This is a genomic window from Rosenbergiella metrosideri, from assembly GCF_022602565.1.
Classification (GTDB): domain Bacteria; phylum Pseudomonadota; class Gammaproteobacteria; order Enterobacterales; family Enterobacteriaceae; genus Rosenbergiella; species Rosenbergiella metrosideri.
In genome coordinates this window covers 1-115,343 of record NZ_JALBCV010000005.1, presented here as the reverse complement: position 1 = coordinate 115,343, position 115,343 = coordinate 1, and the positions used below count along the sequence as shown (strand labels likewise).

Below are 115,343 nucleotides of genomic sequence, written 5' to 3'. Positions count from 1 at the left end.
CTTTTTCTTTTCTTAAGATATATTAGCACGGTTAACCCGACTTGCGGGACCGAAATGGCGAAAAGCCCACTCCTAGCACAACATATCGTCGTATTCTGATGATTAGAGGTATTCAACCTTAATCACTTCATACTCAACATCACCACCTGGCGTTTTTACGACTGTGACGTCATCAACTTCTTTACCGATTAAGCCGCGCGCCATCGGCGAGTTTACAGAGATCAGATTTTGCTTAAAATCGGCCTCATCATCACCCACGATACGATAGGTCGCTTCTTCTTCCGAATGGGTATTATAAACAGTCACTGTCGCCCCGAAAATGACACGACCTGTCGCGGCCATTTTTGTCACATCAATGATTTGCGCATTCGATAATTTTGCTTCAATCTCTTGAATACGACCTTCACAAAAACCTTGCTCTTCACGGGCAGCATGGTATTCCGCATTTTCCTTCAAATCACCGTGTTCTCTAGCTTCAGCGATAGAAGCAATGATACGAGGACGCTTAATATTTTTAAGCTCGTTAAGCTCTTCACGCAGCTGCTCTGCACCGCGAAGGGTCATAGGAATCTGGCTCATCTTATACTCCTCATTACTCTGTTATTCAGTCAATCATCCTGATTCGATACAAGCTTAACCGAATAAGCTGCACCTAAATTTGAAACAAAACAACCCCGCCTCAGATAGTTTGCTACCCAAGACGAGTGAATTTTCAGTTTGATACATATTTTACCCGAGAGTTCCTCCCGGATCATCGTTTACTTTGCCCCTCAAGGGGACGTAGTATTGCGGGTTCCACTGTTAACGACGCCGAGATTATGCGACTTTCAAGACTCATTACAGCTCTTACCCTTGCGGTAACGCTTCAAGCCACCGCAACGCCTGTCGAGGATTATACCCAATACCTTCCTGATGGTACCAATCTCGCGTTCATGGCGCAAAGGGTAGGCGATACAACACCGATTGTCGATTATCACGGAAAACAAATGGCGCTGCCTGCCAGTACGATGAAAGTGTTCACTGCACTGGCCGCACTAATAGAACTTGGCAAAGATTTTCGTTTCCAGACCACCTTTGAAAGTCACCAAAAAATAGTCGGTGATACCTTACAGGGTGATCTGGTTGCTCGCTTTGGTGGCGACCCGACGTTTACGCGGCAAGACTTACGTAATATGGTCGCGCAGCTGAAACAGAAGGGTGTTACGCATATTCAAGGTAACTTGGTCATCGATACTTCAGTTTTCGCGAGCCACGATATGGCTCCCGGCTGGCCATGGAATGATTTAACGCAATGCTTTAGCGCGCCTCCTGCAGCCGCTATTGTCGATAAAAACTGTTTTTCTATCTCGCTCTATAGCGCCAAAACGCCGGGCGAAAACGCCTTTATCCGTATTGCGTCTTACTATCCTGCGCACATGTATAGTGAGGTGAAAACCTTAGGTCCTAACTCAGGTGAGGCGCAATATTGCGAGCTTGACGTAAATCCCGGGGAATTAAACCGCTATACCCTGACCGGGTGTCTGCGCCAGCGTAATGACCCGCTTCCTCTTGCCTTCGCTGTGCAAGATGGCGCGGCTTGGGCTGGGGAAATTTTGCGGGATGAGCTACGTAAAGCCGATATCGACTATCGTGGCCACTTGCTCCGTCAAACGCAACCCACCGAACCTGGTACCGTTCTGGCAATCGAACAATCCGCCCCGCTCCATAGCCTATTACATACTATGTTGAAGAAGTCAGATAACATGATTGCCGATACGGTTTTCCGAACAATCGGTCATCACTATTTCAACGTACCAGGAACGTTTCGGGCAGGGTCGGATGCGGTACGCCGTATCCTTCGTGAGAAAGCGGGCGTCGACATGGGCAATACCATCCAAGTCGATGGTTCCGGATTATCACGGCACGATTTGGTTGCACCGGACACTATGATGCAAGCACTGCAGTTTATTGCTAAGAATGACAGCAGCCTCGATTTTATTAGTATGCTTCCTTTAGCTGGTTACGATGGCACCTTACAGTATCGTGGCGGATTACACGAAGCAGGTGTCGATGGAAAGCTCTCTGCGAAAACCGGTTCGTTACAGGGCGTGTATAACTTAGCAGGCTTCTTAACGACGTCACGCGGAACGCGCATCGCCTTCGTACAATACCTCTCTGGGTATGCGGTCCCTCCAGAAGATCAACGAACGCGACGCGTCCCCCTTGTCCGATTTGAAAGTCGACTCTACAGCGATTTGTATCGAAATTATTAGCTATAAAAAAACCCGCGTAAGCGGGTTTTTTTATTAGAAGTGAGTGTTAAGACTCATATAGAAGGTTCGGCCTGACTCGTTGTAAGTGTTAGCACCTGCACCGTATAGGTAACTTGTGACACCTGTCTTCGAATTAAGCGTTCCAGTAGTTTGTGCATTCCCTTCGCGGAAGTGACGTTTATCAAAGAGGTTATCTATCCCAGCGGTAATACTGACATTCTTGGTAGCGTCCCATGTCGCGCTGGCCCCAAAGATGCTGTATGGACTGACTTCACGGGTATCAGGGTAACTGACTTTATTCCCTTGGTAGTTACGACTCTTCGGTTTCTGTTTACCGTACCAAGTCCATGTTGCTTGTACCGACAGGTCCTGACGAATCTGCCACTCGACATTGGAGTTCAGGGTAAACTGCGGGATAACGGAAAGACGATCATGATTCGTCTTATCCTTACTTTGCAGCATCCACGTCATATTATTATTCCAAGTAACCGTATCGGTGACTGGGACATTAAAGGTTCCCTCAAGGCCTTCAACTACCGCACGCGGCACATTTTCCCATTGGAAAACGCGAGTACCACTACTATTGGTGTAAGTAACATTGTTACCCGACTCAATTTTATTATGGTAGTCATTACGGAAATAAGTCAGCCCTGCCTGCAGTCCAGCAAGATCTTTGTACTCGAGTCCAATCTCTTTATTGACGCTGGTTTCTGCTTTAAGGTCGCTATTACCTTGTAAGTAACAACCCGAACTCGAACTGCCGTAGCACCCTTGACCTTTACTATAGAGAATATAGTTCGGGTTAGTTTGGTACAGATTAGGCGCTTTATAGGCTCGAGCAATCCCCATCTTCAACGTCCACTCGTTAGTGAGCTGTTGAGTTAAATTAAGTGATGGGCTCCAGTTAGTGCCGACAATGGAGTGATGGTCAAAACGGATGGCCGGTGTTAATACCGTGGAATCCGTGATATCCATATTGTCTTCAGCAAACATAGAGAAAATCTGCGCTTGAGAATACGGTGAACGCGTACCCGTTCCGACCCCACTGATTGCGCCGCCAGTATTCGTCCCAGTGAGCGCTTGGCTGGTTGAGGTGCCGTCTTTCATCTTTTGCTGGTTCCACTCAGTTCCCAAGGTGAGGTTCTGGTCTACCCAAGCCGTAAAGGGAATACTGACTTCACTGTGCAGCAGCACATCGCTCAGATCGATATCGGAGAACCCGGCGTTATTATTAAAGATCCCCTCGGTTCCGCCGGCTAATCCTTCGGTAATCCTAGAATTACGGGTTCTCTCATATTGCGCATAGGTATTAGTACTGACTCCGTTATCCCAGACCCCTGTCCAAGTTAAGGCATAATCTTGGCGGTAAATACGGTTCGTTTCGTCGCCATATTTGCTTTTCACATAATCTGAGGTGTTAGTATTCTGCGTATCGCCAGCATAAATATTCCCTTGGCGACTGGTCCCGGCTTCGAACTCGAGATGCTGATTGCGGGCAAATTCCCAATTCAGTTTGCCGTGGAGATCTTTATCTCTCACTCCCTCACGGCCAGCAGGATAGCTCCCGGCATAGGTACCGGTACGCGATGCTGAATGATTTTGGTTAATGTCGTAAGCATCCGCTTGGGTCTTATCGATATTTCCCCAAATACTTAATGTTAAGCTATCGGTTGCAGGCCCCATTAAGCTGAAATTCGTTCGTTTGGTTGAACCTTCAGATTTATGTTGTGGAACGTTGTAATAGGCGTTCCATGAACCATGCCACTCTTTATTCGCTTGCTTAGTGATGATATTAACCACTCCGCCCATCGCGCCGCTACCGTAGCGTGCCGCAGCCGGTCCGCGGATAACATCAATGTGGTCAATCATTTCCGGTGGCACCCAGTTGGTATCACCACGAGAATCTCGTTCACCCCGCCATCCATAGCGTACCGAGTTTTTACTACTGACCGGACGGCCATCGATCAAAATTAAGGTATTTTCTGGCCCCATACCCCGAATATCGATCTGACGGTTATTTCCCCGCTGCCCACTGGTCGAGTTGCCGGTTAAATTCACCCCAGGCATGGTACGAATGATTTCTGATACATCACGCGCCGGAGGGTGTTTACGAATCGCTTCAGAGGAGATCGTCGAGACACCTGGTGCTTGGAGGGTTTGCTGGCGAGCCGTGACGACGATGGAGTTATGTGAATTCTCTTCGGTAGATAATGGCTTATCACTAGAAGTTTTGGCTGCGGTTTCATCTGACGCAGGAGAGTTGACGGTGACATCCGATGAAGCCGCTGAAGCCGGCGCGCAATAAATAAAAAATGAGCTACCTAGCTCAAGACAAATTGCAGCAGAAAGAAATGATAATTTTTTCATTTTTATAATCCCAGTTCCCTAGGTCAATGCTGTGTGTGTGTTTAGTAAGGAGTCTTTACGAGATCGCTACCATTATGCAAACAAATGCGCAATAAACGACAAACTACGTAAAGAGAGATTGCAATCTATTGCAGATGAAAATAATTATCAATACTATTATCAACAAATCTCGCTTCTGAACGCTATTCGCAGATAGCTGCTATAAAAGATAATTTTGCAAATGCTTATTCCTGAATGGTTTACCTCTGATACCGGTTCCGATCTGTGGTGGCAAGCACAACAATTGCAGGGTGTGCCGCGTATCGAGCGAATTGATGCGCAACAATGCCGCGTGACCTTCCTCTGGCGTCAGCCTGCTCGCCCCGCTGAGGCCCCACCCATAAAAGCGGTATGGCTCAACATTACGGGGATCACTGATCATCACCAGCCCAAGCCTCCAATATCCCTAGTCCATTATCCCGCTAGCGATGTCTGGTATCTTAGCCTCACGCTTCCCGCTGAGTGGCGAGGAAGTTATTGCTTGATCCCGGACTCAAAGAACGAGGTAGGGTTGTTGAAGCAAGATATTTTCCAGCGTCGGGAATGGTGGCGCGAACAGTTTACACATGCCCAACACGATAGCCTCAACGCGTTACGTTCTTGGTCTGCAGGTCGAGGGATGTCTGTCTCCCCCCTTCATCTCCCTGATGCGCCTGCGCAGCCTGAATGGCAAGCATGGGATCGAGGAGAGCAGTCGCCGCTCCCCCTGAAGGTCATTCTCTGGAAGAGTGCTCGGTTAGGTAATGAACGACACGTGTGGTGCTACGGTTCGGCGAAAGAGGACACTGCGACCTATCAGCATTTAGCCTTAATACTTGATGGACAGTTCTGGGCCAACACTCTCCCTATCGCCAGTCCTCTGCAGCAATTGACGGATAGGGGAAAACTTCCTGCGGCACTCTACATCATGCCTGAAATCATCGATCGCGAGCATCGTGGCCGAGAATATCCCTGTAATGCCGATTTTTGGCTGGCTATTAACGAAGAATTACTCCCGCTAATCAAACAAACATTCGATTGGCGACAAGACCCCGCACGAACCCTGGTCACAGGGCAAAGTTTTGGTGGGCTGGCCTCAGTCTATGCGTGCCTTAACTGGCCACAATTTTACGGTAAAGCCCTCAGCCTTTCCGGATCCTTTTGGTGGCCGAACCGCGGGCATGCGGCAGGTTACCTGCTTCAACAGTTACAGCAGAAAGCCCCCGTTATCGCTCCACGAGAAATACTCTTGGAGGCAGGTTGCCGCGAAACATTAATTTGCGAAGCCAACCGCGAAATGGATAAGTGGTTAAGCCACTACCACATCCCACATCGTTTACGCTATGTCGAAGGTGGACACGATGCACTCTGGTGGCGGGGAAGTTTATTAGATGGATTACAAGCGTTATGGCAGGACGAATAAGATGATGATTATCGATGACAGCATAGCACAACAACGTTCCCCTGATGAGTACAACACAGCCTCATCGTCAGTGACGACTCGTCGGTTACCACTGGTTGCCGCACAACCCGGGATCTGGGTTGCCGACCAACTTTCTCCTTTCGGCAACGCCTTTGCCGTCGCACACGCTATCACGCTACCGGGAACGCTCAATCTTGATTTGATGCAACAGGCTATTCAACAAGGGTTGGCCGAAGCAGACACTGTTAATTTTCGGTTTGATGAGCACGAAGGAGAAGCCTTCCAATGTTTTAGCCCCAACCTAGGCTTTACGGTAGAATCTATTGATCTCCGTGACGATCCTCAGGCGTTGGCAGCGGCACATGCCTTAATGGAAGCCGATCTACAAAGTCCTTTACGTATTACTGATAAAGGTCCCAAGGTTAGGCAGGTGCTGATACGTATCACCCCTGAACAATGGATATGGTATCAGCGTTATCACCACCTGATGGTCGATGGCTTCAGCTTTATTGCCCTCACCAAACGGATTAGTGAAATTTATGCCCATTTACGCCACCAGCAACCGCTAGCCGCCTCACCCTTTACCGCATTCGATGAGGTTGTTGAGGAGTACCAAAATTACCAACACAGCACAACGTATCAAAAAGATAAGCGCTATTGGCTGGAGAAAGTCCCGCAGCTGCCCGATCCGCTAAGCCTTGCACAAGCGCCGCTGAATGGTGAAGTGGCTAGCCCGCAGGTAATACGTCACACGATACAGTTTTCCGCTCAGCAGCTTGCTCCGTTACACCAACACCTCGCCGAATCAGGCCTCACGCCTGTCGATGCGGCAGTTACGCTCGTCAATACCTGGCTGGCCCATCTGACGGGCCAGCAACCCTTTAGCGCGGGCTTTATTTTTATGCGCAGAATGGGATCGGCAGCCCTTAGCGCAGTCGGGCCGGTGATTAATGTCTTACCTATGAGTGTTGGGTATCAACCTAGTTATACTTTTACCGAATTTGCAGGTCTTCTCAATAAAGAGATTAAGAAAAATCGACGTCATCAACGCTATGATGCAGAACAAATTAGCCGCGACTTAGGCTTAACCGGAGATAGTGCCCCGCTGTTCGGCCCTGTCTTAAACGTCAAACTCTTCGATTATCACTTAGCGTTTGAAGGCCAGAACGTTCATACCACCCACTTAGCCTCAGGGCCGGTGCGCGATATTGAAATTGCGTTAATCCTCGATAATCAAGGTGCCTTAACCTTAGAGTTCTTAGCCAATAGCAATCGTTACGACGAACACGCACTGTTGACGCATATTCAACGTTTGCCACTGATTATCGAACAGTTAACCGCCCAGCCAACGCTAACGCTCTCTGAACTCAGTCTTCTAAGCGAGCAAGAGCAGCTTCAATTGGTCAACGTTAATGCTACCGACATTGTGCTGCAAGACGATACCCTATGGTCGATGATCGCCACACAATGTCAACGTACTCCGGATAATATTGCGCTGGCTGATTCGCACGTTGCGCTATCTTACGCACAGATGGAACAGCAGGTCATTGCCTTGGCTGCCGCACTTCAGCAACAGGGTGTGCAAGCTGGCGATATCGTCGCCGTGGCGCTTCCGCGCTCCATCTATCTCTCATTATCCCTGCAGGCGATCGTGCGGCTCGGCGCAATTTGGCTGCCGCTTGATACCGGCTATCCTGATGACCGCTTAGCCATTATGCTGGAGGATTCAACTCCGCGCTTGGTAATCACCGAACAGGCACTGAGTAGTCGGTTTACACACATTAACGACACGCCACATTATTATTATCAATCGCTATTTACCGATGTGCCGTTATTATCAGCCGCTGTTCCCGTCTCGACACAAGGGGCATACTTAATTTATACCTCAGGTTCGACAGGTAGACCTAAAGGCGTGTTAGTCAGCCATCACGCGATCGTGAATCGCTTAAAATGGATGCAAAACCACTACCCACTTGATGCTCAAGATGTCGTTATCCAGAAAACGCCAAGTAGTTTTGATGTGTCGGTGTGGGAGTTCTTCTGGCCATTAATGACTGGGGCGAAGCTCTTTATGGCTCCTCCCGAGTGCCATCGCGATCCTGAGTGGTTACAACAAGTCATGGTTGAACAACATGTCAGCGTGACCCACTTTGTGCCGTCAATGTTAGCCGCGTTTTTAGAAAGCCTCACTGAAGCCACTGCCACGGCGTTACGACAGCATCTACGTCTCGTCTTTTGTAGTGGCGAAGCCCTGCCTACCGCGCTGGCTCGTCAATGGGAACAAAGTGTAGCGATCCCGTGCCATAATTTATATGGCCCCACCGAAGCTGCTGTAGACGTGAGTTGGTTCCCAGCATTTGGCCCAGAACTTGCCGCGGTGGAAGGTCACAGCGTGCCGATTGGCTGGCCGGTTTGGAACACTCAGCTTCATATTCTCGATAGTCAGCTTAAACCCGTTCCCTATGGTATTGCTGGTGAACTATGGCTAGGCGGAGTGCAGCTGGCAGAGGGCTATTTAGGTCGACCCGAGCTCACTGCCGAGCGGTTTATTGCCGCACCTTGGGATGCAACTCAACGCTTGTACCGTAGCGGCGATGTAGCCCGTCGTCTTACCAACGGTGAAATTGAATATTTGGGACGTAACGATGACCAACTCAAAATCCGCGGTCAGCGGATAGAACTCTCAGAGATTGATGCCGTTCTCCTCTCATTGCCAGGGATTAAGCAAGCGGCATCCGTTGCCGTAAGCTTAAATCAACAATTATCCGGTCTAGCCGATGACCGACAATTGGTCAGCTATATTATTGCTGACACGCCACAACAGACAGATCATCTTCGTCAGCAACTGGCCGAACGGCTACCAGCGCATATGGTGCCGGTGATCATTATTCCCGTTGAGGCATTCCCTCTTAGCAGTAATGGTAAGTTAGATCGTAAAGCCCTGCCCGTTCCGAAACTTGACGATCACCACTCGCTGCGTGAACCTCAAGGCGCAGTAGAGGTTCAATTAGCCGCAATGTTTGCCGAACTCCTGCAGCGGCCACAGGTCGCAGCCAATCAGGACTTCTTTGCATTGGGGGGGCACTCGCTCTTAGCAATGCGTTTAGCCGCGCAAATTCGTAAGCAGATGGATTATCCGCTTACCGTTGGCCACGTGATGGTGAACGCAACCGTGGAAAAACTTGCACAGATCATTCAACAAAGTCCTGAATACGCGGACAGTGGATTACACACCTTGTTACCTCTACGCCAAACACAGGGACCTCGTCTCTACTGTTTCCACCCCGCATCCGGGTTCGCGTGGCAATTTAGCGTATTACAACGGTATCTAGACCCGACATGGTCCATTATTGGTATCCAATCGCCGGATGAACAAGGCGCTTTAGGGGATGCGCAGCATATTGATGATGTCTGTGACCGGCATCTTGAGACGCTTCTGGCCGACCAACCCACGGGGCCTTATTATTTTATCGGCTACTCCCTCGGTGGGACCTTAGCCCAAGGTATTGCGTCACGGCTGGAAGCACGAGGAGAAGAGGTTGCGTTTTTAGGCCTGCTTGATACGTGGCCACCTGAAACGCAGAATTGGGATGAGAAGCAGGGGAAAAATGTCTTGGATGAGCAAGTCATTGAAGAAGTCAACCGTGAACGTGAGCAGTTTGTTCAAAGTCAGCGGCAACAAGCAGGTGAGGAGCTTTCTCATCTTTTTGATCAGGTTGAAGCTAATTACGCCCACTCCGTGCGCCTATTAACGACCGCCCGCAGTCGTAAGACACAAGGAAAAGCGACACTATTCTCCGCCTTAAAAACGCAGCAACCTGGGTTAAGTGCGCAACAAGCTTGGGCACCTTTTATTCAGCAGTTAGATATTGTGCCCATCGACTGTGCCCATGTAGAGATCATTTCACCGGCGATGTTTGAAACCATCGGCCCAGAGATCAACCGCCGCTTAAGGCATTTACTCTCCTGATGCTAGAGGGGGCAGTTGCCCCCTCATTTCCCGACGGGGACGATCATCGGTGTCCCTGCAATGGGATCAGCGATAATGACCGCTTTCAATCCGTAGACCTGCTCAATTAACTCCGCGGTGATAATCTCACTGGGTTTACCTTCGGCAATAATTGCCCCTTCACGCATCGCAATAAGATGGCTGGCGTAGCGACACGCTTGGTTTAATTCATGCAGTACCACGACTAATGTACGGCCATGGCGTTGGTTTAGCTCACGTAACAGTTCCATCAGCTCGATTTGATGAGTGATATCCAACCATGTCGTCGGCTCGTCGAGGAGCAATAGCGGGGTTTGCTGTGCCAACACCATGGCAATCCAGACACGTTGCCGCTGCCCTCCGGAAAGCTGCTCAACGGGACGATCCGCCAAATGGTCGATATGAGTCGCTGCCATCGCTTCAGCCACGGCTTGGCTATCCTCAAGACGCCATCCACCAAACAGTGACTGATGTGGATAACGTCCGCGGCCAACTAAATCTGCGACGGTGATCCCTGCAGGCGTATGGCTATTTTGAGGAAGCAAACCGAGTTGTCGGGCTACCTCTTTCGCCGGTAACTGATGGATAGCCTGCCCATCAAGAATAACTTGGCCGGCGACCGGTTTTATCACTCGACTTAGCGCTTTTAATAGCGTCGATTTCCCACAGGCGTTTGGACCAATAATCACCGTAAATTCGCCATCGGGAATCGTTACCGATAGCTGCTCTGCGACCGTTTTATTGTCGTAAGCCAATGTGAGGTCTCTCGCAGCAAGACGGGAAGAAGATAAACTCATGAACGTCTGGCCTCTCTAACCAAAAGTGACAATAGATAGATGCCGCCTACACTGACGGTAATTACCCCGACGGGAAGTTGATAAGGCAGGAAAGCATGTTGCGCCAGATAATCCGCGGCCAGTAGTAATAGACTGCCACATAATGCTGTATTCCATAATACACCAGACGGGCTGTTAGCCAGACGCCGTGCAATCTGTGGTGCCACCAGCGCAACGAAAGAGACAGGTCCAATCACCGCGGTGGGTACCGCGGTCAGTAAAGTGGCGAGTAACAGCAATCCTAACCGCGTTCGCTCCGTGCGGATGCCCAGCGCGCAGGCTAAGTCGTCCCCCATCTCCATGAGCCGCATCCGTTTCGCTAACATCGCGACCCCGAGTAGTGCGATAATTACCGCAGGAAAAACCAGGGTAACGCTCTGCCAATTTACGCCGTTCAATGACCCAGCACTCCATAAGCCTGCGCTCATCGCAGTACTTAACGAAGTTGAGGTTATCACCCAGCCATTAAACGACATAAGCAGAGCTCGAATACCTATTCCTATCAAAATTAATCGATAAGGGGTGATACCTTGACGCCAAGCCAATAGATAGATGATGGTGCCGGTTAACGCGGCGCTCACCAACGAGGCTAACGTCATAGCGAACAGGTTACTGGGCCACAGTAGCATAACGGCGAGAACGCCAGAGAAAGCACCCGCGTTAAGACCTAATACATCCGGACTACCCAGTGGGTTACGTAAAATGGATTGGAAAATCGCGCCGCTGATCCCTAGCGCCGCGCCACAGAATACTGCAATAAGCACTCGGGGTAGCCGCCACTCGACGACAACTAATCGCAAACCTGCAGGTCCGTTTCCCGTGAGGAGCAGCCATAGGTCGTGTAGCGATAACGGGATAGCGCCACGACATAGTGCGCTGAACATCACCGACCCGACCGCAAACAATAAGAAACAGAAAATAATCAGTGGACGTTTCTTCATGACATGCCACGCCCTATCCGATGACGAACGAGAATAATTAAGACGGGGGCACCGATAAGAGCAGTGATAATCGATACACGAATTTCACTAGGGGCAATACTACGACCAATAATATCAGCAAGCAGTAAAACAGCCGGGGTGATTAGCACCGTACCCGGTAAAAAATAACGATGGTCGCTGCCTAAGATGCCACGCGCAAGATGCGGCGCAACCAGTCCAATAAAAGCAATAGGGCCGGTCAGAGCCGTTGCACAGGCAGATAATAACGCGATAAGCAGTAGCCCACACAGCTGCACAAGTCCGACGCGTGTTCCTAAGGTGCGAGCGAGATCCTCGCCCATGCTGATCGCATTTAATGAACGACTCAGCATCAACGTGCAAAGGGTAGCAATCGCTACCACCGGGCCGAGTAAGCTAAAGATCGTAAGTTGCCGTACATCTAATGACCCGGTTTGCCAGAAGCGCAGATGATCGTAAATATCGGGGTTTAACAGAGAGATACCACTCGTCAGCCCTTCTAAAATAGCCGCTAACGAAACACCTGCTAACGTCAGACGAATCGGGTTCAATCGGCCGCCGCGTCCTGCACCGGTAATCGCCACGACAATGGCCGCCAAAAGAGCCCCTAAAAATGCTAAAGAAAAACTCTGCCAGAAAGAGAGTGTTCCCCAGAAACTTAATCCCACGACGGTAACAAAACTGGCACCTGAATTGACGCCCAATAGACCAGGATCAGCGAGCGGATTCCTCGTCAGAGATTGCATCAATGCACCGGCTAGCCCCAGCGCACAGCCTGCGACTAAGCCAGCCAAGGTCCGCGGCAGCCGTGAATACCGGATAATGTCGCAATTCTCACTGTGACAGGTATACCACAATGACAGGCTTGACCAGCTTTCTGATAAGGGAATCGTCTTGGCTCCAGTCAGCAAACTCACAATGATTAAGCCAAATAAGACGATTATTGCCCCGGAAAAGAGTCCTAAGGGTTTACACCACGAAGAGGATTGAGTGTTTTTCACCTTAATGCACAAAGAGTTTTTCTAGCATCGCTAAAGTATCTGTCGCGCTGTAGTAATCTAAACGGAAATTATCGTTACCCAGCGGGTAGACATGCTCTTGCTTCACAGCAGATGCTTGCTGTAGAAAACGATCATCATTCACTTGTTTGACCGTATTATCGTCCGCGACGAACATTAACCAGCTTTTACCACTCAGCCCTTCACTCATTTTTTCACCGGAAAGCTGAATAATATCTTTACGCTGTCCCATACTGTGGCTAGTTGCCAGCCCGGTCGGCGTTGGCGCTAGGGTGAACCCTAACTGTTGTAACAGTTTCCCTTGAGCAGAGTCTGCGGTCCAGAGATTCACCTCTTTCCCACCTCCATTCCAAACAAAAGCGGAGACAGGCTGAGGAGGGAGTTTTAATTTGGGTTTTAATGCGGCAACGCGCTGGTCAAACTGATGAACTAAGGTATTCGCTTGATCTTCATGACCGGTAGCTTGACCTAGCAGCGTAACGATCTGCTGCCAGCTTTTATTGTCATAATTGACGACAATCGCTGGTGCAATGCTTGAAAGTTGATTCACTAACCGCAGCGCGCTGTCGTGCCCCGTGGCGCTGACGACGATTAAGTCCGGGGCCTGCGCAGCCACCATCTCGGCATTCGCCTCACCAATATATAAGCGCTGTACGTGCTTTTGCTTCGCCACAGCACCCCATTGGCTAAAAAAGCCTTGGTTATCGGTAAAGCGGCTATTCGGCACACCTGCACCGCTGGCTATCACAGGGGCATCGATGGCGAGTAACGATCCCGTCAGGGTAACACTGGTCGAGACGATTCTTTTCGGTGCACTCTTTATTGTCACCGTCCCATTATCCGTCACGACTTGCCTTGGCCAATCGGCTGCTTGACTCAGCCCTGCTAAAGGTAACAACACACTGACTAAGAGAATATTTAGCAGTCTTGAGCGTCGGATCATAATGGCTTTCCTATATGAGCATCTAGTGCGTAATCCTAAGGTCTTAATGAGAAGTTAACCTTAAGTGGGCCTCATCAGTTGACAGGTAAGGGAGTTAAGCGTAGCTTACCGCCAAAATTCAAATGATAATCATTATTAATTATCTTATCATTTAATGGTGCTATTATGGTCGAAATCACTGCCGTTGAAAATATTCCACACTGCAAAATTCAACAACAGGGCGCATTAAACGAACGTTTTCTGTTTACCTCTCCAGAAACCAGCCTGCTGACTGACGGTTGCTTTAAACGTATTACCCAGCCTTTGCTTGATGGCGAGGGAAGCCAAGACGCTTTTCAACAGATGCTGCGGGAACAATTTCGTCTTGCCCGTGCCGCAGGGATTAGAGACCCATTAGTGGTGGGAGCTATTCCCTTTGATTCCCATCAGCCGACCGCGCTGTTTATTCCCCAGCAAGTTACCCGTACCGACCGTGACCAATTGGCCACAGAGCTCCGTTCTTCTCTACAGCAACCGATCGCCTCAATCACCGGTCAGCAAGCTTACCCTGATCAACCCCATTTTATGAAGATGGTAAGCGATGCTGTCGCAGCAATGAATCGAGGTGAGCTAGATAAAGTCGTTCTTTCTAGGCTGCTAAAATTGACGACAGAGGACCCTATTGATAGCACTGCGTTGATGGGCCGCATTATGGCGCAGAACCCGGATAACTATCATTTCCATGTCCCGCTTACAAATAACGAAGTATTACTGGGTGCAAGCCCTGAACTCCTGCTACGTAAGCAAAAAAATCAATTTAGCTCTCGCCCTTTAGCCGGTTCAGCAAAGCGTCAGCTAGACCAAGAGGACGATTATCGTGTAGGCCAGACGCTGCTTGCATCGACCAAAGACCGCCATGAGCATCAGCTAGTTATAGACGCGATGGCAAAAGTATTAGCCCCGGTCGCTGAGCAGTTACAAGTGCCGCAAGTTCCAGAATTGGTCACCACCTCACAACTGTGGCACCTTGCGACCACCGTACAAGGGATTACCCATCACGCTGAAGAAAATGCGCTAGCGCTAGCAGGATTACTTCACCCTACCCCTGCATTGAGCGGCTACCCTCATCAGTTAGCTTGCCGTCTAATTCAACAGTTAGAGCCTTTCCCTAGAGAACTCTTTGGTGGCATGGTGGGTTGGTGCGATGATGAAGGTAATGGCGAATGGGTCGTGACGATTCGTTGTGCACAATTAACCCCACAACAGGTTACCCTCTTTGCCGGCGCAGGTATCGTTCCTGCTTCCGATCCGCTTTCGGAGTGGCAAGAGACCGGTACCAAACTCAGTACTATGCTAAAAGCCTTCGGTTTACATTAATTTTAGGTACGTATTCATGAGCATTTCTTTTACGCCTTGGCCTGCAGAGCTGGCGGCACGTTATCGTGAAAAAGGCTATTGGTTAGACCTTCCTCTAACAGATATTCTCGATCGGCATCATGATAGCGATCGCCAAGCGATTATCGATGCGATACAAACGCTCAGCTACCGCCAGCTTGCACAATACAGCGACCAATTGGCTGCACAGTTACAAAGTCGTGGGATGCGATCGGGGGATACGGCATTAGTTCAGCTGGGGAATCACTGCGAATTTTATATTGTCTTTTTTGCCCTATTAAAATTAGGCGTAGCCCCGGTTAATGCACTTTTCAGCCACCAGCGCAGCGAATTGAGTGCCTATGCCGCTCAAATTAAACCTCGGTTACTAATCGCCGACCGACAACATTCGGTCTTTAGCGATAATCGTTTTATCGATGAACTCCGCGCGCAGTGTCCGGAGCTCCAACATCAAGTTTGGCACAACGCTGTTGACGAAGAACCGAGTTTATTGTCGCTGTATACTCAAGCCGCCGACTCGTTCACCCCAACACCAAGTGCCGCAGATAACGTAGCCTTTTTCCAATTGTCGGGAGGCAGTACTGGAACCCCTAAACTGATTCCTCGTACCCACAACGACTATTATTACAGCATTACTGGTAGTGTCGATATTTGCCAATTTACAGAGCAGACGCGTTATTTATGCGCACTGCCTATCGCCCATAACTACCCCATGAGCTCACCGGGTATTCTTGGCGTACTATACAGTGGTGGACTTAGCGTTTTGGCACCCGATCCAAGCCCAACTACCTGCTTTAGCTTAATCGCCGAACACCTTATTAATGTCACGGCCTTAGTACCGCCTGCGGTGAGTCTCTGGTTGCAGTCGATACAAGAGTGGAACTGCGCGCATCAGCTCGCTTCACTGCGTTTACTGCAAGTTGGCGGAGCCAAGCTGAGCGAAAGTTTAGCCGCACGAATTCCTGCAGAAATCGGCTGCCAGTTACAGCAAGTATTTGGTATGGCAGAGGGCTTGGTGAACTATACGCGTCTCGATGACGATCAACAGACCATCCTTACCACGCAAGGCTGCCCTATTTCACCCGATGATGAAGTCTGGGTGGCTGATGAAGCAGGCCAACCGCTTCCGGTTAATACGACCGGCCGTTTAATGACCCGTGGTCCATATACTTTCCGTGGATACTATAATAGCCCAGAACATAATGCGGCTTGCTTCGATCAACAGGGCTTTTATTGCTCAGGCGATCTCATTTCGATTGATGAACGCGGCTATATTACTGTTCAGGGCCGTGAAAAAGATCAAATCAATCGTGGCGGGGAAAAGATTGCCGCTGAAGAGATCGAGAATCTTTTACAACGACATCCAGACATTATCCACGCTGCTCTTGTCTCGATGAGTGATGAATTATTAGGTGAAAAAAGTTGCGCCTATATCGTCACCAAACAAGCGGTAAAAGCTGTACAGCTACGTCGCCATTTACGTGACCAAGGGATAGCCGAATTTAAATTACCCGATCGATTCGTCTTTAGCGACGCCATACCGCTAACCCCAGTCGGAAAAGTGGATAAAAAGTTGCTCCGTCAGCAACTACTTGAAGAAAGTAAGAACAATGCTTAATGCCCCTATTTATAGTGTATCGATTTTGGAGTTGTCATGAGTATCCCTAAACTAACGGCCTATGCCCTGCCGACCGCCGATGAGTTACCGAAGAATAAAGTGAACTGGACCTTCGAACCACAACGCGCTGCATTATTAATTCACGATATGCAAAACTACTTCCTTAATTTCTGGGGAGAAAATAGTGAATTTGTCGATACCGTAGTAGGCCATATCGCGGCCTTACGCCAACAATGTAAAGCGTTGGGTATCCCAGTGTTCTACACTGCACAACCCAATGAGCAAAGTGATGAGGACCGCGCTCTACTGAACGATATGTGGGGGCCTGGCTTAAATCGTCATCCTGAGCAACAAAAAGTAACCGCCGCCTTGGCCCCAGATGAACAAGATATCGTCCTGACCAAGTGGCGTTACAGTGCTTTTCAGCGCTCTGATCTTGAACAGCAGCTGAAAGCGATGGGTCGCGACCAATTGATTATCACCGGTGTCTATGCCCATATTGGTTGCCTGACTACCGCGACAGATGCATTTATGCGGGATATCAAACCCTTTATGGTTGCCGATGCTTTGGCCGACTTCAGTCGAGAAGAGCATCTTATGGCGCTAACCTACACCGCTGGTCGCAGTGGAAAAGTGGTGATGACCGATGACCTGCTATTACTGCCTGCCTCAAAGCAAGCGTTACGCGATGCCATTTTACCCTTGCTCGAAGATGATGATATTCCAGAAGATGACGAAAATCTGATTGATTATGGCCTAGACTCAGTACGAATGATGGCATTGGCTTCACGCTGGCGTCAGGCGATTCCGAGTATGGACTTCGTAACGCTAGCGAAAACGCCTACTTTCGATGCTTGGTGGGTACTACTTTCTGGGAATAAATAACGGATGATGAGTATGGATTTTCGCGACAAATATGTCTGGGTGACCGGTGCTGGCCAAGGGATTGGTTACGACGCAGCCTGTGCGTTTCATCAAGCTGGCGCCATCGTTATTGGCTTCGATAAACAGTTTTCCGGCGAGCACTATCCTTTCCACTGCACAGTCATGGACGTTGCCGATCCTCAACAGGTCGCTGACGTCTGCCAAGCGCAATTAGCCCAGCAACCTCGTCTTGATGTCTTAGTCAATGCTGCAGGTATTCTACGTATTGGTGCGACCGACGTCTTGAGTTTCGAAGATTGGCAAGCCTGCTTTAATGTTAATGCCGGTGGAGCGTTTAACCTCTTTTCACAAACGCTTCCGCTATTTCGTCAGCAAGGGTTTGGCGCTATTGTCAGCGTTGCCTCTAATTCCGCTCATGCCCCACGTCTTGGCATGTCGGCATATGGTGCATCCAAAGCGGCGTTACGCAGCCTTTGCCAGACGGTAGGTTTAGAAATGGCCCCCTATGGGGTGCGCTGCAATATCGTTTCGCCGGGCTCAACAGATACCGCAATGCAACGTAGCTTATGGCATACCCCTGAAGCTGAGCAGCAGATGATTAATGGTTTTCCTGATCAGTTTAAACTCGGTATTCCTTTGAAAAAGATCGCTAAACCCCGCGAGATCACTAACACGATCCTGTTTCTAGCATCGGATCTTGCGAGCCATATCGTATTACAGGATATTGTTATTGATGGTGGTGCAACCTTAGGCGCATAGCAAATGCAGACGATCTGGAAAAAATCCATCGACCTTGACGCCCTCAATGATATGGGGAAAAACTGTCTGATCGAACATCTCGGGATTGTCTTCACTGCCCTGCATCCCACGCACCTCGAAGCAGAAATGCCGGTAGATGCCCGTACTTGCCAGCCTTTTGGTTTACTCCATGGTGGCGCAAGTGTGGTGTTGGCCGAGTCGATGGGATCGATGGCGGGTTGGCTGACCTGTCACCAAGGGCAAAATGTGGTCGGTATTGAGGTGAATGCTAGTCATCATCGTGCTGTCGCCAACGGCAAAGTGACGGCGGTATGCCAGCCTCTGCACCTTGGTGGGCAAATACAGGTTTGGCAGATAGAGATTAAAAACCTACGAGGTAAACTCTGTTGCAGTGCTCGACTGACGGTGACAATACTAGGGTAACGTAAAAGGGGTAACCACTCGGTTACCCCTTCTTTTTAGCGTTGATAAATAATTTCAACACCTTCTTCGTCTTCGTCGTCCCAGTCATCCCAGTCTTCGTCATCTTCTTCTTCGACGGTATGCTGTTCGAGCGTTTCGCGGTGGTAATCGTCCCACATAAACTCGACTTTCTCTGCCGCTTTCTCTGCTTTAGCTTCTTCTTTCGGCTGAGAATTAATAAACTTCATCACGTCCCAGCAAAGATCTTTAACGCCTTGTTGGCTCGCAGCAGAGATCAGGTAGTAATCACCTTCCCATCCCAGATCAGCAGCGATCTGTTTTGCACGCTCAGCCGCTTCTTCCGGATCGAGTAAGTCCACTTTATTGAATACCAACCAGCGCGGCTTTTGGTAAAGCTTCTCGCTGTATTTTTCTAACTCGCCAAGGATGATCCGCGCATTATCCACTGGATTACTTTCATCGATCGGTGCCAGATCAATAAGGTGAAGTAAGACACGACAACGTTCAAGGTGTTTTAGGAAGCGAATACCGAGACCTGCTCCATCCGCAGCACCTTCGATTAAACCAGGAATATCAGCGACAACAAAGCTCTGCTCGTTGTCCATACGTACAACACCTAAGCTCGGCACTAAGGTGGTGAAGGGATAGTCTGCTACTTTAGGTTTTGCAGCGGATACAGCACGAATAAACGTCGATTTACCGGCATTAGGCAGTCCTAACATCCCTACATCAGCCAGTAGCATTAACTCCAGCTGAAGATCGCGTTCTTCACCCGGCGTACCGTTAGTTTTCTGGCGTGGCGTACGGTTAACGGAAGATTTAAAACGCGTGTTGCCAAGTCCATGCCAGCCACCTTTAGCGACCATCAAGGTTTGTCCATGCTCGGTCATATCCCCTAGCGTTTCGCCAGTGCCTTGATCGATAACTCGCGTTCCCATTGGGACCTTTACCGTCACGTCTTTACCACGTTTACCGGTACAGTCACGGCTTTGGCCATTTTGACCACGTTCCGCGCGGAAAGCTTTCTCAAAACGGTAATCAATGAGGGTATTCAGGTTTTCATCGGCAACCAGCCAGACGTCACCGCCATCACCGCCGTCACCGCCATCAGGACCACCTTTAGGGATATATTTTTCGCGGCGGAAACTGATACAGCCATTTCCACCGTCGCCAGCAACGACAAGGATCGTTGCTTCATCAACAAATTTCATTTCTTCTCTCCGTCATGCATACGCCGTCCAGAGCTAGGTCGGCGGGTCCGCCAGGGTCATATCAGCTGACCGGCAGCGGATCTTAATGTTTGATCTTAATAATAGTGAGTAGGAATAGGCGATCAAACAAGGAACTCGTTCGTGTAGTCAACGATCTTTTACAACAGAATGTAAAAAGCCCCGCAAAGCTGCGGGGCTTTAATTCTTCAGTCCTACAGGTAAACCTGCAGAGAGAACCGATTACTCAGCAACGATGCTGACGTATTTACGGTTTTCTGGACCTTTAACTTCGAATTTGATTTGACCTGTTGCAGTAGCGAACAGAGTGTGGTCACGACCACAACCAACATTGTTACCTGCGTGGAATTTGGTTCCACGTTGACGAACAATGATGCTACCTGCTAGTACAGTTTCTCCGCCAAAGCGTTTAACGCCAAGACGTTTAGCGTTTGAGTCACGACCGTTACGAGTCGAACCACCAGCTTTCTTGTGTGCCATTTGTTAAATCTCCTCTTAAGCGCTGATGCCAGTAATTTTCACATCAGTGAACCACTGACGGTGGCCTTGCTGCTTACGATGGTGTTTACGACGACGAAACTTAACAATTTTAATTTTCTCGCCACGACCATGAGCTACGACTTCAGCTTTGATAACACCACCAGAAACTAACGGTGCACCAATAGTCACTTCTTCGCCATTAGCAATCATCAGAACCTGGTCAAACTGAACAGTTTCACCGGTTGCAATGTCTAATTTTTCCAAGCGAACGGTCTGACCTTCGCTTACTCGGTGTTGTTTACCACCACTTTGGAAAACCGCGTACATATAAACTCCGCTTCTGCGCTAGCCTTTTAGGTTAAATAGGCGGCGCGATAAAATATTCACATAGGGCGCGAATTCTACGCAACTATCCCGCAGAAAACAAGTGAACTTTTCAGGTATTGCAGAAAAAAAAACCAAGTCACGCTCCAAGGTTTCGCAATACGAAATTTCTAGTACAATAAGTTTATTCTTAGTGATCATTATTGATAAATTAACGCTCGATGAGAGTGTTACACTAACTCTTTGGCGTGGTTCTGGACACCAGCAGAATTTCCGCGACTTTTACCCGAAATGCCGTTGAAGATGGCTCACAGAGATAAACTGACTAATTGTATGAATTTAGAGCAGATAACAGAACTTACCGCCCCGGATATGGCCGCGGTAAATAAAAATATTCTCAAGCAGCTTGATTCAGATGTCGTCCTCATCAGTCAACTAGGCCATTATATCGTTAGCGGTGGCGGTAAGCGAATTCGACCCATGATTGCGGTACTTGCTGCACGCTCACTCAACTATGAGGGTGAAAAACATATCCTCAATGCTGCCCTGATCGAATTTATCCACACTGCTACCCTACTCCACGATGATGTTGTCGATGAATCTGATATGCGTCGGGGTAAAGCGACCGCCAATGCTGCTTTTGGTAACGCGGCGAGCGTCTTGGTCGGTGACTTTATTTATACCCGTGCCTTTCAGATGATGACTCAACTAGGATCCTTGAAGATCCTTGAGCTCATGTCAGAAGCCGTAAATGTGATCTCTGAAGGCGAGGTCTTGCAGTTGATGAACTGTAATGATCCGGATATTACGGAAGAGAGTTATCTACGTGTTATCTATAGTAAGACAGCACGTTTGTTTGAAGCCGCGGCACAGACCTCAGCCATTCTCGCTGACGCCACGCCTGAACAAGAGCAAGCACTGAAAGATTACGGTCGTTATATTGGTACCGCCTTCCAGTTGATCGACGATCTTTTAGACTACAGCGCCGATAATGCAGCGCTGGGTAAAAACGTCGGCGACGATCTGAGTGAAGGCAAACCGACCCTTCCTCTATTACATGCGATGCGTAATGGTACGCCAGAGCAAGCCGCAATGATCCGCTGTGCGATCGAAGAAGGGAATGGACGTCATCTGCTGGATCAAGTGCTTGAGACGATGCAGCAGTGTGGTTCCTTGGCTTGGACACAGCAAAGAGCAGAGGAAGAGGCAAATAAGGCCATTCAAGCTTTGGCAATACTTCCGGCCACTCCTTGGCGTGAAGCACTCGAGGCCCTTGCGCACATGTCAGTACAACGCGACCGCTAAGCCACGACGAGCTACAAGCTTACTCCACTTGTAGCTCAGCCATTATTTCACCTTCCAGCGTTAATCGCAGTTTATCTCCGCTTTCTAGCTTTCCCACCCCCTTAGGAGTTCCAGTAAAAATAATATCTCCTGGCTGTAAGGCAATATAACGGCTAATAAACGCAATTATCTGCTTAATACTGAATACCATTTCACTGCTCACACCTTGTTGAACTGTCTCACCATTGATAGCCAACCCAAAATGGATCGGTTGCGGGACAGTCTGTTTCGCAACAAAATCACTGACATAGCAGGAGCCATTAAATCCCTTAGCCAGTAACCAGGGTAATTTTTTACTCTTCAAATCGGCTTGCAGATCACGGGCAGTAAGATCTAAGCCTATGGCTACACTGTCGTAGTACGCATCCGCTTGATCGGGTTCGATCTGAAAAGCAGGCGCAGAGATCCTTACCACAATCTCCGTTTCATAGTGAACATCTTGGGAGAACGTCGGTAAGGTGATGGTATTGCCAACGATCAATGCGCTATTCGGTTTACTAAATACCACAGGATCTTCTTCAACTCGATTGCCTAGCTCTTGGGCATGTTCAACGTAATTACGGCCAATACAGTAAATATTATTGATCATTATTCACTCCAGCTGAGGGGGATACGACAGGTTTCCGCTATGTTGATTAGCGCCATGCTTGAACATAGCAGGACTGCGTTCGCTTTTCCTTATAAATACTCTCTATCCAGACGGGTAATAACCTAATTTTTTGGAATTAATGGGAATATTAATGCGTTACAGTAATCACAATAAATTTGCGATATATCCTGCATATGGAAGTAAACTAATCATATTTATATAGAAACTTTAGGTAATTTCCTGCTATAAATTTCTATAGCATAAGAATTAAATGGATAATTCAAACAGCATGGAGAATGACATGGAAAAGTTAAAAAACGACTGGCACAGTGCTGACATTATTGCGGCATTACGTAAAAAAGGGACATCGTTAGCGGCCGTTTCCAGGAATGCAGGCCTCAGTTCTTCGACCCTTGCCAATGCCCTTTCGCGCCCTTGGCCAAAAGGTGAACTATTAATTGCACAAGCCATTAATATTCATCCTGCCGAAATCTGGCCGAGTCGTTACTACGATCCGATTACAGAAGAGTTATTAGATAGATCGCAATTAATTCGAGCAAAAAGGAAGAAAAAGTCTAGCGAGCCCGATGTCAGCCCTTAACACTACTACACTCTAGAAATAAAAAAGCCCCGATACTGCGTTGCAGTCGGGGCTTATTATTAGATGACAACGTTATTCATTATCGTCAGGGACTCGGTCAATGGTTGCCCCTAATCCACGGAGTTTATCTTCGATATGCTCGTAACCGCGATCGATATGATAGATGCGCTCCACATAGGTTGTCCCTTCAGCAATACATCCCGCAAGAACTAAGCTAGCTGAAGCACGTAAATCGGTCGCCATAACTTGTGCGGCAGAGAGTTTTTCAACACCGTGACAGATTGCAGTATTACTTTCAATCTCCGCGTGGGCGCCCATACGAATGAGTTCTGGGATATGCATAAAACGATTCTCGAAGATCGTTTCAGTAATAATCCCCGTGCCCTCTGCAACTAAGTTAAGTAGCGTGAATTGCGCTTGCATATCAGTAGGAAAGCCTGGATGAGGTGCAGTGCGTATATTCACCGCCTTTGGTCTACGCCCGTGCATATCCAATTTAATCCAATCTTCGCCCGTCTCTACCGTTGCACCCGCATCGCGAAGTTTTGCCAGCACAGCATCCATCGTATCGGGACGTGCTTTCTTACAGAGAATGTTCCCACCCGAAATCGCCGCTGCGACTAAAAATGTTCCCGCTTCGATACGGTCAGCCACTACGGTATAGGTGCCCCCACCCAGACGTTCAACGCCTTCAATGGTAATTTTATCCGTACCCGCTCCGCTAATTTTCGCGCCAAGGGTTTTTAAAAATTCAGCGGTATCGACGATTTCTGGTTCACGCGCTGCATTTTCAATAATGGTTGTGCCTTCAGCGACAGTTGCCGCGCTCATTATCGTGACGGTTGCGCCCACACTCACTTTATCCATGACGATGTGTGCACCTTTTAAGCGTCCATCGACTGTCGCTTTCACGTAGCCTTCTTCAAGCTTGATCTGTGCACCCAGTTGTTCAAGACCAGTGATGTGTAAATCAACAGGACGAGCGCCAATCGCACAACCACCTGGAAGTGAAACCTGACCGTGGCCAAAACGCGCGACCAGCGGGCCAAGTGCCCAAATCGATGCACGCATAGTTTTTACTAGCTCATACGGGGCACAGAAGATATTTACTTGGCTAGCATCAACCAGAACCGCACCATCTTTGCGCTCGACTTTTGCCCCTAATTGGGTCAGCAACTTCATCGTTGTATCGATATCACGCAGTTCAGGAACATTTTGGAGTGTTACAGGTTCCTCAGCGAGCAAAGCGGAAAAAAGAATGGGTAGCGCCGCATTTTTTGCGCCGGAAATGGTGACTTCACCGCTTAAACGTGAAGGCCCCTGTACTCGAAATTTATCCATTGATACGGTTCTCAATTAACACTCAATATGCAGGATAGTAACCGCGGCAAGCCGCCATCACTATAGTTTAGAAGCCATTTAATTTACGATCACGCGCCCATTCAGTGGGGGTGTAGGCCTTAATGGACACAGCATGAATGCGGTTATCCGCAATATATTGCATTAGGGGCGCGTAAACCGCTTGCTGCTTCTTAACACGGCTAAGCTCAGTAAACATCTCGCCAACCGCTATCACTTGGAAGTGACTGCCATCGCCGGTGACATGGACTTCATCTAGCGTCAGTGCTTGCTCTAGCACCGCTTGGATTTCATTGGTTTCCATTGCGCTTTCCTACTCCTCAATTTAGGGCCGTTATCTTAGTCCAATTTGCCCTCATCATAAACAAGGAAAGCTCCTGAATCTATCAGCCAAATTTATTTGTTTACGCACTGACCTCACAAGGCAAGACACCCTGTAGATTATAGAGAACAATCAGTGAGCGTAGCGCGGGCTGCACCCCCTGCAAGATCAGTGGATCTTTTGCTTCATCAGACGCAGTGAAGTGCACCAATAGGGCAAGCCCTGCAGAATCGACACGCGAAAGCTGCGAGAGGTCAATCGTGCGTACCCCTGATAACACCTGATGTCGCTGCTGCCATAGTTCGGCTAACGCGTTATGCACTAATTCGCCTTGTAAGGAGAGAGTACTCTCCTCACATTGCCAATGGAGTGTCGGGCTCATTTAGCACCCTGACCTAGAGTAATAGGTTGGTTCGCATAAACTTTTAATTGGGCCGTCAAACCATCAATCCCCTTGGTACGCAGCAGATCCGCCCACTCATTTTGCTTAGTCGTGATCATGCTAATCCCTTCTGCAACCATATCGTAGGCTTGCCATTTACCTGTTTGGGTATTCTTACGCCATTGGAAATCTAAGCGAACTGGCGGGCGACCATCAGGGTCGATAATAGAGACGCGGATCGCAAGCATCTTCGCATCACCTACCGGTTGAGCCGGAGCGATTTGATAGGTTTGTCCATGATAGAGCGCTAATGCTTGACCGTAAGCCTGTGCGAGGTAATCTCCAAAAGCATTAAAATAAGCCTCTTTTTGCGCCGGGGTCGCTTGGCTGTAATAGCGGCCAAGTACCAATGCCCCAGCGTATTTTATTTGTACGTAAGGCAGTAACTCTTGGCGCACGACATCGCGTAGATAGCTTGGGTTCTGCTTAATTTTAGGCTGTTCATTTTTCAAACGGTTAAATGTTTTTGCCGCAGCCTGATTCATCAAAGTATAGGGGTTAGTTTGATCCACTTGCCCTTCAGTAGGCGCCGCAGCATACACAGAACCTATTGTCATCGGCATTACAGCCAGTACGCCTGCTAGAAGTAGTGATTTAGACATCGTATTTCCTCTTAGTGAGCGACAGGAGTCGGTTGGGGAGCAGCGCTATCTGACGTGCTATTGTCAGAAGATTTACTATCGTTACTCTTATACAAGAATTGGCCAATCAGGTCTTCCAGCACCATCGCCGATTTTGTATCAGTGATTTTCCCGCCATTTTTCAACATGCTGGTACCCAATTCAGGATCGCTGAAACCTAAGTTTAGCGCGAGATATTGCTCCCCTAATAACCCTTGGGTGCGGATAGCTAGACTACTGCTGTCTGGAATCTTATTCTGGTAGTGATTATCAATCGCCAGCGACACGGTAGGCGTTAACGTAGCATCGTCAAGGGATATATGGGTGACGCGGCCGATAACAACTCCACCAATTTTCACCGGTGAGCCTGCTTTTAATCCGCCAATATTGTCAAATTGGGCACTTAATGACCACGTTGGTGCACTGCGCCAAGCGGTGATATTCGCGACGCGTAGGCAGAGAAATAATCCTGCAAGAATCGCCAATAATAGAAATAATCCCACCAATATTTCACTTTTTTTATTTTGCATAACCTTAATTCCCAAACATCAGTGCAGTGAGCACAAAATCTAATCCAAGGATCGCTAACGAAGCATGGACGACCGTTCGTGTCGTAGCACGACTGATCCCTTCAGAAGTCGGCGTCGCATCGTAGCCGTTGAACAGGGCTATCCAGGTCACCGTAATCGCGAAAACGATACTTTTAATCACACAGTTAACGAGGTCAGTCTGAAAATCGACACTGCTCTGCATTGCGCCCCAGAAGAACCCCGCGTCAATACCTTTCCAGAAAACCCCTACCAGCGCACCGCCTAATATGCCGACCGCGGTAAATATGATGGAGAGTAGTGGCATGCTGATAACACCTGCCCAAAAACGTGGGGCTACGACTCTACGCAACGGGTCCACCGCCATCATTTCCATACTGGAGAGTTGCTCAGTCGCTCTCATTAAGCCGACTTCAGCCGTTAACGCAGATCCCGCACGACCAGCAAAGAGTAAAGCGGTGACCACCGGTCCTAATTCTCGGAGTAGAGAAAGCGCAACGACCATGCCCAAACTGGTTTCGGCGCCATACGTTTTTAAAACCATATAACCTTGAAGACCGAGCACCATACCAATAAAAATACCGGAAACTACTATGATCAATAACGATAAAACCCCTAGGCTATAAAGCTGCCGAAGAAGCAAGCGCCCTTGTTGTAAAGGTTCGGGTTTCCCTACAATGGCGTGGAATAACATTAAGCCGGCGCGCCCTAGCGCTTGGCAGCGTGCTATTCCCCAGCGGCCAAGCTTCGCAAATACAGTTAATACCATGATTTAGACACCCCTCGTCCCGACTAAATCTGTCAGATAGTCTCCGGCAGGATAGCGGAAAGGGACTGGCCCATCAGCTTCCCCATTAATAAACTGCCGTACTTGCGGATTATCGTTCGCGCGTAAATCAGTAGGCACGCCTTGGGCAACAATACGTTCACCTGCCACAATGTAAGCATAGTCGGCAATACTTAGTACTTCAGGCACATCGTGCGATACCACGATACAGGTTACGCCTAACGCTTGGTTAAGCTCGTCAATTAACTTTACTAACACACTCATGGTGATGGGATCCTGCCCAACGAACGGCTCATCGAACATGATTAGATCAGGTTCTAACGCAATAGCCCGCGCTAAGGCAACACGACGGGCCATCCCACCCGATAATTCTGCAGGCATCAACTTTTCTGCACCGCGTAAGCCGACCGCCTCCAACTTCATCATGACAGTCGTGTGCAATAGCGCGGCAGGGAGCTGTGTATGCTCCCGTAGCGGCCAGGCCACGTTGTCGTACACGTTCAAATCCGTGAAAAGCGCTCCCGATTGGAAAAGCATGCTCATTTTCTTTCGAGCCTGATAAAGCTTACTCCGCGATAGTGTCGGGATATTCTGGTTTTGAAACAAAATTTCTCCAGAATCTGGGGTTAGCTGCCCACCAATCAAGCGTAATAAGGTGGTTTTACCAATGCCCGATGGCCCCATAATCGCGGTGACTTTCCCTTCAGGAACCGTTAACGAAATATTATCGAAAATCGTTCGATTTCCCCGTTTAAACGACATATTACGAATATCCACAATGGGAGTTTGTGACTGCACCATAACGACCTCATTTCATGGATAGTGGTGATTAAGGCTAGCGTAAACTTAGCTAGTTGAACGAATTCTACCGAAAGGAGAAAATTTTTTTTAATTAATTACGGCTTAAAATTTACTTTTAGGCAAAGTACCTTCAAAATTCTTAAAAATTAGAGGTTACTCGCCTATAACCTTCTCGTTCGTTTGCGCTTACCAAGGAATGTTGATGTTAATCTCAGCCATGCTGTTTATTGTTGGCTTATTTTTGCTCGCCTATGGCAGTGATCGGCTCGTTTTTAGCGCAGCAGTATTGAGTCGTATGCTGGGGATTTCTCCCCTTATCATTGGGGGGGTGATTGTAGGACTAGGGACCTCACTTCCGGAGATTATTCTCTCTTTCTCAGCCTCTCAGCAAGGTTTACGGGAGCTTGCGGTTGGACTCGCCTTGGGCTCAAATATTACCAATGTCTTATTTATTCTCGGCATTGCCCTTGTACTACGCCCTATCTCCTTGCACTCGGCATTATTACGCCATGAGCTACCGTTGATGTTACTGGTGACCTTACTTGCAGGCCTAGTTCTGGTGAACCGACAATTAACGCTTTGGGATGGTATTGCGCTACTTTTCGTCGCGCTAATCTATCTTTACGGTATGTTACGCTTGATTACACGCACCTCCAGCGTCACACCCGATCAGCTCACTCAAGAACAGCTATCGGTATTACCCGATCAGCAAATTTCTTTTACCGTGGCACTCTTATGGTTGGGTGTAGCGCTGATTCTATTACCGATCGCTACCCGAATGATCCTCGATAATGCGTTGGTCGTGGCCGATTTCTTTGGATTGAGTCAACGTGTTGTCGGACTCCTTTTCTTGTCCATCGGCACCAGCCTGCCCGAATTGGCCACAGTTATTGCAGGCGTAACCCGTGGACAACAGCATTTAGCAATAGGGAATTTAGTCGGTGCGCACATTTATAATCTTGCCATCGCATTAGGATTACCGGCCCTTATCGATCCTGACAATATTTCCGAAAAAACAGTTAATCACGATTTTTGGCTAGTATTGGGCGCTAGTTCACTATTAACTTTACTTTGTCTTAAACAAAATAAAGTTAATGGGCGTATTATAGGAATACTATTGCTAGCTGGATTTTTAATCTGGGCGTTTTGGCTATGCTGTCCATTCAGGCCAATGATGACATCTTAAGGATAATACTATGGGTTTTCAGCCTGAACCAAAAAACATCAATTTTATTGATGCGGGCAAGAAAGTGCTGCGTATTGAACGAGAGTGCTTGAAACAATTAGAAGAATTTATTAATCAACAGTTCTCCAGCGTTTGTGAAATGATGTTCCATTGCTCTGGAAAAATCGTTGTGATGGGAATGGGTAAATCAGGTCACATTGGTCGTAAAATTGCGGCCACCCTCGCCAGTACCGGTACACCGGCCTTTTTCGTTCATCCAGGAGAAGCCAGTCATGGCGATTTAGGGATGATTAGCCCGAATGATATCGTCTTGGCGATCTCGAACAGTGGAGAGTCCGAAGAAATCCTTTCGCTTATCCCTGTCATTAAACGATTAGCGATCCCATTGATTTGTATGACGGGAAGGCCTGAAAGTACTATGGCCCGGGCTGCACTAGTCCATCTGTGTATTAAGGTTCCTTTTGAGGCTTGCCCGCTTGGATTAGCGCCAACCAGTAGCACAACGGCAACCCTGGTGATGGGGGATGCGCTAGCAGTCGCTTTATTGGAAGCGAAAGGGTTTACCCAAGAAGATTTTGCATTGTCCCATCCTGGCGGTGCGTTAGGCCGGAAACTACTGCTTCACGTAAGTGATATAATGCACTCAGGAGACGAAGTCCCCATCGTCACTGAGTCTGCCTCGCTGCGCGATGCGCTTTTGGAAATCACCCAGAAAAAAATGGGAATGACAGTGATTACCAAGACTGAAGGCCAAATCGCCGGCATTTTTACCGATGGCGATTTACGTAGGGTGATCGATATGAATATTGATCTACAATCGACGCCTATTGCTCGGGTTATGACGCATGGCGGTATTCGTGTTCCCCCACAAATTTTGGCAGTGGATGCGCTGAATATCATGCAACAAAAAAATATCACCTCCCTCCTCGTTGAGGAGCAGGGAAAACTAATGGGTGTTGTACACTTGCACGATATGTTGCGTGCTGGCGTCGTATAAACAGGACAGATTATTTAATGAATGCAGAAAGCCATGTTGACTCATGTTACGGCCCTATTCCACGTGAAGTAATGGAACGCGCAGCGCAGATAACACTTCTTATTTGCGATGTGGATGGCGTAATGTCCGATGGGAATGTCTATCAAGGGAATTCTGGTGAAGAACTCAAAGCGTTCAATGTCAGAGACGGTTATGGCATCCGCTGCCTATTAACCAGTGACATCGGTGTGGCAATTATTACTGGGCGAAAAGCCAAACTGCTCGAAGACCGCTGTGCGACGCTAGGTATTCAACATTTATATCAAGGGCAATCCAATAAAATCATCGCCTATCAACAGCTACTGGACACATTGCACTGTGAACCTCATCAAGTCGCCTATATTGGCGATGACCTGATCGATTGGCCAGTAATGAAGCAAGTAGGGCTGAGTGTTGCGGTCGCAGATGCTCATCCGTTAATTCAGCAAAGAGCACATTACACAACGGGTATTGCCGGTGGACGGGGCGCAGTCAGGGAACTTTGTGATATTATCCTTATGGCACAAGATAAATTTGAACAAGCCGAAGGGTTATCAATATGAGTAACGCGCGTAAATGGATAGTAGGGCTTCTCGCGATAATCGCGCTAGTTCTCATTGGCTTGAATATAACGTCATCGAACAATAAAAGCGCTTCTTCGGCAATGAGCGATCAATCTCCAACTTATACCAGCGAAACGTCTAAAACGGCTGTTTACAACCCGCAGGGATCATTAGCGTACCAACTCGTCTCTAAGCAAGTCGAATATTTCGACGCACAACAACTGACTTGGTTTACCCAGCCAGTACTAACGACCTATGACGAAACAAAACGCGCGACGTGGGTATTGACTGCTGATAAGGCAAAGCTTACGCAGGACAGAATGCTCTATCTCTATGGGCATGTTGTCGTGCAATCTCAACTTTCAGACTCGCGCTTACAACGTCTTACGACCGATTCCGCGCAAGTTAATTTAGTGACCCAAGATGTCACCTCTAGTGATAAAGTGAATCTTCAAGGCATTGGATTTGAGTCTAACGGAATGAAATTACGCGGTAATTTACGCGCGAAAACAGCCGAGTTGCTTGAAAAGGTAAATACTTCTTATGAAATTCAAAAATAAATCTTCATTAAATCTGCTACTAGCAAGCGGATTACTCGCGCTGAGTCTCCCTGCATTAGCCGTTACTGGCGACTCAGATCAGCCTGTTCATATTAATTCTATCAATCAATCCTTAGATATGGATGGCAATATTGCGACGTTCACCGGGAATGTCGTGATCACGCAAGGGACGATTAAAATCCAAGCCGATAAAGTTGTCGTCACCCGCCCGGGGGGCGATAGTAAGAAAACCTTAGTCGATGCTTACGGTAACCCCGCAACTTTCTACCAAATGCAAGATAATGGTAAACCGGTGAAAGGTAGGGCGAGTAAACTTCACTATAATTTAGCAGCCGATTCCGTCGAACTGACTGGTAACGCTCATGTCCAGCAACTTGATAGTAATATCAATGGCGACCGCATTACCTATCTGGTGAAGGCACAGAAAATGCAAGCTTACAGCCAAGGCCAATCGAAGCGTGTGACGACAGTATTGATGCCGTCTCAGCTACAGGACGACAAAAAATCCTCCACCCCTAAAACCAGAGGTCAATAAGTCCTATGGCAACGTTAACGGCAAAAAATTTAGCGAAGTCCTATAAAGGCAGACAAGTCGTCGGTGATGTTAGCTTAGACGTTAAATCGGGTGAAATCGTCGGTTTATTAGGGCCTAATGGTGCGGGAAAAACCACCACGTTCTACATGGTCGTCGGCATTGTCCAACGTGATGCCGGACGGATCATTATTGATGACGAAGACATCAGCTTACTCCCCCTACATGCACGTGCACGCCGCGGAATAGGTTATCTTCCACAAGAAGCCTCTATCTTCAGACGATTAAGTGTTTATGATAACTTAATGGCGGTATTACAGATCCGTGATGATCTGAACAATGACCAACGTAAAGCACGAGCCGATGAGCTTTTGAAAGAGTTCCATATCGAACACTTAAGAAAGAGTTTAGGTCAGTCATTGTCCGGTGGTGAACGCCGCCGTGTAGAAATTGCACGTGCTTTAGCGGCTAATCCTAAATTTATTTTATTGGATGAACCCTTTGCAGGTGTTGACCCGATCTCGGTGATTGATATAAAAAAGATTATCGAACATTTACGCGACAGTGGCCTAGGTGTGTTGATCACAGACCATAATGTGCGAGAAACTCTCGCGGTGTGTGAACGTGCCTATATAGTAAGCCAAGGACAATTGATTGCTCACGGAACGCCAGAAGAGATTCTTGAAGATGAGCAAGTGAAACGGGTATATTTAGGAGAGGAATTCCGACTGTAGTATCAGGCTGTTTTTTTACTTTCTGGCAATTGGGTCTAAGATGATGAAACAAAGTCTGCAATTCAGACTCAGCCAGCAGCTGGCAATGACTCCGCAGTTACAGCAGGCGATTCGCTTGCTGCAGCTTTCTACTCTTGAACTACAACAAGAGCTGCAATTAGCGTTAGAGAGTAATCCATTATTGGAACAAACTGACTCGCTCTCTGAAATTGATACGGTGGAAGATGCAGAAAGTGCTTCACTTGATACGCGTGAAGCATTAGAACAGCATGACATGCCGTCTGAACTGCCTCTTGATACCGAATGGGACTCGATCTATACCGCGGGTACACCATCCGGTACCGGCAGTGATTATCATCAAGACGAACTCCCTGTTTATCAAGGCGAAACAACGCAATCTCTGCAAGATTACTTAACCTGGCAAGCGGATCTTACGCCCTTTTCAGAAACGGACCGTGCGATCGCCACCTCCATCATCGATGCCATCGACCCCACTGGATACCTCACTGTCCCGCTTAAAGATATCTTGGAGAGCGTGGGGATTGACGACTGCGATATCGATGAGGTCGAGGCAGTGTTAAAACGTATCCAACACTTTGACCCTATCGGTGTTGCGGCTCGGGACCTGCAAGAGACTCTGTTGATACAGCTCTCGCAATTCACGGTAAATACCCCTCATCTGCCTGAGGCTCGGAGTATTATTCAACAACATCTCGACCTGCTCGCTAACCACGACTTTAGGGGATTGATGCGTGTCACACGGCTAAAAGAAGAGATATTGAAAGGTGCCATACAGCTAATCCAGACCCTTGACCCGCGACCGGGACAGTCAGTAAACACTGGCGACTCAGATTATGTTATCCCGGATGTGTTGGTCAAAAAGAGGGGGAAAAAATGGGAAGTTGAACTCAACTCGGATAGCCTGCCGCGCTTAGGTATCAATCAGCATTACGCCGCTATGAGTGGCGGTTCGGCCAATGAAAGTGATAATCAATTTATCCGTAGCCACCTGCAAGAGGCTCGTTGGTTAATAAAAAGCGTGGAAAGCCGCAACGAAACGCTTCTGAAGGTTTCTCGATGTATTGTCGAACAACAACAAGCCTTCTTCGAGCTAGGCGAAGAGCATATGCGCCCGATGGTCTTGGCGGATATTGCCGACGTGATAGAGATGCATGAGTCAACCATTTCACGCGTCACGACTCAGAAGTTCTTACACAGCCCGCGAGGTATCTTCGAGCTTAAATATTTCTTCTCGAGCCATGTTAATACGGACAATGGCGGCGAAGCATCGTCTACCGCTATTCGAGCACTGGTAAAACGCTTTATTGCCGCCGAAAATCCCGCTAAGCCACTTAGCGATAGTCGACTGACGACCTTACTGTCTGAACAAGGCATTATCGTTGCCCGTCGGACGGTGGCAAAGTACCGAGAGTCTCTGACCATCCCTCCCTCTAATCAGCGAAAACGGCTTATCTAAGTATATTGCGCAACGGGGATAAAAAGCGCATAGTGATTTCAGCTATGTAAATTATTTGCCTGCATAAAGTGTTCTGTTACCATGCAGGCCAATCAATGATCGTCATTAACCACGGTGTATGTGTCTGACTCATCGTCAAACCGTCAGCAAGTGAATACTATGAATAGCGACCTCCCTTTAGAATTAGGTAATGTGCTAACGCTTGATTGCACGCGCAATAATGTTAACTGCCAAAGTAAAAAAAGAGCGTTAGAGATAATTAGCGAAATCGCGGCGGGCCAGCTTAATCTGCCTCATCAACTCATATTTGAAACGATTCTCAATCGTGAAAAAATGGGCAGTACCGGTATTGGTGGGGGAATAGCTATTCCTCATGGAAAGCTTGAACAAGATACGTTACGTTCAGTCGGCGTATTTATTAAGCTCGAACATCCCATTGCTTTTGATGCTGTCGATAATCAACCCGTAGATCTGCTGTTTGCCCTGTTAGTCCCTGCTGGTCAATGCAAAATACACCGCCACACCCTATCGCTAATCGCTAAACGTTTAGCGAATAAAGCCGTCTGTCGACAACTTCGGCAAGCCGAAAGCGACGAAATGCTCTATCACATTTTGATGGGCAATGAAGATAATGAAGAGTAATAATCTTCAATCCAGAGTGACTCGTAAGGTTCGCAGGAGAAAATAAACTCATGGCACTGATGATCGTTAGCGGTCGTTCCGGCTCCGGTAAATCGGTTGCGCTACGCGCGCTGGAGGATATGGGATTTTATTGTGTCGATAACCTTCCCGTTGAGCTTTTACCCGAACTTGCGGCAACTTTAGCCAAAAGAGAAATATCAGCGGCGGTGAGTATCGATATCAGGAATATGCCCGAATCTCCTCAGCTGTTTGAAGCCGTATTGGATAGGCTTGATATCGAATTCTCTCCTCAACTGCTGTTCTTTGATGCCAATACCAATACTCTCATCCGTCGTTATAGTGACACCCGCCGACTCCACCCATTAACCGCGAGAAATCTCTCGTTAGAAGATGCTATTGAGCACGAGTCTGAACTACTTGAACCGTTACGCTCTCGGGCAGACCTCGTGGTCGACACCTCTGAAATGTCCGTACACGAACTGGCGGAGATGCTACGTACTCGGCTCTCGGGTAAGCCGGAGCGAGAGCTCACCATTGTCTTCGAATCCTTTGGGTTTAAGTATGGTTTACCTGTCGATGCCGACTACGTGTTTGATGTAAGATTTCTGCCTAATCCACACTGGGACGCAAAGCTCCGCCCGATGACCGGATTGGACCGTCCAGTCTGTCAGTTTTTAGAACGTCATACCGATGTCCACCAATTTATCTATCAGACACGTAGCTATCTTGAGTTATGGCTGCCGATGCTGGAACGTAATAATCGTAGCTACCTCACCGTAGCTATCGGCTGTACGGGTGGTAAGCATCGTTCTGTCTACATTGCTGAGCAACTCGCGGATTACTTTGCCTCTCGCGGTAAAAATGTTCAACGTCGGCATCGCACCTTGGAAAAAAAACATCATGACCGTTAAGCAAACTGTTTCTATCCAAAATAAACTGGGAATGCATGCACGACCTGCAATGAAGCTGTTTGAATTAGTTCAGAGCTTCGATGCTGAAGTTTTACTGCGAAATGAGGCGGGAACCGAAGCTGAAGCAAACAGTGTGATTGCCTTATTGATGTTAGATTCTGCCCAGGGCGGTAAGATCGAAGTCGAAGCAACTGGCCTGCAAGAAGTTGAAGCCTTACAGGCCGTTGTCGAGCTTTTCGCCTCACGATTTGACGAAGAGTAAGTATTCAATAAAGGTGATGCTGCGTTAAAAAAGGCAGGCCACCCAATTGACGCATTTGCCGCATAATCCATTGCTGTCTCATTTGTATGTAACGTGAGGGGGCCTTGGCGCTATAACGCAATGGTGAAGGTAAAACAGCTGCAAGCAGTGCCGCCTGCCCTTCAGTCAGCTGCTTAGCAGGCTTATGGAAATAGGCCTGCGAAGCAGCTTCAACCCCAAAAATTCCCGGTCCGAACTCTGCTACGTTAAGATAAACGGTAAGTATACGCTTTTTGCGCCAAACCGCTTCAATACCCAGCGTCATCCCTGCCTCAATGGCCTTACGTACCCAACTGCGTCCATCCCATAAAAACATATTTTTAGCCGTTTGCTGTGAAAGGGTCGACGCACCACGTAAATGGGTTTCACCTTGCTGCGTAAGCGCAGTATTGACCGCGCCAAAATCGATCCCCCAATGTTCAGGAAAACGCTGGTCCTCCGACGCGATCACGGCGAGAGGCATCCACGGAGAAATCTCATCCATAGCAACCCAATCAGAATGTGCACGGTATGCAAAGTTGCCTGATGCCCAAGCACTGATTTGCCGCTCAGCCATTATCGTAGAAAAAGGGACGGGTAGAAAAGTCCATAATAAGACAGCGAGAAACCAGAGGCCTGCGCAGGCTAAAAAAACCTTTAAAAGACCTTTTTTAATCGATCCCAACCTCGTTTTACGTTTTGATTTCATAGTCTACGCTCTCTCTAAAAAGAGACCTTCAATTTTTCATGCCCTATTATAAAGAGTCGCCTCAGCAAGAGGTATCTTTCTCCGCAACTTTCATAAGCCACTTAAAAGGTAACGGTTCCAAGAAATTTCTTACTTCGGCGAGCATGATAGTTTTCAGGTGAATTATGAGTAAAGTTTAAACATATTGAATTAGATATCGCCAATAGAACCATCATTTGATAAACTAACAATTAACATAGTGTTAACTATAAGCCTTAAATGCCAGCGTAAAATCCTCTTTGAGGATCATTTATAGGATGTGTAGAAGAGAAAAATTAAGCTACGGATGACTAATTCAACCTTTTAATCTTCTAAATCATTAGCAAAATCTATCGATTTTTAAAGATTAAAAGGTATTACCTTAAAACACTTGGTCGTCCCTGTAGGAAAATGGTTGCCTACCCTGTATATCCCTTGATATTATAAGGTTATTAGGTATTAGTAAGGCTTGAGTATAAACTTAATTAAGATTAATGATGCTTTTTTAGCCACCCTGATATTAAATGCATTACTTATGTTAATGTTTTATAGAAATCGGTACCATTTATTTGTTACAGTAGTCTAAGTACCCAATACCACTGAATAGCAACGCGATTACTCTCAAAAAAAGATGATAGTTTGCGCTGTTCAGTATAATTTCCCTGGTGTTGGCGCAATCTTCGCGCACCCCGGTTTAACCGGGGTAATTTTTATCTACGACTTAGTACTAACCCACTCTTTCAGCACTGCGATATCTTTCTGCCAAGTACTATGCAGTTCGTCTACCCAATCTTGAACATTATCCCACCATGCCGGTAATTCTGGTGACTGGATTTGTTGAGCCACTCTCTGTAGATGCTTAAGACCAATTGCTCCCGCTGCACCCTTAATCTTATGCCCCTGCTCAGCAATCTCAGTTTGATCCCGTGCCAACATATTGGAATCTAGCGCCTCAAGATAGCCCGGCATCATTTTCTCGAACATACTTAGCCCATCATGAATGAGCGAAGGACCCACCAAGCTTAAGTACTGCTCTAACATTTCGGTATCCAGCTTATCCGTCGGCTCAGAAGTCAGCGGTTCAACTCGATCAGTAGACTCTGCCGCATGAGGGTCCCAAAACTGTTTAATTGTTGCCGTCAATGCAGGTACCGAAAGCGGCTTACTTAACACCCCATCGAGCCCAGCGTTGAGATACTCGCTTTTATTCTTCAATACATTGGCGGTCAAGGCGACCAAAGGTGGAAGCTGTTGAGCAGTGAAGCGCTGTTTTAATGCCTTGGCGACATCTAATCCCGTCATATCCGGTAACTGAATATCAAGCAACACCATATCGAACTCATCGGGTTCAAAAAGATCTAGCGCCTCTTGCCCCGTCATAGCAACCTCAATCGAACAGCCTAGGTTTTCGAGCACTGAACGGGCGACCACAACATTTAACTCAATATCTTCGACCAATAAGATATGTAGAGCGGGAAGTAACCACTCTTCCTCTTCCTGTGCCTTAGAAGTTTCGGTCACCACCTCAGGGGCGCAGACATTGAGCGTAAAACAGGCCCCATGATGCGGCTCACTTTCTACGCTAAGGCTACCGCCCATGGCTTCAGCAATACGAGCTGACACCGCCAATCCTATTCCGGTTCCCGTTGCAGGTTTCCCACCATGCTCATCTTCAACTTGATAATACATAGCAAAGATCTTGTCTTGTTCAGACTGAGGGATACCGATACCCGAGTCTTGAACCGCAAAGGTCAGATGTTTCGACTGATAACTCACATGGACAGAGATTTCGCCTTCTTTGGTGAACTTAACGGCATTACTGATCAAATTCCACAGGATCTGCCGTAAGCGCGTCCCATCAGTCATGACGGTTTGCGGCAATGGCGCATCCACCTGCATTGTGAAGATCAGCCCTTTGGGTTGCACCAATAGCCCTGCGAGGTTTTCAAGGTCGGCGATAAAATCTGTAAAGTTAGTCGGCTGGCGGTCCAGTTTAATATTCTGACGTTCGATTTTATCCATCTCGATAACGTCGTTGAAAATGTTCCCTAACGTAATGGCAGAGACATGAATGGTTTTTAAGTAATTTAACTGCTCATTGTCCAATTGAGTATCCAAAAGAATCCGACTCAATCCAACAATACCATTCAATGGCGTACGCAGCTCATGGCTGATTGTCGAGATAAAGGTTGTTTTATCACGACTAGCATTTTCTAACGCTTCTTGGTAACGCTTACGCTCTGTTATATCGCGACCAAATCCCATTAAACCATTACGCTTGCCTATGCGGTCATAGTAAGGGACTTTACGCACCTCAAAGCATGCTTTTTTTCCGTCAGGGTAATGCAACCATTGTTCATAGGTCAGCGCAATATTGTGGCGAAAAACCTTTTCATCAGTGGCTAAAATTTTCTCTGCTGCTTCTGGATCATAGACATCTTGTGGGGTTAAGCCCACAAGCTGCTGTTCGCTTTTTCCAGTTAATAACTCTAATGCGCGGTTACACCCCGAAAATTGACGATCGATATTGCGGTAGAAGACCAAATCTGGCGACGCATCTAAAAAAGAACGTAAAAATGATGATTGCTGTTCCAGCTCCGTTTGTGCCTTGATGCGCCCTTCCATCTCTTCTTCTAATTTAACAATCGCGCGTTCACGTGCTTGCTCAGCATTACGGCGTTCAGTAATTTCCTGATTAAGCTGCGTAATGGTTTGCTGCATCTGCTGATTAAGCTGTAAATCGCGGTCACGCATCTCTTCTAATTTATCAACTAATCTTGCTAAGCGCTGACGAGACTCCTCAAGCTGATCGACGACGACAGAAAGGAAATAAACGGCCCAAGGAGTGATCAATAACCCAAAGAAAATCGAGCGTACAACATCGATTGATTCGACATGACCATGCAGTAGCAGCGTCACCGCCATTTGCACGATCATCGCCAAGACCACTAACGCAGAAGCAAGGAGAAGAGAAAAGCGAACGAGGCCTAGTTTGACCATCAAATCAACGTAATACTGCGCTAGTAGCCGGATATGTTTCATAATCACTCCATCGTCGAGAAGTGCACATGATAGCGTAAAAATAATGCGGTAAGCAGAAGATTCACACCTGAATTTAAATGTTAATCATTTGCATTTAAATTCAATTTTTCTAACGTCATCGCACAATTCGTGTAAGAGTAAAAATAAAAAAAAACACAATGATTAAAACAGTTTAAAAATTCATTTATTGGAAAATTAACGATATATATCACTGATATTGGTCAATGTAACAGAATTCAGTGATCGTATTCGTGCTGCACCATAGTGATACAGCTCACACAAAACCACTGCACTATAATAATGCAAACGGCTAAAAATAAAGTAAAAAAAACAATCAAATCATAATGATACAATAAAATCACCAATGAAACATTTGTTACCTTCCTAATTTGACCTCGGTCATAATTCCCGATAAGTTGGAATTCAACTGGTAGCTATCTGTGCGGAATGCAGCATTCCCGCCTAAATTTTTAGTAATTACACGTTCCCTGCGGCATATTTTGGTCTGCCAAGGTCACAGGCGCTAACGCGAATTTACTCTCCTAACCATTACCCTAGCCCAAGCAGCGTTGCCTGTAGCAAAGTGCTGGAAGAAAAGGGCCGCAGAGCCCGTGGAGGTTGACTCAATGTTGTATGATAAATCCTTTGAAAAGGATAACTGTGGCTTCGGACTTATTGCTCATATAGAGGGCGAGCCCAGTCACAAAGTTGTCAGAACGGCAATCCATGGTCTCGCACGTATGCAACACCGTGGTGCAATTTTAGCGGATGGCAAAACGGGTGACGGCTGCGGACTCTTGCTGCAAAAACCAGACCGCTTCTTTAGATATATTGCTGAAACGCAAGGATGGAGCCTAGCGCGCAACTATAGCGTTGGGATGCTATTCCTAAATAACGATCCGGAAAAAGCGGCGATTTCGCGTAAAATCATTGAAGAAGAAGTGCTACGGGAAACCCTGTCTGTCGTAGGTTGGCGTGAAGTGCCGATCAATCGTGATGTCCTCGGCGAAGTTGCCCTCTCTTCTCTTCCGGTCATTGAGCAGCTCTTCATTAATGCTCCTGCGGGTTGGCGCCCACGGGATATGGAACGTCGCCTATATATGGCGCGTCGTCGTATCGAAAAACGTGTTGAGGCGTTAGGAGATACTGAATTCTATATCTGTAGCTTCTCTAACCAGGTCAACATCTATAAAGGCTTATGCATGCCCGCCGATTTACCGAGATTTTATCTCGATTTGGCTGACTTGCGCTTAGAATCTTCTATCTGTCTATTCCACCAACGTTTTTCGACCAATACCGTTCCACGCTGGCCGCTGGCTCAACCTTTTCGGTATATGGCCCATAACGGCGAGATTAATACCATTGCGGGTAACCGTCAGTGGGCAAGAGCCCGTGCTTACAAATTTAATACGCCATTGATCCCTGATCTGCAGACGATTGCCCCATTTGTAAATGAAACTGGCTCCGACTCAAGTTCAATGGATAACATGCTAGAGCTATTCTTAAACGGCGGGATGGACTTGGTCCGTGCCATGCGTTTACTGGTCCCGCCGGCCTGGCAGAATAATCCCGATATGGACCCCGATTTACGCGCATTCTTCGATTTCAACTCTATGCATATGGAACCTTGGGATGGCCCCGCGGGAATCGTGATGTCGGATGGCCGTTATGCTGCCTGTAACTTAGATCGCAATGGTTTACGTCCTGCGCGCTACGTTATCACTAAAGATAAATTAATCACTTGTGCCTCTGAAGTAGGTATTTGGGATTACCAGCCCGATGAAGTGGTTGAGAAAGGCCGTGTCGGCCCAGGCGAATTAATGGTTATTGATACCCGTATTGGGCGTATCCTCCATTCTGCAGAAACCGATAACGACTTAAAAAGCCGCCATCCTTACAAAACTTGGATGGAGAAAAACGTTAAACGCTTGGTGCCTTTTGAAGAGCTTCCCGAAGATCAGGTGGGTAAACGTCAGCTTGACGACACACAACTCGCCACTTGGCAAAAACAATTCGGTTATAGCAGTGAAGAGTTAGACACCGTTATTCGGGTACTGGGTGAAAATGGACAAGAAGCCGTCGGTTCAATGGGTGACGATACCCCTTTTGCCGTTCTCAGCAGCCGTCCGCGAATTATCTATGACTACTTCCGTCAACAATTCGCTCAAGTGACTAACCCCCCTATCGACCCATTACGTGAAAATCATGTGATGTCGTTAGCGACCTGTATTGGGCAAGAGATGAATGTCTTCTGCGAGGCAGAAGGTCAAGCACACCGTGTCAGTTTTAAATCGCCTATCCTTCTCTATTCAGATTTCTCGCAGCTGACACAATTAGACACTCAATACTATCGTGCCGATACGATTGACTGTACCTTCAATCCAGCAGATGAAACATTAGAAGCCGCTATCCATCGCTTAAACGATCAAGCAGAGGAGATGGTTCGTAACGGAACCGTATTACTCGTCCTGTCGGATAGACAAATTACGACAGAGAGACTGCCCGTCCCAGCACCAATGATCGTCGGTGCCGTACAAGCGCGTTTGGTGGAAAAGAGTCTTCGTTGTGATGCGAATATTATTGTCGAAACCGCTTCGGCACGCGACCCACATCACTTTGCGGTCCTACTAGGGTTTGGTGCAACCGCGATCTATCCTTGGTTAGCCTACGAAACCTTAGCGAAAATGGCAGACAGTGGCATTATCGATCATGACTACCGTAAAGCAATGTTGAACTACCGTAATGGTATCAACAAAGGCTTGTACAAGATCATGTCGAAAATGGGTATTTCAACGGTTGCCTCTTACCGCTGTTCGAAACTATTTGAAGCCGTAGGTCTGCATACCGATATTACAACGCTCTGCTTCCAGAATGTCACTAGCCGTATTGGCGGTGCAAATTTCAGCGACTTTGAACAAGATCTGGTGAATCTGTCTAAGCGTGCTTGGCTAGCCCGTAAGCCTCTTGATCAAGGTGGATTACTGAAATATGTCCACGGCGGTGAGTACCACGCTTATAATCCGGATATTGTGAACAGCTTGCAACGTGCGGTAGAGAGTGGTGATTACGCGGATTATCTCAACTACGCCCAACATGTGAATCACCGTCCTGCCGCGACGCTACGCGACTTACTAGCGCTCAAACCGAGCGAACAGGTGATCAAGATTGATGAGGTTGAACCGGCGACTGAGCTGTTCAAACGCTTTGATACTGCTGCCATGTCGATTGGAGCACTCAGCCCAGAGGCCCATGAAGCGCTAGCTGAAGCGATGAACAGCATCGGGGGTTTCTCGAACTCGGGTGAAGGTGGAGAAGATCCCGCTCGCTACGGCACGAATAAAGTGTCGCGCATCAAGCAGGTCGCTTCTGGACGTTTCGGTGTGACACCTGCCTACTTAGTCAACGCTGATGTGATACAGATTAAGGTTGCACAAGGGGCTAAGCCAGGTGAAGGCGGTCAATTGCCGGGTGATAAAGTCACGCCTTATATTGCACGGTTACGCTATTCCGTCCCGGGTGTCACCTTGATATCACCTCCGCCACATCACGACATTTATTCGATTGAAGATTTGGCGCAGCTTATTTTTGACCTCAAGCAAGTGAACCCTAAGGCGATGATTTCCGTCAAACTGGTATCAGAGCCAGGCGTAGGAACCATTGCGACCGGCGTTGCAAAAGCCTACGCCGATCTGATTACCGTTGCAGGGTACGATGGCGGTACTGGGGCAAGCCCGCTCACCTCAGTGAAATATGCCGGTTGTCCTTGGGAACTCGGCTTAGTGGAAACACAACAAGCGTTGGTTGCAAACGGATTACGTCACAAAATCCGCTTACAGATTGATGGTGGGTTAAAGACTGGTCTCGATATCATCAAGGCTGCCATTCTTGGTGCAGAGAGCTTCGGTTTCGGTACTGGCCCAATGGTCGCTCTGGGCTGTAAATACCTCCGTATTTGTCACCTGAATAACTGTGCGACAGGCGTTGCAACACAAGACGAGAAATTACGTAAGAATCACTATCACGGTCTCCCTTTCAAAGTGACCAACTACTTTGAATTTATTGCCCGTGAGACACGTGAAATCATGGCCTCCTTAGGAGTAAGCCGCTTAACCGACTTGATAGGCCGGACAGATCTATTGACCGCATTGGAAGGTTTCACGGCAAAACAACAAAAACTTAATTTAGGCTCGTTACTCGAAACAGCAACGCCAGTTGCTGGAAAGGCTCTGTATTGCACAGAATCGAATCCGCCTTTCGATAAAGGAACGCTGAACAAAGCGCTGTTGGAGCAGGCACTGCCGTACATTGAGACGAAGCAGAGCAAACATTTTTACTTTGATGTCAAAAATACTGACCGCTCAGTTGGTGCAACCCTATCCGGTGCGATCGCCCAACGTTACGGCGATCAAGGTCTGGCGAGTGACCCAGTTCAGGTTCATTTAACCGGCACAGCAGGACAAAGCTTCGGTGTCTGGAATGCCGGAGGTCTTGAAATGATCCTGACGGGTGATGCCAATGATTATGTTGGAAAAGGGATGGCTGGCGGCCTCTTGGCGATTCGGCCCCCTATCGGTTCAGCCTTCCGTAGCCACGAAGCGACCATTGCCGGCAACACCTGCTTATATGGTGCAACTGGCGGCAAACTGTTCGCAGCGGGACGTGCAGGTGAACGTTTTGCGGTACGTAACTCCGGCGCTATCACGGTTGTCGAGGGTATTGGCGACAATGGCTGTGAGTACATGACAGGTGGCGTTGTCTGTGTCATCGGTCGTACTGGGGTCAATTTTGGTGCGGGCATGACCGGGGGCTTCGCTTACGTCCTTGATGAAGACGGGGAGTTCCGTAAACGTGTCAACAGCGAGTTGGTCGAGGTCTTGGACGTCGCCACCCTGCCGATTCACGAAGAACATCTGCGAGGCTTAATCACCGAGCATGTACAATATACCCAATCGAGTCGTGGTGAAGAGATCCTTGCACAATGGGCTAACTGGTCAGAGAAATTTATGCTGATCAAACCTAAGTCAAGTGATGTGAAAGCACTGCTAGGACACCGCAGCCGGTCAGCGGCAGAATTACGAGTACAGGCGCAGTAAGGAGCGACAATGAGCCAAAATGTGTATCAATTTATTGACTTACAGCGCGTTGATCCTCCGAAAAAACCGCTGCAACTCCGTAAAATCGAATTTGTTGAAATCTACGAGCCCTTCTCTGAAGGGCAAGTTAAGGCGCAAGCCGACCGTTGTTTAGATTGCGGTAATCCTTATTGTGAATGGAAATGTCCGGTACATAATTACATTCCCAACTGGTTAAAACTAGCCAATGAGGGGCGGATCATTGAGGCGGCAGAGCTGTCACACCAGACCAATAGTCTGCCAGAGGTCTGTGGTCGCGTCTGCCCACAGGATCGTCTCTGCGAAGGATCCTGCACGCTGAATAATGATTTCGGTGCCGTCACTATCGGGAATATCGAACGCTACATTAACGATAAAGCGATGGAAATGGGCTGGCGGCCAGATATGTCGCAGGTAAAATTAGTTAATAAGCGTGTTGCAGTCATCGGTGCAGGCCCTGCAGGGCTTGCCTGCGCCGATGTACTCACCCGAAATGGTGTGAGCGTCACCGTCTTTGACCGCCATCCAGAGATTGGTGGGTTACTAACCTTTGGTATCCCTTCTTTCAAATTGGAAAAAGAGGTAATGATTAAGCGCCGGGAACTGTTCGAAGGAATGGGCATTGAGTTCCGATTAAATGTCGAAGTGGGCCAAGATATCACGATGCAAAGCCTGATTGATGAGTATGACTCCGTCTTCTTAGGGGTCGGTACCTATCAATCCATGCGTGGTGGACTCACTAATGAAGATGCCGAAGGTGTCTACGACGCCCTACCCTTCCTTATCGCAAATACCCGTAAAACGATGGGCTTCGAGGCCTTGGCTGAGCAACCCTACTTAGATATGAACGGAAAGCGTGTTGTGGTACTTGGCGGCGGCGATACTGCGATGGACTGTGTGAGAACCTCGATTCGCCAAGGCGCGACCAACGTCATTTGTGCCTACCGCCGCGATGAGGCTAATATGCCGGGTTCGCGTCGCGAAGTGAAAAATGCACGCGAAGAAGGCGTCGATTTTCAATTTAACTTACAACCCTTAGGCGTCGAGATTGACGGCAGCGGCAAAGTTATCGGCGTGAAAATGGTTCGTACCGAAATGGGCCCAGCCGATGCTGCTGGTCGCCAACAGGCTCAGCCTGTGACTGGTTCAGAACATGTCATCGCAGCCGATGCAGTGATCCTCGCTTTTGGATTCCGCCCACACAGCATGCCTTGGCTCGACGCGTTCAACGTTGAGTTCGATGCGACCGGACGAATCGTAGCACCTGAAACGGCTGAAATCGCCTTCCAAACCAGCCATCCCAAAATTTTTGCGGGCGGAGATGCGGTAAGGGGATCTGATTTAGTCGTGACCGCGATAGCGGAGGGCAGAAAAGCAGCAGAAGGTATTCTTGATTACCTAGAAGTGTAGTGAAAGAAAAAGAGCGCGAAAGCGCTCTTTTTTTAGCCAATATTATTTAACGACACGTAATGCTGGTCGGCCACCCTTAGGTGGGGGGGGATCATCACCGTCATCGGTATGCTCAGTTTCACCGTCGCCATCAATGACTGACATTTTAGGTTCATGCGTTACGTCAAGATCCACATTAGCCTCAACATCATCATACTGTGGCTCAGGCTCAAACATGGTGCCAGCACCGTTTTCACGAGCATAGAGTGCCATAACGGCTGCAAGAGGGACGAAAACCTGACGCGGTACGCCCCCGAAGCGCGCATTGAAGCTAACGAACTCATTACCCAGTTCTAAGTTCCCTACTGCACGCGGCGCGATGTTAAGAACGATTTGTCCATCACGTGCAAACTCTAGAGGCACTTCCACACCAGGAAGATTAATATCAACCACTAGGTGCGGCGTTAGCTCGTTATCTAACAACCAATCATAAAATGCCCGCAGTAAATACGGGCGACGTGCCGTTAAATCTGTCATATCCATAATAGTAGCCTCGATTAGAGACGCATTTCACGCTCAGCTTCTGTAAGAGAAGCGAGGAACGAATCACGTTCAAAGACACGATTCATATAGCCTTTAAGATCTTTAGAACCCGCACCCGATAAATCAACGCCTAAAGAAGGTAAACGCCAAAGTAAAGGAGCAAGGTAGCAATCTACCAAGCTGAACTCTTCACTCAGGAAGTAAGGCGTGCGAGCAAACAGTGGCGCGATTGCGAGTAACTGCTCACGTAATTGTTTACGCGCGTCATCGGCATCTTCACTTGAACCTTGTTCAATCTTGAACAGCAGGCTGTACCAATCTTGTTCGATACGGTGCATCATCAAACGACTTTCACCGCGAGCAACCGGATAAACGGGCATTAACGGTGGATGCGGGAAACGTTCGTCCAAGTATTCCATAATGATCTGAGATTGATATAACGTCAGCTCGCGATCCACTAAGGTTGGTACAGTGCAATACGGATTTAGATCGATCAGGTCTTGTGGAAGATTTGACTTATCCACCTGTTCAATTTCTACACTCACACCTTTCTCAGCCAGTACGATACGTACTTGATGGCTGTAGATATCAGTGGGTCCAGAAAACAGTGTCATTACCGAACGTTTGTTGGCAGCGACAGCCATGAAAACCTCCACATATACTTATAAGAGCCGCGATTAACCATCTGAATGACCGATGGCAGATAATAGACCATAAACTGCGCGATAGTTTACCAGAAATTGAAGCCTTTGTGGGCAACCTTTCGATTTTGCTGCGAATTCTGGGTAGTTGAAGCGTTTTTGGAAGGAAAAAGTAACAATTGTCGCGAACATGGAGTACGCGGTAACCGACTCAGCCCCTTTTAGCGGCAATAAAAAACCCGCCGAAGCGGGTTTTTTCGAAAACACATCGCTGCAGAGCAGCCATGAATTAACGCTTAGAGAACTGTGGACGACGACGTGCTTTACGCAGACCGACTTTCTTACGTTCAACTTCACGCGCATCACGAGTCACAAAGCCCGCTTTACGTAGTTCAGAACGTAGAGATTCGTCATATTCCATCAGAGCGCGAGTGATACCGTGACGGATCGCTCCTGCTTGACCAGAAATACCACCACCTTTAACAGTGATGTACAGATCTAATTTACCAATCAAATCAACCAGTTCCAGAGGTTGACGCACGACCATGCGCGCAGTCTCACGACCGAAGTATTGCTCTAAAGAGCGTTGGTTGATTACGATGTTTCCGCTACCCGGCTTGATAAAGACGCGTGCGGAAGAGCTTTTGCGGCGACCTGTGCCGTAGTTTTGAGTTTCAGCCATTGCCATTGATCCCGATTAAATGTCCAGAACTTGCGGTTGCTGTGCCGCATGGTTGTGCTCGTTGCCCGCGTAAACTTTCAGTTTACGGAACATTGCACGGCCCAGAGGGCCTTTCGGCAGCATGCCTTTTACCGCGGTTTCAATGACACGCTCAGGAGCACGAGCAATCATTTCTTCAAAGGTCGCTTGCTTGATACCACCGATGTGACCAGTGTGGCGATAGTAGATCTTGTCGCTACGTTTGTTACCTGTTACAGCAACTTTGTCAGCATTAAGAACGATGATGTAATCACCAGTATCTACGTGCGGAGTGTATTCCGCTTTATGTTTACCACGCAGACGACGAGCCAGTTCAGTCGCTAAACGACCTAAGGTTTTGTCAGTTGCGTCAACAACATACCAGTCGCGTTTGACGGTTTCTGGTTTAGCTGTAAAAGTTTTCATCTAAAAGCTTACCCAAATATAAGTTACACGTTGGTGAAATCCCAAACGCTATTAACGGTTGAGGCTCACACGACCATTTTGCCAGTAAGCCTACCCCTTCGGATAGAACTACCGGAACACAAAGGTTTTTGGGAATAAAACCATTTGTTGTAACGTGGGGTCGCAAGATTATAAAGAAGTCGACATTAAAAATCGACCTCTTTTATCATTAATTCGCAACTCCACGAATATTTCTGCCTTACGGCAAATGAGGAAGACGCAAATACTCTTCGCTTTGCATCTCCTGAAGACGAGATAAGCAACGTTGGTATTCAAATTTCAATTGATTACCTTGATAGATAGCTTCCAACGCCACTTCCGCAGAAACGACAAGTTTAACATGTCTTTCGTAGAATTCATCTACCATTGCAAGAAATCGACGCGCATGATCTTCAGTCTGGCTGGTTAATTGTGGGACATCGAGTAATAATACCGTGTGAAACTGCTGAGAAAGCGCGATGTAGTCATGTTGACTACGGTTTTCACCACACAGCACACTAAACCGAATGGCAAGAACCCCCTCAGCAACATGCTCAGTCTTCATCGCACGGTGATTAATCTCTAACACCGGTGAAGGGGCCTGCGCAAAATCAGTGCCTGATAGATTTTTAAATAACGTACTAATGGCCGACTGGGTCTCGCCGTTGAGCGGCGATTTCCAGAGATGAGCTGCCGTCAAGGCACGTAAACGGTAATCGACGCCAGCATCCACATTCATGATTTGGCAATGTTTCTTTATTTGCTCAATCGCCGGTAAAAAGCGAGCGCGTTGTAATCCATTACGATAAAGCTGATCAGGAGGGATATTAGAGGTCGCCACCAAGGTAATTCCCCGCTCAAATAATGCCTCCATTAACGTGCCGAGTAGCATGGCATCGGTAATATCCGACACAAAAAACTCATCAAAACACAGCAGATCAGTTTGCTCGCGAAAGCGTTCAGCAATAATCAATAATGGGTCGCTGTGGCCTTGAAGTTGACTCAGTTCCTTATGCACTCGCAGCATAAAGCGGTGGAAATGTAATCGTAATTTACGATCGCCTGGAACAGATTGGTAAAACATATCCATAATCCAAGTCTTGCCGCGCCCTACACCTCCCCACATATATAAGCCTTGAACCGGTTGTTCGCTACTCTCACTGCGCTGGAAAAGTTTTGAAAAGCGACCGAAAAGTCCTTTCTTATCCGTCGAGGGTGAGGCCGTTTGCTGACGGGCGATTAGCGCTTTTTGAATCTTATCAAGCTCCGTTACCGCAGCTTTTTGGACATCATCAGGCTGATAATCCCCCTGTTCAAGTGCTCGTTGGTAACATGTCAGTGGAGAAATGGTTTGCATAGTGGGTACCGTTAAGATATTCGAAGACGACAAACACAACATTGAAAACCGCTATACAGTACGCCAGGTTAACTCAGGATTCCACATCCTGAGCATTAACAGGTATAGTGAGGTAAACTATTTTCGACTAGCATCTTACTGTAAATGGGTAATTGCTTATCGTCGCCCCCTTAGAACAACGGATATTATGGGAGTCATTATGACCTGGGAATATGGGCTTATCGGATTAATTGTCGGCGTTATCGTTGGGATTGTTATCACACGTTTTGGTAGCCGTAAACTGCGTGATCAGCACGCGCTGCAGTACGAATTAGAAAAAACAAAAGATGAACTTAAAGAGTTAAAACAAGAACTCAATGGACACTTTGTTCGCAGCGCTGAACTGCTAGAAAATATGTCACAGAACTATCAAGAGCTCTATCAACATATGTCGAGCACAACCAAAGAGCTGTTACCAGAGCAAGCGGCGCAGAGCAACCCGTTCGTTTGGCAGCAGGGGGCTAAAAACATTGAATCTGAGAGTGGTTTAGCTGAAATGCCGCGAGATTACTCTGAAAAATCTTCAGGTTTATTAAGAAATTCTAACACTGAAAAATAATCATTAAGGGTCAATGATGAAAAAAAATCGTACACCCTTGGCGTTAGCGATAGCGCTAAGTATGAGTTTGGGTATGGCTTACCTGCCCGCTTCGTATGCGAATTTACCTGCACAGGTTGGTGATCAGCCCTTACCCTCGCTCGCGCCAATGCTTGCTAAAACGCTACCTTCTGTCGTCAGCGTACAAGTCAGCGGTACGACGACGGAAAACCAAGATCAGCAGCTTCCTGAACCGTTGAAACGTTTTCTTGGTCAAGCTCCACAACAGCAACAGCCAACACCGTTTCAAGGATTGGGATCAGGTGTCATCATTGATGCTAAAAATGGTTACATTCTGACCAACAACCACGTTGTTAATGGCGCAGATAAGATTACGGTGCAGTTAGGCGATGGTAATGAATACCCCGCAAAATTGGTGGGTCATGATAGCCAGACCGACATCGCGCTTATCCAAGTTAAGAACGCGAAAAATTTAGTCCAAATTAATGTTGCGGATTCCGATGCTTTACAAGTGGGGGATTTCGCGGTCGCCATTGGTAACCCCTATGGTCTAGGGCAGACAGCCACCTCTGGCATCATCTCTGCGCTCGGCCGTAGCGGCTTAAATATTGAAGGCTTAGAAAATTTCATCCAAACCGATGCAGCAATTAACCGCGGTAACTCCGGCGGCGCCCTGGTTAACCTGAAAGGTGAACTGGTCGGGATCAATACCGCTATTTTAGCTGCCAGCGGCGGAAATATTGGTATCGGCTTTGCTATCCCTTCCAATATGGCGATGAATCTTGCCCATCAGCTGATTAAAAACGGTAAAATTACCCGCGGCCAGCTCGGCTTGAAAGGGACAGAGATGTCTTCGGATATGGCGAAAGCGTTCCATGTCGATGTGCAACGTGGTGCATTCGTTGCAGAGGTTTTACCCGATTCAGCTGCCGCCAAAGCGGGGATTAAGGCGGGAGACATTATCACTGGCTTGAATGGTAAACCTATCACCAGTTTCGCCGAACTTCGGGTGAAAGTTGGCACCAGCGCGCCAGGCGATAAAGTGACTTTAACCTTGTTGCGAGACGGTAAATCGATTAATGCCGAAGTCACCTTAGAGCAAAGTGCACCCGAGGTCGTCCCGACCACCATTGACCTCCCAGCGTTACAAGGTGCAGCGTTTAGCGATGGGATGACCTTGAGTAAAGCGAAAGGTGTCAAAGTAGACAGCGTTACTCCGTCTAGCCCTGCTCAACAAATTGGCTTACACGCCGGTGACGTCATTACGGCCATTAACCGTCAACGTGTCGAGTCACTTGATACAATGAGTAAGATTTTAGCGACCAAACCTCCCGTTATCGCCATGAGTGTTATGCGTGGCAAAGATAACCTCTTTTTACTGCTTCGCTAACCCCAATAAGGATAGGTACAGAGGTGCGTACCTATCCTTCTCATGGTATTCTGCAGTAACCTCTCCCTTGGCAACTAAATTAGCATGTTATTTAAATTACTTCGTTCAGCGCTTATCGGCCTTGTTGTCGCCATAATTTTACTTGTCGGTATGCATTTACTGCGTAACGGTGGTGCACTGTTTTCGAATAATGAAGCACCTGCTAATACCCAAGAATCGGTGTTCAGTTTCAGCCAAGGCGTGCGTCGAGCCGCGCCAGCCGTCGTGAATGTTTATAACCGCAACTCACAAACACAAGGTAAAAGAGACTTCACTACCTTGGGGTCGGGAGTGATTATGAACCAGCGCGGCTATATTCTGACGAATCGCCACGTCATCAGTAATGCTGATCAAATTATCGTCGCCTTGCAAGATGGTCGCTTTTACGAAGCAACCTTGGTCGGTTCTGATGCCATGACTGATCTGGCGGTACTTAAAATTTCTGCACCGAGCTTACCCATTATTCCGATTAACGACGAACGTAACCCGCATATTGGTGATGTCGTTATGGCGATAGGGAATCCCTATAATCTTGGTCAGACAGTTACCCAAGGCATCATTAGTGCTACTGGCCGTGTCGGCTTAAGCTCTTCCGGACGGCAAAACTTTCTACAAACAGATGCCTCGATCAACCAAGGTAACTCTGGAGGCGCATTGATTAACTCATTGGGTGAACTCATGGGGATCAATACACTGACCTTCGATAAGAGTAATGATGGCGAAACTCCTGAAGGAATTGGTTTTGCCATTCCAACACCGTTAGCGATTAAGATTATGAATAAACTTATTCGCGATGGTCGCGTGATCCGTGGCTTTATCGGGATTACTGGTCGAGAAATTCCTCCGATGCATGAGCAAGGGAATAGCTACGAAAAATTACAAGGTATTATTGTGACTAAAGTCACCGGGCCTGCCGAGTTGGCGGGAATTAAGGCTAATGACCTTCTACTCAGTGTCAACAACAAGCCCGCGGTTTCCGCACAAGAAACCATGGATCAAGTTGCAGAAATACGACCTGGCTCTGTCATTGACGTACAGATACTTAGACAAGGTCAGAAAAAAAACCTGCCTGTCACTATTCAAGAATTTCCTCAGGATAGTGATTAATCATCCTCCTCCGTTCTCTCGCTATTTATGAATAATAAATCGGTTTACTGAGGAGGGTGCGTTAAATTCCTTACGTATTATCAGGTGTAAAGCGAGCAACTTTCATAATCTTTGATCCTTTTTTTTATTTACACATAGAATATAATTCGTCTGTATCCTTAGTGATTAAGATTAATTCTCTATAAGCTAATTTTCTCTGTACAGAGTTTATTGAATAAAAATGCATCAAGATGCATAATAATATTTTCCCCCCTATTTCAAAGGTTTTTTATGCGAACCCCTTCTAAACAAGATGATCTGGTACGAGCCTTTAAGGCACTTCTTAAAGAAGAAAAATTTAGCTCTCAAAGTGAAATTGTTCATGCCCTACAAGAAGATGGTTTTCAGAATATCAACCAGTCGAAAGTGTCACGTATGCTGACGAAATTTGGCGCGGTAAGAACCCGCAACGCCAAAATGGAAATGGTCTATTGCTTACCCGCTGAATTAGGCGTGCCTACCACTAGCAGCCCGCTGAAAAATCTGGTGACCGATATAGACTATAATGACGCCTTGGTCGTTATTCGTACCAGTCCAGGGGCCGCACAGCTCATTGCTCGTCTATTAGATTCATTAGGTAAGTCAGAGGGGATCTTGGGAACAATTGCTGGAGATGATACGATTTTTATTACGCCTTCCCGCGGCTTTACTGTAAAAAAACTCCATGCCGTCGTACTGACGCTCTTCGAACAAGAGCTTTAATCTGCCTATTAATAGGTCACTGGCAGACAGCCATAGCCGGCTGCCAGTTAGGGCGTTAGATATTAATCATCGTGGATTGATAACGGGTTAAAATATCCGTTAAACGGTGAACAGACTCTTGCATTGGGATCGACGCCTGATGCTCACTCAGTAATTGCTCGTAAGCCGTTAACTCCCTTAACAATCGCATATAGTAGTATTCTTTCTTTTCGACACTGTGTGCCGCTATCACCTTATCGCCCGTTAACCGTAACTGCTGATGGAACTCCGATAGCACAGGGTTTGGCGGAATAGCAAAACTCCGCAGACGTTGCTGGCTAATAATCAGCGTAAGGGCTAAGCGGTATTTATTCAGATCCCCAGGAAACATATTGAGCAACATGAAGAGCTGTTGATATAGGGCCGGTAAATGGTTCTCACGGCGACGAGAAGGATTGGTGGTCAATGATGCCACGGCGGAATACATCAATCGGTTAAGTATTTTACGCCCCGTCTTAGCTTTTGATTTATCTCTAATCAGTAATATCACCATCAACGCTAAGAAACAGCCAATCATTTGACCCAACGCACTATCTAGAAAAGACTCAATCGGGAAAGTAATGGGGTTACTCAGCACAATAATATTGAGCGTACCTATGAATCCCCCCAACGCCCCTACCTGCCGACGTTGAATCAGCACCCCGGCGACAAAGGCTAATACACCAATAATGAGACAGAGCAAGAAAATACTCTGTTGGGTATTAGGCATTAAGTAAGCGTAGTAAAGTAAACCGATAGGGAATGCTGCAGTCATACCATAAAGGAAATCTTTCGCCATCATCAGTGGATTGGGAATTCGCATAGCCAGTCCGGTTACCACCGCCAGCATGATCATACAACCACTGCCAGCATTCCAACCGGAATAAAGCCAAAATAATACCCCAGAGAACGCCGCGACAAAGGTACGAATGCCATTAATCATCGCGTGATGCGTTTCAGCAGATCGAGGCGCGACGATGACTTCACGACGAAGGATCGCCTCTTCTGTACCATTGATTCTCACGTTGCTGCGGATGCCTTTTGACAGCAAGAGATACTCTGATGCCGCCGTCACCCACGTAGAGAGGGCTAAAGGCACTGACTCTACCGGATACTCATTGAAAAGCTTACGTAACTCGCGAACTTTATTACGTAACTCACCAATAGTCTCAACCTTCTGATCGATGACTTCGACAAATGCACTAGAAAGATATTCCGGATGTGCCTGCAGGTTGAGATAGGTTTCTGTAGAGTGGGTGATCATCGTTAGAGAGAGGGTATTTAACATTTTCAATCGACGGCTACTGTTCTGCCAATGCGACGATTCCATTTTTAGCTGGCTTCGCATTCCACCGAAGGCGCTACTGCGAGCAACTAAGCTACTCCATGCCTTATCGATTGTCTCTTTCTCGCCCTTTGCTACGCACAATTGCAGTAGTTGATACTGCGCGAGTAAAAGTTGGTCAACCTCTTGGTCTATAACGCGTTTAATGGAACGCGGAGAGAAAAACGTATCAGATAAAATGGCACAGAGAATACCGATAAAAATCTCGCTACAACGCTCGACTGCCAATCGAGGCATGAGCTCCATAGAGCCAGAAGCGTTTGAGGTAATAATGATAATTAACGCGGTGTAGCCCGCTAAGCCAAAAGCGTAAGAATTATCCACTTTGACCAACGACGAGATCCAGACACAAAAGCCCGCCCAGAGGCAGCTAAGAAACAGCATAATCATCGGCGCTCTGATCGTCGTCATGACGATAGCTAACGCCGCAATGCAGCCTAAGGAGGTACCAATAATACGGAGTAATCCGCGGTAGCGTAGCGCACCGGAGTAAGGATCGCCCCCGGCGGCAAAAGCTTGTCCGCCAGCCACAATACCTGCGGTCATCACCGCCCAACGTGGCGTTTCTAAATTGAAGTAGAACCCCAATAGCATCGCTAACAAGACAGCAAAAGTTAATTTAACTGGGAAGCGTAAGAACTGAATCATACCGCCTCCCTGTTATCCAAATTCGCGTAGTCGATTGGTTAACTTTTCCAGAGGAGAAGGTTCACGGTCTTGACGATCTTTTTCACCCGTAATAATCACCGTGGCTGTGGTACCCGCTGGGAAACGATTACCCACTTGTTCATCAAGATGAATACGAACCGGTACACGCTGTGCTAGACGAACCCATTCCAAGTTAGAATCAACATCGGCCATCCCTTTACTATCATTACTGCTACTGCTATTAGTGACACCGGCGGCGACACTTTCTACCGTCCCCCGCAGTGTTAGATTGCTCCCCAAAGGCGTAATCTCTGCACGAAGACCAGGGCGTACCGCATGAAGTTTAGTCTCTTCCAAATAAGCGGTGACGTAGAAGGTACGGTCTTTCACTAATGCTACAGCAACTGAACCACGATTGATAAATTCGCCACCGTAAACATTAAGGTTCGTGATCCAACCATCTGCCGGCGCTTTAACCGTTGCACGAACCAGATCAATCTGAGCCAGATCCCGTGCTGCGGTGGCTTTAGCAAGTTGGTGTTCACTAGTTTGGAGATCGTTGTTCGCCTGCTCTACCGCTTCCCGAGATAACGCGACAGCGCTAAGTTGATTACGCCTTGCCGCTTCACGCCTTTTTTCGGCAACCACTGCTTGGTAGTAATCGACATCGGCCTGTGCTTCGTCTAAGGCTTCCTTAAATCGCGGGCGATCAATTTCAAACAGTGTTTCTCCTTGTTTCACGTATTGATTATCGTGCACGGTCACTTGTGTAATCAATCCCGTAACGTCAGGTGCAATCGCGACCACATCGGCGGAGAATTTTGCGTCACGTGTCCAAGGGGATTCGGTGTAATACACCCATGTACGAAAAACAATCACAATGGCGATAATCACTAACACAAAAGTAATCGCGTAGCGGGCCACTTTTTTTATTAACGTTTTCACTGAAACCTCAGACAATTAGACTCGAAACTAGATAAAACACACAGCAGTAAAGGGCGGTATTAACCAGTGCCGGGTGCCACACCAAATCGTAGATTCCCGTTGGCGTAAGCACTTTTTTCACTAGCCAAAACACAATGAGAGATAAGATCAGCTCAACAAAAATAGGTGGAAATGAGAGCCCAAATATCACCATAACTGGATGCACACTCATGTAAAATCCTTTAACTCATTAGCCAGCGAGCCACTCGGCATGGGTTACTGGAAAGCTTTAAGATCCATAATGGCGACTTACTTGGTTAGAAGGTAATAAAAACTGTACTATTACCCGTCGGGGACCAAACCAAAAAATCACTATAGTTAGAAACGACGATGCGAGAATAGAGAAATAAACTTCTATTTATATCGCTATAGTAACGTGTCTTTGCGATCATTTTCTATATTTTGTGAACTAAATCACTTTTAACTCAGAGTTAATAATGGAACGATTAAAACGAATGGCTGTGTTTGCCAAAGTTGTTGAACAAGGCTCGTTTACCGCCGTTGCACAGCAAATGCAGGTCAGCGTTTCTTCAATCTCACAGACCATTTCCCGCTTAGAGGATGAGCTCAATATTAAGCTTCTCAACCGCAGCACTCGACGTATTGGAATGACTGAAGCGGGGAAAATTTATTATTTGGGTTGTCAACGAATGCTCAATGAGGCCACTCGCGTCCACGAGCAATTATTTGAGTTTAATAATACGCCGGTGGGTACGTTACGTATTGGCTGCAGCACGACAATGGCACAGAACGTTCTCGCCCCTATCGCAATGAAATTGTTGGCCGATTATCCGGGGCTCGAGATCGATCTGATCACTGATAATCCAACCCCCGATCTGATCACGCATGGACTGGATCTGGTCCTCAGGACCGGACATTTAGAAAATTCTACGCTGTTCTCTCGCCAGATTGGCGCGATGCCGATGGTGATTTGCGCCAGTAAAGAGTATCTCAGCCAAATTTCGCTTCCCACCCATCACAGTGAGTTAGCGTCGCTATGTTGGCTAGAGTATACCTTGTCGCCTTATAATGAGATGGAGCTCACCACCCCGGATGGCGAAGTAATTCACCTTTCTCTTAGCGGTCGTTTCGCCACCAATGATCCACAAACCTTGGTGCATTGGCTAAAGTCAGGTGCTGGCATCGCTTATATGCCAATGATGTGGATAATGGATGAAGTGAAACAAGGAAATATCCACATATTACTGCCCGACTACAGCTCTAAGCCGCGCCCCGTCCATGCGTTATATACAGAGAAAGATAAATTACCGCTAAAAGTCCAAATCTGCTTATCTTTACTCGCCGACTATTTCAAAGAGATGGCCACGCGCTACGAGCTGTTTTTAAGTAAAAGGTAGCGTTACGCTACCTTCTATCCCTAGGCCGTCCCCCCTACCGTCAAGCGGTCGAGTTTTAAGGTCGGTTGACCGACACCGACGGGGACACTTTGTCCTTCTTTACCACATACCCCAACGCCTTTATCAAGCGCCAGATCATTACCGACCATTGAGATTTGCTGCATCGCTTCAATCCCTGACCCAATCAAGGTCGCCCCTTTAACCGGAGAGGTAATTTTCCCTTTCTCGATTAAATACGCTTCCGAAGTCGAGAAGACGAATTTTCCTGACGTAATATCAACTTGCCCACCCCCAAAATTAGGCGCGTAAATACCATAGTCGACACTTTCAATGATCTCTTGCGGGGTTGATTGACCCGCTAACATATAGGTATTGGTCATTCTTGGCATAGGCAGATGTGCATAGGACTCTCGGCGACCGTTACCCGTCGGTGAAAGCCCCATTAATCGTGCGTTCAATTTATCTTGGATAAAGCCTTTCAAGATACCCTTTTCAATCAATACATTGTATTGGCCTGGTACCCCTTCATCGTCGATAGCAATCGAGCCACGTAGACCATTCAAGGTTCCGTCATCTACGACGGTGCACAGCTCCGATGCTACTGGCTGCCCCATTTGGCCGCTAAACATTGACGTACCGCGACGGTTAAAATCACCTTCTAAGCCGTGACCGACCGCTTCATGGAGTAACACTCCTGGCCAGCCTGCGCCGAGGACAACTGGCAGCGTGCCAGCCGGAGCGGCCACTGCAGAAAGATTGACGAGAGCCATTCTTACCGCTTCTTTTGCCCAGCCGTCACAGCGCGTTTCACCCTGTTCATCGAGTAAGAAGAATTCATAGCCGGTCCGTCCACCTCCGCCGCATGAACCATGCTCGCGTTTCCCTTGATCTTCAACCTGAACGCTAATCGATAAACGTACTAAGGGCCGAATATCGACAGCCAAAGTACCATCTGTGGCGGCAATTAGAACTTCTTCGTAAACGCCAGATAAGTGAGCACTCACCTCTTGAACACGTGGGTCGGCATCACGTGCTACGCGGTTAACTCGGTGCAACAGAGAAATTTTATCTTCGCGCGTCAAACTGTCTAATGGGTTAATCGCAGCATATAACGCTTTATGCTCTACCGCGGCGAGGGTCCGTATTTTACCCTCACCTTGCTCTTGAACGATGCTGCGTGCAGCACCGGCACTTTGTTCGAGGGCCTTTAATGTCAGCTGATCCGCATAAGCAAAACCGGTTTTCTCGCCGCTCACAGCACGAATACCGACACCTTGGTCAATATGCCAAGATCCTTCTTTAATGATGTTATCTTCAAGTCCCCACGATTCATGCATACTGGACTGAAAATAGAGATCACCGTAGTCCAAATGGCGTTCTGAAAGCTGGCTGAGTACGCGTGAAAGGTCATCATGCGTAATAGTATTTTTAGTTAGTAAATGCTCGCTAACCAGGTTCAGTTTCATAAGTTCTCACTTTTAATTTGTGCCAACGAGGTAATCACTCATTATGGCTTTTTTCATTCTTTACTTACGCAAGACTTCTTTGACGTCCGGTTTGTCCATAGGTCCAGTGATACTGTAACGCAACAAGGATATTTTACTCCAGATCGGGGACAATACTTTACTTGCCACCACGACTGAAGCGCCCACAATAGGGTTGATTGCGAAGGCCGCTGCAACACCGACCGGTACTGAAATTTCAGGCGCAACGGTGGCTAATAGATCACATTGACGATTGACGAAATTTACCTTACCGCGCATACCAATATCCGCTTCTAAGCCATCAATATTCAGATTTTCAGTATGTAACACCCCTTGATCTACCCAAGCGGTGCCTGTGATGCTGTCGTAGTAAAAACCGCTATTCAAGGTGCCTCGAAAATCTAAACTGACTTTACGCAGTAACGCATCAACGCTTAATAGGCGTAATACTTGTACCGCTGTACCTGTCTCGACATGCCTGAAAGTCCCCTTACCTGCATTCAATGTCAGCAATCCACTCAATGTTTTAATGGAGGGCTGCCAAGGAACATCTTTCCAATGTAAGTCGTAACCAAGATGTAACGGAGTATCACTCACAGGTACCTCAACGCCAAACCAATGAGCAGCATCCTCCAAATTATCGGTATGCAGATGGCCTTTAAGGGCTGTGCGTTCTTGTCCAAGAACATTATTCCACTCTCCCATCACGGATAAGCGGCTACGCCCTGTGTCGACAGTCCCCTCGCGTAAGGTTAGCGTGTGCTGATTAACACTTATTTTTCCCTTAATTTGACCAAAGTTTTGTCCGGCAAACCAACAGGAAGAGCAGGTCACATCCAACCTCGGCCATTGGCTAAAATCGAGGTAATTATCGAGTAGGGCTTTTTCGGTATGTTGCTCCGTGCGGCGAGTGGAAAACTGTGGATTATAATAGAGGTAATCCATATTGAGCAGCCAAGGCTGTCCCGGCCGAATCTGTAGGGTGCCTCGTGCCTCGTTGCTGTTCACCGATAGATGAGGGGACGATAGTAACTGTTGTACCTGAAGACGAAGATTGCGCCATTTCTGCCCATACAGGGCTAATGCTGGCGTCGTTACCTGCAGTGTTGCAGGCAGCTCGAAGGCAATCGACTCCCGCCAATTTTGCCCTGTGGTAGACGGCTGAAGCGTTTTTTTCGCCGAGCTTGGTTTGGCTGAAGGGAGCTTCTTCAATATCGCCAGCAACTTGTCGCCGTCAAGGGCGGGTAACCGAATATCCATCATCGCTTGCAAGGGTAATGATGGATGTTCGTCTGCCTGACTGGTCCACTGCCCTTTTTCAAGTGATAAGCGAGGTGATAACCTCCATTGGGTGGTGAATCGTTGTTGATGATCCATCTCGCCCTGCACTTGTATCGTCGATAAATTACCCTTGGCCTCAACGAAGAGCGGGAAGGCACGGGGGTTAAGGTTCAATGCTTCAGGCAATTTGCCCCTGACTCGGGTCGTATCACTGACGACCTTAACCCGGTAAGTGGCCCCACCATGATGAGGCAGAGCAATCGCCACTTGGCTATGCCAAGGTAACCGCCCGATTAACTGCTGGTGTAACGTTTTTGGGAAGGCATTAATTTTCTCTAAAGCCCAATCACCCTCAGCCTGAATATTAATCGCGAACTGCTGCGCTTGTTCTTCCGTAGAGAAGTTCACCTTAACCGGTTGTCCAAACCACTGGGCTGATATCGGGGTGCTCTGTAAGCGTCCATTATTATACGTAAACCGTCCCGTCACGCCTTTCATTTGCGTTTGCAGTGGCACAATAGTGAGTTGATTATTTTTTAGGTTAACGTCCCCCTTTGCGATCACTTCTTTTCCATTCAAAGGAATCATTAATCCTAAATGGCCGTAGACTTCTCCATTAACCTTAAGTTGGTCTAATGCACTACCGACACTTTTCGCTAAGGGGGTCTGTTTCATATAGCGATGGATATCTTCCCCTTGCCCGCGAATATCCCCCTCGATCAATAATTGATCTTTATGATAATCAGGGATATCAGCAGTAACCTGTGTGACAGGAACGTTGCCTAAGCGGATTGCATCGGCTTTCATCCATAGTCCGTTATTGACAAAGTTCAGCTCAATATCAAGAGGTGACAACGCAGGCCACCCTGGCTGAAAAGCAAATTTTGCTTGTTTTAACGGAACAGTGACTTGGAACGTTCCCTCGTTATGGATGAATGGGAATTGATGTGGATTCCCCGCAAAGACTAAGGTCGCATCCTTTGCCTTACCCCCTTGAATAGCGGTACTCAGATAACGCACTAATCCTTTTGGCATAATCTTGATAGGAAAATAACGCCAAGCATCCGCGCCGTCTGTTGCATTAATCCCCGCCAAAATTTGTAAATTCGGCGGACCATTATTCGACTGTTGGTACGAGAAATCTCCTTTAGCGGCAACCGATTTTGCGCTAACGTCGATATCGTGTCCTGAGAGGGTGAGAGCCTTGTCCTGCCGCTTCCATGCGAATCCCCCAGAGAAATGGTTAAGTTCGATCGGAGCCTGCAGTTGTCCCTGAGAGGCCAAGGTTTGTTGGCCTAATTCTAGAGTTGTTTCACCTTGCGCCATCCCTCCGGTCAACGAACCAGAAAATCCTGTGACCGCCGGTAATTTCTGAAAAGCTTGCCAACTCACTTGCTGCCACTGCGCGGCAACACGGGTCTGCTGCAGATCGTGAACTGGGATATCGGCAGCAAGGCGAGTGATCCGCCCTTGGGGGTTAGCCTGCTGCCATAGGTTGGCATAAGTAGACTGCAACGGAGAAAGCAGTGGTACCAGAGGGCTAAGCCGCGCAAGCTCGATATTTGCTGCACGAATTCGAATCGCTGAATGCTCTGCCGGTAACCAAGGCTGCTCGTTATCAGCTTGCCAATTTAAGGCTAAGCTTCCTCGCGGCCAGCGCGTATTATCGATGCTGATCCCTGTATCGGGAAGCAGTAAGACAAAACCTTTACCCACCCGCGTTAACTTAGCTGATAGCTGCGTTAACGATAATTGATGAGCCGCTTGATTTACTTGTTGCCACTCGGCGTCGCCGCGATTGATGATAACATCACCAGAGGATAGCACCCCGTCTGACATATGCAGCCAAACCATCAAACTCAGGTGAGCTTTTTTTAAGTTGGTATTCTTATTGACCCAATTCCCTAACCAAGGTTTGGCATCAATATCATTCACTTTGATCCAGACAGTGCCTTTGTCTAGTAACTGCTGCTTATCCTGTAAATTAACCCGCAATTGCGCCGTACCATGTTGACCGGTAAAGCTGCTCAGATTCACTAGACCTTCTGCTCGATGTAATTTTCCTTCATTAAACCAAGTCAAAGTGGGTATGTGTAGCGTCACACGCTGCCCTGAAGGAGAGGGAAAATCGATCGTACTTTCACGAAGAATAAAATGGTCGAAACGCTGCAAAAAGAGGTTTTTAACTTTATTACTGTCGTAACCGTTATGCGACGAAGACTCTTTTTGTGGGAATTGCTGGATAAAGAAGTGAAGTTGCCAGAAGGTTAGATCGCGGAATTGTAACTTAGCATGAAGGAGCGATTGCCAGACGTCCAAAGCGAGCGTGACTTTCTTTATCTGTAATTTACCGCCATCGGCCAACTCCGCCGAAAAATTATCTACGCTAAGGGTAGGACCAAAGTTTTTCCACTCACCTTGAAGCTTATCGGCCGAGAAGTGGATGCCTGTTGCAGTTGATGCAGCATTAAGCAGTTGTGAGCGATAATGGTCCATGTAAGGCATAGCCAAGCGTAAAGCCGTCACAAACAGTGCAGCGATTACAATCAGCGCGGTAATTATCCGTAATGTCCATTGTGATAACCTGCTCACTGTCCCCTCACTCTACGATCCATCGACTGCGATTACATAAGTACTACATCGAACTGCTCTTGAGTATAGAGGGGTTCGACTTGTACTTTGACCTGTTTACCTAAAAAGATTTCGACTTCCGCCAGTGCATGGGCTTCTTCGTTCTTTAACGCCTCACAGACTCGCGGCGACGCATACACTAAATAGCTGTCAGAATCGTAACTATGGTGAACACGCACAATCTCGCGCATGATCTCATAGCAGACCGTATCGGCGGTTTTCACGCTGCCACGTCCTTGGCAGGTTGGGCAGTTGCCACATAAAATATGTTCGAGGCTTTCGCGGGTCCGCTTACGCGTCATTTCCACTAAACCTAACGATGAGAAGCCATTAATACTGCTTTTCACTCTATCCTTACTCATCGCACTTTCTAGTGTGTGTAACACTCGGCGACGGTGCTCTTCATTACTCATATCAATAAAATCGATGATGATAATGCCGCCTAAATTCCGTAACCGAAGTTGACGGGCAATGACTTGTGTGGCTTCGATATTGGTATTGAAAATCGTTTCTTCGAGATTACGATGCCCGACAAACGCCCCTGTATTAATATCGACGGTAGTCATTGCCTCGGTCTGATCAATAATAAGATAACCACCAGACTTTAACGCCACTTTTCGTTCCATCGCCCGTTGGATTTCATTCTCCACGTCGAACAGATCAAAAATAGGCTGCTTACCACTATAGTGCTCGAGTTTTTCCGTTAGCTCAGGGACATACTCGGCGGTAAACTCCAGTAGCTTTTCGTAGGTTGCTTTAGAATCGACCCGAATATGGTCAAGCGGTGCCTCAACGAAATCGCGTAATACCCGTGCCGCCAACGCAATCTCGCCATAAAGCTTAATCCGCGTCTGATTACGCTTTTTACGCTTACATACCTTTGCCCACAAACGCTTTAGAAAGGCGGCATCCCGTGCCAACTCAGCATCGCTGATCCCTTCTGCTGCGGTACGAATAATAAATCCACCCTGCTCATCACAATATTGATGAACTGCCTGTTTGAGGCGGACGCGCTCCGCTTCACTCTCGATACGTTGTGAAACCCCTACATGGGAGGCGCCAGGCATGAAAACCAGATAGCGTGAGGGCAGTGTGATATCCGTTGTCAGCCTTGCCCCTTTCGTTCCGAGCGGATCTTTAACCACTTGTACCATCAAATCTTGGCCAGGCCGAACTAATTCAGAAATATTTTTAACATGAAATTTCTTCTGCTCTTCTCCTGCCACACATTCGGTATGTGGCACGATATCGGAAGCATGGAGAAACGCAGATTTATCTAAGCCAATATCAACAAAGGCCGCTTGCATACCGGGCAAGACACGGCTTACACGACCTTTGTAGATATTTCCGACGATCCCTCTTTTCGCTTCTCGTTCGATATGAATTTCTTGCAAAATTCCATTATCGAGGTAAGCAACACGTGTTTCAGAAGGCGTGACATTGATGAGTAGTTCAGCAGTCATTAACACTCCTTATCGCTATCGCTAGGATTGAAAGTCAGTCAGTAATTCATACGTTTCTACAAGCGGCAATCCAACCACTGCAGAATAACTGCCTTGAATTTCACGGACAAAATTTCCACCCAGCCCTTGGATTCCATAGGCGCCCGCTTTATCCATGGGTTCCTGAGTCTCGATATAGTGGCGAATTCGCTCGGGCGTCAAATGACAAAAAGTTACCGTTGTTTGTACATACCGCGTTGTTATTTTATATGAATCGGCAAGGGTAACGGCGGTGAATACTTGGTGAGAATGGCCTGATAATTGGGTCAACATGTCAAAGGCATGGTTGGGCGATAACGGTTTTTCCAGCACCCGATCCCCCATCACAACGATTGTGTCTGCACCTAATACTGGCCGATTATCTGGAGCTATTTTAACCCCGGCCAGCGCTTTATCTTGCGATAGCCTTGTCACATAATCGAGCGGCGACTCATTCGCCTGTCGTTGCTCAATAACCTCAGTGATTAAACGAGTAAAGGGTACGCCTAATTGTGTAAGTAATTCGGCACGACGAGGAGAGGCTGATGCAAGATAAATGGGCAACATAAATAGCCTTACTGAATCGAGAATTGATAACGTATCTTACGCATCAATAAAAATAGCCAAGGCCACAATAATCCATCGACTAATGCCCCCATAAAAATTTCTGGACGAAAGGTGATATCCCTGACCATAAACTGTACCCAGAAAACCATCACATCACTGACCAACGAGAACAGTACCACCACGCCAGCTTGTTGCCACAGCGCCAAATTACGAAATAGCTGAAATCGATAAACAATCAGATAAGCAATAATACTGAACGTTAAGGCCCGGATTCCTAAAGTAGAGCCTGAGACCAGGTCCATCACCATACCAATGAAGAAACCTGTGCCGATGTTCACGCGGTGGGGTAATGCAAGAATCCAGTATAAGAGCAATAGCAACATCCACGATGGCCGGAACATGTAATATTGCTCCGGCCACGGCATCACTTGTAATACTAAGGCAATAACAAATGAAAGCCAGATAACCCAACCACCTTGTCTACGATAGCGACTCAAGGACGCCCTCCAGACGGAAGAGACTGTCCCGTAGCCGCTGGAACTGTGGCGGCAGGAGGTGCAGCACTAGCCGCAGGGGCCGTTGGCGTAGGGGATGTTGTTGCAGGGGATGCCCCAACCGGGGTCGGTATTTGCGGCATCATTTGCTGTAAACGCTCATTCGCCACTTGATTAACCTCTTGAGGGGTCGCCGATACGCCGGATTTATTATCATTGTTCCACAATAATAATAGATAGCGTAAACGTTGCAAGTCCGCCGCAGGCCGCACTTCAATCACCGTTGTCGCACGCTGCATATCCGGCGTGACAGAAGACACAACGCCGACGGGGTACCCCTCAGGGAAGCGTCCACCCAATCCAGACGTTACGAGTACATCCCCAACTTTAACATCGGCATTCCCAGTCAAGTGTTCAAGTTGAAGATTTTCGGTACAACCATTACCCGTTGCAATAGCCCGTAAATCGTTACGGAGTACTTGCACCGGTAGAGCATGTGAACCATCGCAGATCAGTAAGACCCGGCTGGAGAATTGCGCAACCGCAATCACCTGCCCCACGACGCCTTTATCACTAATCACCGGCTGGCCTTCGTAAACGCCGCTGCGCGAGCCTTTGTCGATTACCACTTGATGACTATAAGGGTCGGTAGCTTCCGAAATAACTTGGGTCACCATTTTATGTTCGTCTTGACGGAGCGGAGAACCGAGGAGTTCTCGTAGGCGTACGTTCTCTTGACGATATTGCCCCAACAACAATAACTGACTATTTTTCAGTCGTAACTCTCGCTGAAGCGCTTGGTTTTCTTGTTCAAGTGTCTGACGGGAGGTGAGAGCGTCTGCAGTACTGTCGAGGAAACGACGCGGACCGTCAGCCATAAAGTAGAACGGGCTAACTGAGGTATCGAGGTAGTCGCGTATCCCACGAAAAGGGCTAACGTGACTATCGGTTATGATCACTGCAATAGCCGCCAATACAGCTAATACTAAGCGTATCTGCAGAGAAGAGCCTCTGCTAAAAATCGGCTTCATAAAATCCTGCGTGTTTTTCACAAAAAACAAGGGAGCGCGTTTCGATGCACTCCCCAAGGCCGGAAAGGTAATTATGCTGAATTAAGCGTAGTGCAAGATCCTTCATTCAGCGAATAACCGCTACTCTTCGCTAAAGAGATCGCCGCCGTGAATATCAATCATCTCAAGAGCTTTACCACCCCCACGCGCAACGCATGTCAGCGGGTCTTCAGCAATGACGACAGGAATACCGGTTTCTTCAATCAATAAACGGTCAAGATTACGTAATAACGCACCACCGCCCGTTAGGACCATCCCACGCTCTGAAATATCAGAAGCAAGTTCCGGTGGGCATTGCTCTAATGCCACCATGACGGCACTGACAATACCGGTTAACGGTTCTTGTAGCGCTTCGAGGATTTCATTTGAATTCAAGATAAAGCCACGCGGAACACCTTCAGCAAGGTTACGCCCACGCACTTCAATTTCTAAAACTTCATCGCCCGGGTAAGCCGAACCGATCTCATGTTTAATCCGCTCAGCCGTGGCTTCACCGATCAGTGCCCCATAGTTACGACGAACATAGTTGATAATCGCTTCATCAAAACGGTCACCGCCTACGCGTACTGATGCAGAGTACACCACACCGTTAAGGGAGATCACGGCAACTTCTGTCGTCCCGCCACCAATATCAACAACCATTGAACCTGTTGCTTCAGAAACGGGTAAGCCCGCACCAATGGCAGCAGCCATAGGTTCTTCAATAAGGAAGACTTCGCGCGCGCCCGCGCCTAACGCTGATTCACGAATAGCTTTACGCTCAACTTGCGTCGCGCCAACCGGCACACAAACCAATACGCGTGGGCTTGGGCGCATAAAGCTGTTGCTGTGGACTTGCTTAATAAAGTGCTGAAGCATTTTTTCAGTCACAAAAAAGTCAGCAATGACACCGTCTTTCATTGGACGAATTGCCGCGATATTACTCGGCGTACGGCCAAGCATTTGCTTAGCCCCTTGGCCCACCGCAGCAACGCTTTTTGGCGAACCGGCGCGATCTTGGCGAATTGCCACAACGGAAGGCTCATTCAGAACGATGCCTTGCCCTTTTACATAAATCAGGGTATTGGCAGTACCCAGGTCAATGGACAGGTCATTAGAAAACATGCCACGAAATTTTTTAAACATACTAGGGGGTAATCCTGCAAGCTGGGGGCGAAAATAAAATCCGCCTACTCTACCAACCACTCGAAGCAGCGACAAGGCGCAAAATCTGGCGCTTCGGTGAAAACTTTAAGTTAATTGACATTCAGCACTCGTTAATCGTTTACGATCTAACAAATACCTTTAAAAACAATTAGTTATCCAATTTTTTAGAAAACACAAAAACGTATCGAGAAATAAAATCTAACACTTATACTTTATTTCTTTGCCCGACTTCATAGCAGAAAAATTCAACAACGCTTTGCAATGGATAAACGCTGGGGGATTCTACCCTTATTTGGTGATATTTGCTCAACTTTTAGCGTAATTATTCAACATAAAATTGACACTAAACACTGGCCATCATTTGATTGAATTTTTTCTAAGCAGAATCTTTCAGAACATTCTTTACGGGGAAGCGCGATTAAGTGACAATTAATTGGAAATCTCCCGCCGACTTATCCTCAATACTCAGTTACTTTAGAGGCTAAAATCGCCAAAACTGCACGACTCAATCACTAAATGACGTTAAATTCGGTTTTTTTTTGGCGTAACGAGTGACAAATAGATTCGGGCAGAGTATTTTACGCAGTGCTTAACTATTGCAGGAGATACCCGCAAGATGGCTAATAAATTTCACATTTTGCTCTTAAACGGTCCAAACCTCAACTTGTTAGGGACCCGAGAGCCAGAAAAATATGGTCATGACACACTAGACGATATCGTGTCATCACTGCAGATTCAGGCTCAGGATTTGAATGTGCAATTAAGTCATTACCAATCGAATGCGGAATCGGCGTTGATCGATCAAATTCATCTTGCCCGCGGCAACGTGGATTATATCATCATCAATCCTGCCGCGTTTACACATACCAGTGTAGCAATACGTGATGCATTTTTAGCGGTCAGCGTTCCTTTTATTGAAGTGCATCTCTCCAATGTGCATGCGCGTGAACCTTTCCGCCGCCATTCATATCTTTCAGATATATCATCCGGCGTGATCTGCGGCCTTGGGGCTGATGGATATCGTTGGGCTTTACATACAGCCGTAAAACGCCTGTTAAATTCAAATTAATATAGAGTACGGAACCCACCATGGATATTCGTAAGATTAAAAAATTAATCGAACTGGTTGAAGAATCAGGTATTGCTGAGCTAGAAATTTCAGAAGGTGAAGAGTCAGTACGTATTAGCCGTTCCCCGGCGAATACTGGTTACCCGATGATGCAACAAGCCTACGCTGCGCCGATGCAACCTGCACCAGCCTTAGCGGCAGCGGTCGCGCCAGCGGCAACGGAAGCTGCAGCACCGGTCGCGGCTGCACCAGAAGTGGCTGGACATACTGTTCGCTCACCCATGGTCGGGACGTTCTACCGCACCCCAAGCCCAGATGCTAAGCCTTATATCGAAGTAGGCCAAAAGGTTAACGTTGGTGACACCCTCTGCATCGTTGAAGCGATGAAGATGATGAACCAAATCGAAGCGGATAAAGCAGGTATTGTTAAAGCGATCCTCATCGAGAGCGGTCAACCGGTGGAATTCGACGAGCCAATGGTCATCATCGAATAACGAGGTCCCTATGCTGGAAAAAATTGTTATCGCAAACCGCGGTGAAATTGCACTGCGTATTTTACGTGCCTGTAAAGAGCTCGGTATCAAAACGGTGGCCGTTCACTCCACCGCTGACCGCGAGCTGAAGCACGTGCTGATGGCTGACGAGACAGTCTGTATCGGTCCAGCACCATCAGTAAAAAGCTATCTGAATATTCCTGCACTCATCTCCGCCGCGGAGATCACCGGTGCAGATGCTATTCACCCTGGCTATGGATTTTTATCTGAGAACGCCGATTTTGCTGAACAAGTTGAGCGTTCAGGCTTCGTGTTTATTGGTCCTAAAGCAGAGACCATTCGCCTGATGGGTGATAAAGTCTCCGCGATCAATGCCATGAAGAAAACGGGGGTTCCTTGCGTACCAGGATCCGACGGATCGCTGGGTGACGATATGGATAAGAACCGTCAAATTGCTAACCGTATCGGTTACCCAATTATTGTTAAAGCCTCTGGCGGCGGCGGCGGACGCGGTATGCGTGTCGTGCGCAGCGACAAGGACCTTGAAACTTCCATTAAAATGACTCGTGCTGAAGCCAAAGCGGCCTTCAACAACGATATGGTCTATATGGAGAAATATCTCGAAAATCCACGTCATATCGAGATCCAGGTTCTTGCTGATGGCCAAGGCCAAGCTATCTACCTTGCAGAACGTGATTGTTCGATGCAACGTCGCCACCAAAAAGTGGTCGAGGAAGCGCCGGCACCAGGGATTACCCCTGAATTACGTAAGTTTATCGGCGATCGCTGTGCTAAAGCCTGTATCGATATTAACTATCGCGGTGCTGGGACCTTTGAGTTCCTTTTTGAAAACGGCGAGTTCTATTTCATCGAAATGAACACCCGTATTCAGGTAGAGCATCCAGTGACCGAAATGATCACGGGTGTCGATCTGATCAAAGAACAACTGCGTATTGCGGCAGGGTTGCCTTTAAGCATTAAGCAAGAAGATATCGACGTGGTAGGTCATGCCATTGAATGTCGTATCAATGCTGAAGACGCTAATACCTTTTTACCCAGCCCAGGTAAAATTACTCGTTTCCACTCCCCGGGGGGGTTTGGCATCCGCTGGGAATCGCACATCTACTCTGGCTACACCGTTCCGCCACACTATGACTCCATGATCGGTAAATTGATCACTTATGGAGAAACACGTGCGGTGGCGATTGCGCGGATGAAGAATGCCTTAGCCGAGTTGATCATCGACGGAATTAAAACCAACGTTGATCTGCAGCTTCGCATCATGAACGATGAAAACTTCGAAAAAGGTGGGACTAACATCCACTACTTAGAGAAGAAACTCGGTCTGCAAGAGAAGTAATTGCCTAGCAACCTTTTATTAAGGCCGGTTTAACCGGCCTTTTTCTTTGGTCTACCTTGAGGGTGAAGATGGATCCTCGTTTTATACAAGCGCATAAAGAAGCACGCTGGTCCCTGTTACTCAGTATAGCTTGGGTCTTAGTTTGGATCGCAACGGCTTATACTGGTGGCCAGGAGTTAGGACTATTCGGCTTCCCCCGTTGGTTTGAATGGTCATGTTTGTTTACCCCTGTCCTATTTATTCTCCTCTGCTGGATGATGGTTCGATATCTCTTTGCAGACCTCCCCTTAGAGGACTGATTCCATGAATACTCATGTGCTCATTCCACTCATTATTTATCTCTTCCTCGTCGTCATGATCTCAATCGTGGCCATGGTGCAACAAAAACGTGCGAAAGGCCCCTTCCTCACAGAATATTTTCTGGGTGGCCGGACGATGAGCGGTTTCCTTCTTGCCATGACCCTCACCACGGCCTATATCAGCGCCAGTTCGTTTATAGGCGGCCCTGGCGCAGCGTATCAATACGGATTAGGGTGGGTAATGATTGCGATGGCCCAAGTGCCAACGGTCTGGCTCTCACTGGGCGTATTGGGGAAAAAATTTGCCATCCTCGCTCGACGCTATCAAGCGATTACCTTAAACGATATGTTATACGCCCATTATCGTAGCCAATGGGTCGTGTGGATAGCCAGTATCACCTTACTGATTGCGTTTATCGCAGTGATGACGGTGCAGTTTATCGGTGGAGCACGGTTACTGGAAACAGTGGTCGGTATTCCTTACACCCAAGGACTATTAATCTTTGGAGCGATTATCGCGTTATACACCTCTCTCGGTGGTTTTAGAGCCAGCGTTCTCAATGATGTCTTGCAAGGTGTGGTGATGTTAGTCGGCACATTTTTACTTCTCTATGCGGTCATTCATGCTGCGGGGGGCACGGCGCAGGCGGTACATCAATTAAAACTGATTAATCCACAGCTGATTGAGCTACGAGGTGCGGGAAATATCATTACCCCTAGCCTGATTATTTCCTTTACTGTGCTGGTCTGTTTCGGCGTGTTAGGACTACCCAATACCGCGATACGGTCTATTTCCTACAGAGATAGCCGCTCCCTACATCGCGGTATCTTATTGGGGACGGCACTGTTGACCGTCTTGATGCTCGGGATGCATCTTTCTGGGGCCTTAGGCCGAGCGATACTGCCTAATCTTACCGTCCCCGATCAAGTCATCCCAACGCTGATGATGAAAGTATTACCGCCTTTTGCCGCCGGCATTTTTCTTGCCGCGCCGATGGCAGCCATGATGTCGAATATTAACGCTCACCTTCTGCAAGCATCGGCGACCTTAGTAAAAGATCTCTATTTACGGCTACGCCCAGCTGCTGCAACGCAGGAGAAACATCTGCGCCGCCTCTCCGTTAGCTTTACTTTCGTGCTAGGCATCGCGGTGATCTTGGCGGCGTGGCATCCGCCACAAATGATTATTTGGTTAAACTTACTCGCCTTCGGTGCCTTAGAAGCCGTATTCTTATGGCCTTTAGTGTTAGGACTTTACTGGCGAAATGCCAACGCCTATGGTGCAATAAGTGGCATGTTGGTGGGCGCTGTGCTTTATAGTCTTCTCGCCACGTTTTCGATACGCCTTGCAGGCTTACACCCGATCGTTCCGGCGTTAATCGCGAGTTTCCTCGCATTTGTTATCGCTAACCGTGTTGGACAGCAGGCCGCCCCTGCCACCCCTAATCAATAATGGAAATGCTATGCCTTGGATTCAAATTAAGATCAATACCACTGGAAACCATGCGGAACAGCTCGCAGAGGCCTTGGAGGAGACAGGTGCAGTCTCTGTCACCTTTCAAGATACCCATGATAATCCGGTCTACGAACCACTGCCGGGTGAAACGCGTTTATGGGGCGATACCGATATCATCGGCCTATTCGATGCTGAAACCGATATGGCAACAGTTGTAACGATGATGGCGGCTCACCCACTATTAGGGGAAGACTTCCACCACAAGATAGAACAGATCGAAGATAAAGATTGGGAACGTGAATGGATGGATAATTTCCATCCGATGCGTTTCGGTGAGCGTTTATGGATTTGCCCTAGCTGGCGCGATGTTCCCGATGCCAATGCGGTCAACGTAATGCTCGATCCTGGCTTAGCGTTCGGGACGGGTACGCACCCAACCACCTCACTTTGCTTAACCTGGTTAGACGGATTGGTTCTTAAGGGAAAAACCGTGATCGATTTCGGCTGTGGATCAGGGATCCTGGCGATCGCCGCGTTGAAACTCGGGGCTTCACGGGCTATCGGTATCGATATTGATCCGCAAGCGATTCAAGCCAGTCGTGATAATGCTGAACGTAATGGCGTTGCAGAGAAACTGGAACTTTACCTCCCTCATGAACAACCAGAGAATCTGCAAGCCGACGTAGTGGTTGCCAATATTCTTGCCGGCCCCTTACGCGAACTCGCACCGTTAATTCGTGTGCTACCAGTAGCCGGTGGCGAACTGGGTTTATCAGGGATCTTAGCGAGCCAAGCAGAAGGCGTTTGTGAAGCCTATGCAGATCACTTCGTCCTCGATCCTGTTGCTGAAAAAGAAGAGTGGTGCCGTATTACGGGTAAGCGTCGCGCTGAATAGGCAAAAGCTTTACATACGCTTTGCTTAACCCGTTAATAAGCTTACCTGAGGTAAGCTTATATTATCGCCGCACTAAGGGGAGTGCCGCGATAATATAGGAAGATACATGAAAGGATTTCTCCCACTCTGTCTATCCGCTCTCCTAGTCACCCCTTCAGCCTATGCAATACTTTAGTCCTACACAGGGAATAACTCGCTGGAAAACTGGGGAGTCCTAGGCAGCCAATACCCACTTTGTAAAGAAGGGATTGGTTGGCTTGTGATGAAGGAGAGTGTCTCACTTTCTTCACAACAACTTGACCGTATTAAATCGCTGCTTGGCAAAACAATAACCGCCCCACCCAGCCGTTGAATGGACGGAGGGGGGTCAATAGCGGCATAACGCTAGGGAGGGAGATAACTTTTTCAAAGCTTTTTATCCTCCTAACCCGTGAATTTGAAAACAAAAAAATAGATAACACACTGTTTAATAAAGATATTGTTATACTCCACCCTAGTCTGCAGTGAACAAAAGGTGACTTTAAAACAAATTGTTCAAAGTTTGGCCTTTCATCTTCCATAAAAAATGCGTAATATACGCCGCCTTGCGAACATTTAAGGCCACTTTCTACCCTATGCGCATTGGACAATACCAGCTTCGAAATCGCCTGATTGCCGCGCCGATGGCCGGGATCACTGATCGTCCTTTTCGTACGCTTTGTTATGAAAATGGTGCTGGATTGACCGTGTCAGAGATGTTGTCATCGAACCCACAAGTATGGGCAAGTGATAAATCTCGACTACGTATGGTACATAGTGATGAGCCAGGTATCCGCTCGGTACAGATAGCAGGATGTGATCCCGATGAGATGGCTGCAGCCGCGAGAATTAACGTGGATTCTGGCGCGCAAGTTATTGATATCAATATGGGTTGCCCAGCCAAAAAAGTGAATCGTAAGATGGCGGGTTCAGCCTTACTCCAATATCCCGATATCGTAGAGTCTATTCTACGTGCCGTGGTGAATGGGGTTGACGTACCTGTCACGCTAAAGATTCGTACCGGATGGGATACCGATAATCGCAATTGTGTTGAAATTGCCCAATTGGCTGAGCGCTGTGGTATTCAAGCATTAACCATTCATGGCCGGACTCGTGCCTGCTTGTTTAATGGGGAAGCAGAATACGACAGTATTCGGACAGTTAAGCAGAATGTCTCTATTCCCGTTATTGCGAATGGAGACATCACTGACCCGCATAAAGCCAGGGCGGTACTGGACTACACTGGGGCTGATGCCCTAATGATAGGCCGTGCTGCTCAGGGAAGACCATGGATCTTCCGGGAAATCCAGCATTACCTGGACACAGGGGAGCTACTTGCACCGAAACCACTCGTTGAGGTGAAGTCTATGCTAATCGGACACATACGGGAGTTGCATAGCTTTTATGGCCATGCCAAGGGATACCGTATTGCCCGCAAACATGTCTCTTGGTACTTACAAGAACATGCCCCTGATGACCAGTTTCGGCGCTCATTCAACGCTATAGAGGATGCCAGTGAACAACTGGAAGCGTTGGAAGCATACTTCGAAAACCTGGCGTAAACGAAAAAAAAGAGCTTAAAGAACTATGTTCGAACAACGCGTAAATTCTGACGTACTGACCGTTTCAACTGTTAACTCACAAGACCAAGTCACCCAAAAACCATTGCGTGATAATGTAAAACAAGCTTTGAAAAACTACTTTTCACAGTTAAATGGTCAAGATGTTAATGAACTCTATGAATTGGTCCTGGCTGAAGTAGAACAGCCCCTGTTGGACATGGTAATGCAGTATACCCGTGGTAACCAAACTCGTGCAGCACTGATGATGGGTATCAACCGTGGTACGCTGCGCAAGAAACTGAAAAAATACGGCATGAACTAATCTTCATTCGTAACTGATTCAAAAGAAAGGCATTATCCGAAAGGATGATGCCTTTTTTATGAAAGTGACTACACGGATGACTACGCAACATTCTCCAACCTCCCCATTAGAACTTAACAATAATGTCTAAAAGTACTTATGATCCCCTACCTCCCTTTCATTTATCCTCTGTACTTGATGATGCACTTGGCGATATAGAATACGAGCGCCAGCAGTCTGGAAATGACCTACTTAAAGAAGATGACAAGCATTCATTGACGCTTCTCGGTTTTGGGATTAATAAACTGATTGAAGTTGAAATGCTGTTAAGGCAAGAACAAAATACCGATAGCCATAGTGAAGCCAAGCGTTACTTAGCAGGGACAAGCTATGAGCATCCAGCTTACAACGATTATGATGTTAGTGATTGGGTACGGGGAAGCATTATCGATGCACTCAATATCTTGCAGCTACCACGAGTCGCTATGCTAATCCAAGAGATTTCCCGTAAAGAGAGCCTTGTCACCAGTGGCTACGTCATCAATAACGTAAAAGACAGCCAAAAACGTATTGCACGCAAAGGTGCCCAAGCCTCTAAGCTACAGAAACAAAAATTGTTGAACCTCACAGAGTCTCTTGCTCGTGACTATTGTGCCGATTTCTCTAAGCGATTTCCGAATAGGTCGATCACTATAATAATGATTGCTAACGCGATTCATGATGACATTCTTGAGTATATGCTGAGTTCACCGACGTTAATCAGTACCTATAAAATTACGCAAGAAGAGCAACAGCACCCTGAGACCTGTTCTCGCATCGATACCCTCAAAAAAAATATCTCTCAACTCAAAAAATCCGGAAAACTCCAGCCTTGGCTCTCACCTAAAAAATAAAAAGTGGAGACCAGTCAGTGGTCTCCTTTTTTATCCTGTAAAGCCACGTCAGAATAGCCTCATACTTTCCAAGACAGATGAGAAATAACTATGTCTACTCCTTTGAATCGTAAGTCTATTCTTGAGCTTTATGGGCATGCCTGCGAGCGACTCGTCAGAGAATCTGAACGTCTACTGATTACCTCCATTTCCCGTTCCAAAGCATTCGAACTTGAAAAAGTGAAGCAATTTCCGGCCAGAAAAAAGCTTGGCAATAGTAGCTGTGCTTGGTTACTTTCCGACTTATTGCTGTGGTGTCATGGTTTATGGCAGGAATGAATCAAACACTTTCAAATGAACAACTTATGCGGCCGGTATTGATAAATCGTTATCTGACTAAACAAGAGGTCAGCCGCTATCTACGGATAAGCGTGGCTACACTTAATCGACGAATAAGAGAGGGAAAATTCCCACCCGCAGAGAAAATAGGAAAAATTACGCTAGGCTGGCTACCCGAGACATTGAAAGCAAAATAAAAATCATTTTGATACCCCCAGAGAACTTTCTGGGGATCAGTCACGCCGTTAGGTTGCACCAAAACAAACATGACTTACGGTATTTTGACCCGATAAAACCTGTGCTAGTTGCTGCGCCACGGCGCTTGAGCATGAATAGAAAAGTAGGATATTGATAATATATGTCTGTTCAGGATTCAGCTAACCCCTTCATTATTTCACGGATTAAGATTAGTCACGCTAAGTATCAAGATTACGTATTACCGGTTTACGCATGGCTTACTCGTAATATCTATCCAGATAAACGGATACTCAACTCAATGTTGAAGACCTTAATCGAGGCATGTGGTCGGTCTAGTAAAGTGCTGGTGGTTCGTTTTGACCTGCATGTTAGGGAATACAGTGAGAACAATTCAGTGATAAGCCAGTTCAGCCGAAAATACTCCTTATTGTTAGAAAAAGAGTACTCTAAAGCATGGTGCGAGTTAATTTGGGCGCGAGAGCATGGTAGAAGTCCACGCCAGCATTACCACTGTGTTTTGCTCATCAATGGTCAGAAGGTGCATCATCCCAAGAAGTTGATGGATAAGACTAAAATGCTATGGACTAGTACGACTGGAGGCTCATTGAGTTTACCCACGAACTGTTATTACTTATGGAAACGTGGCGATATAGAGATGTTTGGTCGAATTGTGTATCGGCTTAGCTACCTCGCAAAAAATATCACTAAGAAGCGAATCAATCCACAGGTTAAGCGTTTTGGTTGTAAGGCAATCACTAAGTGTCTAAAGGTCGTACCCACTCAATCCCTCCACCAGCTTTTAAACAACGAAGGTCACTGACCACAACACTGTTACGCCGAAAAACAAAAACGCGAAAATGATCACTTTTGAAAAAGGTGATCATTTTAATGAAATCATTAGCTTATCTATATATTGGTTATTAAACACCCGCTTTGATCACCTTTTTGTGATAAAAAGAGTGATCAGAATTGTGATCACTCTAGGTTATTACTATAGAATTATGGATGTCCTATTTGCTACCTAACATCGTGAAAACGATAAATCCGTCCATTCTCATTTACCTCAGCAATCTTTCTCAAAGCCTCTGCTGGTGATAAATAGAACTTTCTGGTTAACACCACGAACAGGTGATAGAACTCCGATTTTAAATCAGCTGCAAAAACCCCTGGGTCATCAGACCCCAAACAAATAGACATAGGGACATCTCCTTCAATCGCCTCACCCGGCAAACCCATCCAACGAAAGATATGATGTTCGCTGACATCTCGATACTGGCTGATACGAGTATTGCTGGTTGGAGGGCATTCTATCGCGACGTTTCGACTAGCCATTTTTGTCATCACTGCCTGTTGCAATGAAAGTACCGCCTCATCTGGCAAATCCTCCAACGCAACTTCAACGTATTCAGCACGCTGCTTTAGCACATTGTCAGAAGTAAGCCATTGTTTATACAACTTCAGAGGCCTGTTCATACCTGCGATTCTAGCCAACTCTCTAGCATGCTCGTACTCTTCTAGCCAGAGAGATTCAGGTTTTAATGGCCCATTTAACTCACCTAACAGACCTTCAGATTCCGCCAATATCCCACGTATTTCAAACACTTGGTCAAGAGTGGTAATCGAGATTTCTTCTTCCAGCGAAAACACCTCATGGGCCAAACGAACCGCTTCGATCGCTGCATCACTAGCGTAACGCAGTAGATCCGGATGACTACGAAGTTCCCGCCAAATAAACACTAAATCGAGCAATCGCGTTTCTTTAGTCGTAAACAAAGATGATGGTAAAGAACGTTTCCAGATGCTAGGCGTGATACCAATAGCCGTACAGTGACCAAGTCGGTCACCATTACGTAGTGGCAAAAACCTTAAGGCATCATCAATGGATCGGATGCCACTAATCAAATGTAGAAAGTCCTCGCCAACATGATAGGTAAAATGAGCAATACCCGATTTGGCTAGTACCCTGAACAAAGGCCCAAACAACTCTGGTGGCGCATGCATCTCGTTAGCAGCTGCATCCACTCCCCGGACCCAGCGTGTTAAGCGCGGCTCATACTTAAGCATTTCTATCAGGATAGCTGCCTGGTTCTTCAACTCCTTAAATAATAATGCGTAAGGATAGACCTCTCCCTTTTTTGGCTTTCTTTTGATGAAATGCGGCACTAGCGCTAGCTCTGCACACTTACCATGGGATTCAACCTGTTCGAGATTATCGAGTACTTGCGACATAGTCAGCGGCTTATCATGCACCCATTCAAGAGGCATATGAGCACTCAGGTATTCCCAATATCCTCTTAGCATACTGAAGAACAATTTTTGCATTTTGCTGGGGTCGCTCTTCGGAGCAAAACGTCCTTCCAGATAACGCACCTGAGAATACACACCCGCACCATGCGCATGTTTAAAACGAGACAAATAAGATTTCTCAGTTTCCTCCCTCAGCTCTGTCATGGTGTAATTCTGGAACTGATCAAAACCGAAAAAATCGTCTCGCTGAACCAATAAGGTCAGGTACTGATTTTGAATCAGCAGGTAAATCCAGAGCAGTCGTTCCAACCCTTCGGGCGCACCATAGCGCCATTTTTCCAATAACCTAGTTAGCCAGCAAAATTCAGACTCCTGACTGTATTTGTCGTCAGTTGGCCAGACGGTAGCAAACCCATATTCCTGGCCATCGTGTTGAATGGTGCTATCCGCTAACTGCTGCGGATTCTGCATTGATGCTATCCACTTTGGCAACTCCACGCCCTGAGCGACCCGACAAAGAATTTCGCGGATATTACATGCGACTTGTAAACGATCTTTGAAGATTTTAGGCGTCAGAGAGGGATCTATCTGGGCGCAGAGTTGTTTCATCTCTTGAGATACCCAGCCCTTCTCGAAATCTCTGATGCTCACTTCTGGGTGCCTGAGTGCATCCAGCCAACACTCTTCCGCACTGGTACTACCATTCAGATGTTGATGAGTTTCATGCAGGCGTTCACGGGTAATGTAGTCCTCAACAGTCGGATGATATGGGTACAAAGGCCAGCGAAAGTTATATTTCTGACTGGCCGGTCCAGAGTTAAATACCTGATGACATGCCATAATTGGCAGGCACGACACTCGGCTCATCAGCGTTTGCCATTCCGAGAACAAATCAAGAACGATTCTGGGGCCATCTTTCTCGTTTTTGATAAACTTTTCAGCTATTAGACGCAAGGCCGCTACCGGACCAATCTTGATATTTCGCTGTTTGAGTCGCTGTTCCAGAGTTGACCAAGCCGATTTGGCTACGTGATCAGGCAAACCACGCGTTTGTTCGTATTGAGTAAGGAACACAGATGACTCCACCATGTCATCAAGTGATACCTCATTCAACGAGACAGTGCTCAACCGATGCAATAGTAACGTCGAGTTAAGAAGAAACCTTTCCATTCCCAATCCTTATGCAAAGGCCATAATCATTTTTCTACACTGTCATCTAATGAAGGCGCCTTAGTTTTCCTAGATGGCGTAGCCTTATCGTATGATGCTCCGACAATTGTGGAGAAATTCAGCGATGTTATACTATTTTGAATCAGCTTTTGTTTAGTGCTTATTTCTACATTATCATTTTTAGATAAATACTCCCATTCTTCTTCAGAAAGGAGTTCATCACCAACAACTTCACAAATCAGTTTAAGAAAATTTACTTCTTTACTCATTGCTTTGGATGAACAATTAATCCCTCCAAAAGGAAATATAAAAGGATGTAGAATTGGACAACTAATTAATAAGAAAAATAATGGATGAGAATCTTCCCATGTTTTTTCATCCTCTTTTAATCTTTCATTCATTACATTTATCTTTTTCTCAAACTCATCAACTGAAGTAACTGGATTTAGTCTTAACCCCTCACCGATATATTCTCTATCACTAACAGAATGATACAAACTCTCTTCAACCAATACCGCATGAAGAAAAGCTAAAACATTAAAACGCATAATTTTCGCTGCATTTGATTGACTGGCCATTCGTCCATGCTGTGCATCGTTATAAAGTCTGGTTTTATGCTGATCAGCCACATTATTAAGGTTGAAATAGAACCGAGTCCATACTTTGCCAATCAAAAGTGCCGACGGATGAATATCAATCTCAATTTTACTTACTTTTTTAAGCCATTGCTCAAGTTTAGCTATGGCATCAGAAAATTCAGTTGTGTCATCCTTCTGACTGTCATCAGTTACGCCATCATCTTTGGGATCAAGATCAACATCCAAAATAGCAGCTTCGTTACCCGGACTTTTACTCGAGCCTTTCATTTCTGCACGAGTAGCAGCCTCACTCCATGGAGGAACAATACATGTTGTCTGAGCTATAGCTTTATTGAAAGCATTATTAATAGCTGACTTATTACGGTGGCAAGCAGAGATATCTGCAATAGCACCGATCAGATTAAATATACTGCTGAAATCCATAAGGTTATTTGAAGCTACTGTACTCAAGGAAGCCGCCATCGCAGCTTTAGCTAAGCCACTCTCAGCGTCAATATTAAATTTTTTGTATCCCTCAGGTATGTTTTGGCGTGATTTGCGATTTAACTGTACCATTCCAAGAAAAACGCCGACCTTTTCATCATTGGGGTTATTTGCAACCACAGCACAACATCGATTAGCCCAATGAGAAGTGCTTTCAATCCTCCCAACGGACATATAAGCTACATATTCACTAATAAGCTGTTCAAATTTTTGTATATCATTATCAGCCTGCGCTAATTCAGTTACAAATTGGTTGAATATGCTAACGGAACCACAGCCAACCAAAAGCATCTGCAGAAACTTTGACAGGCTGCCCTGACAGTTTTCACTTACCTGAGACGCTAAGTAAATAGAGCAATTTCTTAAGGCTTCACTTTCAGATTGAGGCCGCAAATAAAATCCGGTATTAAAATCACGGTCCTGCTTTACATAGGTGAAGATATCCTTACAGAGCGAATCCATACCAAACCGATGTTGTTCGTAGTTTAACCCCGCGCGATAAATGCTGCTTAGCATCGAACCATATAAGGCATTTCTAAGTAAATTCGGAACTGATAACTCATCAGGTCCTTTAGTGTTGCCTTGTTTGTCATTATGTTTTACCGATGTAGTATGAGATTTTTTTGTATAGAAATCCTGAAGCACCTGCATCAACAAACGTACTGGCTGCTTTAGCAGTTCATCGACATACATGTCTGCATCAGAACTATCTCTTAAATTAAGGCCTTTCCTAACGGCATAGCCGATTGCTTGCCGGACATCTATGGCTTCAATATCCGACATGCCAAGGTCTGTTTTAACCTTGATCTTCTCTTTACCGACTTTTCCCTTTTCACCGACCAATTGCAACATGGTTTTGAGTTGAATACGCTTTTGTACTGGGAAAAGTTTTAATAAATATTGCTGTTCTAGGTGTTCAACCATATATCCCCGTTCTGCTAAACGGGCGTTCTCTTTTTCTTGGTCGAGTAAAGTTTTACTGTAATTTTCGTATTGCTTACCGCGTATTAATTGGGAATATAGGCGTAAGTCGCCCGTTGCCACCACCACCAATTTATGGCTGTTAAAGAATTTACGAATAGATTCAAGGACATCCCACCCCGCATCAAACTGAGTATCAATATCATCAAACGAGATCAAAATAGCCTTACAGCCGAGAATTTCACACGCCCGTTCAACTAGCTCCTCAAAGATTTCAGATAAATCCTGGCCACCAATTGAGTAATCAAGCTGAGCATCCAGTTTTAAAGCATCACTAAAATATTCCGGCTTATATTCTTTATCTATGAGTAAATGTAAACCACGCTGGAGCTGCGCAAGATAATTCTGCCATTGTTCCTTTTGTTTTTTATGATCATTCGACGACCAGTATCCTTTTAACTTATCGGAAACCATTTTATTCAAACGAGCAGTTACAGTGACCAAAATAGGTTCATGGCGCGGCAACTTTGTAGGATCAATAGTCGGCAAACACTTGATGCTGACTTTGACATCACCTTCGGCAATATTCAGAGATTTGACTACACTATTAATAAAAGTGGTTTTACCCGCACCGCGCGTACCATCCACAAAAAACACATTACGGCCAGACTCATCAATGAATCGTGTTAGCTTAGCAAACTTATCGGCTTCAGAGTGGGTAACAGAGTCTCGGATACTCTCGACCAACTGATCACGCAGAGATTTCTGAATAAGATCATCTTCTTTGGTACTACCCGGAAGATTGGATGCAAACAAATTTATGATGATATTCCCGTCGGTCGTTTCAGTCTGTACGCTGTCTGTCATATAAGTATTTATCCATTTATTTTAATTTTTCCAGCCCGAACATTAGAGCTGGCACTTCAAATTCCACTGCATTGATTAATGTAATATTCAATACTCCTAGCTTTAATCAGTTCGTTGGGAGGCCAAAATTCAACCAATAAAGCTGCTTAGATAGCTGGTAAAACTGAATACCTTATTTACCACCCAATCCTCATGAACGAGCGGTTCGTTTTGTCGAGTAAATTCGCCGATATGACTGTGAGGCCAAGGTAATGCAAAACATGCTCATATTGTGTCGGCATACTTGCATTTTTTCTAAGTTAAAATGAAGAAATTACCCGCCTGAACGCCAAGTACTTTTAAGAACGAGAACGCCTATTCAATAGGCTACAACACTAAAAAACATAAACGCTAAGATGAACACTTTTCGGAAGGTAATGACCTTAATAAGAGCATTATATTACCTTAGTGTTCGTTATTAAAATCCCATTCTGGTTATTTTTTATGTTCAAAAATGTGACCACAATAGTCCTATTTGATACGGTTACTACATAATATAAAGATAACCGCTATTCTCTAATTATAACTAAGCCTAAAACTGAGCCATCTATCAACAAGAAGACTTCAGCCTAATAAACTTATTTTCTCAGATATATTTTTTGACCAGCTTCCTGAGTTACGTTCTTCACCATTTCCCATTATGTACCAAATATGATGGGCGTTAAGGCTGACGTCCGGTATGATTAGGCAAAGATTTTTTCAATTTCCTCAGCTTTATATTCGGAAAATCAATATCAGGAATAGACATGAATACTCCCATCAATCAGGAAACCATCAACAAAGCATTGTGGTCCGCCTGCGATACCTTTCGGGGTACTATCAGCGCCGATACTTACAAAGATTTTATCCTTACCATGCTGTTCCTGAAGTACATATCGGATGTCTGGCAGGACCATTATGAAGGTTATGAAAAAGAGTACGGTGATGCGCCGGAGTTGATTGAAGCCATGATGGCGAACGAGCGCTTTGTCCTGCCGCAAAATGCCAGTTTCTATGCTCTCTATGAACGCCGCCATGAGCCGGGTAACGGGGAGCGTATTGATCAGGCGCTGCATGCTATTGAAGAAGCCAACGGAACCAAACTGAAAGATGCCGGAAAAAGTGTGTTCCAGGATATCTCGTTTAACACCGACCGTTTGGGTGATGAAAAACAGAAAAACACCATCCTGCGTCAGCTGCTAGAAGATTTTGCCGGCGAAGACCTTAATCTACGACCGGGCCGCGTGGGTAAGCTAGACGTTATCGGTAATGCCTACGAATACCTGATTAAGAACTTTGCCGCTAGTGGCGGTCAGAAAGCCGGTGAGTTCTATACCCCGCCGGAAGTCTCTGACCTGATTGCCGAGCTGCTTGCGCCCCAACCGGGCGAGACGATTTGTGACCCAGCCTGTGGCTCAGGCTCACTGCTAATGAAGTGTGGCCGTAAAATTGTCTCTGAGCATAATAGCCGCAGCTATGCCCTATTCGGGCAGGAAGCGATTGGCTCTACCTGGTCGCTGGCCAAGATGAATATGTTCCTGCATGGCGAGGACAACCATAAAATCGAGTGGGGCGATACCATCCGCAACCCGAAGTTGCTCGATAAACACGGCGATCTGATGCTGTTTGATATTGTGACTGCCAACCCCCCGTTCAGCCTGGATAAATGGGGGCATGATGAAGCTGAAAACGATAAGTTTGGCCGCTTCCGCCGTGGCGTACCACCGAAAACAAAAGGGGATTACGCCTTTATCCTGCATATGATTGAAACATTGAAGCCGGGTAGCGGACGTATGGGGGTGGTGGTTCCTCATGGTGTGCTGTTCCGTGGGTCCAGTGAAGGTAAGATCCGGCAAAAGCTGATTGATGAAAATCTGCTGGATGCGGTGATTGGCCTGCCTGAGAAACTGTTCTATGGCACCGGTATTCCTGCAGCGATTCTGATATTCAAAAAACAGAAAGTGGATGACAAGGTGCTGTTTATTGATGCCAGCCGGGAGTTTAAGGCAGGTAAAAATCAGAACCAGCTCAGCAATGAGAATATCCAGAAGATTGTTAAAACCTACCGCGAAGGCGATAACGTTGAGAAATACTCCTACCTTGCCAGCCTGAAAGAGATTCAGGATAACGACTACAACCTGAATATTCCGCGTTATGTCGATACTTTTGAAGAAGAGGACGAAATTGATTTGCTGGCAGTCCGTGAGGAGCGCGAACAACTAAAAGCTGAATTGGCTAAGTTGGAAAGCAAGATGGCGGGTTATTTGAAGGAGTTGGGTTATGGTGCCTAAGGGGTGGAAGTTGGTAAGTCTAGGTGACGTGTGTAACGGAGACCTCCAGACAGGACCTTTTGGAAGCCAGCTACATGCCCATGAGTATGTTCCTATTGGTGTTCCTGTACTGATGCCAAAGGATCTGATTGGGTGTAAAGCGGATATTTCCCAAGCTGCAAAAATCACTCCGACTAAAGCTAATGAACTAAAAAAACACTTTTTAAAATCGGGGGATTTATTATTTAGTCGCAGAGGTGATGTAGCCAGATTTGCATTGATTAATATAGAATCAGAAGGAGCCATTTGCGGTACTGGATGCCTTAAAGCAAGACCAAGTAAAAATCATTCATCGAATTTTTTAGCATATTTTTTACAAAAAAATAGTGTCAGAAAATGGCTAGAACAAAATGCTGTTGGGCAAACAATGCCTAACATGAATACAGAAATTCTTCATGAACTGCCGTTGATGATTGCATCATCGAAACTGGAGGAGGAGAAAATCGCCCAAATCCTGTCCACCTGGGATAGAGCGATTTCGGTAACGGAAAAGCTTCTCTCCAACAGTCAGCAGCAGAAAAAAGCCCTGATGCAGCAATTGCTAACGGGTAAAAAACGCCTGCTGGATGAGAATGGAGGAAGGTTTATCGAAAAATGGAAAAAAACTACTTTAGGGGATATAGCAAAAATCACAACAGGTAGCTCTAATAGACAGGATTCAAGCTTGGATGGGAAGTATACTTTCTTTGATCGTTCCGAGGATATTAGAACTAGCAATATTTATCTATTTGATGGAGAGGCAATTATAGTTCCTGGAGAGGGGCAGAGATTTGAACCAAAGTATTTCATTGGTAAATTCGATCTTCACCAAAGAACCTACGCCATAATGGATTTTGCAAGCCATTCGGGGAGGTTTCTTTTCTACATGATAGATTATCTTAAAGTTTATTTTCTCAACCAAGCTGTGGGGTCAACTGTAAAGTCTTTACGTCTTCCAATGTTTCAAAAAATGACCTTTGAAGTACCTGAAATTGAAGAACAACAAAAAATTGCCGCCGTACTCTCCGCCGCCGATACCGAAATCTCCATGCTGGAGAAAAAACTCGCCTACCTGAAGGATGAGAAAAAAGCCCTGATGCAACAACTACTGACCGGTAAGCGTCGAGTAACTGTCGATGCGGATGCCGCATGATAAAGCTGACCATAAACGCCCCACGCCCATCTGGCGTAAGGCTGGACTAACGAACCGTAATGCCCCTACCCGTGTGGTAGGGGTAAAAATTTAAAAATATTGCCCGCACTGACTATGCAGGGCATGACTTGTCGCTGAAGAAGCACGGCTATCAGCGGTGATAAAAAGGATAAGCAATGACCCCGACCAGTACCCCGAAGTTTCAGGAAGAGTACAGCGCTAAAATTCCGGCTCTGACATTATTGTCCGCTCTGGGGTGGACCTTTTTGTCACCGAAACAGTGTCTAGCTTACCGGGGTGGCAAGCAGGATGAGGTAGTACTACGTCCAATTCTGCGCGAAGTCTTATCCAACCGTACCTTTATTGCCGATGGTAAAGTTTGCCCGTTATCCGATAAAGCCATTGATAACCTGCTATCACAAGTCTGCTCGCCCGCCCTCAATGAAGGGCTGCTGAAAGCCAATGAGCGGATGTATAACCACCTGCTCTATGGGATTGCCGTAACGGAGTTTGTTAACGGTAAAAAGGTGAACCCGACGGTTGCACTGATTGATTGGGTTCATCCTGAGAATAACCAGTTCCACTTTACCGAGGAGTTTACCGTGCTGCGCTCAGGCGGGGTGGAGACTCGCCGCCCGGATATTGTCTGCTTTGTCAACGGTATCCCGCTAGCCGTGATTGAAGCGAAGCGCCCGGACGGTCACGGTAATAAGGGCCCTACCACGGATGAAGGAATATCCCAGAACCTACGTAATCAGCGTAACGATGAAATTCCTCAGCTGTTTGCCTACAGCCAGCTGTTACTATCCATCAACGGCCATGATGGCCGCTACGGTACCTGCCACACCCCAATAAAGTTTTGGGCCGCCTGGCGCGAAGAAGATATTACCGAGGGACAGATGCTTGCCCTGCGAAATACTCCTCTGACGCCGGCACAAACGGATGCCCTATTTGCCCATCGTAACCAGGCAGACCGTCAGTGGTATCAACAACTGATCGCCGGGGGGGAAATGGCCGTCAGCGGACAGGATAAGCTGCTGATCAGCTTGCTCTCCCCATCGCGCCTGCTGGAGATGACCCGCTTCTTCACGCTGTTTGATAGTAAAAACGGTAAAATTGTCGCCCGTTATCAGCAGGTATTCGGCATTAAACGTCTACTGGAGCGTATCAATACTCGCCGCCCTGATGGTGGCCGGGAGGGTGGCGTTATCTGGCATACCACCGGGTCAGGTAAGTCGTATACCATGGTGTTTCTCAGCAAGGCATTAATTCTGCATAACAGCCTGAAGCAGTGTCGCATTGTTGTGGTCACCGACCGTACTGATCTGGAAAGCCAGCTCAGCAAGACCTTCGTTTCCGGTGGAGAGTTATCCGGGACTGGCGACAAAAGTAAGGCGATGGCTGCCTCCGGCCAGATGCTGGCAAAACAAATCGGCTCCGGTAAGGAGCGCATCATCTTCACCCTTATCCAGAAATTCAACTCAGCGACAAAGCTGCCGGAATGCGTGAATACCAGCCCCGACATCATCGTGCTGATTGATGAGGGTCACCGCAGCCAGGGGGGAGAAAATAACGTCCGTATGCAGCTGGCGCTACCGAATGCCGCCTTTGTCGCCTTTACCGGCACCCCACTGCTGAAGGAAGACAAAACCACCAGCAAGTTTGGGCCGATTGTCCACGCCTATACTATGCAGAGGGCGGTGGAAGATCAGGCGGTCACGCCACTGCTGTATGAGGAGCGCATTCCTGACCTGGAAGTAAACGACCGCGCTATTGATGCCTGGTTTGAGCGTATTACCGACGGACTGAGTGAGTCGCAGGTCGCTGACCTCAAGCGTAAATATGCCCGCAAAGGTGAGGTGTACAGTGCCGATGACCGTATCCGCTTGATTGCACTGGATATCGCTACCCACTTTTCAAAAAATATCGATGAAGGGCTGAAGGGACAGTTGGCCTGCGACAGTAAGGCCTCGGCCATTCGCTACAAAAAATATCTGGATGAAGCCGGATTATTTGAATCTGCCGTGGTGATCAGCGCGCCGGATAGCCGGGAAGGTAACACCAGCGTGGATGAGAGTCGCCAGCCAGAGGTGACAAAGTGGTGGAAGGACAATGTCGGCTCGCAGGATGAAACAACCTATACCCGCGACATCATCAGCCGTTTTGCCACCGACGATAGCCTGAAACTACTGATTGTGGTGGATAAGCTGCTTACCGGCTTTGATGAACCGAAAAATACCGTGCTGTATATCGATAAGCCGCTGAAGTCCCATAACCTGATCCAAGCAATAGCGCGGGTCAACCGCTTACACCCGCTAAAGAAATTTGGTCTACTGATTGATTATCGCGGCATTCTGGCCGAGCTGGATACCACTATTGGCCAGTATCAGGACCTGGCCTCCCGAACACAGGGAGGGTACGACATTAGCGACATTGACGGGCTCTACAGCGCCATGAGTACCGAATACAAGCGCCTGCCCCACCTCTATAACCAATTATGGGCCATCTTTGCGGGAGTCAAAAATAAGCAAGACATCGAACAGCTGCGGGCGGTGCTGGTTCCCCGGATGGAAGAACGGGACGGAAAACTGACCGATATCCATCAGAAAACCCGGGACGATTTCTTTGAAGCATTAACCGACTTTGCCGGATGTTTAAAAGTAGCCCTACAGTCCGCCACCTTCTTCGCGGATAAAAGCTTTACTGAGCAGGACCGTAATCTCTATAAGGAGACAGTGAAGCAGATGTCCAGTCTGCGCCAATGGGCGATGCAGGTCAGCGGCGAACAGGTCAACTACGATGACTATGCAGAACAGGTAAAAAAGCTGCTAGATAAGCATGTCAGTGGTGTGGAAGTCCGTGAGCCCGGCGGGGTGTATAACGTTGGACTGATGGGCAAAAATGAACAGCCTGAAACGTGGGAATCCGACAAAACGCGCAACGAAACCGATATTATCAAAACCCGCGTGACGAAGATGATTGAACAGGACCTGCGGGACGATCCCTATGCTCAGGAGCGTTTCTCTAAACTGTTACGTATGGCGATTGAGGAGGCTGAGAAACTGTTCGACCATCCCCTAAAGCAATATCTACTGTTTCAGGAGTTTGAACAGCAGGTGCAGGCCCGCCAGCTCAGCGATATTCCGACAGTGCTGGCGGATAACCGACATGCTCAGGCCTACTACGGCGTATTTAAAAAAGAGCTCCCTGAGGTATTTGACCTTCAGGATGAGCACGTGCAGGACAAATGGACAACACTGGCCTTTGAGGTGGATGACATTATTATCAGTGCCGTCGCTGAAAACTCCCTCAACCCACAGGATATTGAAAAAGCGGTGAAGACCCGACTGCTGCCGTTATTGTTTGCGGCTTGCCGGGAAGCCGGAGCGGGGATGAATCAGGTGAACCGTATCACCGAATCCCTGATACAGACCCTGCGTGTGGGTCTCAATAAATAATGTGTGAGAAAACACTACCATCTTTATCGACCCTACAACTGGTGTATGCCGGTGAGTCGATTACCGTCCAGTGCGTCCCTCGCCGGGTGGTAAAAGGCCGTTTACTTATCAAAGTTCATCCAGATGGACGGGTAGTGGCTTCCGTCCCGCCAGAGACCACCGAGCAGGAAGTGCTGAGCGCGCTGAAAAAAAGAAGCCGCTGGATATACCAGCAATTGCGGGACTTCAGGGCACAGCAGGTGCATGTTACTCCCCGGCAGTACGTGAGTGGAGAAAGTCACTACTATCTAGGCAAGCAATATCAGCTGAAAGTGATTGAATCCCCCACGCAGCCACAGAAAGTGAAAATGTTACGGGGATGCCTGGAAGTCACGGTCAGATATAAATCAGCAGAGAAAGTGAAATCCCTGCTCGCTGACTGGTACCGGGAACGCGCCAGAGAGGTATTTCAGCGCCGCCTCGATATTTTAGTTCCCCAGACGCTATGGGTCAGCGAACGTCCGCCAATCCGTCTGCGAGCAATGCAGACCCAATGGGGAAACTGCTCCGCTAAAGGGTGTCTGACACTTAACCCCTGGCTAGTCAAAGCCCCTTCAGACTGTATCGATTATGTTTTACTGCATGAACTTTGCCATGTGGCAGAGCATAACCACAGCGACGCCTTTTATCGCCTGATGGGGCAAGTTATGCCAGGATGGGAAAAGGTTAAAAAACGTCTGGATGGTATGGCAGAGATGCTACTGTCGGGAATGTTTAATGAGGAGAATGATAGATGAAAGGTCGGATAACATGACAAGTACCAATCCCAAACAAAGAAAAAGCCGCAAATGTAAAGCGACTTTCTCATAACAACTGGACTGAATAATCACAAACATTCCATGTAAATATCCGAATTAAAAGTCATTATTTAAATAATTCATTTCTTCATAGATTTCAGTCTAGTTGAGCCAACTATGGTCTAGATAGCCGTTGTTCTCCATCCATAAATAGGTTTGATGTTTTACAAGATCTAAAGTTAGAAAAACGCCGACATAACGACCCATTTTTCTGATTATTGCTACGAAAATAGAGTGTGTGGCATTAATATATTTTCCTGCCAAAAAACGCTGAACAAGTCGAGGGCGCTTAGACGGCTTGGGGAGAGGTTTTCGGCTCATTGTAGCCTCCTAATAATCTTGATCGAATAAAACAATATTGATTGACTTAGCTATATATACTGTCGATGTTTACAATCAAAACCATCAATTTAATAGATAGCCTATATCGTCACCTTAACACCACCACATTCTCCTGAGGCTCGGCCATTAGCATCAGCTTCTCGCACCACAAATTCAGCGCCACCAGCTTCTCGGGTAAATATTGGCTGCGATTATAAATCGCCATTACGCCCGGCAAGGTATGCCCTAAAAGTTGCTCGACCACATGGGGGGCTATCCCCATATCATTCATTTTAGTGGCAAGAGAGCGCCTAAAGTCATGAAGACCCCAAGGTTGCTCATGCCCTAACTTTTGCCAACATACCCGTCCCCATTGACTTACACTGGCAGAGCCTTTGATTTCTCCCAACAGCAATCCAGTCTGTTTAAACTGCTGGTGGAGGGAAAGAATTAGCGGTCGAAGTAATAATGGAATGGGACGAACAATACGCGTGTCTGATTTACTATGTTCGCGTGGCACCGTCCAGACCCAGTTTTCCAAATCCCACTCGCTCCAGTTCGATAAGCGTGCTTCTTGGGTCCGGCAGCCAAACACCATCAGTAACTTCAGTAGATGATTATAGTAAGGTAGAAAACGGTCACTTTCCGTCAATTGCCAAATATCGATTAACTCTTGATCAGTATGAATACGGTCACGCTTCGCCTGCTTTTTACCCACATCATTAATCGTTAAATCGTCCAATACTTTACTCACTGCATAATGTCGGACGCGACAGAATTTTAAGGCCTGCTTACACATCTGAAAAATGTAGCCTGCGGCTACCGGACTCTCTTTACGGATACGGTCAAAACAGGTGATCCAATAGCGCGTTTCACACTCAGCTAGGGGAAAATCCCCAATATAGGGATAGATATGACGATTCAACTGAGAGATATGTTTCTCAACATTCGCTCTGTTATCCATCGCATACTCTTTTATCCAGTAATCGATAGCTTCGCGTACTGTGACCGGATGTAAACTCTCTTGAGTCGTCAATTTTAGCTGGTGGCGTGGGTCTTTACCTTGAGCAAGCCACGACTTGCACTCATCCCTTTTTTCCCGAGCAACTTTAAGTGTTATCGCTGGGTAATTACCTAGCTTTAATTTAATTGGAGCAGACGTTCTGCCGCCTAATCGAAAGTTGAAGTACCACGTAATACTCCCTGTGGTAGTCACCTTACAATTTAATCCATCCCCATCAGCATAGAAGCACATTCTCTCGCTCGGTTTATCGAGTAAATTTTTAAGTTTCTTATCCGTTAGCTTATTAATTTCTGCCATAGGTCAAAGCTCTTCCCAACAAAGAATGTCTATTTTCAAGACTCAAAAGTGACTACACGGGTGACTACACAGTAGGGTATAAGAGCCAAAACACCCCCATACCAATGAGGACAAGATTATCACATAAGATAATGATTTACATGGATTTTAATTATCAAGCCAAAACACTGAAAAACAGATGAAAACAGCAATTTTGTTCATACGGCATGAACTAATCTTCATTCGTAACTGATTCAAAAGAAAGGCATTATCCGAAAGGATAGTGCCTTTCTTTATGGAAGTAAGATAACCTTTACAGGCTTAAGGGGTAATAATAGGGCTTGCGTTTAATTACCTCTAAATACAGCCCCTTTTAATCTCCACCCTCTTCGACCATAAATACCCCAGTACGCTACAGATCACGATCACTGCCGGTATCATCCGGGTCATCCTACTTTCTCCCCCCACTAAAACGGGTAAATTATTGATGACGAGAAGGACTGTAAATAACATCGCAAAAAACGACAGTAAAGGGGCCCAAAAGGTAGACCAAGCACCCCGCTGATGGCGTTGATGACGGAAAAAATTGATCACGGCGGCACAAACGCCCAGCTGCAAAAGTAAGACACAAAGCGTGGAGATGGCCGACCCTAGTGCAAAAATATGCATCATAGGATCCACATTCATTGCCCCGAGGCCTATCAGTAATAACAGCATAATAACGCTGTGAAGGTGGCTAGCATGATGTGGTGTACCGTTATCCGGGTGAATTTTGCAAAGCTCCTGCCAAATCAAGCCATCACGACTCATGCTAAATAAATATCGCGAGATATTATTATGAAAAGCGACGGTCGCGGCAAACAAGCTACTAATTAATAACACCGACATGGCGGTGACTGCCCATTGCCCCACATTATCGCGTGTAATCATTAGGATCAAATTTTCAGGCTCTTTACGAGCGAGGCGAATTAATTGCTCTGCGCCATAGGTTTGGACCAGACACCAGCTTGTGAAACAGAAAAAAGCCGTGATCAATAATAATGCGCCGATCGTTGCTCGAGGGATCGTTTTATGAGGATCCTTACACTCTTCGGCATAAATAGCGGTCGACTCGAATCCAATAAAAGCAGCAATGGTAAATATAAAGCTGATCCCTAGATTGCCATGTAAAAAGACAGAGGGCTGAAACGGCTGTAAGCTATGATGATGACCATGTTTGAGCAGCAAAACGATATCCGTTAACAGCACAATCCCCACCTCAGCAAGCATCAATATGCCGAGTATTTTTCCTCCAACCTCTACCCGTTTAATGCTTAAGCACCAGGTGATTAAAAGAAACGTTATACTGCATAACCACCAAGGAACTGCCAGAGAGAATTGTTCAGCGATAAGTTGAGCAGAAAAATAGCCCAGCATTGCAACAATAGCGATTTGGATCGAGATATAGGCAAGTAATGCAATGATTGAGGCTGAAGAGCCCCAGTTGTCACCTAATCCTTGACGTATATAAGTGTAAAAGGCACCGGAATTTTTTACGTATTGGCTCATCGCCAAAAAACCAATCGAAAATAAAATCAAAATAACGCAAGAGAGTAAATAAAACGTCGCAATCCCCGCACTATTGCCGCCAGCGATGGCAACGGGTAGTCCCCCAACGACCCCAGTAAGGGGTGAGGCGGCAGCCACAACAAAAAAAATTAATGAAAATAAGCCCAATGTGTTTTTGCGTAAGCCCGACTCTCTTTCCATCATCATTGCCCCTGAGTGAGAAAGGCGCGCCAATGAGAATTCCCTCATTAGCCTGCCACGATGAACTCATCATTCTCTAGGCTTTCAGATTCTGATAGAAAAATTACGACATACCTCGAGTGCAAACATGCACTGCTTTAGTGCTACGGATCGACTAATCGTTGGCCATAATGATGGGCCGTAATCTGATTCAAATAATGCGTCGGGGTTGTACTACTAAAACGCTTAAATTCTCGTAAAAAATGGGATTGATCACTGAATCCTAACTCGTAGGGAATGTCACCATGGGAGCAGGTCACTGCATCATGGATACGATTTAACGCTGACTGACAGCGAACAATCCGGCTGAAGGTTTTTGGCGATAAACCGATATCATGCTTGAACTGACGTTGTATGGTTCGGCAACTGTAACCCGTTAGATTTGCTAATTGATCGATACGAACATTCCCCTCTGCAGCATGAATTTCTTGCATCACTGATTGCGTAACCCTAGAGTTTTTACGCGTTAAATAACGACTAAAGTACTGCTGAAATAACGTAATCTTCGAGGCAAAGTCTTTTGCCTCAATAATCCTCGAAAAGATCATTTTTCCTTGGGGAGCGGCATCGAGCAAATTAAACTCATTATCCGGAATATCATCAGCATAAGCATCTAAGAAGTCAGGAATGACGCCTGCGCTAAAACGTACGCCGAAATAAAGCCGTTCTTCGGTTAAATAGGCGTTACGTGCCTCCAACGTCGTACCGCAAATTCGAGCCGTCGGAAACTGTGGATGACAATCAAATAATATATCGATACAACCGTCAGGAATCGCCAAAGTGAACGTTGCTTGTTGACTCGTCTTAAAACTATAGAAATGCGATATTTCGGGTAACGTTGCATTCGTCTGCCAAAAATAATGCGACGTATTTAAGACAAACCACGGCTGTTCAGGATGGAATTTTTTCTCTTTAAGGATCGGGCTATTTTTCATTGTCATACCCATTATAAAAGTCTACTGGCTTACTCCCAATGCAACTTCCACACCATTAATCCAAGCCCTGTCGCAAATATTCAATACATCCCAAAACACATCAGGCTATTTCTATAAACAGCGACTGTCACTAACTAGGCGACGGAGCTAACAGAGATCTTTTCTGGCGAATAAATTCTGAGTGAGGTGGTGGCAATGACTGATTCAACAAGAATTGATTTTTTATATCTCTCTGAGCAAGACATGATCCGTGCGGGCGTTACCGATATGCCCGCCTGTATTACCAGCATGGAAGAGATGTTCAAATTACTCTACCACGGTGACTACCGAATGGCCGGACCGAATAATGATTCCCATGGTGCGATGGTCACATTTCCGGAAAATTCACCCTTCCCAACGATGCCGAAACCGACGGCAGACCGACGTATGATGGCGATGCCTGCATACTTAGGTGGAAATTTCCAAACGGCGGGTGTTAAGTGGTATAGCTCCAATATCGCTAACCGAGAAAAAGGCTTACCACGCTCGATATTACTGTTTACCCTAAACGATGCAGATACCGGTGCGCCGTTGGCGCATATGTCAGCTAATTTATTATCGGCGTACCGGACGGGTGCAATTCCTGGCGTGGGGGCTAAATACCTTGCTAGGCAGAATTCCCGCGTAATTGGGCTATTGGGGCCTGGCGTCATGGGTAAAACAACCATTGCCGCATTTCTTTCTGTCTGTCCCAACGTCGACACTGTAAAAGTCAAAGGTCGCGGTGCGGCAAGTCTCGATGCATTTATCGCTTGGCTAAAAAATAGCTACCCTCAAGTTACTACTATCCAAATCGTCGACACGCTTGAAGAAGTCGTACGCGACAGCGATCTGGTCGCTTACTGTAGCTCCGGCGAAACGGGCGATGCCTCCACTTATCCCATTGTGAAACGCGAATGGGTAAAAGCCGGAGCCTTTTTAGCAATGCCCGCCCTCTGTGCCCTAGATGAAGGAATGGAACGGGCTGATGTACGAAAGGTCCTTGATAATACGGGCCTTTATAATGCTTGGTTCGAAGAGGTGCCTAAGCCCGCTCACAACACCATCCCCATTATTGGCGTCCGCTTTATGGATATGCTCGCGGAAGGCGCACTGACCGCCGATCAAATCGAAGATATTAGCCAAATTATCGCAGGCGAAGCACCCGGTCGAAAAAATAACGATGAAATAATCATTATGTCTGTCGGAGGTATGCCCGTTGAAGATGTGGCATGGGGAACCGTGCTGTACCGAAATGCGCTGCAACGCAATATTGGTGTGAAATTAAATCTTTGGGAAACACCTGAACTGGCTTAATCACTTTACGAGGGTACCGCTATGACCGCCATTATCAAAGTAAAATCCGGTTCTATCTTTGAAGAGAAAGCCAGTTACTCACGATTAGTTGCCGTCGATAACTGGATTTACGTTTCAAATACGGTCGGACGCCATCCTATCACTAAAGAGATCCCCGAGGATGTCATCGATCAAACTGCGCAAGTTTTTGCCAATATTGAAGCGGCGTTACGCGCCGTCGAGGCGAGCTTAAACGATGTAGTCTGTTCACGAGTATTTATCCAATCACCCGAAGACGTGCCAAGCGTAATGGCTTTTATTGGTGAAAAATTCCGTGGTATTGACCCTTCATCGACCGTCACCTGCCCACCGCTAGGATCGACAGTGTATAGAGTGGAGATCGAAGTCACCGCCTACCGTGGTGCGGGACAAACGAACGCGACGACACTTACTTTATCGCAGTAATATCCACGAGGAGATCCTAGTTATGTCCCCACGTATTGATCCGGTGAATACCTCAACGATGATCCCCACACAGAGTACTGTCGTCATTATAGGGGGAGGGATCATCGGTTTAGTGGCAGCACTCAACCTCGCAGAAAGGAATATCCCCGTTGTAGTGGTTGAAAAGGGAAAACTCGCTGCCGAGCAGTCGTCACGTAATTTAGGCTGGGTGCGTAAAACGAGCCGTCTTCCTGAAGATATCCCTCTAGCGCAGGCTGCTGACCGATTATGGGCGAAAATGGCAGAAAGAGTCGGTAGCGATGTCGGCTATCGACAAGCTGGGATCATGTTCGTTGCTGGTCAAGCAGAACAGATGGTGACGCATGAGCGTTGGTTCGAACACGTCAAGCATCTTCAACTTGATTCAGCACTCTTAAGTTCAGCAGAGATTGCCCGCCGCGTCCCTGGAGGAAATCGTGCTTGGGCTGGAGGGATCTTTACCCCATCAGATGGACGTGCTGAGCCAACCAAAGCCGTCAGTGCAATAGCGAAAGCGGCTCAACGCTTGGGGGCTGTGATCGTGGAAAATTGTGCGGTAAGAAGCCTGATTACTAGTGGTGGACGCATCAGTGGAGTATTAACTGAACGTGGTGAGATTATGTGTGAACAGGTTTTACTTGCTGCAGGGGCGTGGTCACGACGCTTTTTGATGAATCATCACATCGCTCTGCCCATCCTCCCCTTAATCTGTTCCGTATTACAGACAAAACCTCTTAAGGGTCCCACCGATATCGCAGTCGGCGCGCCAGATTTCTCATTTCGACGCCATCACACCGGAGGATTGATCGTTACACAGCGTGGTGCATTAGATGCGCCGCTGACTTTAGACCATATGCTGATTGGCTTGCGTTATCGCCAGCAGCTTAAACAGGGTCGAAGTAATTTACGTATCGGCTTTGGCCGCTATTCTTTCCAAGATTTGTGGCTTGCCCGCCACTGGAAGGAAAATCAGCGCACCCCTTTTGAACAGGTCCGTACTCTCGACCCACAAGTCAATAGTGGTCTTAATCAGGAAGCCCTTAAAAATTTAATTGAGGCATGGCCCGCCTTCAAGGCGGCACAAATTGCTCAGCAGTGGGCTGGCGTTATTGATGTCACCCCTGATTCTAATCCAGTTATTGGTCCCGTCACTAGCCTTCCCGGATTAGTCCTGGCCACGGGATTCTCTGGACATGGGTTCGGGACTTCACCTGCAGCGGGTCAATTAGCCGCAGACATCCTTAGTGGCCAATCAGCTTTGGTCGACCCCGCACCTTATCGATATGAACGGCTTAGTTAGGGCAAAGGAAGGCCTTGTCAAAACCGACGTTCTGCTTAGGGAAAACTCATTATCAAGATGAGATTCTTTGTGGTCCGGATGCTCATTAAATCGTGAGGGCTCGGTCAAGAAAGGAAAGGACTTAGGCCACCGCCGAAGCACCCTCGCTTCGGTGGTGGTGACTTACTATGGCCTAATCTTAAGCGTAGGAAAGGTGGCTGGGGTTAGACGCGTTAAAAAGTGTCTTAGTTTTTCAATCCGTGTGACGGTGCGCTGTTAATCTCTGCAGTCATACGGACGAAATTATTGGAGCTTGCACCCGTAATTTTGTAGTGGCCGCCTGCTTGATTCGCCATCGCTGCAATCTGAGACTCTGCGCCGTCTAAAGTTAAATCGGTGACGGAGACACTTTGTGCAAAGCTCCCAAATGAGAGTAATGACAAGGCGGCGGTGGAGGCTAATACAAGTGCTTTTAAGGTTTTCATAATGAGGTCCTCGATCTTTTTAAGGGTAATTTGTTTAACTGAGATAATAGTAACTATAGTTACTATAAGCATATTAACTATATGTGCGATTTGAATAATTATTGATCGAATGGGTAACCGAAAGACCTTCACTTCCCTGGTTAGAAACCTTTGCGGTAGCGTCTACTTATTTAGGGTAATGGTGCATAGATCGGAACAATTCTCGAGATATGGAATAGGAGATTGGTACGTTGGTGAGAGTGAGTAAGTTGTTGGTAGATTAGACTTTCCTCTATCAAAAGATGACTATTCTTCCCACGTTTCGAAGTCAATTATGTTGGTGAGGGAATATGAAAGTTTCCGATAAGCTATTGATAAAAAACGTGTAGCACCAAACTAAGCCCCCCAAGCTAAAAACTCATTCATCATTAGCGTCCTAACATTCACCGGCTGATAAACTCTTCAATTTAAATGGTCGCTCACACTACGAATGCCCCAAAAAAAATTACTCCTCTCGACAAAAATATTTATCCATACAAAATTCTAATAAAACCGCAATCTTTCAATGAATAGTGATGAACATCATATATTTATAATAGCTTTACATTTCTTTAAATTAAATATCCATAATAATCAATTAGATAACGAATAAATGCCACTTTATGCAAAAAAATCTTGTTGCATCATTTACCTTTCTAACGTTATGTTCTTGGGGTAAGTTATAAATAAATCGGTACAACAACAATAAAACCGAGTCAGTGCCTTATTTTGGGTGCTGATAAGAGTGTTTTAACGATTAACTCTATGAATATATTATCGCTATGGAGGCAGGAAGTGGTGAAAAAACATAACATTATTAGTTTCAGCGGCAGTTTGATAGCATTGGCGATTGCTGCACCTTCACACGCAGAAATTACTATTCTGGATAAAAATCCGCAAAGTAATTCTTTATTAGCCCCTTTAAGCTTGCAAGTCGGCGGTAGCATCCGTCCTGAGTGGGTTTTCACCAACGGTCCTGATGCCAATAAGTCTAACAAGCGCGGTCACGATGGTGGTTCACGTGTACGTTTTCGTGCTGATTACAAACTGACTGATCATACCTCTGTTATTGGCTACTACGAGTGGGGATTCAATGTTCCGCACTTCTTGGGTATGAAAGGGAACTACGAACCGGGTTCCTTGCGTGATCGTCAGCGTCAACTTTATGCAGGCTTCAAAGATGATCGCTACGGTACGCTAACTTATGGCCATCAATACGGCATCTACTACTCCGTCGTCGGAATCAAAAGTGACGTATGGGATAACGATGGTCATGCTGGTGCAACAGGGGTTGGATTTAATGGTGACTACGATGGCTCAAATAGGCCTAAGAATAGCATCATGTATAAAAACACATTTGGCCCAGTCACTCTCTCTGCTAACTATCTGCTTCCTGAAGATCAAAAAGACGATGGTAGCGGTACTGGCCGTTCTTACCGCCGTAACCATGGCGCAGGCTTTGGTTTTGACTACGCTATTATGCCGACCCTGTCATGGGCCGCAGCGTACAGCAGTACTGAAGCAAATGTGAAAAATAGCACCACCCAGAAGGGTTACAACCAACAGGTTTCCGGTACAGCGTTAACATGGCAACCGGGTAACTGGTATCTGACCTCGACCGCTAGCTACTATAAGAATTTCGTTCCATCAACAAGCAACCATACGGTGTCGCATTACTTCGCGGGTAGCGGTTATGGTTTGGAAGAGTTTGTCGGTTATACCTTTAATATCGATAAGCCATTCCTAAAATCCATCCAACCCTATGTGGCGGTCGACTCATTACGCCTTAAGGGTGATGAAAATTACCACGCTAACCACGTTTACTTAGGTGCGGGAACAGAGATGGGCCACGGCTTAAGCGTCTATCTTGAAAGAACTATCGCAACAACTACCGATAACGAACCAGATAGTACTTGGATTACCGTATTCTATAACTTCTAATCATCAAGCCGACTTATCTTAAGGTAAGTCGGTTTTTTTAACCTCTCGACTCCACATTCTCTCCAGAAGGTACTTTTTTTGACATATCCCATTTTAAATTAAAGTGTTTTTACTTTAAAATCAATTACTTACAAAATTCATAATATAGTTCTTTGTCGTATTGAAATACTCCCACCTCATCGCCACACTTAACATTCCATCAGTTTACTCCATTAATTCAATGAGTTAACCACTACCAAGCTGTAAAACCTTGTCGCTAAAAGAGCCCTACACGGCACATCCCTTGAAATTGAATCAAAAGCATGTTTACAGTATTAATCTTAAATTGACCTAAACTTAAGAATATGGGGAAGCTATTTATATCTTTCTTTTCCCACTATGACGGGATGTCTGGCTAAGAAAGCTATACATTGCTCTATCACTCCATCGTGAGGATCACAATGTCTGAAGAACAACCAATAACACAAAAACCAAAGAAACATTTTTGGAATCGTAAAAAGGAAAAAGAGCTGACGCTGGACGATATCACCATCGTCGACAACGATATGCTTAAGCGTGCCGTTGGGGCTGCGGCGCTAGGTAATGCCATGGAATGGTTTGACTTCGGGGTATATAGCTATTTGGCAGTAACGATTGGTAAGGTCTTTTTCCCAGCGGCGAGTGGGCCGGCACAGCTTATCGCGACCTTTGGCGCATTTGCTGCCGCATTCTTAATTCGTCCAATTGGCGGGTTAGTATTTGGGCCTTTAGGCGATAAAATTGGTCGCCAAAAAGTACTCGCCATTACCATGATCATGATGGCTATTGGGACATTCTGTATAGGATTAATCCCCTCCTATCAATCTATAGGTATTGCCGCTCCCATCTTGCTATTAGCCGCTCGCCTGCTACAAGGCTTCTCCACTGGGGGGGAATACGGTGGTGCAGCCACTTTTATCGCTGAGTATTCAACCGATAATCGTCGCGGATTTATGGGGAGTTTTCTTGAGTTTGGTACACTGGGCGGTTATCTCATCGGTGCGACACTTGTCACCGTAATGACATCGGTCTTCACGCCACAACAAATGCTTGATTGGGGATGGCGGATACCCTTCTTTATCGCAGCGCCTCTCGGTATTTTCGGCTTGTATGTGCGACTAAAGCTAGAAGAGACCCCGGCTTTCCAACAACATATGGAGAAGCAGGAAGCGTTGGAACACAGTAAGCCGCGTTTAGGCTTATTTCAGCTGTTAAATAAATACCGTGGGCAAATGCTGAAATGTATTGGCTTAGTGCTACTGTTCAACGTCTCTAACTATATGCTGACATCCTACATGCCTAGCTACTTAACCGGCATCCTCGGATTGAGCGAGCTGAGTAGTCTGTTACTGATTATGGTCGTGATGTTCGTAATGATGCCTCTGACCCTGATGTCAGGACACTGGACAGATAAGCTTGGCCGTCGACCTGTCATTGCGGGAGGGGCGATTGGTCTAATCCTCTTCTCTGTGCCTTGCTTGCTGTTGATCAGTTCTGGAAATATGTGGTTAGTCTTCTTAGGGCTAATTATCTTAGGCCTTATCCATACTTGCTTTAGCGGCACAATGCCTGCAACGCTACCTGCATTGTTTGCAACCGATATTCGTTACAGTGCATTGGCGATTGGTTTCAACATCTCTGTATCGCTATTTGGGGGGACAACACCGCTCATTACGGCATGGTTGGTCGATACATCTAACAACCTGTTGATGCCCGCTTATTACTTAATGGGCGCGGGGGTGATTGGATTGATCACGGTGTACACCCTACGTGAAACAGCGCGTAAGCCACTGGCCGGATCGGCCCCTGCAGTAGCGAACAAAGCCGAAGCCATGAGCTTATTAAAAAAAATCAAACAGAAAAAAATGAAGCAATCTCAGCATTAATTTTCTGTTCCTCGGTAAAAAAATACCACAGTGATCCTGTGGTATTTTTTTTTACTCTGCAAAAACAAAATCTATTATTTTACTGATTCTAATCATAAAAATTACAAAAATTATCAGTTACTTGAAATTTAATGATCTAAATCAATACATTTTAAATCCATATTTACCTATCAATAATCGCCTATTCATCGCTATTACTATCACTTTCTGCTTTAAGATTAGTCTTACAATCCATTTCGTTGCAAGGCGTCATCGAGTTCATAACTTATGAATGAGTCGCTAATGCACAATATCCGGTTCGCTAAAGCGGACTGAACATTCAGGTGCTGGAGTACACAACTACGCCGCGCCGCGCGTCTCTCAATAAGGATTGAACACATGAAAATGAAAACTATTGCTTTAGCTTCTATTGCTGCATTCGGTTTAGTCTCTGCTGCTGCGCAGGCTGCTGATCCAACGCCTGTCACCGTTAATGGTGGTACCGTTCATTTTACAGGTGAGTTTGTTAATGCTGCATGTGCCGTAAGCACTGATACTGCGGATCAAACTGTTAATTTAGGTCAATATACTACATCGCAACTGACTGAAGTTGGCCAACGTACAACAGCCAAACCATTTAATATAAAATTAGTAAACTGCAGTACAGCAACTTACAAGACTGCATCAATTTCATTCAAGGGAACGATTGATACAACAGATAAAACTCTACTCGCTGTCAATGGTGGTGGCTCTAATGCAACCGCAGCAACGGGTGTAGGTATTGAAATCCTAGATGCATCATCTACTCCATTGACACCAAATGGCACAACTTATTCTACTGCCCAGACCTTAATCACTGGAACTAATACACTGCCATTTACTGCTCGTTATAAATCTACCTTAGCAAGCGTCTCAGCAGGAACCGCCGATGCTGATGCAACTTTCGTTGTACAGTATCAATAGAACTGAAGTTCATCTTTAGCTCTTAACACTATCTAGGTGATTATTATGGCCGGTAGATCCTTAACTGCTTTGCTCCTAATTTTGGGTTCATGTAGTTATGCTGATACCGGCCTTAATCAAAAGGCTGGGATGATACATATCCTTGGACAATTTAATTTAGCCACATGCAATGTGGATGCAGTCTACCAGCACCCAAAAATTCAATTACCTTTAAGCACTCTGTTTAATATTGAACCATCCAAGTTAAGCGAATCACCACAGATTGTTAACTTTTTCTTACCAGTAATCACATGCCCGAAACCATTCTCTATCGATAAAGGGATATCGATTACATTCGTGAATGGAGAGCTATCAAAAAAAAATAATGGGTCTTCAGAAGCGCTAAAGAATTATAAAAAGCAGTTTTTCTCGCCGACGGATATCAAATTATTTTCTTATGACAGTTCCGCAGAGACTTCTGGACTCAATATGTTACTTTTTGTACCTTCAAAAGCCTCTGACAAAAATAGTAATTTTTCTTTTGTATTAAATTTTATTTATCCATAATGGATACCTCCTTTTTTGAGTGGTAAATCTTATGAAGCTTATTTCAAAATATTTTCTTTTTTCTTCGACACTAGCTCTGTTTCCCTATAGTGCTTTTGCTGAAGGAGGTGTTTCTTTAGGCGCCACGCGAGTTATTTACACAGAAGGGGCTAAGCAAGGATCCATCCCAGTAACTAACTCAAGTCCAAGTCAGCGATATTTGATAAACTCTTGGATTGAAAATAACCAAGGGAACAGAGACACAAGCTTTGTCGTCACACCTCCTTTATACGTGAGTGAAGCAAATACAGAGAGTTCGTTAAGAATGGTTTATGTAGGTAACCCTTTACCTACCGATAGAGAATCCCTTTTCTACCTTAATGTTAAAGCTATACCCTCTATTGATAAAGCCGCTACTGAGGGTAAAAATGTTTTACAAATCGCGATCCTTTCCAGAATTAAACTCTTTGTTAGGCCTCAAAATCTTCCTTATCAACAGCAAGAAGCTGCTGAAAAGCTAACTTTTGCTCACTCTTCTTCCAACACCAGTGTTGACAATCCAACTCCGTATTACGTGACACTGGTAAACGTGAAGGTTGACGGTAAGGCTCTTGAAAATATCATGGTTGCACCACTAAGCCATCAGACCCTCGCAAGTACCGGTCATCAAATCAGTTTTCAATCAGTAAATGATTTTGGTGGATTAGATAAGCCAATAAACAAAACCATTAATTAAATTTACCTATGGTGAAGTAGCGATGAAACATCAGAAAATTTACTTTTCTAACACAGGACCAGGTATCAAATTTATACCTGTGATGAGTGCTATCACTATTTCATTTTTGTTGTCTTTTCAACCTGCTGTCGCTAACAGTTATTTTAACCCAGCATTTTTGAGTGACGGAAACGTCTCAGTTGCAGACTTATCAAGATTCGAGCAAGGTGGCCAATTACAAGGTAACTATCAAGTTGATATCTATGTAAATCAGCACTTTATAGGCCAAAAGACTGTACGATTCGTTAATACCGATAGTAATGTTACTAACGCAGGGGGATCCTCAGGTGGTTTAACCCCATGTATTAATGAAAATTGGTTAGAGAGCTTAGGAGTGAATACAACTACGCTTTCCGGTTTAGATGGGAATGATAAAACCTGTTTAAACGTAGGTAAGTTAATCCCCTCTTCTAGCATAAATTATAATTTTTCAGCTCAACGCCTAGAGTTTAGTTTTCCGCAGGCACAGATGCGGCAGAGCTCCCGTGATTATATTCCCCCTTCTGAGTGGAACGAGGGAATTCCTGCCTTACTGATGAACTACGATTTTTCGGGTGATTCTGGTACTAACGGCAAGAGTGCATTCTTGTCTTTAGGCAGTGGCGTTAATCTAGGCGCTTGGCGTTTAAGAAATAATAGTACATGGTCTCACAATGAAACGTCGAAAGGCGGTAGTACCAATCGCTGGTCAAATGTTAGCACTTATCTTGAGCGCGCAATAATTCCGCTTAAGAGTGAATTTGTCGCTGGCGACAGTAATACTAATAATGACGTATTCGATAGTATTGGCTTTAGAGGGATTAGAATTTATAGCGACGATGCTATGTACCCGGACAGTGAACAAGGATTTGCCCCGACTATTAGAGGAGTTGCAAATACTCGGGCCAAAGTTACAGTGACACAAAATGGCTACACCATCTATCAGACCTATGTTTCTCCTGGAGCCTTTGCCTTTGATGATATGAACCCAACTTCATCAAGCGGTGATTTAACGGTCACCGTACAAGAAACAGATGGGACAATTCATTCCTTTATTGTCCCATATTCAACAGTACCATTATTACAGAGAGAAGGTAGGATCAAATACGATCTCGTTGCTGGTAATTATCGTAGTGGTAGCGATGACCAAGGCACCCCTTTCTTTACTCAAGCCACATTAATGACTGGCATCAGAAATGGGATTACGCTATACGGCGGTTCTCAACTCTCTTCAAACTATAAAGCCTTTACCGCTGGGTTTGGTAAAAATATGGGAACTTTTGGTGCAGTATCTGTCGACGCAACCCAAGCTCGAAGCACATTAGCAGATGACAGTACTCACCAAGGACAATCTTATCGATTTCTTTATGCAAAATCGTTGAACCAGATGGGGACAACGTTCCAGCTACTTGGATATCGTTATTCCACACGTGGATTTTACTCTTTACAAGATACAGCTTATAAGAACATAGCAGGTTATCAATATGGCTATGAAGATAATCAGTATGGTAACCAAGTTTACACTGCTACCTCATATCACAACTTGAATTACGCACGTAAAGGAAGTTTCCAAATTAACGTGAACCAAAGTCTTAACGATTTTGGTTCACTCTATGCTGCGATGAGTGAGCAAAGTTATTGGAATACTTCCGACTCCAACAAAACTTATCAAGTAGGTTATTCAAATTCCTGGCACAATATTAGTTATAATTTAATTTGGTCAACGACGAAGTCAGTTGGTTTATCAGATAAGGATCGCGTCGTTGCCTTAACAGTCTCCGTACCACTCCGTGAACTTCTCCCTTCCTCTGCGAGCAATAACACTACTGGTATTGCGAGAAATATGTATATAAACAGTAATCTTACTCGTAATTCTAATGGAAACAACACTTGGCAAACTGGGGTAAATGGTACTCTGCTTAGGGATAACAACCTTAGTTATAGTGTTGCGCAGGGGCATTCAACCAATAACGGAAATTCGGGTAATGCTAGTGCACAACTGCAAGGCCGCTACGGTACAGTTAACACAGGCTACAGTTATACAAAAAATGATCATGACTACACCTTACAAGTTACGGGCGGGGTAATTGCTCATCAAAACGGCGTAACTTTTAGTCAACCATTAGGTGACACAAATATTCTCGTTCAAGCGCCAGGAGCTAAAGATGTCAGCCTGGAAAACCAAACCGGCGTTGCTACAGATTTTCGGGGTTATACAGTAATCCCTTATGCTAACGTATATAGGCTTAATAGGGTGGCATTGGATACACAAACTATGAATTTTAATACAGATATTAACGATAACGTTAGAAATCTAGTACCAACCCGCGGGGCGTTAGTTCGAGCATCGTTCAAGACGCGTATAGGACAGAGAGCACTAATTACACTCTCACATAATCAGCATCCAATACCGTTTGGGGCATCGGTAGATGCTCCTAGCTCAAATGTGTCGAGTGTAGTGGCTGATAATGGGCAAGTTTATTTAAGCGGGTTAGCGCAAACTGGAAAGCTAATCGTTAAATGGGGCAGTACTCACGATACGCAATGTGAAGCAAATTATGCGCTGAGCCCTGATAGTAAAAATGTTCAAATCAATACACTTAGCATTGAATGTAAATAATCTGCTATGAGGCTAATATGAAAATAAAAAAGTTACTCACCTATATGTTCTTAATTTTAGCCTCAATATTTATGCGTAATGCTGAAGCCGTCCATTGTACTGCCACCACAGGGACAGTTAACTATCCATTCCAATTTACGTTAACTGCTGCAAACAATACTGTTGGCTATAGCACAGATCCTCAGCAACTATCGTCCAGTATCCGCTATTCAATCGCTGGGGATTGCACAAATAGGGCAACTTACTATAGTGGTACACCTGCACAAACGATGACTATGGGTTCCACCGATGCAGATGGTTCAGTATGGTATAACCTCCAGGATAACAATTACTTACAAGTTTCATCTCAAATAGCAATCTATAATAAGACCTCAGGCACAAGTAATTATAGAGGTGTCCCCTTCACCGATATCTCCAATAATTGTGATGCGAGTTGTCTAACCTCAAGCCCCGCAGCATCAGGATCACAAGTCAAAATCAAATTGCGAATTAAAAAACGGTTTATCGGTAGTAGCTTTTTAGTGAATGAACCTATTGCGTATCTATATGGTAACCAAGGGGGGCCGGGAATGGGTTTAGGAACACCAATAGTCCAAATTAACTTAAACGCTTCTTTATCAGTAAATCAAACTTGTACATTGAACGCCGGCACAACTATTGAATTCAACTTCGGTTCTCTAAATGCACAGTCTTTTAAAGATGCTGGTGCAGGTCAAAAGCTCTCTAGCGCTAAGACTCAAACGAAAAACATCTCGATTAAATGTAATGATATTGCCGCACAGAGCACTCTGACGTTACGGTTAGAGGCCAGTAATATCAAAGATAATATCGTAGTCTCTGATAACCCTGATGTAGGTTTTCAGTTAGCGAATTCTAATGGTGTCCCCCTAGTACCTAACGACAATACAAGTAATATTCCTTTTAAATTAGATGATAACTATTCATCAAATGTAACAATACAGTCTTGGCCAGTTAGTGTAACTGGAAAATTACCAAGCGTGGGAAGCGCTACTGCAGCAGGGTATTTACGTGCAGATTTTCAATAAAGGTGAAACATGATATTCAAATCAATTGCGCGTTCTTTCGGACTAGGGATTATTAGCGTTGCCCTAAGCGTTCAGTCACACGCAGACCCGGTTGGGACAGTAAATATTAGGTGGACGGCAAACATTTACCAATGGAGCTGCACCGTCTCTTCTGCATCCTCGAATCAAATAGTTCCTTTAGGGACTTGGAATACCAGCGAGCTAACCAAAAATAAGAAGACTCGCCCTGTTCCGTTTTCAATATCTTTATCAGGTTGTAACTCAAATACCGTTGCCCTATCGTTTTTAGGTACTGCAGATTCGACTAACAGTAATTATCTAGCCTTAACGGCGGATTCAACTGCGAAAAATGTTGTCATTGAGATTTCTGACAGCAATCAAAATACAATTTCTTTGAATCAAATGATGAATCCCATAACAATTGATTCTTCAGGAGCTGTCAATATGAACTTCTTCGCCAACTATGTGACTTATGGAACTGGCGTGACTGCAGGAACGGCCAATGCAGATGCAACCTTCACATTGACCTATCAGTAATACCCCCTCCTACTTAGGAGAGGGTATGTTTTTCACTTATTCTGAAACGCATAGAATTTTTTATTCTTCAGATCTTGCTCAATTTGCTCCAAGCTTTTTCCTTTCGTTTCTGGCACAAGATAGATAATGAAAACCAGAGCGCCTATCGAGATAAGGGCGTACAACCAGAAGGTATAAGAGGCACCTAACCAGGTAACGAGACTTAATGTGGTCAGTGTCACCAATAAATCGAAAATCCAGTGGCTGAATGCCCCTAAGCTTGCGCCTTTCCCTCGTACGAATAATGGATAAACTTCCGCGTTGATCAACCATATACATACACCAAACCCGCCGCAGTTCAGCATAAGATAAGCCGCTAAACAGACCACGACCATAATTTGACTGACTTGATTTTGTGGGCCATTACCTAAAAAGAGGTAACCCATCACCAGTAATGCGACAATCGAACCGGGGATTGTCCAAAGAAGGTAGCGGCGACGCCCTATTTTATCGACCAAAATACTGCCGATAACAGTCATAATCACCACGAGCAAAGTACTCAGACCAGTGCCAAGAATTGCGGCTTGATTAGAAAATCCAGCATGGGTAAGGATGGTCGGTGCATAATAGATTAAGGCGTTATTACCGGTAATTTGTGAAAACATCGCTATGGCGGCACCCACCACTACGGCGGGACGAATCCATGGTTGAGCTAAGTCACGCCATGACCCTTCCGGTTGATTGGCGACGGTATGTATCTCTTCAATTTCTTGCTGGGCTAAAGCATTGGTACCGCGGACACGGGTTAAAATACGCAGTGCTTCATCATCACGTTTACGCATCACTAACCAGCGTGGACTTTCAGGTAAAAACACCATACCGGATAATAAAATTAATGCAGGGATAACCCCTAAACCAAACATCCATCGCCAATGATCGCCGAGTACAAAGCCACTGGCATAAGCGACGGTAATCCCGAATACCACCATAAATTGGAACAAGACCACCATCTTGCCACGATGCTTGGGTGGTGCCACTTCAGCAATGTAGACGGGAATGATTTGTGTCGAACTCCCAGCAGAGAGGCCAAGGATAAAACGTGAAATAATTAAGATAGTGACATTTGGCGACATAGCTGAAGCGATAGAACCTACCGCAAAGAGGATTGCGACAAAGATAACCATTTTACGGCGGCCAAGGCGGTCAGAAAACGGCCCAGTGCCTAAACACCCAAATATAGCGCCAAAGATAATGGCTCCGGTAACAAGTTGTTTAACCGTATCATCCATCGCGAATGCTTTACCCAATCCGAGTAATGCAACACCAATCACTCCGGTGTCGTAGCCGAATAATAGCCCACCCAATGCCGCAATGACGGCAATCCATACCACGATAATCGGATTAGGCTTTTCGAGCTGCCTCTCCATTGTTTTTCCCATAGCGTTCCCCTAAATTTTAATTGTCGTTATTATTTGATAAAAATTTGTTTATCCGCACGTTCAGCGGTAGCCTGAATGCGTTCTGAGTTAGGCTGGTCGGTCGTTGCAATCCACTGTTCTGCCTCTTGATCACTACGACCAAATTCCATATGCCTGCGCTTAAGTTGCTGCAATCGCTGAGTTTCATCGACATGAATGAACCAAGTGTGATCCAAGAACGAAGGCGTTGCTGCCCAGCCATTCTCTTCTAATAATAAATAGTTTCCTTCAGTAATAATTAAGCGAGTCTCTGCAGGTATTGCGATTTCCCCAGCGATCGATTCTTCAATTTCTCGATGAAAGCTGGGAGCATAAACGGTCTCTTGCCGATAAGCCTGTTTAACTCGATGCAATAACGCGTGGTAACCACTGACATCGAAAGTATCTGGGGAGCCTTTATGCTGTAGACGGCCTAAGCGTTTGAGTTGGTTGTTAGCAAGGTGAAAACCATCCATGGGGATAACAACTAATGTTTCAGCGAACTGCTTTTTTAACCAGTCGGTTAATGTTGATTTACCTGCTCCGGGTAAGCCAACAATGCCAAGGATATAGCGGCTATCGCCTTCGCTCCATTGACGGAGTTGTCGTAATGCATTGTCATCAATCATAAGAGGTCTATCCGGGCGGAAATAGAAAGCTTCAAAGTACTAATAACTTAAATAACATTTACAAAACACTCCAATAACAAGGATGGAAATGTGAGCTGGATCATAATGTTTGAGCTAACTTAGCCGACTAAGCTGAATCGTTTCAAATAAACAGCCGAATCATAAATGGGATACATGATTCACCCTAACAGGGGGTTCTGCTATGATCACCTTATTAACGGACTTTTTACTGGGATGGTATCTATGGCAGGCAAGACATTGGGGAACGCGCCGACGCTCTCTGTTTTCGATTTCGACGGGACACTCACGCGACACGATAGCTTTATCCCCTTTTTACGTTTCGCCTTTGGCCGTCGACGTTTTACTCGAAAAATGCTGCATTTGGTTTTCCCAACGCTTCGTTGCTTACGCCGTAAATTAACGCGGGATGAGCTTAAAGAAGTGCTAATTCATACTTTTATGAAGGATATAGAAGAAAGGTGGGTAAAAGAGAAAGCGGATGCCTACTGCCGTAAATATTTTAAAAAACTTATGCGTCCGAAAGGTTTACTCGCCGTTGCGGCTGAATTGAACACTGGTGCTACTGTGACACTTTGTTCCGCCTCTCCGGAGATCGTTTTACGACCTTTTGCGGATCAATTAGGGATCAACTTAATCAGTACTCAATTAGAAGTTATTGATGGAAAGTTAACGGGTAAAATCTCTGGTAATAACTGCCGTTGTGCACATAAGGTTTCTCGTTTAGAGCAAGTCTACGGTCCTTTAGGAAATTATCATCTACGTGCTTGGGGCGATACCCGCGGCGATTATGAGCTACTCTCTGCAGCACAAGATCCTCATTGGAGGCATTTCCACTCTTCTTCAGCCTCAAAAAAATCGCCGCTAGATAAAATCAAAATATAATCACCGAGCAGCGACTCAGGATAGTGATCAGTAAATTGCTCAAGAGTTCATTAGCAGTAAGAACCCTTGAGCTAGCTTGACCTATACTACCTTGTCATCATTTTTTCGGCTGATAATGAATAATGTTCAGCTATCTTACCTGGTGTCGTTAACCAATACTCTTCACGACGCGCCAACAACTTTTTCAATATTTGTTTCAAGCGGAAAAAGCGGTAGGGTTGACCCACAATGTAGGGATGTAACGCTATTCCCATCACTTGAGGCGAATGTTGACTCCGTACTAACAACTCTTCGAATTGGTATTCAATCATCTGACAAAACGTATCTATTGTAGCCCCATTGGGGATAATCGTCGGTATATCATTGATTTCTTGTGGGTAAGGAATAGAAAGCAAGGAACCATTCTCTGTCGAAAATGGGGTTGGCATATCATCGTGTGCCCAATTTAAGGTGTAGCTAAACTGATGTTTGGCCAATAATTCAGGTGTATTGAAACTCTCTGATATCCAAGGTGATAACCATCCTTTGACTGATTTGTTATAGGCTGTGAGACGCTGTAAACAGTAAGCAATCATTTTATCCTCCTCGTTCAACGAAAGTTCACCTTGTCGTTGTGAATTAGTATGCCCATGGCCGATCAGTTCACTTTCGGGTAGTGATAACCATCGCTCGAGTAACGCTGGACAATAATCAATGATCGACGTATTCGCGATCACTGCAGGAGGGATCTGTAATGTTTCAAACAATTCGGCTAGGTGCCAACCTCCAACTCTATTCCCGTAATCCCGCCAACTGTAGTTCAATACATCTGGATAACTGGCATTAGTCGATAGCTTTGCCCCTTCTAACGAATCGAACGTAAAGTGTTCGAGATTCATTGCGACATATAGCGCTAGCCCTTTTCCATTCGGCCAGCGTTGAGACGACGTTGGTGCTATCGCTCTATATGGATAACGCTGAGGAGTGGTAAGAGTATCGAGTTGAGCTTTCTTTGACATAGTTAGCCAGCCTAATATTGAGGTAAAAAGCCAGTATAGTCATTTCTGCGACAATCCGACGAGATGGGCACTATTACATGCTAAAATTACGGATACAGTAATAAGGAATGAGACAATGAAGAAGATACTTTTTTTATTCGCTGTGCTTCTATTGGTAAGCTGTGCGGCAAAGAAAGAAAAAACACCGGACCAACCAACGTTACATAATGGTAAGTGTGCCAATGCAGGAAAAACCATTAACTGTACTTGGAGTGATGTTTCTATTTGACTATTTTTATAGCCAACGCAAAAAGGCCATCCGTGAGGATGGCCTTTTCGACTTATTGGATGCCTGGCAGTTCCCTACTCTCGCATGGGGAGGCCCCACACTACCATCGGCGCTACGGCGTTTCACTTCTGAGTTCGGCATGGGGTCAGGTGGGACCACCGCGCTAGTGCCGCCAGGCAAATTCTGTAAAGTAACCGAAATTATTCGATTACCTGCTTATTCTTTAATCTGTCAACGCGCTGATAAATCTCTCAATCCAAAACGCCTCTGGCGTTGTAAGGTTAAGCCTCACGGGTCATTAGTACTGGTTAGCTCAATGCATCGCTGCACTTACACACCCAGCCTATCAACGTCGTAGTCTTCAACGTCCCTTCAGGACCCTCAAGGGGTCAGGGAGAACTCATCTTGGGGCAAGTTTCGTGCTTAGATGCTTTCAGCACTTATCTTTTCCGCACTTAGCTACCGGGCAATGCCATTGGCATGACAACCCGAACACCAGTGGTGCGTTCACTCCGGTCCTCTCGTACTAGGAGCAACCCCCCTCAATTCTCCAACGCCCACGGCAGATAGGGACCGAACTGTCTCACGACGTTCTAAACCCAGCTCGCGTACCACTTTAAACGGCGAACAGCCGTACCCTTGGGACCTACTTCAGCCCCAGGATGTGATGAGCCGACATCGAGGTGCCAAACACCGCCGTCGATATGAACTCTTGGGCGGTATCAGCCTGTTATCCCCGGAGTACCTTTTATCCGTTGAGCGATGGCCCTTCCATTCAGAACCACCGGATCACTAAGACCTGCTTTCGCACCTGCTCGAATTGTCACTCTCGCAGTCAAGCTAGCTTATGCCTTTGCACTAACCTCACGATGTCCGACCGTGATTAGCTAACCTTCGTGCTCCTCCGTTACTCTTTGGGAGGAGACCGCCCCAGTCAAACTACCCACCAGACACTGTCCGCAACCCGGATTACGGGTCTACGTTAGAACATCAAACATTAAAGGGTGGTATTTCAAGGTTGGCTCCATGCAGACTGGCGTCCACACTTCAAAGCCTCCCACCTATCCTACACATCAAGGCTCAATGTTCAGTGTCAAGCTATAGTAAAGGTTCACGGGGTCTTTCCGTCTTGCCGCGGGTACACTGCATCTTCACAGCGATTTCAATTTCACTGAGTCTCGGGTGGAGACAGCCTGGCCATCATTACGCCATTCGTGCAGGTCGGAACTTACCCGACAAGGAATTTCGCTACCTTAGGACCGTTATAGTTACGGCCGCCGTTTACTGGGGCTTCGATCAAGAGCTTCTCCTTACGGATAACCCCATCAATTAACCTTCCAGCACCGGGCAGGCGTCACACCGTATACGTCCACTTTCGTGTTTGCACAGTGCTGTGTTTTTAATAAACAGTTGCAGCCAGCTGGTATCTTCGACTGGCTTCAGCTCC

The 115,343-nt window shown here is 46.5% G+C and carries 99 protein-coding genes and 2 rRNA genes; 56 read left to right on the top strand and 45 right to left on the bottom strand.

Annotation, left to right across the window (positions count from 1 at the left end; translation table 11 throughout):
- Positions 1 to 102: 102 nt before the first annotated feature.
- The gene (gene greA / locus MKR94_RS07155; protein WP_241646321.1) at positions 103 to 579 is read right to left on the bottom strand and encodes a transcription elongation factor GreA; all 477 of its coding nucleotides are present in this window, start codon (positions 577 to 579) and stop codon (positions 103 to 105) included.
- A 239-nt stretch (positions 580 to 818) separates the two neighbouring features.
- Between greA and dacB the strand changes: the two genes are divergently transcribed.
- Positions 819 to 2,252, top strand: coding sequence for a serine-type D-Ala-D-Ala carboxypeptidase (dacB, locus tag MKR94_RS07150; protein WP_241646320.1), 1,434 nt, complete (start codon positions 819 to 821; stop codon positions 2,250 to 2,252).
- A gap of 33 nt (positions 2,253 to 2,285) precedes the next feature.
- Here dacB and MKR94_RS07145 read toward each other — a convergent pair whose 3' ends face one another.
- A complete protein-coding gene (locus MKR94_RS07145) occupies positions 2,286 to 4,619 on the bottom strand; it encodes a TonB-dependent siderophore receptor (protein WP_241646319.1) in 2,334 nt (777 codons plus the stop codon).
- A gap of 220 nt (positions 4,620 to 4,839) precedes the next feature.
- Between MKR94_RS07145 and fes the strand changes: the two genes are divergently transcribed.
- Positions 4,840 to 6,060: an enterochelin esterase gene (gene fes / locus MKR94_RS07140; RefSeq protein WP_241646318.1), complete on the top strand. Its 1,221-nt coding sequence runs from the start codon at positions 4,840 to 4,842 to the stop codon at positions 6,058 to 6,060.
- Positions 6,061 to 6,064: 4 nt separating this feature from the next.
- Complete coding sequence (locus tag MKR94_RS07135; RefSeq protein ID WP_422047513.1) at positions 6,065 to 10,030, top strand: amino acid adenylation domain-containing protein; 3,966 nt, start codon at positions 6,065 to 6,067, stop codon at positions 10,028 to 10,030.
- A 23-nt stretch (positions 10,031 to 10,053) separates the two neighbouring features.
- Here the strand turns inward: MKR94_RS07135 and MKR94_RS07130 are convergent, their stop codons facing one another.
- The 4 genes from MKR94_RS07130 to fepB are packed head-to-tail and all read right to left on the bottom strand — an operon-like array spanning position 10,054 to position 13,805.
- A complete protein-coding gene (locus MKR94_RS07130) occupies positions 10,054 to 10,845 on the bottom strand; it encodes an ABC transporter ATP-binding protein (protein WP_241646316.1) in 792 nt (263 codons plus the stop codon).
- Positions 10,842 to 11,825: an iron chelate uptake ABC transporter family permease subunit gene (locus MKR94_RS07125; protein ID WP_241646315.1), complete on the bottom strand. Its 984-nt coding sequence runs from the start codon at positions 11,823 to 11,825 to the stop codon at positions 10,842 to 10,844. Before MKR94_RS07125 ends, MKR94_RS07130 begins: the two co-directional genes overlap by 4 nt.
- Positions 11,822 to 12,844 carry an iron chelate uptake ABC transporter family permease subunit gene (locus tag MKR94_RS07120; RefSeq protein WP_241646314.1) on the bottom strand — a complete coding sequence of 341 codons (1,023 nt, stop codon included), beginning with the start codon at positions 12,842 to 12,844 and terminating at the stop codon, positions 11,822 to 11,824. The genes MKR94_RS07125 and MKR94_RS07120 overlap by 4 nt, the downstream gene beginning before the upstream one ends.
- Position 12,845: 1 nt before the next feature.
- Positions 12,846 to 13,805, bottom strand: coding sequence for a Fe2+-enterobactin ABC transporter substrate-binding protein (gene fepB, locus MKR94_RS07115; protein WP_241646313.1), 960 nt, complete (start codon positions 13,803 to 13,805; stop codon positions 12,846 to 12,848).
- 165 nt (positions 13,806 to 13,970) lie between these two features.
- On the opposite strand from fepB, the gene MKR94_RS07110 reads away from it, so the two are divergent.
- The 5 genes from MKR94_RS07110 to MKR94_RS07090 are packed head-to-tail and all read left to right on the top strand — an operon-like array spanning position 13,971 to position 18,864.
- Positions 13,971 to 15,161 (top strand): isochorismate synthase, encoded by a 1,191-nt coding sequence (locus MKR94_RS07110; protein WP_241646312.1) that lies wholly within the window; start codon positions 13,971 to 13,973, stop codon positions 15,159 to 15,161.
- Positions 15,162 to 15,177: 16 nt separating this feature from the next.
- Positions 15,178 to 16,797: a (2,3-dihydroxybenzoyl)adenylate synthase gene (locus MKR94_RS07105; protein WP_241646311.1), complete on the top strand. Its 1,620-nt coding sequence runs from the start codon at positions 15,178 to 15,180 to the stop codon at positions 16,795 to 16,797.
- Positions 16,798 to 16,833: 36 nt separating this feature from the next.
- Positions 16,834 to 17,682 (top strand): isochorismatase family protein, encoded by an 849-nt coding sequence (locus tag MKR94_RS07100; protein WP_241646310.1) that lies wholly within the window; start codon positions 16,834 to 16,836, stop codon positions 17,680 to 17,682.
- A 3-nt stretch (positions 17,683 to 17,685) separates the two neighbouring features.
- Entirely contained in the window at positions 17,686 to 18,441 is a 756-nt protein-coding gene (gene dhbA, locus MKR94_RS07095; RefSeq protein WP_241646309.1) for a 2,3-dihydro-2,3-dihydroxybenzoate dehydrogenase, read from the top strand.
- Between the two features lie 3 nt (positions 18,442 to 18,444).
- Positions 18,445 to 18,864, top strand: a complete 420-nt coding sequence (locus tag MKR94_RS07090; protein WP_241646308.1) for a hotdog fold thioesterase — start codon at positions 18,445 to 18,447, stop codon at positions 18,862 to 18,864.
- Positions 18,865 to 18,899: 35 nt separating this feature from the next.
- Here the strand turns inward: MKR94_RS07090 and cgtA are convergent, their stop codons facing one another.
- The 3 genes from cgtA to rplU form a co-directional block, all read right to left on the bottom strand.
- Positions 18,900 to 20,075: an Obg family GTPase CgtA gene (cgtA, locus tag MKR94_RS07085; RefSeq protein ID WP_241646307.1), complete on the bottom strand. Its 1,176-nt coding sequence runs from the start codon at positions 20,073 to 20,075 to the stop codon at positions 18,900 to 18,902.
- Positions 20,076 to 20,315: 240 nt separating this feature from the next.
- Entirely contained in the window at positions 20,316 to 20,573 is a 258-nt protein-coding gene (gene rpmA / locus MKR94_RS07080; protein ID WP_048911377.1) for a 50S ribosomal protein L27, read from the bottom strand.
- A gap of 15 nt (positions 20,574 to 20,588) precedes the next feature.
- Complete coding sequence (gene rplU / locus MKR94_RS07075; protein ID WP_048911376.1) at positions 20,589 to 20,900, bottom strand: 50S ribosomal protein L21; 312 nt, start codon at positions 20,898 to 20,900, stop codon at positions 20,589 to 20,591.
- A 330-nt stretch (positions 20,901 to 21,230) separates the two neighbouring features.
- Here rplU and ispB point away from each other — a divergent pair, with 330 nt between their 5' ends.
- Positions 21,231 to 22,202, top strand: a complete 972-nt coding sequence (ispB, locus tag MKR94_RS07070) for an octaprenyl diphosphate synthase (RefSeq protein ID WP_241646306.1) — start codon at positions 21,231 to 21,233, stop codon at positions 22,200 to 22,202.
- Positions 22,203 to 22,221: 19 nt separating this feature from the next.
- Here the strand turns inward: ispB and MKR94_RS07065 are convergent, their stop codons facing one another.
- Positions 22,222 to 22,830, bottom strand: a complete 609-nt coding sequence (locus MKR94_RS07065) for a fumarylacetoacetate hydrolase family protein (protein WP_241646305.1) — start codon at positions 22,828 to 22,830, stop codon at positions 22,222 to 22,224.
- 301 nt (positions 22,831 to 23,131) lie between these two features.
- Here MKR94_RS07065 and MKR94_RS07060 point away from each other — a divergent pair, with 301 nt between their 5' ends.
- The gene (locus tag MKR94_RS07060; protein ID WP_241646304.1) at positions 23,132 to 23,431 is read left to right on the top strand and encodes a helix-turn-helix domain-containing protein; all 300 of its coding nucleotides are present in this window, start codon (positions 23,132 to 23,134) and stop codon (positions 23,429 to 23,431) included.
- A gap of 72 nt (positions 23,432 to 23,503) precedes the next feature.
- On the opposite strand, the gene murA is transcribed toward MKR94_RS07060, so the two are convergent.
- From murA to mlaF, 7 genes are all read right to left on the bottom strand, one after another.
- Entirely contained in the window at positions 23,504 to 24,772 is a 1,269-nt protein-coding gene (gene murA, locus MKR94_RS07055) for a UDP-N-acetylglucosamine 1-carboxyvinyltransferase (protein ID WP_241646303.1), read from the bottom strand.
- Positions 24,773 to 24,839: 67 nt separating this feature from the next.
- A complete protein-coding gene (ibaG, locus tag MKR94_RS07050; RefSeq protein ID WP_099822931.1) occupies positions 24,840 to 25,094 on the bottom strand; it encodes a BolA family iron metabolism protein IbaG in 255 nt (84 codons plus the stop codon).
- Positions 25,095 to 25,194: 100 nt separating this feature from the next.
- Complete coding sequence (gene mlaB, locus MKR94_RS07045) at positions 25,195 to 25,494, bottom strand: lipid asymmetry maintenance protein MlaB (protein WP_241646302.1); 300 nt, start codon at positions 25,492 to 25,494, stop codon at positions 25,195 to 25,197.
- Positions 25,491 to 26,156, bottom strand: a complete 666-nt coding sequence (mlaC, locus tag MKR94_RS07040; RefSeq protein WP_241646301.1) for a phospholipid-binding protein MlaC — start codon at positions 26,154 to 26,156, stop codon at positions 25,491 to 25,493. The genes mlaB and mlaC overlap by 4 nt, the downstream gene beginning before the upstream one ends.
- A gap of 11 nt (positions 26,157 to 26,167) precedes the next feature.
- Positions 26,168 to 26,704, bottom strand: coding sequence for an outer membrane lipid asymmetry maintenance protein MlaD (mlaD, locus tag MKR94_RS07035; RefSeq protein WP_241646300.1), 537 nt, complete (start codon positions 26,702 to 26,704; stop codon positions 26,168 to 26,170).
- Between the two features lie 4 nt (positions 26,705 to 26,708).
- Complete coding sequence (gene mlaE, locus MKR94_RS07030; RefSeq protein ID WP_241646299.1) at positions 26,709 to 27,491, bottom strand: lipid asymmetry maintenance ABC transporter permease subunit MlaE; 783 nt, start codon at positions 27,489 to 27,491, stop codon at positions 26,709 to 26,711.
- Between the two features lie 3 nt (positions 27,492 to 27,494).
- Positions 27,495 to 28,310, bottom strand: coding sequence for a phospholipid ABC transporter ATP-binding protein MlaF (mlaF, locus tag MKR94_RS07025; RefSeq protein WP_241646298.1), 816 nt, complete (start codon positions 28,308 to 28,310; stop codon positions 27,495 to 27,497).
- Positions 28,311 to 28,512: 202 nt separating this feature from the next.
- Between mlaF and MKR94_RS07020 the strand changes: the two genes are divergently transcribed.
- The 10 genes from MKR94_RS07020 (at position 28,513) to npr (ending at position 36,192) form a co-directional block, all read left to right on the top strand.
- Positions 28,513 to 29,496: a calcium/sodium antiporter gene (locus MKR94_RS07020; RefSeq protein ID WP_241646297.1), complete on the top strand. Its 984-nt coding sequence runs from the start codon at positions 28,513 to 28,515 to the stop codon at positions 29,494 to 29,496.
- A 10-nt stretch (positions 29,497 to 29,506) separates the two neighbouring features.
- Positions 29,507 to 30,493, top strand: a complete 987-nt coding sequence (gene kdsD / locus MKR94_RS07015) for an arabinose-5-phosphate isomerase KdsD (protein ID WP_241646296.1) — start codon at positions 29,507 to 29,509, stop codon at positions 30,491 to 30,493.
- A 17-nt stretch (positions 30,494 to 30,510) separates the two neighbouring features.
- Positions 30,511 to 31,074 (top strand): 3-deoxy-manno-octulosonate-8-phosphatase KdsC, encoded by a 564-nt coding sequence (gene kdsC, locus MKR94_RS07010; RefSeq protein WP_241646295.1) that lies wholly within the window; start codon positions 30,511 to 30,513, stop codon positions 31,072 to 31,074.
- Entirely contained in the window at positions 31,071 to 31,634 is a 564-nt protein-coding gene (gene lptC, locus MKR94_RS07005) for an LPS export ABC transporter periplasmic protein LptC (protein WP_241646294.1), read from the top strand. Before kdsC ends, lptC begins: the two co-directional genes overlap by 4 nt.
- A complete protein-coding gene (lptA, locus tag MKR94_RS07000; protein ID WP_241646293.1) occupies positions 31,618 to 32,169 on the top strand; it encodes a lipopolysaccharide ABC transporter substrate-binding protein LptA in 552 nt (183 codons plus the stop codon). Before lptC ends, lptA begins: the two co-directional genes overlap by 17 nt.
- Before the next feature lie 5 nt (positions 32,170 to 32,174).
- Positions 32,175 to 32,900 carry an LPS export ABC transporter ATP-binding protein gene (gene lptB, locus MKR94_RS06995; protein WP_048911363.1) on the top strand — a complete coding sequence of 242 codons (726 nt, stop codon included), beginning with the start codon at positions 32,175 to 32,177 and terminating at the stop codon, positions 32,898 to 32,900.
- Between the two features lie 43 nt (positions 32,901 to 32,943).
- On the top strand, positions 32,944 to 34,377 hold the full coding sequence (gene rpoN, locus MKR94_RS06990; RefSeq protein ID WP_241646371.1) for an RNA polymerase factor sigma-54: 1,434 nt from the start codon (positions 32,944 to 32,946) through the stop codon (positions 34,375 to 34,377).
- Positions 34,378 to 34,536: 159 nt separating this feature from the next.
- Positions 34,537 to 35,019, top strand: coding sequence for a PTS IIA-like nitrogen regulatory protein PtsN (gene ptsN / locus MKR94_RS06985; RefSeq protein ID WP_241646292.1), 483 nt, complete (start codon positions 34,537 to 34,539; stop codon positions 35,017 to 35,019).
- Positions 35,020 to 35,069: 50 nt separating this feature from the next.
- Positions 35,070 to 35,930 carry an RNase adapter RapZ gene (rapZ, locus tag MKR94_RS06980; RefSeq protein ID WP_241646291.1) on the top strand — a complete coding sequence of 287 codons (861 nt, stop codon included), beginning with the start codon at positions 35,070 to 35,072 and terminating at the stop codon, positions 35,928 to 35,930.
- Positions 35,920 to 36,192, top strand: a complete 273-nt coding sequence (npr, locus tag MKR94_RS06975) for a PTS phosphocarrier protein NPr (RefSeq protein WP_048911360.1) — start codon at positions 35,920 to 35,922, stop codon at positions 36,190 to 36,192. The genes rapZ and npr overlap by 11 nt, the downstream gene beginning before the upstream one ends.
- A gap of 4 nt (positions 36,193 to 36,196) precedes the next feature.
- Here the strand turns inward: npr and mtgA are convergent, their stop codons facing one another.
- Positions 36,197 to 36,919, bottom strand: coding sequence for a monofunctional biosynthetic peptidoglycan transglycosylase (gene mtgA, locus MKR94_RS06970; protein WP_241646290.1), 723 nt, complete (start codon positions 36,917 to 36,919; stop codon positions 36,197 to 36,199).
- Positions 36,920 to 37,651: 732 nt separating this feature from the next.
- Positions 37,652 to 39,979, bottom strand: coding sequence for an aerobic respiration two-component sensor histidine kinase ArcB (arcB, locus tag MKR94_RS06965; RefSeq protein ID WP_241646289.1), 2,328 nt, complete (start codon positions 39,977 to 39,979; stop codon positions 37,652 to 37,654).
- A 626-nt stretch (positions 39,980 to 40,605) separates the two neighbouring features.
- On the opposite strand from arcB, the gene gltB reads away from it, so the two are divergent.
- Together gltB and MKR94_RS06955 are read left to right on the top strand one after the other, a co-directional pair.
- The gene (gltB, locus tag MKR94_RS06960; RefSeq protein ID WP_241646288.1) at positions 40,606 to 45,072 is read left to right on the top strand and encodes a glutamate synthase large subunit; all 4,467 of its coding nucleotides are present in this window, start codon (positions 40,606 to 40,608) and stop codon (positions 45,070 to 45,072) included.
- A gap of 9 nt (positions 45,073 to 45,081) precedes the next feature.
- Entirely contained in the window at positions 45,082 to 46,500 is a 1,419-nt protein-coding gene (locus tag MKR94_RS06955) for an FAD-dependent oxidoreductase (protein WP_241646287.1), read from the top strand.
- Between the two features lie 42 nt (positions 46,501 to 46,542).
- Here MKR94_RS06955 and sspB read toward each other — a convergent pair whose 3' ends face one another.
- The 5 genes from sspB to zapE form a co-directional block, all read right to left on the bottom strand.
- The gene (sspB, locus tag MKR94_RS06950) at positions 46,543 to 47,022 is read right to left on the bottom strand and encodes a ClpXP protease specificity-enhancing factor (RefSeq protein WP_241646286.1); all 480 of its coding nucleotides are present in this window, start codon (positions 47,020 to 47,022) and stop codon (positions 46,543 to 46,545) included.
- Between the two features lie 14 nt (positions 47,023 to 47,036).
- Positions 47,037 to 47,666, bottom strand: coding sequence for a stringent starvation protein SspA (gene sspA, locus MKR94_RS06945; RefSeq protein ID WP_241646285.1), 630 nt, complete (start codon positions 47,664 to 47,666; stop codon positions 47,037 to 47,039).
- Positions 47,667 to 47,952: 286 nt separating this feature from the next.
- The gene (rpsI, locus tag MKR94_RS06940; RefSeq protein ID WP_048911352.1) at positions 47,953 to 48,345 is read right to left on the bottom strand and encodes a 30S ribosomal protein S9; all 393 of its coding nucleotides are present in this window, start codon (positions 48,343 to 48,345) and stop codon (positions 47,953 to 47,955) included.
- Between the two features lie 15 nt (positions 48,346 to 48,360).
- The gene (rplM, locus tag MKR94_RS06935; RefSeq protein WP_048911351.1) at positions 48,361 to 48,789 is read right to left on the bottom strand and encodes a 50S ribosomal protein L13; all 429 of its coding nucleotides are present in this window, start codon (positions 48,787 to 48,789) and stop codon (positions 48,361 to 48,363) included.
- Positions 48,790 to 49,027: 238 nt separating this feature from the next.
- Complete coding sequence (gene zapE / locus MKR94_RS06930) at positions 49,028 to 50,164, bottom strand: cell division protein ZapE (protein WP_241646284.1); 1,137 nt, start codon at positions 50,162 to 50,164, stop codon at positions 49,028 to 49,030.
- Positions 50,165 to 50,363: 199 nt separating this feature from the next.
- Between zapE and zapG the strand changes: the two genes are divergently transcribed.
- From zapG to argR, 4 genes are all read left to right on the top strand, one after another.
- Entirely contained in the window at positions 50,364 to 50,762 is a 399-nt protein-coding gene (zapG, locus tag MKR94_RS06925) for a Z-ring associated protein ZapG (protein WP_241646283.1), read from the top strand.
- Positions 50,763 to 50,778: 16 nt separating this feature from the next.
- Positions 50,779 to 52,152, top strand: a complete 1,374-nt coding sequence (locus MKR94_RS06920) for a Do family serine endopeptidase (RefSeq protein ID WP_241646282.1) — start codon at positions 50,779 to 50,781, stop codon at positions 52,150 to 52,152.
- An 84-nt stretch (positions 52,153 to 52,236) separates the two neighbouring features.
- A complete protein-coding gene (gene degS, locus MKR94_RS06915) occupies positions 52,237 to 53,298 on the top strand; it encodes an outer membrane-stress sensor serine endopeptidase DegS (protein ID WP_241646281.1) in 1,062 nt (353 codons plus the stop codon).
- Positions 53,299 to 53,568: 270 nt separating this feature from the next.
- On the top strand, positions 53,569 to 54,039 hold the full coding sequence (argR, locus tag MKR94_RS06910; protein WP_048912807.1) for a transcriptional regulator ArgR: 471 nt from the start codon (positions 53,569 to 53,571) through the stop codon (positions 54,037 to 54,039).
- A gap of 55 nt (positions 54,040 to 54,094) precedes the next feature.
- On the opposite strand, the gene aaeB is transcribed toward argR, so the two are convergent.
- The 3 genes from aaeB to aaeX are packed head-to-tail and all read right to left on the bottom strand — an operon-like array spanning position 54,095 to position 57,206.
- Positions 54,095 to 56,050, bottom strand: a complete 1,956-nt coding sequence (aaeB, locus tag MKR94_RS06905) for a p-hydroxybenzoic acid efflux pump subunit AaeB (protein WP_241646280.1) — start codon at positions 56,048 to 56,050, stop codon at positions 54,095 to 54,097.
- A 12-nt stretch (positions 56,051 to 56,062) separates the two neighbouring features.
- Entirely contained in the window at positions 56,063 to 56,995 is a 933-nt protein-coding gene (gene aaeA, locus MKR94_RS06900) for a p-hydroxybenzoic acid efflux pump subunit AaeA (RefSeq protein ID WP_241646279.1), read from the bottom strand.
- A gap of 7 nt (positions 56,996 to 57,002) precedes the next feature.
- Positions 57,003 to 57,206, bottom strand: a complete 204-nt coding sequence (gene aaeX, locus MKR94_RS06895; RefSeq protein ID WP_241646278.1) for a p-hydroxybenzoic acid efflux pump operon protein AaeX — start codon at positions 57,204 to 57,206, stop codon at positions 57,003 to 57,005.
- A 265-nt stretch (positions 57,207 to 57,471) separates the two neighbouring features.
- Here aaeX and aaeR point away from each other — a divergent pair, with 265 nt between their 5' ends.
- Entirely contained in the window at positions 57,472 to 58,392 is a 921-nt protein-coding gene (aaeR, locus tag MKR94_RS06890) for an HTH-type transcriptional activator AaeR (protein ID WP_241646277.1), read from the top strand.
- Positions 58,393 to 58,412: 20 nt separating this feature from the next.
- Here the strand turns inward: aaeR and tldD are convergent, their stop codons facing one another.
- The 7 genes from tldD to mreB form a co-directional block, all read right to left on the bottom strand.
- Positions 58,413 to 59,858 carry a metalloprotease TldD gene (tldD, locus tag MKR94_RS06885; RefSeq protein WP_241646276.1) on the bottom strand — a complete coding sequence of 482 codons (1,446 nt, stop codon included), beginning with the start codon at positions 59,856 to 59,858 and terminating at the stop codon, positions 58,413 to 58,415.
- Positions 59,859 to 59,918: 60 nt separating this feature from the next.
- Positions 59,919 to 63,749 (bottom strand): AsmA2 domain-containing protein YhdP, encoded by a 3,831-nt coding sequence (yhdP, locus tag MKR94_RS06880; protein WP_241646275.1) that lies wholly within the window; start codon positions 63,747 to 63,749, stop codon positions 59,919 to 59,921.
- A 32-nt stretch (positions 63,750 to 63,781) separates the two neighbouring features.
- Positions 63,782 to 65,251, bottom strand: a complete 1,470-nt coding sequence (gene rng / locus MKR94_RS06875; protein ID WP_241646274.1) for a ribonuclease G — start codon at positions 65,249 to 65,251, stop codon at positions 63,782 to 63,784.
- Positions 65,252 to 65,272: 21 nt separating this feature from the next.
- Positions 65,273 to 65,836, bottom strand: coding sequence for a Maf family protein (locus MKR94_RS06870; RefSeq protein WP_241646273.1), 564 nt, complete (start codon positions 65,834 to 65,836; stop codon positions 65,273 to 65,275).
- Positions 65,837 to 65,844: 8 nt separating this feature from the next.
- Positions 65,845 to 66,333: a rod shape-determining protein MreD gene (mreD, locus tag MKR94_RS06865; RefSeq protein WP_241646272.1), complete on the bottom strand. Its 489-nt coding sequence runs from the start codon at positions 66,331 to 66,333 to the stop codon at positions 65,845 to 65,847.
- Complete coding sequence (gene mreC / locus MKR94_RS06860) at positions 66,330 to 67,361, bottom strand: rod shape-determining protein MreC (RefSeq protein WP_241646271.1); 1,032 nt, start codon at positions 67,359 to 67,361, stop codon at positions 66,330 to 66,332. The genes mreD and mreC overlap by 4 nt, the downstream gene beginning before the upstream one ends.
- Before the next feature lie 120 nt (positions 67,362 to 67,481).
- Entirely contained in the window at positions 67,482 to 68,525 is a 1,044-nt protein-coding gene (mreB, locus tag MKR94_RS06855; RefSeq protein WP_241646270.1) for a rod shape-determining protein MreB, read from the bottom strand.
- A 637-nt stretch (positions 68,526 to 69,162) separates the two neighbouring features.
- On the opposite strand from mreB, the gene aroQ reads away from it, so the two are divergent.
- The 12 genes from aroQ (at position 69,163) to MKR94_RS06795 (ending at position 78,229) form a co-directional block, all read left to right on the top strand.
- Entirely contained in the window at positions 69,163 to 69,615 is a 453-nt protein-coding gene (gene aroQ / locus MKR94_RS06850; RefSeq protein ID WP_241646269.1) for a type II 3-dehydroquinate dehydratase, read from the top strand.
- A 20-nt stretch (positions 69,616 to 69,635) separates the two neighbouring features.
- On the top strand, positions 69,636 to 70,109 hold the full coding sequence (gene accB, locus MKR94_RS06845; RefSeq protein WP_241646268.1) for an acetyl-CoA carboxylase biotin carboxyl carrier protein: 474 nt from the start codon (positions 69,636 to 69,638) through the stop codon (positions 70,107 to 70,109).
- Between the two features lie 10 nt (positions 70,110 to 70,119).
- Positions 70,120 to 71,469 (top strand): acetyl-CoA carboxylase biotin carboxylase subunit, encoded by a 1,350-nt coding sequence (accC, locus tag MKR94_RS06840; RefSeq protein ID WP_241646267.1) that lies wholly within the window; start codon positions 70,120 to 70,122, stop codon positions 71,467 to 71,469.
- Between the two features lie 68 nt (positions 71,470 to 71,537).
- Positions 71,538 to 71,768, top strand: a complete 231-nt coding sequence (locus MKR94_RS06835) for a DUF997 family protein (RefSeq protein ID WP_241646266.1) — start codon at positions 71,538 to 71,540, stop codon at positions 71,766 to 71,768.
- Between the two features lie 4 nt (positions 71,769 to 71,772).
- Entirely contained in the window at positions 71,773 to 73,221 is a 1,449-nt protein-coding gene (panF, locus tag MKR94_RS06830; RefSeq protein WP_241646265.1) for a sodium/pantothenate symporter, read from the top strand.
- 10 nt (positions 73,222 to 73,231) lie between these two features.
- Positions 73,232 to 74,119 (top strand): 50S ribosomal protein L11 methyltransferase, encoded by an 888-nt coding sequence (prmA, locus tag MKR94_RS06825; protein ID WP_241646264.1) that lies wholly within the window; start codon positions 73,232 to 73,234, stop codon positions 74,117 to 74,119.
- 614 nt (positions 74,120 to 74,733) lie between these two features.
- A complete protein-coding gene (gene dusB / locus MKR94_RS06820) occupies positions 74,734 to 75,699 on the top strand; it encodes a tRNA dihydrouridine synthase DusB (protein WP_422047511.1) in 966 nt (321 codons plus the stop codon).
- Between the two features lie 25 nt (positions 75,700 to 75,724).
- Positions 75,725 to 76,021, top strand: coding sequence for a DNA-binding transcriptional regulator Fis (gene fis / locus MKR94_RS06815; protein ID WP_048912826.1), 297 nt, complete (start codon positions 75,725 to 75,727; stop codon positions 76,019 to 76,021).
- 122 nt (positions 76,022 to 76,143) lie between these two features.
- Positions 76,144 to 76,893, top strand: a complete 750-nt coding sequence (locus MKR94_RS06810) for a hypothetical protein (RefSeq protein WP_241646263.1) — start codon at positions 76,144 to 76,146, stop codon at positions 76,891 to 76,893.
- Positions 76,894 to 76,983: 90 nt separating this feature from the next.
- On the top strand, positions 76,984 to 77,211 hold the full coding sequence (locus tag MKR94_RS06805) for an AlpA family phage regulatory protein (protein WP_241586551.1): 228 nt from the start codon (positions 76,984 to 76,986) through the stop codon (positions 77,209 to 77,211).
- Complete coding sequence (locus tag MKR94_RS06800) at positions 77,199 to 77,408, top strand: helix-turn-helix transcriptional regulator (protein ID WP_241646262.1); 210 nt, start codon at positions 77,199 to 77,201, stop codon at positions 77,406 to 77,408. The genes MKR94_RS06805 and MKR94_RS06800 overlap by 13 nt, the downstream gene beginning before the upstream one ends.
- Positions 77,409 to 77,569: 161 nt before the next feature.
- Complete coding sequence (locus tag MKR94_RS06795) at positions 77,570 to 78,229, top strand: YagK/YfjJ domain-containing protein (RefSeq protein ID WP_241646261.1); 660 nt, start codon at positions 77,570 to 77,572, stop codon at positions 78,227 to 78,229.
- Between the two features lie 197 nt (positions 78,230 to 78,426).
- On the opposite strand, the gene MKR94_RS06790 is transcribed toward MKR94_RS06795, so the two are convergent.
- Together MKR94_RS06790 and MKR94_RS06785 are read right to left on the bottom strand one after the other, a co-directional pair.
- Entirely contained in the window at positions 78,427 to 80,826 is a 2,400-nt protein-coding gene (locus tag MKR94_RS06790; RefSeq protein ID WP_241646260.1) for an amidohydrolase family protein, read from the bottom strand.
- Between the two features lie 26 nt (positions 80,827 to 80,852).
- Positions 80,853 to 83,696: an archaeal ATPase gene (locus MKR94_RS06785; RefSeq protein ID WP_241646259.1), complete on the bottom strand. Its 2,844-nt coding sequence runs from the start codon at positions 83,694 to 83,696 to the stop codon at positions 80,853 to 80,855.
- A 785-nt stretch (positions 83,697 to 84,481) separates the two neighbouring features.
- On the opposite strand from MKR94_RS06785, the gene MKR94_RS06780 reads away from it, so the two are divergent.
- The 4 genes from MKR94_RS06780 to MKR94_RS06765 all read left to right on the top strand — a co-directional run bounded on the left by MKR94_RS06780 (position 84,482) and on the right by MKR94_RS06765 (position 91,410).
- The gene (locus MKR94_RS06780) at positions 84,482 to 86,005 is read left to right on the top strand and encodes a type I restriction-modification system subunit M (protein WP_241646258.1); all 1,524 of its coding nucleotides are present in this window, start codon (positions 84,482 to 84,484) and stop codon (positions 86,003 to 86,005) included.
- Positions 85,995 to 87,176 carry a restriction endonuclease subunit S gene (locus tag MKR94_RS06775; protein ID WP_241646257.1) on the top strand — a complete coding sequence of 394 codons (1,182 nt, stop codon included), beginning with the start codon at positions 85,995 to 85,997 and terminating at the stop codon, positions 87,174 to 87,176. The genes MKR94_RS06780 and MKR94_RS06775 overlap by 11 nt, the downstream gene beginning before the upstream one ends.
- Positions 87,177 to 87,352: 176 nt before the next feature.
- Positions 87,353 to 90,634: a type I restriction endonuclease subunit R gene (locus MKR94_RS06770; protein ID WP_241646256.1), complete on the top strand. Its 3,282-nt coding sequence runs from the start codon at positions 87,353 to 87,355 to the stop codon at positions 90,632 to 90,634.
- A complete protein-coding gene (locus MKR94_RS06765; RefSeq protein WP_241646255.1) occupies positions 90,634 to 91,410 on the top strand; it encodes a M48 family metallopeptidase in 777 nt (258 codons plus the stop codon). Before MKR94_RS06770 ends, MKR94_RS06765 begins: the two co-directional genes overlap by 1 nt.
- A gap of 490 nt (positions 91,411 to 91,900) precedes the next feature.
- Here MKR94_RS06765 and MKR94_RS06760 read toward each other — a convergent pair whose 3' ends face one another.
- The 3 genes from MKR94_RS06760 to MKR94_RS06750 all read right to left on the bottom strand — a co-directional run bounded on the left by MKR94_RS06760 (position 91,901) and on the right by MKR94_RS06750 (position 95,814).
- Complete coding sequence (locus tag MKR94_RS06760) at positions 91,901 to 93,112, bottom strand: tyrosine-type recombinase/integrase (protein ID WP_241646254.1); 1,212 nt, start codon at positions 93,110 to 93,112, stop codon at positions 91,901 to 91,903.
- 336 nt (positions 93,113 to 93,448) lie between these two features.
- Positions 93,449 to 94,840 carry an APC family permease gene (locus MKR94_RS06755; protein WP_241646370.1) on the bottom strand — a complete coding sequence of 464 codons (1,392 nt, stop codon included), beginning with the start codon at positions 94,838 to 94,840 and terminating at the stop codon, positions 93,449 to 93,451.
- Between the two features lie 143 nt (positions 94,841 to 94,983).
- Positions 94,984 to 95,814, bottom strand: coding sequence for a helix-turn-helix domain-containing protein (locus MKR94_RS06750; protein ID WP_241646253.1), 831 nt, complete (start codon positions 95,812 to 95,814; stop codon positions 94,984 to 94,986).
- Positions 95,815 to 96,009: 195 nt separating this feature from the next.
- Between MKR94_RS06750 and MKR94_RS06745 the strand changes: the two genes are divergently transcribed.
- The 3 genes from MKR94_RS06745 to MKR94_RS06735 are packed head-to-tail and all read left to right on the top strand — an operon-like array spanning position 96,010 to position 98,911.
- Positions 96,010 to 97,149 (top strand): ornithine cyclodeaminase family protein, encoded by a 1,140-nt coding sequence (locus tag MKR94_RS06745; protein ID WP_241646252.1) that lies wholly within the window; start codon positions 96,010 to 96,012, stop codon positions 97,147 to 97,149.
- 21 nt (positions 97,150 to 97,170) lie between these two features.
- Positions 97,171 to 97,593 (top strand): RidA family protein, encoded by a 423-nt coding sequence (locus MKR94_RS06740; RefSeq protein WP_241646251.1) that lies wholly within the window; start codon positions 97,171 to 97,173, stop codon positions 97,591 to 97,593.
- A 22-nt stretch (positions 97,594 to 97,615) separates the two neighbouring features.
- On the top strand, positions 97,616 to 98,911 hold the full coding sequence (locus tag MKR94_RS06735) for an NAD(P)/FAD-dependent oxidoreductase (protein ID WP_241646250.1): 1,296 nt from the start codon (positions 97,616 to 97,618) through the stop codon (positions 98,909 to 98,911).
- 224 nt (positions 98,912 to 99,135) lie between these two features.
- On the opposite strand, the gene MKR94_RS06730 is transcribed toward MKR94_RS06735, so the two are convergent.
- Entirely contained in the window at positions 99,136 to 99,375 is a 240-nt protein-coding gene (locus tag MKR94_RS06730; protein WP_241646249.1) for a DUF1471 domain-containing protein, read from the bottom strand.
- Positions 99,376 to 100,191: 816 nt separating this feature from the next.
- Here MKR94_RS06730 and MKR94_RS06725 point away from each other — a divergent pair.
- From MKR94_RS06725 to MKR94_RS06690, 8 genes are all read left to right on the top strand, one after another.
- Positions 100,192 to 101,334 carry a porin gene (locus MKR94_RS06725; protein ID WP_241646248.1) on the top strand — a complete coding sequence of 381 codons (1,143 nt, stop codon included), beginning with the start codon at positions 100,192 to 100,194 and terminating at the stop codon, positions 101,332 to 101,334.
- A 440-nt stretch (positions 101,335 to 101,774) separates the two neighbouring features.
- Entirely contained in the window at positions 101,775 to 103,238 is a 1,464-nt protein-coding gene (proP, locus tag MKR94_RS06720) for a glycine betaine/L-proline transporter ProP (protein WP_241646247.1), read from the top strand.
- Between the two features lie 378 nt (positions 103,239 to 103,616).
- Positions 103,617 to 104,180 carry a type 1 fimbrial major subunit FimA gene (gene fimA, locus MKR94_RS06715; protein ID WP_241646246.1) on the top strand — a complete coding sequence of 188 codons (564 nt, stop codon included), beginning with the start codon at positions 103,617 to 103,619 and terminating at the stop codon, positions 104,178 to 104,180.
- A 45-nt stretch (positions 104,181 to 104,225) separates the two neighbouring features.
- Positions 104,226 to 104,726 carry a hypothetical protein gene (locus MKR94_RS06710; RefSeq protein WP_241646245.1) on the top strand — a complete coding sequence of 167 codons (501 nt, stop codon included), beginning with the start codon at positions 104,226 to 104,228 and terminating at the stop codon, positions 104,724 to 104,726.
- A gap of 31 nt (positions 104,727 to 104,757) precedes the next feature.
- A complete protein-coding gene (locus MKR94_RS06705; protein WP_241646244.1) occupies positions 104,758 to 105,441 on the top strand; it encodes a fimbria/pilus periplasmic chaperone in 684 nt (227 codons plus the stop codon).
- A 22-nt stretch (positions 105,442 to 105,463) separates the two neighbouring features.
- Positions 105,464 to 108,079, top strand: coding sequence for an outer membrane usher protein FimD (fimD, locus tag MKR94_RS06700; RefSeq protein ID WP_241646243.1), 2,616 nt, complete (start codon positions 105,464 to 105,466; stop codon positions 108,077 to 108,079).
- A gap of 17 nt (positions 108,080 to 108,096) precedes the next feature.
- Positions 108,097 to 109,125 (top strand): fimbrial protein, encoded by a 1,029-nt coding sequence (locus MKR94_RS06695; protein ID WP_241646242.1) that lies wholly within the window; start codon positions 108,097 to 108,099, stop codon positions 109,123 to 109,125.
- 9 nt (positions 109,126 to 109,134) lie between these two features.
- Positions 109,135 to 109,662, top strand: a complete 528-nt coding sequence (locus MKR94_RS06690; RefSeq protein WP_241646241.1) for a fimbrial protein — start codon at positions 109,135 to 109,137, stop codon at positions 109,660 to 109,662.
- Between the two features lie 32 nt (positions 109,663 to 109,694).
- On the opposite strand, the gene MKR94_RS06685 is transcribed toward MKR94_RS06690, so the two are convergent.
- Together MKR94_RS06685 and MKR94_RS06680 are read right to left on the bottom strand one after the other, a co-directional pair.
- Positions 109,695 to 111,080 carry a sugar porter family MFS transporter gene (locus MKR94_RS06685; RefSeq protein WP_241646240.1) on the bottom strand — a complete coding sequence of 462 codons (1,386 nt, stop codon included), beginning with the start codon at positions 111,078 to 111,080 and terminating at the stop codon, positions 109,695 to 109,697.
- Positions 111,081 to 111,109: 29 nt separating this feature from the next.
- A complete protein-coding gene (locus MKR94_RS06680; protein ID WP_241646239.1) occupies positions 111,110 to 111,727 on the bottom strand; it encodes a nucleoside/nucleotide kinase family protein in 618 nt (205 codons plus the stop codon).
- Between the two features lie 243 nt (positions 111,728 to 111,970).
- On the opposite strand from MKR94_RS06680, the gene MKR94_RS06675 reads away from it, so the two are divergent.
- Positions 111,971 to 112,630: an HAD family hydrolase gene (locus MKR94_RS06675; protein ID WP_241646238.1), complete on the top strand. Its 660-nt coding sequence runs from the start codon at positions 111,971 to 111,973 to the stop codon at positions 112,628 to 112,630.
- 86 nt (positions 112,631 to 112,716) lie between these two features.
- Here the strand turns inward: MKR94_RS06675 and MKR94_RS06670 are convergent, their stop codons facing one another.
- Entirely contained in the window at positions 112,717 to 113,628 is a 912-nt protein-coding gene (locus MKR94_RS06670) for a polysaccharide deacetylase family protein (RefSeq protein ID WP_241646237.1), read from the bottom strand.
- Positions 113,629 to 113,743: 115 nt separating this feature from the next.
- Between MKR94_RS06670 and MKR94_RS06665 the strand changes: the two genes are divergently transcribed.
- Complete coding sequence (locus tag MKR94_RS06665) at positions 113,744 to 113,896, top strand: hypothetical protein (RefSeq protein WP_241646236.1); 153 nt, start codon at positions 113,744 to 113,746, stop codon at positions 113,894 to 113,896.
- Positions 113,897 to 113,957: 61 nt separating this feature from the next.
- Here MKR94_RS06665 and rrf read toward each other — a convergent pair.
- Positions 113,958 to 114,073, bottom strand: a 5S ribosomal RNA gene (gene rrf / locus MKR94_RS06660).
- A gap of 100 nt (positions 114,074 to 114,173) precedes the next feature.
- Positions 114,174 to 115,343, bottom strand: a 23S ribosomal RNA gene (locus tag MKR94_RS06655); the annotation flags it as partial.

What these genes read in the sequence shown, in the direction of transcription:
- MKR94_RS07130 (WP_241646316.1), bottom strand. Translation starts at nt 10,845, where the DNA reads ATGAGTTTATCTTCTTCCCGTCTTGCTGCGAGAGACCTCACATTGGCT.
- MKR94_RS06710 (WP_241646245.1), top strand. Translation starts at nt 104,226, where the DNA reads ATGGCCGGTAGATCCTTAACTGCTTTGCTCCTAATTTTGGGTTCATGT.
- MKR94_RS06690 (WP_241646241.1), top strand. Translation starts at nt 109,135, where the DNA reads ATGATATTCAAATCAATTGCGCGTTCTTTCGGACTAGGGATTATTAGC.
- MKR94_RS07105 (WP_241646311.1), top strand. Translation starts at nt 15,178, where the DNA reads ATGAGCATTTCTTTTACGCCTTGGCCTGCAGAGCTGGCGGCACGTTAT.
- npr (WP_048911360.1), top strand. Translation starts at nt 35,920, where the DNA reads ATGACCGTTAAGCAAACTGTTTCTATCCAAAATAAACTGGGAATGCAT.
- degS (WP_241646281.1), top strand. Translation starts at nt 52,237, where the DNA reads ATGTTATTTAAATTACTTCGTTCAGCGCTTATCGGCCTTGTTGTCGCC.
- mlaB (WP_241646302.1), bottom strand. Translation starts at nt 25,494, where the DNA reads ATGAGCCCGACACTCCATTGGCAATGTGAGGAGAGTACTCTCTCCTTA.
- aroQ (WP_241646269.1), top strand. Translation starts at nt 69,163, where the DNA reads ATGGCTAATAAATTTCACATTTTGCTCTTAAACGGTCCAAACCTCAAC.
- MKR94_RS06870 (WP_241646273.1), bottom strand. Translation starts at nt 65,836, where the DNA reads ATGTTGCCCATTTATCTTGCATCAGCCTCTCCTCGTCGTGCCGAATTA.
- sspA (WP_241646285.1), bottom strand. Translation starts at nt 47,666, where the DNA reads ATGGCTGTCGCTGCCAACAAACGTTCGGTAATGACACTGTTTTCTGGA.
- MKR94_RS07020 (WP_241646297.1), top strand. Translation starts at nt 28,513, where the DNA reads ATGTTAATCTCAGCCATGCTGTTTATTGTTGGCTTATTTTTGCTCGCC.
- MKR94_RS07135 (WP_422047513.1), top strand. Translation starts at nt 6,065, where the DNA reads ATGATTATCGATGACAGCATAGCACAACAACGTTCCCCTGATGAGTAC.
- dusB (WP_422047511.1), top strand. Translation starts at nt 74,734, where the DNA reads ATGCGCATTGGACAATACCAGCTTCGAAATCGCCTGATTGCCGCGCCG.
- MKR94_RS06740 (WP_241646251.1), top strand. Translation starts at nt 97,171, where the DNA reads ATGACCGCCATTATCAAAGTAAAATCCGGTTCTATCTTTGAAGAGAAA.
- fepB (WP_241646313.1), bottom strand. Translation starts at nt 13,805, where the DNA reads ATGATCCGACGCTCAAGACTGCTAAATATTCTCTTAGTCAGTGTGTTG.
- MKR94_RS06730 (WP_241646249.1), bottom strand. Translation starts at nt 99,375, where the DNA reads ATGAAAACCTTAAAAGCACTTGTATTAGCCTCCACCGCCGCCTTGTCA.
- proP (WP_241646247.1), top strand. Translation starts at nt 101,775, where the DNA reads ATGTCTGAAGAACAACCAATAACACAAAAACCAAAGAAACATTTTTGG.
- MKR94_RS07060 (WP_241646304.1), top strand. Translation starts at nt 23,132, where the DNA reads ATGGAAAAGTTAAAAAACGACTGGCACAGTGCTGACATTATTGCGGCA.
- MKR94_RS06780 (WP_241646258.1), top strand. Translation starts at nt 84,482, where the DNA reads ATGAATACTCCCATCAATCAGGAAACCATCAACAAAGCATTGTGGTCC.
- dhbA (WP_241646309.1), top strand. Translation starts at nt 17,686, where the DNA reads ATGATGAGTATGGATTTTCGCGACAAATATGTCTGGGTGACCGGTGCT.
- lptA (WP_241646293.1), top strand. Translation starts at nt 31,618, where the DNA reads ATGAAATTCAAAAATAAATCTTCATTAAATCTGCTACTAGCAAGCGGA.
- MKR94_RS06680 (WP_241646239.1), bottom strand. Translation starts at nt 111,727, where the DNA reads ATGATTGATGACAATGCATTACGACAACTCCGTCAATGGAGCGAAGGC.
- MKR94_RS06755 (WP_241646370.1), bottom strand. Translation starts at nt 94,840, where the DNA reads ATGGAAAGAGAGTCGGGCTTACGCAAAAACACATTGGGCTTATTTTCA.
- MKR94_RS07090 (WP_241646308.1), top strand. Translation starts at nt 18,445, where the DNA reads ATGCAGACGATCTGGAAAAAATCCATCGACCTTGACGCCCTCAATGAT.
- MKR94_RS06665 (WP_241646236.1), top strand. Translation starts at nt 113,744, where the DNA reads ATGAAGAAGATACTTTTTTTATTCGCTGTGCTTCTATTGGTAAGCTGT.
- MKR94_RS06835 (WP_241646266.1), top strand. Translation starts at nt 71,538, where the DNA reads ATGGATCCTCGTTTTATACAAGCGCATAAAGAAGCACGCTGGTCCCTG.
- mlaC (WP_241646301.1), bottom strand. Translation starts at nt 26,156, where the DNA reads ATGTCTAAATCACTACTTCTAGCAGGCGTACTGGCTGTAATGCCGATG.
- aaeX (WP_241646278.1), bottom strand. Translation starts at nt 57,206, where the DNA reads ATGAGTGTGCATCCAGTTATGGTGATATTTGGGCTCTCATTTCCACCT.
- lptC (WP_241646294.1), top strand. Translation starts at nt 31,071, where the DNA reads ATGAGTAACGCGCGTAAATGGATAGTAGGGCTTCTCGCGATAATCGCG.
- fes (WP_241646318.1), top strand. Translation starts at nt 4,840, where the DNA reads ATGCTTATTCCTGAATGGTTTACCTCTGATACCGGTTCCGATCTGTGG.
- rplU (WP_048911376.1), bottom strand. Translation starts at nt 20,900, where the DNA reads ATGTACGCGGTTTTCCAAAGTGGTGGTAAACAACACCGAGTAAGCGAA.
- arcB (WP_241646289.1), bottom strand. Translation starts at nt 39,979, where the DNA reads ATGAAACATATCCGGCTACTAGCGCAGTATTACGTTGATTTGATGGTC.
- mlaD (WP_241646300.1), bottom strand. Translation starts at nt 26,704, where the DNA reads ATGCAAAATAAAAAAAGTGAAATATTGGTGGGATTATTTCTATTATTG.
- MKR94_RS06670 (WP_241646237.1), bottom strand. Translation starts at nt 113,628, where the DNA reads ATGTCAAAGAAAGCTCAACTCGATACTCTTACCACTCCTCAGCGTTAT.
- MKR94_RS06920 (WP_241646282.1), top strand. Translation starts at nt 50,779, where the DNA reads ATGAAAAAAAATCGTACACCCTTGGCGTTAGCGATAGCGCTAAGTATG.
- ptsN (WP_241646292.1), top strand. Translation starts at nt 34,537, where the DNA reads ATGAATAGCGACCTCCCTTTAGAATTAGGTAATGTGCTAACGCTTGAT.
- panF (WP_241646265.1), top strand. Translation starts at nt 71,773, where the DNA reads ATGAATACTCATGTGCTCATTCCACTCATTATTTATCTCTTCCTCGTC.
- zapG (WP_241646283.1), top strand. Translation starts at nt 50,364, where the DNA reads ATGACCTGGGAATATGGGCTTATCGGATTAATTGTCGGCGTTATCGTT.
- MKR94_RS06760 (WP_241646254.1), bottom strand. Translation starts at nt 93,112, where the DNA reads ATGGCAGAAATTAATAAGCTAACGGATAAGAAACTTAAAAATTTACTC.
- fis (WP_048912826.1), top strand. Translation starts at nt 75,725, where the DNA reads ATGTTCGAACAACGCGTAAATTCTGACGTACTGACCGTTTCAACTGTT.
- MKR94_RS06785 (WP_241646259.1), bottom strand. Translation starts at nt 83,696, where the DNA reads ATGACAGACAGCGTACAGACTGAAACGACCGACGGGAATATCATCATA.
- rpmA (WP_048911377.1), bottom strand. Translation starts at nt 20,573, where the DNA reads ATGGCACACAAGAAAGCTGGTGGTTCGACTCGTAACGGTCGTGACTCA.
- argR (WP_048912807.1), top strand. Translation starts at nt 53,569, where the DNA reads ATGCGAACCCCTTCTAAACAAGATGATCTGGTACGAGCCTTTAAGGCA.
- MKR94_RS06750 (WP_241646253.1), bottom strand. Translation starts at nt 95,814, where the DNA reads ATGAAAAATAGCCCGATCCTTAAAGAGAAAAAATTCCATCCTGAACAG.
- ibaG (WP_099822931.1), bottom strand. Translation starts at nt 25,094, where the DNA reads ATGGAAACCAATGAAATCCAAGCGGTGCTAGAGCAAGCACTGACGCTA.
- MKR94_RS06795 (WP_241646261.1), top strand. Translation starts at nt 77,570, where the DNA reads ATGTCTGTTCAGGATTCAGCTAACCCCTTCATTATTTCACGGATTAAG.
- fimD (WP_241646243.1), top strand. Translation starts at nt 105,464, where the DNA reads ATGAAACATCAGAAAATTTACTTTTCTAACACAGGACCAGGTATCAAA.
- gltB (WP_241646288.1), top strand. Translation starts at nt 40,606, where the DNA reads ATGTTGTATGATAAATCCTTTGAAAAGGATAACTGTGGCTTCGGACTT.
- ispB (WP_241646306.1), top strand. Translation starts at nt 21,231, where the DNA reads ATGAATTTAGAGCAGATAACAGAACTTACCGCCCCGGATATGGCCGCG.
- MKR94_RS06810 (WP_241646263.1), top strand. Translation starts at nt 76,144, where the DNA reads ATGTCTAAAAGTACTTATGATCCCCTACCTCCCTTTCATTTATCCTCT.
- MKR94_RS06695 (WP_241646242.1), top strand. Translation starts at nt 108,097, where the DNA reads ATGAAAATAAAAAAGTTACTCACCTATATGTTCTTAATTTTAGCCTCA.
- MKR94_RS06735 (WP_241646250.1), top strand. Translation starts at nt 97,616, where the DNA reads ATGTCCCCACGTATTGATCCGGTGAATACCTCAACGATGATCCCCACA.
- mlaE (WP_241646299.1), bottom strand. Translation starts at nt 27,491, where the DNA reads ATGGTATTAACTGTATTTGCGAAGCTTGGCCGCTGGGGAATAGCACGC.
- MKR94_RS07065 (WP_241646305.1), bottom strand. Translation starts at nt 22,830, where the DNA reads ATGATCAATAATATTTACTGTATTGGCCGTAATTACGTTGAACATGCC.
- dacB (WP_241646320.1), top strand. Translation starts at nt 819, where the DNA reads ATGCGACTTTCAAGACTCATTACAGCTCTTACCCTTGCGGTAACGCTT.
- MKR94_RS07125 (WP_241646315.1), bottom strand. Translation starts at nt 11,825, where the DNA reads ATGAAGAAACGTCCACTGATTATTTTCTGTTTCTTATTGTTTGCGGTC.
- MKR94_RS07100 (WP_241646310.1), top strand. Translation starts at nt 16,834, where the DNA reads ATGAGTATCCCTAAACTAACGGCCTATGCCCTGCCGACCGCCGATGAG.
- MKR94_RS06685 (WP_241646240.1), bottom strand. Translation starts at nt 111,080, where the DNA reads ATGGGAAAAACAATGGAGAGGCAGCTCGAAAAGCCTAATCCGATTATC.
- accB (WP_241646268.1), top strand. Translation starts at nt 69,636, where the DNA reads ATGGATATTCGTAAGATTAAAAAATTAATCGAACTGGTTGAAGAATCA.
- rng (WP_241646274.1), bottom strand. Translation starts at nt 65,251, where the DNA reads ATGACTGCTGAACTACTCATCAATGTCACGCCTTCTGAAACACGTGTT.
- kdsD (WP_241646296.1), top strand. Translation starts at nt 29,507, where the DNA reads ATGGGTTTTCAGCCTGAACCAAAAAACATCAATTTTATTGATGCGGGC.
- prmA (WP_241646264.1), top strand. Translation starts at nt 73,232, where the DNA reads ATGCCTTGGATTCAAATTAAGATCAATACCACTGGAAACCATGCGGAA.
- MKR94_RS06790 (WP_241646260.1), bottom strand. Translation starts at nt 80,826, where the DNA reads ATGGAAAGGTTTCTTCTTAACTCGACGTTACTATTGCATCGGTTGAGC.
- kdsC (WP_241646295.1), top strand. Translation starts at nt 30,511, where the DNA reads ATGAATGCAGAAAGCCATGTTGACTCATGTTACGGCCCTATTCCACGT.
- rapZ (WP_241646291.1), top strand. Translation starts at nt 35,070, where the DNA reads ATGGCACTGATGATCGTTAGCGGTCGTTCCGGCTCCGGTAAATCGGTT.
- cgtA (WP_241646307.1), bottom strand. Translation starts at nt 20,075, where the DNA reads ATGAAATTTGTTGATGAAGCAACGATCCTTGTCGTTGCTGGCGACGGT.
- mreC (WP_241646271.1), bottom strand. Translation starts at nt 67,361, where the DNA reads ATGAAGCCGATTTTTAGCAGAGGCTCTTCTCTGCAGATACGCTTAGTA.
- tldD (WP_241646276.1), bottom strand. Translation starts at nt 59,858, where the DNA reads ATGAAACTGAACCTGGTTAGCGAGCATTTACTAACTAAAAATACTATT.
- MKR94_RS06705 (WP_241646244.1), top strand. Translation starts at nt 104,758, where the DNA reads ATGAAGCTTATTTCAAAATATTTTCTTTTTTCTTCGACACTAGCTCTG.
- greA (WP_241646321.1), bottom strand. Translation starts at nt 579, where the DNA reads ATGAGCCAGATTCCTATGACCCTTCGCGGTGCAGAGCAGCTGCGTGAA.
- mtgA (WP_241646290.1), bottom strand. Translation starts at nt 36,919, where the DNA reads ATGAAATCAAAACGTAAAACGAGGTTGGGATCGATTAAAAAAGGTCTT.
- sspB (WP_241646286.1), bottom strand. Translation starts at nt 47,022, where the DNA reads ATGGATATGACAGATTTAACGGCACGTCGCCCGTATTTACTGCGGGCA.
- aaeB (WP_241646280.1), bottom strand. Translation starts at nt 56,050, where the DNA reads ATGATTCAGTTCTTACGCTTCCCAGTTAAATTAACTTTTGCTGTCTTG.
- MKR94_RS06800 (WP_241646262.1), top strand. Translation starts at nt 77,199, where the DNA reads ATGGCAGGAATGAATCAAACACTTTCAAATGAACAACTTATGCGGCCG.
- lptB (WP_048911363.1), top strand. Translation starts at nt 32,175, where the DNA reads ATGGCAACGTTAACGGCAAAAAATTTAGCGAAGTCCTATAAAGGCAGA.
- mreB (WP_241646270.1), bottom strand. Translation starts at nt 68,525, where the DNA reads ATGTTTAAAAAATTTCGTGGCATGTTTTCTAATGACCTGTCCATTGAC.
- MKR94_RS06805 (WP_241586551.1), top strand. Translation starts at nt 76,984, where the DNA reads ATGTCTACTCCTTTGAATCGTAAGTCTATTCTTGAGCTTTATGGGCAT.
- rpoN (WP_241646371.1), top strand. Translation starts at nt 32,944, where the DNA reads ATGAAACAAAGTCTGCAATTCAGACTCAGCCAGCAGCTGGCAATGACT.
- accC (WP_241646267.1), top strand. Translation starts at nt 70,120, where the DNA reads ATGCTGGAAAAAATTGTTATCGCAAACCGCGGTGAAATTGCACTGCGT.
- mlaF (WP_241646298.1), bottom strand. Translation starts at nt 28,310, where the DNA reads ATGGTGCAGTCACAAACTCCCATTGTGGATATTCGTAATATGTCGTTT.
- MKR94_RS06745 (WP_241646252.1), top strand. Translation starts at nt 96,010, where the DNA reads ATGACTGATTCAACAAGAATTGATTTTTTATATCTCTCTGAGCAAGAC.
- MKR94_RS07110 (WP_241646312.1), top strand. Translation starts at nt 13,971, where the DNA reads ATGGTCGAAATCACTGCCGTTGAAAATATTCCACACTGCAAAATTCAA.
- MKR94_RS06955 (WP_241646287.1), top strand. Translation starts at nt 45,082, where the DNA reads ATGAGCCAAAATGTGTATCAATTTATTGACTTACAGCGCGTTGATCCT.
- fimA (WP_241646246.1), top strand. Translation starts at nt 103,617, where the DNA reads ATGAAAATGAAAACTATTGCTTTAGCTTCTATTGCTGCATTCGGTTTA.
- zapE (WP_241646284.1), bottom strand. Translation starts at nt 50,164, where the DNA reads ATGCAAACCATTTCTCCACTGACATGTTACCAACGAGCACTTGAACAG.
- MKR94_RS06675 (WP_241646238.1), top strand. Translation starts at nt 111,971, where the DNA reads ATGGCAGGCAAGACATTGGGGAACGCGCCGACGCTCTCTGTTTTCGAT.
- rpsI (WP_048911352.1), bottom strand. Translation starts at nt 48,345, where the DNA reads ATGGCTGAAACTCAAAACTACGGCACAGGTCGCCGCAAAAGCTCTTCC.
- MKR94_RS06775 (WP_241646257.1), top strand. Translation starts at nt 85,995, where the DNA reads ATGGTGCCTAAGGGGTGGAAGTTGGTAAGTCTAGGTGACGTGTGTAAC.
- MKR94_RS07145 (WP_241646319.1), bottom strand. Translation starts at nt 4,619, where the DNA reads ATGAAAAAATTATCATTTCTTTCTGCTGCAATTTGTCTTGAGCTAGGT.
- MKR94_RS06765 (WP_241646255.1), top strand. Translation starts at nt 90,634, where the DNA reads ATGTGTGAGAAAACACTACCATCTTTATCGACCCTACAACTGGTGTAT.
- murA (WP_241646303.1), bottom strand. Translation starts at nt 24,772, where the DNA reads ATGGATAAATTTCGAGTACAGGGGCCTTCACGTTTAAGCGGTGAAGTC.
- rplM (WP_048911351.1), bottom strand. Translation starts at nt 48,789, where the DNA reads ATGAAAACTTTTACAGCTAAACCAGAAACCGTCAAACGCGACTGGTAT.
- aaeR (WP_241646277.1), top strand. Translation starts at nt 57,472, where the DNA reads ATGGAACGATTAAAACGAATGGCTGTGTTTGCCAAAGTTGTTGAACAA.
- MKR94_RS06770 (WP_241646256.1), top strand. Translation starts at nt 87,353, where the DNA reads ATGACCCCGACCAGTACCCCGAAGTTTCAGGAAGAGTACAGCGCTAAA.